At 68.0% G+C, this 110,387-nt stretch carries 113 protein-coding genes, 2 tRNA genes, 1 other RNA gene and 3 pseudogenes (2 of these 119 only partly in view); 70 read left to right on the forward strand and 49 right to left on the reverse strand.

Annotation, left to right across the window (positions count from 1 at the left end):
• Nucleotides 1–269, forward strand: partial view of a response regulator gene (locus tag H556_RS0111600; RefSeq protein ID WP_024354587.1) — the 3' end only. The gene continues 319 nt to the left of window position 1, outside the view; the window shows 269 of its 588 coding nt (coding positions 320–588); its start codon lies beyond the left edge, outside the window; its stop codon occupies nt 267–269.
• A complete protein-coding gene (locus H556_RS0111605) occupies nt 266–718 on the forward strand; it encodes a hypothetical protein (protein WP_024354588.1) in 453 nt (150 codons plus the stop codon). The genes H556_RS0111600 and H556_RS0111605 overlap by 4 nt, the downstream gene beginning before the upstream one ends.
• A gap of 26 nt (nt 719–744) precedes the next feature.
• On the opposite strand, the gene H556_RS0111610 is transcribed toward H556_RS0111605, so the two are convergent.
• Together H556_RS0111610 and H556_RS0111615 are read right to left on the reverse strand one after the other, a co-directional pair.
• Nucleotides 745–2,025 (reverse strand): D-amino acid dehydrogenase, encoded by a 1,281-nt coding sequence (locus tag H556_RS0111610; RefSeq protein ID WP_336433133.1) that lies wholly within the window; start codon nt 2,023–2,025, stop codon nt 745–747.
• 154 nt (nt 2,026–2,179) lie between these two features.
• Nucleotides 2,180–3,883 (reverse strand): MFS transporter, encoded by a 1,704-nt coding sequence (locus H556_RS0111615; protein WP_024354590.1) that lies wholly within the window; start codon nt 3,881–3,883, stop codon nt 2,180–2,182.
• A gap of 179 nt (nt 3,884–4,062) precedes the next feature.
• Here H556_RS0111615 and trhO point away from each other — a divergent pair.
• Nucleotides 4,063–5,016, forward strand: a pseudogene (gene trhO, locus H556_RS0111620) (oxygen-dependent tRNA uridine(34) hydroxylase TrhO); the annotation flags it as partial.
• A gap of 287 nt (nt 5,017–5,303) precedes the next feature.
• Nucleotides 5,304–6,920, forward strand: coding sequence for an acyl-CoA dehydrogenase family protein (locus H556_RS0111630; RefSeq protein ID WP_024354592.1), 1,617 nt, complete (start codon nt 5,304–5,306; stop codon nt 6,918–6,920).
• Between the two features lie 61 nt (nt 6,921–6,981).
• Here H556_RS0111630 and H556_RS0111635 read toward each other — a convergent pair.
• The 3 genes from H556_RS0111635 to H556_RS0111645 all read right to left on the reverse strand — a co-directional run bounded on the left by H556_RS0111635 (nt 6,982) and on the right by H556_RS0111645 (nt 7,819).
• A tRNA-Ala gene (locus H556_RS0111635) sits at nt 6,982–7,057 on the reverse strand.
• Nucleotides 7,058–7,148: 91 nt separating this feature from the next.
• Nucleotides 7,149–7,224 (reverse strand) — tRNA-Ala (locus H556_RS0111640).
• A 130-nt stretch (nt 7,225–7,354) separates the two neighbouring features.
• Nucleotides 7,355–7,819, reverse strand: a complete 465-nt coding sequence (locus tag H556_RS0111645) for a TIGR02300 family protein (protein ID WP_024354593.1) — start codon at nt 7,817–7,819, stop codon at nt 7,355–7,357.
• Nucleotides 7,820–7,954: 135 nt separating this feature from the next.
• Between H556_RS0111645 and aroA the strand changes: the two genes are divergently transcribed.
• From aroA to mscL, 5 genes are all read left to right on the forward strand, one after another.
• Entirely contained in the window at nt 7,955–9,283 is a 1,329-nt protein-coding gene (gene aroA, locus H556_RS0111650) for a 3-phosphoshikimate 1-carboxyvinyltransferase (RefSeq protein ID WP_024354594.1), read from the forward strand.
• 337 nt (nt 9,284–9,620) lie between these two features.
• Nucleotides 9,621–10,262, forward strand: a complete 642-nt coding sequence (cmk, locus tag H556_RS0111655) for a (d)CMP kinase (RefSeq protein WP_035302997.1) — start codon at nt 9,621–9,623, stop codon at nt 10,260–10,262.
• 186 nt (nt 10,263–10,448) lie between these two features.
• Complete coding sequence (rpsA, locus tag H556_RS0111660) at nt 10,449–12,146, forward strand: 30S ribosomal protein S1 (protein WP_024354596.1); 1,698 nt, start codon at nt 10,449–10,451, stop codon at nt 12,144–12,146.
• A 233-nt stretch (nt 12,147–12,379) separates the two neighbouring features.
• Nucleotides 12,380–12,670 carry an integration host factor subunit beta gene (locus H556_RS0111665; protein WP_003169157.1) on the forward strand — a complete coding sequence of 97 codons (291 nt, stop codon included), beginning with the start codon at nt 12,380–12,382 and terminating at the stop codon, nt 12,668–12,670.
• Between the two features lie 25 nt (nt 12,671–12,695).
• A complete protein-coding gene (mscL, locus tag H556_RS0111670) occupies nt 12,696–13,109 on the forward strand; it encodes a large-conductance mechanosensitive channel protein MscL (RefSeq protein WP_024354597.1) in 414 nt (137 codons plus the stop codon).
• 43 nt (nt 13,110–13,152) lie between these two features.
• On the opposite strand, the gene H556_RS0111675 is transcribed toward mscL, so the two are convergent.
• Nucleotides 13,153–14,319: a hypothetical protein gene (locus tag H556_RS0111675; protein WP_024354598.1), complete on the reverse strand. Its 1,167-nt coding sequence runs from the start codon at nt 14,317–14,319 to the stop codon at nt 13,153–13,155.
• A 350-nt stretch (nt 14,320–14,669) separates the two neighbouring features.
• On the opposite strand from H556_RS0111675, the gene H556_RS0111680 reads away from it, so the two are divergent.
• The gene (locus H556_RS0111680; protein WP_024354599.1) at nt 14,670–16,520 is read left to right on the forward strand and encodes a peptide MFS transporter; all 1,851 of its coding nucleotides are present in this window, start codon (nt 14,670–14,672) and stop codon (nt 16,518–16,520) included.
• A gap of 148 nt (nt 16,521–16,668) precedes the next feature.
• Here the strand turns inward: H556_RS0111680 and H556_RS0111685 are convergent, their stop codons facing one another.
• Nucleotides 16,669–18,720 carry a TonB-dependent receptor plug domain-containing protein gene (locus H556_RS0111685; RefSeq protein ID WP_024354600.1) on the reverse strand — a complete coding sequence of 684 codons (2,052 nt, stop codon included), beginning with the start codon at nt 18,718–18,720 and terminating at the stop codon, nt 16,669–16,671.
• A 142-nt stretch (nt 18,721–18,862) separates the two neighbouring features.
• On the opposite strand from H556_RS0111685, the gene H556_RS0111690 reads away from it, so the two are divergent.
• A complete protein-coding gene (locus H556_RS0111690; RefSeq protein ID WP_024354601.1) occupies nt 18,863–19,834 on the forward strand; it encodes a TraB/GumN family protein in 972 nt (323 codons plus the stop codon).
• A gap of 13 nt (nt 19,835–19,847) precedes the next feature.
• Here the strand turns inward: H556_RS0111690 and tldD are convergent, their stop codons facing one another.
• From tldD to H556_RS15725, 4 genes and pseudogenes are all read right to left on the reverse strand, one after another.
• On the reverse strand, nt 19,848–21,278 hold the full coding sequence (gene tldD, locus H556_RS0111695; protein WP_024354602.1) for a metalloprotease TldD: 1,431 nt from the start codon (nt 21,276–21,278) through the stop codon (nt 19,848–19,850).
• A gap of 251 nt (nt 21,279–21,529) precedes the next feature.
• Entirely contained in the window at nt 21,530–22,309 is a 780-nt protein-coding gene (locus tag H556_RS0111700) for a GIN domain-containing protein (RefSeq protein ID WP_024354603.1), read from the reverse strand.
• A 26-nt stretch (nt 22,310–22,335) separates the two neighbouring features.
• Nucleotides 22,336–22,902, reverse strand: coding sequence for a DUF1700 domain-containing protein (locus H556_RS0111705; RefSeq protein WP_024354604.1), 567 nt, complete (start codon nt 22,900–22,902; stop codon nt 22,336–22,338).
• A gap of 104 nt (nt 22,903–23,006) precedes the next feature.
• Nucleotides 23,007–23,330 (reverse strand): annotated as a pseudogene (locus H556_RS15725) (PadR family transcriptional regulator); the annotation flags it as partial.
• Nucleotides 23,331–23,605: 275 nt separating this feature from the next.
• On the opposite strand from H556_RS15725, the gene coxB reads away from it, so the two are divergent.
• The 11 genes from coxB (at nt 23,606) to H556_RS0111765 (ending at nt 33,813) form a co-directional block, all read left to right on the forward strand.
• Complete coding sequence (gene coxB / locus H556_RS0111715) at nt 23,606–24,565, forward strand: cytochrome c oxidase subunit II (protein WP_024354606.1); 960 nt, start codon at nt 23,606–23,608, stop codon at nt 24,563–24,565.
• 23 nt (nt 24,566–24,588) lie between these two features.
• Nucleotides 24,589–26,235, forward strand: a complete 1,647-nt coding sequence (gene ctaD / locus H556_RS0111720) for a cytochrome c oxidase subunit I (RefSeq protein WP_024354607.1) — start codon at nt 24,589–24,591, stop codon at nt 26,233–26,235.
• Between the two features lie 63 nt (nt 26,236–26,298).
• The gene (cyoE, locus tag H556_RS0111725; protein ID WP_029673570.1) at nt 26,299–27,276 is read left to right on the forward strand and encodes a heme o synthase; all 978 of its coding nucleotides are present in this window, start codon (nt 26,299–26,301) and stop codon (nt 27,274–27,276) included.
• A 6-nt stretch (nt 27,277–27,282) separates the two neighbouring features.
• Nucleotides 27,283–27,540: a hypothetical protein gene (locus H556_RS0111730; RefSeq protein ID WP_024354609.1), complete on the forward strand. Its 258-nt coding sequence runs from the start codon at nt 27,283–27,285 to the stop codon at nt 27,538–27,540.
• Nucleotides 27,537–28,100 carry a cytochrome c oxidase assembly protein gene (locus H556_RS0111735; RefSeq protein WP_024354610.1) on the forward strand — a complete coding sequence of 188 codons (564 nt, stop codon included), beginning with the start codon at nt 27,537–27,539 and terminating at the stop codon, nt 28,098–28,100. The genes H556_RS0111730 and H556_RS0111735 overlap by 4 nt, the downstream gene beginning before the upstream one ends.
• Nucleotides 28,101–28,154: 54 nt before the next feature.
• On the forward strand, nt 28,155–29,033 hold the full coding sequence (locus H556_RS0111740) for a cytochrome c oxidase subunit 3 (protein WP_024354611.1): 879 nt from the start codon (nt 28,155–28,157) through the stop codon (nt 29,031–29,033).
• 92 nt (nt 29,034–29,125) lie between these two features.
• Nucleotides 29,126–29,458, forward strand: coding sequence for a DUF983 domain-containing protein (locus H556_RS15730; RefSeq protein WP_035302999.1), 333 nt, complete (start codon nt 29,126–29,128; stop codon nt 29,456–29,458).
• Nucleotides 29,455–30,165, forward strand: coding sequence for an SURF1 family protein (locus H556_RS0111750; RefSeq protein WP_024354613.1), 711 nt, complete (start codon nt 29,455–29,457; stop codon nt 30,163–30,165). Before H556_RS15730 ends, H556_RS0111750 begins: the two co-directional genes overlap by 4 nt.
• A 65-nt stretch (nt 30,166–30,230) precedes the next feature.
• Nucleotides 30,231–31,451, forward strand: coding sequence for a M16 family metallopeptidase (locus tag H556_RS0111755; RefSeq protein ID WP_155802484.1), 1,221 nt, complete (start codon nt 30,231–30,233; stop codon nt 31,449–31,451).
• Nucleotides 31,452–31,484: 33 nt separating this feature from the next.
• The gene (locus H556_RS0111760; RefSeq protein WP_415288355.1) at nt 31,485–32,135 is read left to right on the forward strand and encodes a GNAT family N-acetyltransferase; all 651 of its coding nucleotides are present in this window, start codon (nt 31,485–31,487) and stop codon (nt 32,133–32,135) included.
• 10 nt (nt 32,136–32,145) lie between these two features.
• On the forward strand, nt 32,146–33,813 hold the full coding sequence (locus H556_RS0111765; RefSeq protein ID WP_024354616.1) for a putative bifunctional diguanylate cyclase/phosphodiesterase: 1,668 nt from the start codon (nt 32,146–32,148) through the stop codon (nt 33,811–33,813).
• Between the two features lie 31 nt (nt 33,814–33,844).
• Here the strand turns inward: H556_RS0111765 and H556_RS0111770 are convergent, their stop codons facing one another.
• Entirely contained in the window at nt 33,845–34,426 is a 582-nt protein-coding gene (locus tag H556_RS0111770; protein ID WP_024354617.1) for a YqgE/AlgH family protein, read from the reverse strand.
• 133 nt (nt 34,427–34,559) lie between these two features.
• Between H556_RS0111770 and H556_RS0111775 the strand changes: the two genes are divergently transcribed.
• Nucleotides 34,560–35,048: a peroxiredoxin gene (locus tag H556_RS0111775; protein WP_024354618.1), complete on the forward strand. Its 489-nt coding sequence runs from the start codon at nt 34,560–34,562 to the stop codon at nt 35,046–35,048.
• A 51-nt stretch (nt 35,049–35,099) separates the two neighbouring features.
• Nucleotides 35,100–35,516, forward strand: a complete 417-nt coding sequence (locus H556_RS0111780; protein ID WP_024354619.1) for a very short patch repair endonuclease — start codon at nt 35,100–35,102, stop codon at nt 35,514–35,516.
• Here the strand turns inward: H556_RS0111780 and H556_RS0111785 are convergent.
• The 5 genes from H556_RS0111785 to H556_RS0111805 form a co-directional block, all read right to left on the reverse strand.
• Nucleotides 35,513–37,405 (reverse strand): ATP-binding protein, encoded by a 1,893-nt coding sequence (locus tag H556_RS0111785; RefSeq protein ID WP_024354620.1) that lies wholly within the window; start codon nt 37,403–37,405, stop codon nt 35,513–35,515. The genes H556_RS0111780 and H556_RS0111785 overlap by 4 nt on opposite strands.
• Before the next feature lie 64 nt (nt 37,406–37,469).
• On the reverse strand, nt 37,470–38,507 hold the full coding sequence (locus H556_RS0111790) for a quinone-dependent dihydroorotate dehydrogenase (RefSeq protein ID WP_024354621.1): 1,038 nt from the start codon (nt 38,505–38,507) through the stop codon (nt 37,470–37,472).
• 14 nt (nt 38,508–38,521) lie between these two features.
• A complete protein-coding gene (locus tag H556_RS0111795; protein ID WP_024354622.1) occupies nt 38,522–38,875 on the reverse strand; it encodes a DUF952 domain-containing protein in 354 nt (117 codons plus the stop codon).
• A gap of 3 nt (nt 38,876–38,878) precedes the next feature.
• Nucleotides 38,879–39,370, reverse strand: a complete 492-nt coding sequence (locus tag H556_RS0111800) for a SixA phosphatase family protein (protein WP_024354623.1) — start codon at nt 39,368–39,370, stop codon at nt 38,879–38,881.
• A gap of 10 nt (nt 39,371–39,380) precedes the next feature.
• Nucleotides 39,381–40,151 carry a class I SAM-dependent methyltransferase gene (locus tag H556_RS0111805; RefSeq protein WP_024354624.1) on the reverse strand — a complete coding sequence of 257 codons (771 nt, stop codon included), beginning with the start codon at nt 40,149–40,151 and terminating at the stop codon, nt 39,381–39,383.
• A 226-nt stretch (nt 40,152–40,377) separates the two neighbouring features.
• Between H556_RS0111805 and gloB the strand changes: the two genes are divergently transcribed.
• The gene (gene gloB, locus H556_RS0111810) at nt 40,378–41,109 is read left to right on the forward strand and encodes a hydroxyacylglutathione hydrolase (protein WP_024354625.1); all 732 of its coding nucleotides are present in this window, start codon (nt 40,378–40,380) and stop codon (nt 41,107–41,109) included.
• Nucleotides 41,110–41,151: 42 nt separating this feature from the next.
• Here the strand turns inward: gloB and H556_RS0111815 are convergent, their stop codons facing one another.
• Entirely contained in the window at nt 41,152–42,594 is a 1,443-nt protein-coding gene (locus H556_RS0111815; RefSeq protein WP_024354626.1) for an aldehyde dehydrogenase family protein, read from the reverse strand.
• A 165-nt stretch (nt 42,595–42,759) separates the two neighbouring features.
• Between H556_RS0111815 and H556_RS0111820 the strand changes: the two genes are divergently transcribed.
• The 7 genes from H556_RS0111820 (at nt 42,760) to H556_RS0111850 (ending at nt 48,008) form a co-directional block, all read left to right on the forward strand.
• Entirely contained in the window at nt 42,760–43,704 is a 945-nt protein-coding gene (locus H556_RS0111820; RefSeq protein WP_081650948.1) for a CsgG/HfaB family protein, read from the forward strand.
• Nucleotides 43,701–44,009, forward strand: coding sequence for a hypothetical protein (locus tag H556_RS0111825; RefSeq protein ID WP_024354628.1), 309 nt, complete (start codon nt 43,701–43,703; stop codon nt 44,007–44,009). The genes H556_RS0111820 and H556_RS0111825 overlap by 4 nt, the downstream gene beginning before the upstream one ends.
• Nucleotides 44,006–44,374 carry a DUF4810 domain-containing protein gene (locus tag H556_RS0111830; protein WP_024354629.1) on the forward strand — a complete coding sequence of 123 codons (369 nt, stop codon included), beginning with the start codon at nt 44,006–44,008 and terminating at the stop codon, nt 44,372–44,374. Before H556_RS0111825 ends, H556_RS0111830 begins: the two co-directional genes overlap by 4 nt.
• Nucleotides 44,371–45,051 carry a GNA1162 family protein gene (locus tag H556_RS0111835; protein ID WP_024354630.1) on the forward strand — a complete coding sequence of 227 codons (681 nt, stop codon included), beginning with the start codon at nt 44,371–44,373 and terminating at the stop codon, nt 45,049–45,051. Before H556_RS0111830 ends, H556_RS0111835 begins: the two co-directional genes overlap by 4 nt.
• Nucleotides 45,052–45,177: 126 nt before the next feature.
• Complete coding sequence (gene cysK, locus H556_RS0111840) at nt 45,178–46,170, forward strand: cysteine synthase A (RefSeq protein ID WP_024354631.1); 993 nt, start codon at nt 45,178–45,180, stop codon at nt 46,168–46,170.
• A gap of 35 nt (nt 46,171–46,205) precedes the next feature.
• Nucleotides 46,206–47,420, forward strand: a complete 1,215-nt coding sequence (locus H556_RS0111845; protein WP_024354632.1) for a DUF2336 domain-containing protein — start codon at nt 46,206–46,208, stop codon at nt 47,418–47,420.
• Between the two features lie 165 nt (nt 47,421–47,585).
• Complete coding sequence (locus tag H556_RS0111850; protein ID WP_024354633.1) at nt 47,586–48,008, forward strand: Ros/MucR family transcriptional regulator; 423 nt, start codon at nt 47,586–47,588, stop codon at nt 48,006–48,008.
• A gap of 217 nt (nt 48,009–48,225) precedes the next feature.
• On the opposite strand, the gene H556_RS0111855 is transcribed toward H556_RS0111850, so the two are convergent.
• The 3 genes from H556_RS0111855 to H556_RS0111865 form a co-directional block, all read right to left on the reverse strand.
• Nucleotides 48,226–49,341: a DUF2336 domain-containing protein gene (locus H556_RS0111855; protein WP_024354634.1), complete on the reverse strand. Its 1,116-nt coding sequence runs from the start codon at nt 49,339–49,341 to the stop codon at nt 48,226–48,228.
• Nucleotides 49,338–50,672 carry a hypothetical protein gene (locus tag H556_RS15735; RefSeq protein ID WP_024354635.1) on the reverse strand — a complete coding sequence of 445 codons (1,335 nt, stop codon included), beginning with the start codon at nt 50,670–50,672 and terminating at the stop codon, nt 49,338–49,340. The genes H556_RS0111855 and H556_RS15735 overlap by 4 nt, the downstream gene beginning before the upstream one ends.
• A gap of 79 nt (nt 50,673–50,751) precedes the next feature.
• Nucleotides 50,752–51,747 carry an ABC transporter substrate-binding protein gene (locus H556_RS0111865; protein ID WP_024354636.1) on the reverse strand — a complete coding sequence of 332 codons (996 nt, stop codon included), beginning with the start codon at nt 51,745–51,747 and terminating at the stop codon, nt 50,752–50,754.
• A gap of 919 nt (nt 51,748–52,666) precedes the next feature.
• On the opposite strand from H556_RS0111865, the gene H556_RS16385 reads away from it, so the two are divergent.
• Nucleotides 52,667–52,945 (forward strand): hypothetical protein, encoded by a 279-nt coding sequence (locus tag H556_RS16385; protein WP_155802477.1) that lies wholly within the window; start codon nt 52,667–52,669, stop codon nt 52,943–52,945.
• Between the two features lie 62 nt (nt 52,946–53,007).
• Here the strand turns inward: H556_RS16385 and H556_RS0111870 are convergent, their stop codons facing one another.
• Entirely contained in the window at nt 53,008–54,825 is a 1,818-nt protein-coding gene (locus H556_RS0111870) for an ABC-F family ATP-binding cassette domain-containing protein (RefSeq protein ID WP_024354637.1), read from the reverse strand.
• Between the two features lie 105 nt (nt 54,826–54,930).
• Between H556_RS0111870 and H556_RS0111875 the strand changes: the two genes are divergently transcribed.
• The 9 genes from H556_RS0111875 (at nt 54,931) to H556_RS0111915 (ending at nt 62,574) form a co-directional block, all read left to right on the forward strand.
• Complete coding sequence (locus H556_RS0111875) at nt 54,931–55,539, forward strand: TetR/AcrR family transcriptional regulator (RefSeq protein WP_024354638.1); 609 nt, start codon at nt 54,931–54,933, stop codon at nt 55,537–55,539.
• Complete coding sequence (locus tag H556_RS0111880) at nt 55,536–55,874, forward strand: DMT family transporter (RefSeq protein ID WP_024354639.1); 339 nt, start codon at nt 55,536–55,538, stop codon at nt 55,872–55,874. Before H556_RS0111875 ends, H556_RS0111880 begins: the two co-directional genes overlap by 4 nt.
• 143 nt (nt 55,875–56,017) lie before the next feature.
• A complete protein-coding gene (locus H556_RS0111885; protein ID WP_024354640.1) occupies nt 56,018–56,497 on the forward strand; it encodes a YcgN family cysteine cluster protein in 480 nt (159 codons plus the stop codon).
• Between the two features lie 42 nt (nt 56,498–56,539).
• Nucleotides 56,540–58,963, forward strand: a complete 2,424-nt coding sequence (locus tag H556_RS0111890; RefSeq protein WP_081650949.1) for a PAS domain-containing protein — start codon at nt 56,540–56,542, stop codon at nt 58,961–58,963.
• A gap of 109 nt (nt 58,964–59,072) precedes the next feature.
• A complete protein-coding gene (locus tag H556_RS16565; protein ID WP_024354642.1) occupies nt 59,073–59,537 on the forward strand; it encodes a hypothetical protein in 465 nt (154 codons plus the stop codon).
• Between the two features lie 16 nt (nt 59,538–59,553).
• Nucleotides 59,554–60,678, forward strand: a complete 1,125-nt coding sequence (locus H556_RS0111900) for a DNA-packaging protein (RefSeq protein ID WP_035303003.1) — start codon at nt 59,554–59,556, stop codon at nt 60,676–60,678.
• A 50-nt stretch (nt 60,679–60,728) separates the two neighbouring features.
• Nucleotides 60,729–61,895, forward strand: a complete 1,167-nt coding sequence (locus tag H556_RS0111905; RefSeq protein ID WP_024354644.1) for a phage portal protein — start codon at nt 60,729–60,731, stop codon at nt 61,893–61,895.
• A gap of 8 nt (nt 61,896–61,903) precedes the next feature.
• Nucleotides 61,904–62,119 (forward strand): hypothetical protein, encoded by a 216-nt coding sequence (locus H556_RS0111910; RefSeq protein ID WP_336433132.1) that lies wholly within the window; start codon nt 61,904–61,906, stop codon nt 62,117–62,119.
• The gene (locus H556_RS0111915; RefSeq protein ID WP_024354646.1) at nt 62,116–62,574 is read left to right on the forward strand and encodes an HK97 family phage prohead protease; all 459 of its coding nucleotides are present in this window, start codon (nt 62,116–62,118) and stop codon (nt 62,572–62,574) included. The genes H556_RS0111910 and H556_RS0111915 overlap by 4 nt, the downstream gene beginning before the upstream one ends.
• 248 nt (nt 62,575–62,822) lie before the next feature.
• On the opposite strand, the gene H556_RS0111925 is transcribed toward H556_RS0111915, so the two are convergent.
• Nucleotides 62,823–63,251 (reverse strand): hypothetical protein, encoded by a 429-nt coding sequence (locus H556_RS0111925; protein ID WP_024354647.1) that lies wholly within the window; start codon nt 63,249–63,251, stop codon nt 62,823–62,825.
• 135 nt (nt 63,252–63,386) lie between these two features.
• On the opposite strand from H556_RS0111925, the gene H556_RS0111930 reads away from it, so the two are divergent.
• From H556_RS0111930 to H556_RS0111965, 8 genes are all read left to right on the forward strand, one after another.
• A complete protein-coding gene (locus tag H556_RS0111930) occupies nt 63,387–64,628 on the forward strand; it encodes a phage major capsid protein (RefSeq protein WP_024354648.1) in 1,242 nt (413 codons plus the stop codon).
• Between the two features lie 158 nt (nt 64,629–64,786).
• Complete coding sequence (locus tag H556_RS0111935; protein ID WP_024354649.1) at nt 64,787–65,053, forward strand: head-tail connector protein; 267 nt, start codon at nt 64,787–64,789, stop codon at nt 65,051–65,053.
• Nucleotides 65,050–65,367 carry a phage head completion protein gene (locus tag H556_RS0111940; protein ID WP_245559478.1) on the forward strand — a complete coding sequence of 106 codons (318 nt, stop codon included), beginning with the start codon at nt 65,050–65,052 and terminating at the stop codon, nt 65,365–65,367. The genes H556_RS0111935 and H556_RS0111940 overlap by 4 nt, the downstream gene beginning before the upstream one ends.
• On the forward strand, nt 65,364–65,771 hold the full coding sequence (locus H556_RS0111945; RefSeq protein WP_024354651.1) for a DUF3168 domain-containing protein: 408 nt from the start codon (nt 65,364–65,366) through the stop codon (nt 65,769–65,771). Before H556_RS0111940 ends, H556_RS0111945 begins: the two co-directional genes overlap by 4 nt.
• Before the next feature lies 1 nt (nt 65,772).
• The gene (locus H556_RS0111950) at nt 65,773–66,183 is read left to right on the forward strand and encodes a phage major tail protein, TP901-1 family (RefSeq protein ID WP_024354652.1); all 411 of its coding nucleotides are present in this window, start codon (nt 65,773–65,775) and stop codon (nt 66,181–66,183) included.
• Nucleotides 66,183–66,473, forward strand: coding sequence for a GTA-gp10 family protein (locus H556_RS0111955; protein ID WP_024354653.1), 291 nt, complete (start codon nt 66,183–66,185; stop codon nt 66,471–66,473). The genes H556_RS0111950 and H556_RS0111955 overlap by 1 nt, the downstream gene beginning before the upstream one ends.
• Entirely contained in the window at nt 66,473–66,658 is a 186-nt protein-coding gene (locus tag H556_RS0111960) for a phage tail assembly chaperone (RefSeq protein WP_024354654.1), read from the forward strand. The genes H556_RS0111955 and H556_RS0111960 overlap by 1 nt, the downstream gene beginning before the upstream one ends.
• On the forward strand, nt 66,651–67,172 hold the full coding sequence (locus H556_RS0111965; protein WP_024354655.1) for a hypothetical protein: 522 nt from the start codon (nt 66,651–66,653) through the stop codon (nt 67,170–67,172). The genes H556_RS0111960 and H556_RS0111965 overlap by 8 nt, the downstream gene beginning before the upstream one ends.
• Before the next feature lie 83 nt (nt 67,173–67,255).
• On the opposite strand, the gene H556_RS0111970 is transcribed toward H556_RS0111965, so the two are convergent.
• The gene (locus H556_RS0111970) at nt 67,256–67,963 is read right to left on the reverse strand and encodes a DUF805 domain-containing protein (RefSeq protein ID WP_029673583.1); all 708 of its coding nucleotides are present in this window, start codon (nt 67,961–67,963) and stop codon (nt 67,256–67,258) included.
• Between the two features lie 172 nt (nt 67,964–68,135).
• Between H556_RS0111970 and H556_RS0111975 the strand changes: the two genes are divergently transcribed.
• From H556_RS0111975 to H556_RS0112010, 8 genes are all read left to right on the forward strand, one after another.
• Nucleotides 68,136–68,747: a phage distal tail protein, Rcc01695 family gene (locus tag H556_RS0111975; protein ID WP_024354657.1), complete on the forward strand. Its 612-nt coding sequence runs from the start codon at nt 68,136–68,138 to the stop codon at nt 68,745–68,747.
• A 3-nt stretch (nt 68,748–68,750) separates the two neighbouring features.
• Entirely contained in the window at nt 68,751–69,404 is a 654-nt protein-coding gene (locus H556_RS0111980; protein WP_024354658.1) for a baseplate hub domain-containing protein, read from the forward strand.
• A 179-nt stretch (nt 69,405–69,583) separates the two neighbouring features.
• Complete coding sequence (locus tag H556_RS0111985) at nt 69,584–70,012, forward strand: NlpC/P60 family protein (RefSeq protein WP_245559482.1); 429 nt, start codon at nt 69,584–69,586, stop codon at nt 70,010–70,012.
• A gap of 11 nt (nt 70,013–70,023) precedes the next feature.
• Nucleotides 70,024–73,701, forward strand: a complete 3,678-nt coding sequence (locus tag H556_RS0111990) for a baseplate multidomain protein megatron (RefSeq protein ID WP_024354660.1) — start codon at nt 70,024–70,026, stop codon at nt 73,699–73,701.
• 125 nt (nt 73,702–73,826) lie between these two features.
• Nucleotides 73,827–74,759 (forward strand): DnaJ C-terminal domain-containing protein, encoded by a 933-nt coding sequence (locus H556_RS0111995; protein ID WP_024354661.1) that lies wholly within the window; start codon nt 73,827–73,829, stop codon nt 74,757–74,759.
• Nucleotides 74,760–74,810: 51 nt separating this feature from the next.
• Nucleotides 74,811–75,971: a phosphoserine transaminase gene (locus H556_RS0112000; RefSeq protein WP_024354662.1), complete on the forward strand. Its 1,161-nt coding sequence runs from the start codon at nt 74,811–74,813 to the stop codon at nt 75,969–75,971.
• Nucleotides 75,972–76,062: 91 nt separating this feature from the next.
• Nucleotides 76,063–77,358: an adenylosuccinate synthase gene (locus H556_RS0112005; protein ID WP_024354663.1), complete on the forward strand. Its 1,296-nt coding sequence runs from the start codon at nt 76,063–76,065 to the stop codon at nt 77,356–77,358.
• A gap of 118 nt (nt 77,359–77,476) precedes the next feature.
• Entirely contained in the window at nt 77,477–78,283 is an 807-nt protein-coding gene (locus tag H556_RS0112010) for a response regulator (RefSeq protein ID WP_024354664.1), read from the forward strand.
• A gap of 174 nt (nt 78,284–78,457) precedes the next feature.
• On the opposite strand, the gene rpoH is transcribed toward H556_RS0112010, so the two are convergent.
• From rpoH to fba, 3 genes are all read right to left on the reverse strand, one after another.
• Nucleotides 78,458–79,342 carry an RNA polymerase sigma factor RpoH gene (gene rpoH, locus H556_RS0112015; RefSeq protein ID WP_024354665.1) on the reverse strand — a complete coding sequence of 295 codons (885 nt, stop codon included), beginning with the start codon at nt 79,340–79,342 and terminating at the stop codon, nt 78,458–78,460.
• Nucleotides 79,343–79,539: 197 nt separating this feature from the next.
• Nucleotides 79,540–80,538 carry an RluA family pseudouridine synthase gene (locus tag H556_RS0112020; RefSeq protein WP_024354666.1) on the reverse strand — a complete coding sequence of 333 codons (999 nt, stop codon included), beginning with the start codon at nt 80,536–80,538 and terminating at the stop codon, nt 79,540–79,542.
• Nucleotides 80,539–80,640: 102 nt separating this feature from the next.
• Nucleotides 80,641–81,705, reverse strand: a complete 1,065-nt coding sequence (gene fba, locus H556_RS0112025) for a class II fructose-bisphosphate aldolase (protein ID WP_024354667.1) — start codon at nt 81,703–81,705, stop codon at nt 80,641–80,643.
• Nucleotides 81,706–81,867: 162 nt separating this feature from the next.
• Here fba and H556_RS0112030 point away from each other — a divergent pair, with 162 nt between their 5' ends.
• The gene (locus H556_RS0112030) at nt 81,868–82,269 is read left to right on the forward strand and encodes a hypothetical protein (protein ID WP_024354668.1); all 402 of its coding nucleotides are present in this window, start codon (nt 81,868–81,870) and stop codon (nt 82,267–82,269) included.
• 50 nt (nt 82,270–82,319) lie between these two features.
• On the opposite strand, the gene H556_RS0112035 is transcribed toward H556_RS0112030, so the two are convergent.
• The 8 genes from H556_RS0112035 to tkt all read right to left on the reverse strand — a co-directional run bounded on the left by H556_RS0112035 (nt 82,320) and on the right by tkt (nt 91,459).
• On the reverse strand, nt 82,320–83,516 hold the full coding sequence (locus H556_RS0112035) for a phosphoglycerate kinase (RefSeq protein WP_024354669.1): 1,197 nt from the start codon (nt 83,514–83,516) through the stop codon (nt 82,320–82,322).
• Nucleotides 83,517–83,550: 34 nt separating this feature from the next.
• Nucleotides 83,551–83,808: a hypothetical protein gene (locus H556_RS0112040; protein WP_024354670.1), complete on the reverse strand. Its 258-nt coding sequence runs from the start codon at nt 83,806–83,808 to the stop codon at nt 83,551–83,553.
• Nucleotides 83,808–84,815: a type I glyceraldehyde-3-phosphate dehydrogenase gene (gene gap / locus H556_RS0112045; RefSeq protein WP_024354671.1), complete on the reverse strand. Its 1,008-nt coding sequence runs from the start codon at nt 84,813–84,815 to the stop codon at nt 83,808–83,810. The genes H556_RS0112040 and gap overlap by 1 nt, the downstream gene beginning before the upstream one ends.
• A gap of 129 nt (nt 84,816–84,944) precedes the next feature.
• Nucleotides 84,945–85,127 carry a YbdD/YjiX family protein gene (locus tag H556_RS0112050; RefSeq protein WP_024354672.1) on the reverse strand — a complete coding sequence of 61 codons (183 nt, stop codon included), beginning with the start codon at nt 85,125–85,127 and terminating at the stop codon, nt 84,945–84,947.
• 64 nt (nt 85,128–85,191) lie between these two features.
• Complete coding sequence (locus tag H556_RS0112055; RefSeq protein WP_024354673.1) at nt 85,192–87,279, reverse strand: carbon starvation CstA family protein; 2,088 nt, start codon at nt 87,277–87,279, stop codon at nt 85,192–85,194.
• Nucleotides 87,280–87,429: 150 nt separating this feature from the next.
• A complete protein-coding gene (purT, locus tag H556_RS0112060; protein ID WP_024354674.1) occupies nt 87,430–88,623 on the reverse strand; it encodes a formate-dependent phosphoribosylglycinamide formyltransferase in 1,194 nt (397 codons plus the stop codon).
• A gap of 23 nt (nt 88,624–88,646) precedes the next feature.
• Nucleotides 88,647–89,504 carry an alpha/beta hydrolase gene (locus tag H556_RS0112065; protein WP_024354675.1) on the reverse strand — a complete coding sequence of 286 codons (858 nt, stop codon included), beginning with the start codon at nt 89,502–89,504 and terminating at the stop codon, nt 88,647–88,649.
• A gap of 5 nt (nt 89,505–89,509) precedes the next feature.
• On the reverse strand, nt 89,510–91,459 hold the full coding sequence (tkt, locus tag H556_RS0112070) for a transketolase (protein WP_024354676.1): 1,950 nt from the start codon (nt 91,457–91,459) through the stop codon (nt 89,510–89,512).
• 144 nt (nt 91,460–91,603) lie between these two features.
• Here tkt and H556_RS0112075 point away from each other — a divergent pair, with 144 nt between their 5' ends.
• From H556_RS0112075 to H556_RS0112085, 3 genes are all read left to right on the forward strand, one after another.
• The gene (locus tag H556_RS0112075; RefSeq protein ID WP_024354677.1) at nt 91,604–91,864 is read left to right on the forward strand and encodes a hypothetical protein; all 261 of its coding nucleotides are present in this window, start codon (nt 91,604–91,606) and stop codon (nt 91,862–91,864) included.
• Entirely contained in the window at nt 91,864–92,205 is a 342-nt protein-coding gene (locus tag H556_RS0112080) for a cell division protein ZapA (protein ID WP_024354678.1), read from the forward strand. The genes H556_RS0112075 and H556_RS0112080 overlap by 1 nt, the downstream gene beginning before the upstream one ends.
• Nucleotides 92,206–92,293: 88 nt before the next feature.
• Nucleotides 92,294–92,737, forward strand: a complete 444-nt coding sequence (locus tag H556_RS0112085) for a hypothetical protein (RefSeq protein ID WP_024354679.1) — start codon at nt 92,294–92,296, stop codon at nt 92,735–92,737.
• Here H556_RS0112085 and H556_RS0112090 read toward each other — a convergent pair.
• Nucleotides 92,717–92,974 (reverse strand): annotated as a pseudogene (locus tag H556_RS0112090) (type I restriction-modification system subunit M N-terminal domain-containing protein); the annotation flags it as partial. The gene H556_RS0112085 and the pseudogene H556_RS0112090 overlap by 21 nt on opposite strands.
• A 134-nt stretch (nt 92,975–93,108) precedes the next feature.
• Here H556_RS0112090 and H556_RS0112095 point away from each other — a divergent pair.
• Nucleotides 93,109–93,291: a hypothetical protein gene (locus H556_RS0112095; protein WP_024354681.1), complete on the forward strand. Its 183-nt coding sequence runs from the start codon at nt 93,109–93,111 to the stop codon at nt 93,289–93,291.
• A 177-nt stretch (nt 93,292–93,468) separates the two neighbouring features.
• On the opposite strand, the gene H556_RS0112100 is transcribed toward H556_RS0112095, so the two are convergent.
• Nucleotides 93,469–93,957, reverse strand: coding sequence for a hypothetical protein (locus tag H556_RS0112100; RefSeq protein ID WP_155802480.1), 489 nt, complete (start codon nt 93,955–93,957; stop codon nt 93,469–93,471).
• A 265-nt stretch (nt 93,958–94,222) separates the two neighbouring features.
• Here H556_RS0112100 and ssrS point away from each other — a divergent pair.
• From ssrS to H556_RS0112110, 3 genes are all read left to right on the forward strand, one after another.
• Nucleotides 94,223–94,383, forward strand: a non-coding RNA gene (gene ssrS / locus H556_RS16165) — 6S RNA.
• 263 nt (nt 94,384–94,646) lie between these two features.
• Nucleotides 94,647–95,192, forward strand: coding sequence for a 5-formyltetrahydrofolate cyclo-ligase (locus H556_RS0112105; protein ID WP_024354683.1), 546 nt, complete (start codon nt 94,647–94,649; stop codon nt 95,190–95,192).
• On the forward strand, nt 95,189–96,010 hold the full coding sequence (locus H556_RS0112110) for a TIGR00282 family metallophosphoesterase (protein WP_024354684.1): 822 nt from the start codon (nt 95,189–95,191) through the stop codon (nt 96,008–96,010). The genes H556_RS0112105 and H556_RS0112110 overlap by 4 nt, the downstream gene beginning before the upstream one ends.
• Before the next feature lie 3 nt (nt 96,011–96,013).
• Here H556_RS0112110 and H556_RS0112115 read toward each other — a convergent pair whose 3' ends face one another.
• From H556_RS0112115 to H556_RS0112130, 4 genes are read right to left on the reverse strand one after another with little or no spacing between them, the layout of a single operon-like run.
• Complete coding sequence (locus tag H556_RS0112115) at nt 96,014–97,078, reverse strand: glycosyltransferase family 4 protein (RefSeq protein WP_245559479.1); 1,065 nt, start codon at nt 97,076–97,078, stop codon at nt 96,014–96,016.
• Between the two features lie 28 nt (nt 97,079–97,106).
• Nucleotides 97,107–97,481 carry a hypothetical protein gene (locus tag H556_RS0112120; protein ID WP_024354686.1) on the reverse strand — a complete coding sequence of 125 codons (375 nt, stop codon included), beginning with the start codon at nt 97,479–97,481 and terminating at the stop codon, nt 97,107–97,109.
• Nucleotides 97,481–99,691, reverse strand: coding sequence for a phosphoribosylformylglycinamidine synthase subunit PurL (gene purL / locus H556_RS0112125; RefSeq protein WP_024354687.1), 2,211 nt, complete (start codon nt 99,689–99,691; stop codon nt 97,481–97,483). The genes H556_RS0112120 and purL overlap by 1 nt, the downstream gene beginning before the upstream one ends.
• Nucleotides 99,692–99,732: 41 nt before the next feature.
• Nucleotides 99,733–100,527, reverse strand: a complete 795-nt coding sequence (locus tag H556_RS0112130) for a hypothetical protein (protein WP_024354688.1) — start codon at nt 100,525–100,527, stop codon at nt 99,733–99,735.
• Nucleotides 100,528–100,645: 118 nt separating this feature from the next.
• On the opposite strand from H556_RS0112130, the gene H556_RS0112135 reads away from it, so the two are divergent.
• Complete coding sequence (locus H556_RS0112135) at nt 100,646–100,882, forward strand: hypothetical protein (RefSeq protein WP_245559480.1); 237 nt, start codon at nt 100,646–100,648, stop codon at nt 100,880–100,882.
• 40 nt (nt 100,883–100,922) lie between these two features.
• The gene (locus tag H556_RS0112140; RefSeq protein WP_024354690.1) at nt 100,923–102,017 is read left to right on the forward strand and encodes an aspartyl/asparaginyl beta-hydroxylase domain-containing protein; all 1,095 of its coding nucleotides are present in this window, start codon (nt 100,923–100,925) and stop codon (nt 102,015–102,017) included.
• On the opposite strand, the gene purQ is transcribed toward H556_RS0112140, so the two are convergent.
• The 3 genes from purQ to H556_RS0112155 form a co-directional block, all read right to left on the reverse strand.
• Nucleotides 102,014–102,676: a phosphoribosylformylglycinamidine synthase subunit PurQ gene (gene purQ, locus H556_RS0112145; protein WP_024354691.1), complete on the reverse strand. Its 663-nt coding sequence runs from the start codon at nt 102,674–102,676 to the stop codon at nt 102,014–102,016. The genes H556_RS0112140 and purQ overlap by 4 nt on opposite strands.
• A 33-nt stretch (nt 102,677–102,709) precedes the next feature.
• Nucleotides 102,710–103,954: an MFS transporter gene (locus tag H556_RS0112150; protein ID WP_024354692.1), complete on the reverse strand. Its 1,245-nt coding sequence runs from the start codon at nt 103,952–103,954 to the stop codon at nt 102,710–102,712.
• A gap of 118 nt (nt 103,955–104,072) precedes the next feature.
• Entirely contained in the window at nt 104,073–104,555 is a 483-nt protein-coding gene (locus tag H556_RS0112155) for a YbhB/YbcL family Raf kinase inhibitor-like protein (RefSeq protein ID WP_024354693.1), read from the reverse strand.
• A 124-nt stretch (nt 104,556–104,679) separates the two neighbouring features.
• On the opposite strand from H556_RS0112155, the gene H556_RS0112160 reads away from it, so the two are divergent.
• A complete protein-coding gene (locus H556_RS0112160) occupies nt 104,680–105,849 on the forward strand; it encodes an SAM-dependent methyltransferase (RefSeq protein ID WP_024354694.1) in 1,170 nt (389 codons plus the stop codon).
• Nucleotides 105,850–106,344: 495 nt separating this feature from the next.
• Here the strand turns inward: H556_RS0112160 and purS are convergent, their stop codons facing one another.
• Both purS and purC read right to left on the reverse strand, forming a co-directional pair.
• Complete coding sequence (purS, locus tag H556_RS0112170; protein WP_024354695.1) at nt 106,345–106,584, reverse strand: phosphoribosylformylglycinamidine synthase subunit PurS; 240 nt, start codon at nt 106,582–106,584, stop codon at nt 106,345–106,347.
• Nucleotides 106,584–107,342 (reverse strand): phosphoribosylaminoimidazolesuccinocarboxamide synthase, encoded by a 759-nt coding sequence (purC, locus tag H556_RS0112175; protein WP_024354696.1) that lies wholly within the window; start codon nt 107,340–107,342, stop codon nt 106,584–106,586. Before purC ends, purS begins: the two co-directional genes overlap by 1 nt.
• A 261-nt stretch (nt 107,343–107,603) precedes the next feature.
• Between purC and H556_RS0112180 the strand changes: the two genes are divergently transcribed.
• On the forward strand, nt 107,604–107,927 hold the full coding sequence (locus tag H556_RS0112180; protein WP_024354697.1) for a DUF1476 domain-containing protein: 324 nt from the start codon (nt 107,604–107,606) through the stop codon (nt 107,925–107,927).
• A 73-nt stretch (nt 107,928–108,000) separates the two neighbouring features.
• Here the strand turns inward: H556_RS0112180 and H556_RS0112185 are convergent, their stop codons facing one another.
• From H556_RS0112185 to purB, 3 genes are all read right to left on the reverse strand, one after another.
• A complete protein-coding gene (locus H556_RS0112185) occupies nt 108,001–108,624 on the reverse strand; it encodes a fasciclin domain-containing protein (RefSeq protein ID WP_024354698.1) in 624 nt (207 codons plus the stop codon).
• Nucleotides 108,625–108,745: 121 nt separating this feature from the next.
• The gene (locus H556_RS0112190; protein WP_024354699.1) at nt 108,746–109,255 is read right to left on the reverse strand and encodes a DNA-deoxyinosine glycosylase; all 510 of its coding nucleotides are present in this window, start codon (nt 109,253–109,255) and stop codon (nt 108,746–108,748) included.
• A gap of 4 nt (nt 109,256–109,259) precedes the next feature.
• Nucleotides 109,260–110,387 carry the 3' portion of an adenylosuccinate lyase gene (purB, locus tag H556_RS0112195; protein ID WP_024354700.1) on the reverse strand. It continues 174 nt past the right edge of the window, so the window shows 1,128 of its 1,302 coding nt (coding positions 175–1,302); its start codon lies off the right edge, out of view — the gene reads right to left on this strand; its stop codon occupies nt 109,260–109,262.

Genomic DNA, 110,387 nt, shown 5'->3' on the forward strand with positions numbered 1-110,387 from the left:
ACTGCGGCGTCAGCTTCGTCATCACCAAGCCCCTGACGCCCGCCGTGCTGTTGAAGCGCATCCTGTGGCTGGCGGGCGATGAGCGCGAGTTCGTCGAGTGCGAGACCTATGTCGGCCCCGACCGGCGCGTCCGTAATTTCGGTCCGCCCGTTGGCATGACCGGGCGCCGCAAGGGCGACCTGTCGGCTCACGTCGGCCACGCCGTCGAAGAGAATATGGATCAGGCCGATATCGATATGCTGCTGAAACCGCAGAGGGTGTCGCTGTGACCGAGCCTGTGATCACCCGGATCAAGACCTCTCTGGCGCAGCAGATGGCCCAGCTGGGCGGCCGGACCCTGACCGATATTCAGCGCCGCGCTGATGAGCGCCTGGGCCGCCACAAGGCCGAGGTCATGGCCGAGATCGAAACCGCCGTTGCGGGGCTGGAAAGCCTGTGCGCAGCACGGCCGCAGGCGCCCGGCGCCGAAGTCTATCGTCTCGCGTCGCGCGTGGTGGACCTGGCGGGCTTCTTCGATACCGGGCCGCTGTTCGACGCGGGCTACAGCCTGGCCGATACAGCCGACCGCATGACGTCTGCGGCGGCCTGGGACTGGCCGCCGGTGCAGGTGCACGTCCAGGCGCTGCGGCTGATCCTCAACGCCGGCTGCGAACGCAATGCGGCCACGGAGCACCTTCTGAGCGGCCTGAAGGCCGTGGCGGCGAAGGCAAGAAGCTAGGCTCTTCTCCCACAGGGGGATAAGGGTCAGCGATATCGCGCGATGCCCAGGTCGGCCGTCTCGATGTCAGGCGTCTGGCCGCTGATCAGGTCGGCGATGACGCGGGCCGAACCGCAGGCCATGGTCCAGCCCAGCGTGCCGTGACCGGTGTTCAGGAACAGGTTGTCGAGTTTGGTCTTGCCGATGACCGGGGTGCCGTCCGGCGTCATGGGGCGCAGGCCCGACCAGTAGCTGGCCGCCTTCAGGTCGCCCGCGCCGGGGAAGAGCGAGCCGACCGAGTGTTCCAGCGTATTGCGGCGGCGCTCGGGCAAGGCGTCCGAGAAGCCGGCGATCTCGGCCATGCCGCCGACGCGGATGCGGTCGCCCAGACGGGTGATCGCCACCTTGTAGCTCTCGTCCATGATGGTCGAGACCGGGGCGGCGGGTTCATTGATGATCGGGGCGGTGATCGAATAGCCCTTCACCGGATAGACCGGCAGGGTCATGCCCAGCGGCTTGACCATCATCGGCGAATAGGACCCCAGCGCCAGCACATAGGCGTCGGCCGTGACCAGTCCCTTGTCGGTCTTGACCCCGGTGATCCGGCCGCCTTCGGCGACAAGGCCCTGAATGGTCGTGCCGTACTGGAAGGTCACGCCCTGCGTCGACGCAGCGTGGTCGGCGAGGGCAGTGGTGAATTTGAAGCAGTCGCCCGTCTCGTCACGCGGCAGGCGCAGACCGCCGACGAACAGGTCGCGCGTGGCCTTCAGGCCCGGCTCGGCGGCGATGCAGCCGTCCTGGTCCAGCACCTCGAACGGCACGCCGCCTTCACGCAGGACCTCGGTGTCCTTGTAGATGCCGTCCAGCTGCTTCTGCGTGCGGAACAGTTGCAGCGTGCCCTGGGTGCGGTGGTCGTATTCAAGATCCAGTTCTGCGTTCAACGCCGTCTGCACCACCTGGCTGTAATCGGCCAGACGCACCATGCGCGCCTTGTTCAGCGCATAGCGGGCCGAGGTGCAGTTGCGCAGCAGCGACAGCAGCCAGCGCACGGTCGGGGCGTTGATCTGGGGGTGCAGGATCAGCGGGGCGTGGCGCATGAACAGCCACTTCACCGCCTTGGCCGGGATGCCGGGCGCGGCCCAGGGCGAGGAATAGCCGGGCGAAATCTCGCCTGCATTGGCGAAGCTGGTCTCCAGCGCCGGACCGCTCTGGCGGTCGATGACGGTCACCTCATGCCCCTGGCGGGCCAGGTAGTGGGCGGTGGTTACGCCGATCACGCCGGCGCCGAGGATTGCGATCTTCATGGGTCTTGACCTTGCGCGAACCAGACGCGTGGCTCCCTAGACCAGATTTTGCGCCCTTCACGCAAGTCGCAGTTTGTGTGCGCCGCAATATCGACAGGCTTGATAAGGACGACCTGTGTTGGGCCGATCGCGGCTGATTATTTGCTCAACATATCGGGCAGGTGCGGCGGGTCTGGCCTCAAGAGGATCGGGTCGGGTCGGTCAGCGGTTCTCCATAGTGTCGGTCGCCGTGCAGATTGGCGGCCAGGGGGGCGGTGGTGCGCTCGATCATGCGGTGCACGACCGGCTTGTCAGGTCCCTGATGCAGGGCGCGGATGCCCTCGTTGATCGAGGCGTCGGCGTGAGTGATGCGCTGGTTGTGACGGATATAGTCCAGCCAAGTCGGCGTCTGATACTTCTCGACCCAGACTTGGGGTTCGGCCAGGTCGCGCATCAGGCGCCACTGGCGCGCGCCGTCGCGGCGGCGGATGCGGCGTCGTTCGTCCATCAGGGCCAGGAAGGCGTCGATGTCCTCTTCGCGGATGCGATAGGCGATGGAGACGATGACCGGTCCGCTGCGCGGCTCGATGGCCAGGGTGGTCTGCGGCTCGGTCCAGCGGCGCAACAGGTCCATGTTCAGATTTGCGGTCGAGGGCAGGGGCACCCTGAATCCGATCAGGATGCACAGGGTCAGCACGCCCGCGGAGACCGACAGGGCCGTCTCGACCCCATAGGTTTGGGCCAGGGCGCCCCATAACCAGCTGCCGCCCGCCATGCCGCCGAAGGCCGCCATCTGATAGAGCGCCAGCGCCCGCGCCACGACCCAGCGCGGCACCGACATCTGCACCGTGACGTTGAAACTGGACAGCACCAGCACCCAGCCCGCCCCGGCGATCATCAACGCCGGCAGGGTGACGGCCAGCCAGGGCGCATAGGCCAGGCCCAGGGCCGCCGCCGCGAAGGCCAGGGCGGCGACGCGGACGATGGTTTCCGTCTCATATTTCGCTCGCAGCCGGCCGACGAACAGGGCGCCGCCCACCGCGCCCACGCCGAACGAACCCAGCAGCAGGCCGAAGACCAGCGGGCCGCCGCCGCTTTCGCGCGCGACCACGGGCATCAGGGCCTGAACCGCGCTGGCGCCGACGCCGAACACCACGGCGCGCAGCAGCACCGCCGTCACGCGCGGCGACAGGAAGGCGTAGCGCACGCCCCCCGCCATCGCCGCCAGCAGGCCCTCGCGCGGCAGGGTCTGCTTGGGCCGGTCGGGCTTCCAGCGGAACAGCACGACCAGCAGGCCCAGATAGCTGACGGCGTTGACGGCGAAGGCGGCCGCCGCCCCCGCCGCCGCCACGATCAGGCCGCCCAGCGCCGGGCCGACGCTGCGCGCCATGTTGAAGCCCATGGAGTTGATGGTTACGGCCCCGGCCAGGTCCTCACGCGGGACCATGTCGCCGACCGACGCCTGCCACGCCGGGCCGTTGAAGGCGACGCCGCAGCCGATCAGGAAGGTGAAGGTCAGCAGCACCCAGGGCGTGATCCAGCCCATCCAGGTCATCGCCGCCAGCCCCGCTGAGACCAGAAGCATGAAGGTCTGCGCCGCCAGCATGATCCTGCGCCGGTCCACCGTGTCGGCCAGCGCCCCGGCCGCCAGCGACAGCAGCATGATCGGCAGGGTGACCGAGGCCTGCACCAGGGCGACCATCTGGGCCGAGGCGATGGAGGTCATCATCCATGCGGCGCCGACCGACTGGATCAGCCCGCCGAAATTGGTGACCAGGCTGGTGATCCACACCGCCCGGAAAATCGGGTGCCGCAGCGGCGCCAGCGCCGAGGGGCGCCCGGGCGGGACGGGCGCAGGGCCAGAGGGGGCGGCGGAAGTCGGAGCGTCGGCGGTTGAACTCATGCGGGGCGGCTCCTCGCATGGGCGATACGCGGATGAACCACATGGGACAGGCGGGAACCGACGACGACCATGCGATCAATGCACACGGCTTCGGCGGGGGAAGCAAGCCGGGAAACGGTCACTCTGGGTTCCGGATTATTGGCGTCGCGAGGGCGGCGACGGGACGCTATAGGAAGGCCGTGACCGTCCCAGCCGTTCCCTCCCCGTCGCCTTCGGCCCCCTTCACTGTGGCGGCCCTGTATCGTTTCGCAGCCGTGGCCGACCCGGCGGCGCTGCGCCTGCATCTGCTCGATCTGTGCGGGGATGACGTGCGCGGCACGCTTCTGGTGGCGCATGAAGGGATCAACGGCACCATTGCGGGGCCGCAGGCCGACATCGCTCGCGTCATCGACGGGGTGCGGGCCCTGCCGGGCCTCGACCGGCTGGAGCTGAAGTATTCGACGGCCTCGGCCATGCCCTTCCACCGCATGAAGGTGCGGGTGAAGGCCGAGATCGTCACCATGGGCCAGCCCGACATCGACCCGGTCGAGGGCGTCGGGACCTATGTCTCGGCCCAGGACTGGAACGCCCTGATCGCCGATCCCGACACCGTCGTCATCGACACCCGCAACGACTACGAAGGCGAGATCGGCGCCTTCGAGGGCGCGGTCCAGCCCAACACCCGCACCTTCCGCGAGTTCGCCGACTGGTTCCGCACCGAGGGCCGCGCCCTGCTGGACCGCCCGACGCCGCCCAAGGTGGCCATGTACTGCACCGGCGGCATCCGCTGCGAAAAGGCCACCGCCTTCCTGAAGGCCGAGGGTGTGCGCGACGTGCACCATCTGGAGGGCGGCATCCTGAAGTATCTGGAGACGGTGCCGGAGCCGGAAAGCCTGTGGCGCGGCGAATGCTTCGTCTTCGACGAGCGGGTGTCCGTGGGGCATGGTCTGGTCGAAGGCGCACACAGCCTGTGCCGCGCCTGCCGCATGCCGGTCAGCCCTGAGGGGCGGCTCTCGACGCGCTATGTCGAGGGCGTGTCCTGCGACCGCTGCTGGGACAGCCGCGACGTGGCCCAGCGTGAAGGCTACGCCGAACGGCAGAAGCAGATGCAGATCGCCCGCGCCCGGGGCGTGGCGCACGTGGGGGCGACCTTAACCAACCCTCTCCCGGCGGGAGAGGGCTTGAGCGCACGAGAGCGCAGCGATCGTTCTGGCGCGACCCGAAGGGCGGCGCGTAGCAGCCAAAGGGTGAGGGGTTTATCCTGACCGTCGGCGTAAGCCGTCGCACAACGGCCTTCGGCCGAGTTTGATCGCGAACCCTCACCCTTTCGCCTTAGCCAATCGCCTCCGGCTCTTGGAGGCTCAAGCCCTCTCCCATCGGGAGAGGGTCGCAGCTGTCGCCCGACCGTGCCATCCTCCTCGCCCAAGTCAGGAGGCTCGCCATGTCCGCCTTTCGTCCCATCGAGCGGCTCGACACCCATGAGGTGGCCAATCAGGTTCCGCCGCTGGAGGACGTCGACCTGTTCACTGGCGACATGGCTCTGCACGACGCCGTGCGCCATTGGGGCGGAGGAGGCCATGTCGAGCGGCTGACCGATCTAGGCCGTCGCTGCGGATCGGCCGAGGTGATCGACTGGGGCGTGCAGGCCAATCGGGTGACGCCTGTGCTGGACACCCACGACCGCTATGGCCGCCGGATCGACGAGGTGACGTTCCACCCGGCCTATCATCAGCTGATGGATCTGGGGCTGGGCGCAGGGATCGCCGCCAGCGCCTGGGACGGGACGCCGAACGGGCATCTGCTGCACGCGGCCATCCTGTTCCTGACCGGGCAGGCGGACTCGGGGACCAGTTGCCCCATGACCATGACCTACGCCTCGGTCGCGGCGCTTCAGGCCGATCCGGCCGTGGGCGAGCCGTGGATCAAAGGCGTGCTGTCCGGCCGCTATGACCCGGCGGTGCGTCCGGCGGGCGAGAAGGCGGGCATGACCCTCGGCATGGCCATGACCGAGAAACAGGGCGGGTCGGACGTGCGCGCCAACACCACCCGCGCCGAGCCGGTCGGCGAGGACGGCTGGTATAGTCTGATCGGGCACAAGTGGTTCTGTTCGGCGCCGATGTGCGACGCCTTCCTGACGCTGGCCTATGCGCCGGGCGGGCTGACCTGCTTCATCCTGCCGCGCTGGCTGCCGGACGGGACGCGCAATGCGGGCTTTCGCGTCATGCGGCTGAAGGACAAGATGGGCGACCGCTCCAACGCCTCGTCCGAGGTCGAGTATCACGGCGCCCTGGCCCAGCGGCTGGGCGAGGAGGGTCGGGGCGTCGCCACCATCATCCGCATGGTCCAGCATACGCGGCTGGACTGCGTGGTCGGCTCGGCCCTGCAGATGCGCGGGGCTCTGGCGCAGGCGGTGTGGCACGCCGCCCACCGCACCGCCTTCCAGAAGCGGCTGATCGACCAGCCGATGATGGCCGCCGTCCTGACCGATCTGGCGGTGGAGAGCGAGGCGGCGACGGCGCTATCGATGCGGCTGGCGGCCACCTTCGATACGGACGACGCCGTGGGGCGACTGCTGACGCCGGTCGCCAAGTACCAGGTCTGCAAGCGTGCGCCGAACATGATCTATGAGGCGATGGAGGCGCTGGGCGGCGCTGGATACGTCGAGACCGGGCCGATGCCGCGCCTGTTCCGCCAGTCGCCGCTGAACGCCATCTGGGAAGGCTCGGGCAATGTCATCGCCCTGGACGTGCTGCGCGCGGCGGGACGCGAACCGGAGGCGGTCGAGGCCCTGCGCGACTGGCTGGGATCGCAGGCTGGAAAATCCGCCGACTACGACCGCTTCATCGTCGGGCTGGATCTGACGACGAACGAGGCGGGCGCGCGGCTGGCGGTCGAGCGGCTGGCGCTGGCGGCCCAGGCGGCGGCGCTGCTGGAAATGAACAGTCCCTCGGCCGAGGCCTTCATCGCGCTTCGCCTGCGCCCGCGCGGCATGGCCTATGGCGCCTATGAGGCGCAGGTGGATCAGCGGGCGGTGCTGGAGCGGGCGATGCCCGCCTGAATGTCGGAAAAATCGGGCCAGATAGGACGAAGGCCTCGCGGGGGCTCCGCGAGGCCTTCGATGGTGGAGCTTAGCGGAGTCGAACCGCTGACCTCTTGCATGCCATGCAAGCGCTCTACCAACTGAGCTAAAGCCCCGTGCCGTATCGGCTGGGTTATGTCGTCGACCGCACCAGACGGAAAGTCTGGAAAGGACGAAGGCCCCGCGGGCGTTCCGCGAGGCCTTCGCTGGTGGAGCTTAGCGGAGTCGAACCGCTGACCTCTTGCATGCCATGCAAGCGCTCTACCAACTGAGCTAAAGCCCCGAACCTTTCGGTCGGTCCCGCCGGGAGAGATGGTCCCTCCCGGCGAGGCGCGGAAACTAGGTCAGGCCGTTTTGAAGATCAAGCGGGTCTGACACATTTTTTTCCGCTTATTTTTCCGAACCTTGACCCTTTAGTCGTCGTCGCGCGACGGCTTGGTCAGCTCTTCGTCGAGATCGTCGTCGTCTTCGTCTTCGATGAAGGGCACGGAATCGTCGTCGTCATCATCCAGGACGTCGTCGTCATCGTCGCCGTCGGCCGAGCCCATGCCGGCGTCGTCTGCGCCGGGCTCGCCGTCGTCGTCGTCCGGCGTCAGGATCGGCTCATGGCCTTCCTGGTCGATTTCAGGGGTGGAGCCTTCGGCGTCCTCTTCGTCCTCTTCGGCGTCAGCGGACTTGTCGGCGACCTGATCTTCGGCCTCCTCGTCGTCAGCTGCGAAGCCGGCGCCGCGACGCGCGCGACGGCTGCGGACGGCTTCTTCCATCGGGTCGAACTCGGTGTCGCACTTGGGGCAACGAGCCGGGCGACGGTTCAGATCGTAGAATTTGGCCTGGCAGTTCGGGCAGACCTGCTTTTGGCCCAGTTCGGGATTGGCCACGTGATTAGACCTTCGGCGGGTTTAAGGGGAAAATCGGAAATAGGGCGGCTCCCTTGCCACTGGCGGGGGCCGCTGTCAAAAGCCTTCTTTTCCGCGCGTTTCGCGGCCCTCCTGACAACCGGAGCCTGCATCAGGGTGAGCACTCCCCAGACCTTCACCGCGTCCCCCGTTTCCGGCGTCAATTCAGGCCTCAAAGGCGTGGTGCGCGCGCCCGGCGACAAGTCGATGTCGCACCGCGCCCTGATCTTCGGTGGCATGGCCGAGGGCGTGACCGAAATCGAGGGGCTGCTGGAGGGCGACGACATCCTGGCCACCGGCCGCGCCATGCAGGCTTTCGGCGCCTCGGTCGAACGGGTCGGCGAGGGGCGCTGGCGGGTCGAGGGGCGCGGCCCGCTGCGCTCGCCTGAAGGCGTCATCGACTGCGGCAACGCCGGGACGGGCGTGCGTCTGCTGATGGGGGCGGTCGCCGGCTATGATCTGACGGCGACGTTCGACGGCGACGTTTCCTTGCGCAAACGGCCGATGAAGCGGGTCACCGGGCCGCTGGCCGACATGGGCGCGCGCTTCGACTGGAACGCGACCGAGGACCGGGTGCCGCTGACCCTGCATGGCGGCGGGCTGAAGGGCGTGACCTTCGTGCAGAGCGTCGCCTCGGCCCAGATCAAGTCGGCCATCCTGCTGGCAGGGCTGAACGCGGCGGGCGAGACGGTCGTGGTCGAGCCGGAAAAGAGCCGCGACCACACCGAGCGGATGCTGCGCGCCTTCGGCGCCGAGGTCGAGGTGATCGAAGAGAGCGAGGGCTGGCGCATCCGTCTGCCGGGCGGCCAGCAACTCAAGGGAACCCATGTCGCCGTGCCGGGCGACCCGTCCTCGGCGGCCTTCCCCCTGGCGGCGGCCCTGATCACGCCGGGGTCGGAGGTGACGGTCGAGGCGGTGATGCTGAATCCCTTACGCACCGGCCTGTTCCAGACCTGGATGGACATGGGCGCGGACCTGACCATCGCCAACCGCCGCATGGCCGGGGGCGAAGAGGTCGGCGACATCACCGCCCGCCACTCGGCGCTGAAGGGGATCGTGGTTCCTGAAGACCGCGCCGCCTCCATGATCGACGAATACCCGATCCTGGCGGTGACCGCCGCCTTCGCTGAAGGCGAGACCGTCATGCGCGGCATCGGCGAGATGCGCGTCAAGGAAAGCGACCGCATCGCCCTGATGGCGGGGGGCCTGACGGCCTGCGGCGTTCAGGTGCATGAGGAGCCGGAGGGCTTCATCGTCACCGGAGGCCCCGTGAAGGGCGGCGCGACCGTCGACACCGCCCACGACCACCGCATCGCCATGAGCCATCTGGTGCTGGGCCTGGCCGCGCAGCAGCCCGTCTCGGTCCGCGACCCTGAGATGATCGCCACCAGCTTCCCCGGCTTCGTCGAGATGATGAACGGGCTGGGCGGTGCCATTGATGGTTAGCCGACGCTCCAAAACCAGCAAGAGACGGCTGCCGCGCGGTGTGAGAAATACGCTTGGCTTCCTGTTCATCGGCGGCACCCTATTACTGTTTGGTGGGAATGTCGTTCGTGCGCTGCTGACTGGCGAGGTGCATGTTCGCTACGGCGGGACTGTATTGCGTAGCGCGAGCCCTGCCGATTTCTGGTTGTCCGTCCTTTGGGATGCGGGTGTTGCGGCGCTAATCTTTGCGTTTGGTGTCCGAGCTGCGCTTCCTGATCTGAAACGATTATGGGTGCGCGCTACCTCCCTCGGTCAGCGACGTTCGTGAATTGAAACAGGAGAGAAAAGCCTGACCCAAGTGCTTGTCATCGCCGTCGACGGCCCCGCCGCTTCGGGCAAGGGCACCATCGCCGCGCGCCTGGCCGCCCATTACGGCCTGCCGTATCTGGACACGGGCCTGCTGTATCGCGCCGTGGGGCTGGCTGTGCTGGATGCGGGCGGCGATCTGGACGACGCCGAGGCGGCGACGCAGGCGGCGCAGGCGCTGGATCTGGCGAGCCTGAGCGACAATGCGCGCCTGACCGATCGCGGGGCGGGCGAGGCGGCCAGCCGCGTGGCCAGCCATCCGGGCGTGCGCGCGGCGCTGCTGAAGCTGCAGCAGGACTTCGCCGCCCAGGCGGGCGGGGCGGTGCTGGACGGGCGCGACATCGGCACGGTGATCGCGCCGGACGCTCCGGCCAAGCTCTATATCGCCGCCAGTCCGCAGGTGCGGGCCGAGCGTCGCTGGAAGCAGTTGACGGCGCGCGGCGAGGTCATCGCCTTTGCGGACATGCTGGAGGATATCCGTCGCCGCGACGCTCGCGACGCGGGCCGTGACGACGCCCCGATGGTCCAAGCGGACGACGCCGTCTTGCTGGACACGACCGATATGGGTATAGAGGCCGCCTTCGATGCGGCCCGCCGTATCGTCGAGGCGGCGCGAGCCAGGGCCGGGATCTGATCCTGCCGGGCAAATCCAACGCACCGATCTCCTCGACGGCCGCGGGCGTTCTGGCTTTCGTTTTCGCGCTTTTCAGAGCGTGTGTGGCCTCGCCTCGTGACGACCTGACTTCTCCTTTTCAAACCCCATTCGCGCAGGTCCGCTCGGTCGTGCGCGTTTCGCCTTTCATCAACCTCAAGAGTTTCCATGACTGAAACCCTCAACCCCACTCGCGACGATTTCGCCGCGCTCCTCGACGAACAACTGCAAGGCCGCGACCTTGGCGAAGGCCAGGTCGTTCACGGCCGCGTCGTCGGCATTGAAAAAGACATCGTCATCATCGACGTCGGTCTGAAGACCGAAGGCCGCATCGCCATGCGCGAGTTCGGCCAGGGCGACGGCGCCGTCCTGCCCAAGGTCGGCGACAACGTCGAGGTCTACCTGGAGCGCGTCGAGAACGCGATGGGCGAGGCCGTCATCAGCCGCGACAAGGCTCGCCGCGAAGAAGCCTGGACCCGTCTGGAAGCCGTGTTCGCCGAAGGCCAGCCGGTCAACGGCGCCATCGTCGGCCGCGTCAAGGGCGGCTTCACCGTCGACCTGGGCGGCGCCTCGGCCTTCCTGCCGGGCTCGCAGGTCGACATCCGTCCGGTCCGCGACGTCGGCCCGCTGATGGGCAAGGAACAGCCCTTCGCCATCCTGAAGATGGACCGTCCGCGCGGCAACATCGTCGTCTCGCGTCGCGCCATCCTGGAAGAAGCCCGCGCTGAACAGCGCACGGAGCTGGTCGGCCAGCTGCAAGAGGGCGAAGTCCGCGAAGGCGTCGTCAAGAACATCACCGACTACGGCGCGTTCGTCGACCTGGGCGGCATCGACGGCCTGCTGCACGTCACGGACATGTCGTGGAAGCGCGTGTCGCACCCGTCGCAGGTCCTGGCCGTCGGCGACACCGTCAAGGTCCAGATCGTCAAGATCAACCCGGACACCCAGCGCATCTCGCTCGGCATGAAGCAGCTGCAGTCGGATCCGTGGGATGGCGTCGAAGCCAAATACCCGGTCAACGCCAAATACACCGGCCGCGTCACCAACATCACCGACTACGGCGCCTTCGTGGAGTTGGAGCCGGGCGTTGAGGGTCTGGTCCACGTGTCGGAAATGTCCTGGACCAAGAAGAACGTCCACCCGGGCAAGATCGTCTCCACCTCGCAGGAAGTGGACGTCATCGTCCTGGACGTCGACAGCGCCAAGCGTCGTATCTCGCTGGGCCTGAAGCAGGCTCAGAACAACCCGTGGGAGGCCTTCCTGGAGGCTCACCCGGTCGGTTCGACCGTCGAGGGCGAAGTCAAGAACGCCACCGAGTTCGGCCTGTTCGTCGGCCTGGACAACGACATCGACGGCATGGTCCACCTGTCGGACCTGGACTGGAACGTGTCGGGCGAAGAAGCCATCCAGCGCTACCGCAAGGGCGAGGTCATCAAGGCCAAGGTGCTGGACGTCGACATCGACAAGGAGCGCGTCTCCCTGGGCGTCAAGCAGCTCGGCGGCGACCCGATGGAAGGCGACACCTACAAGCGCGGCCAGCAGATCACCGTCACCGTGACGGCGATCGAGACCGGCGGCATCGAGGTGAAGTTCGGTGAAGACGACGCGCCGGTCACGGCCTTCGTCCGCAAGTCGGACCTGTCGCGCGACCGCAACGAGCAGCGCACCGAGCGTTTCGCCGTCGGCGACCGCGTCGACGCCATGATCACCGGCGTCGACAAGGCCACGCGCCGCGTCTCCGTCTCGATCAAGGCGCTGGAGATGAAGGACGAACAGGAAGCCATCGAACAGTTCGGGTCGTCGGACTCGGGCGCCTCGCTGGGCGACATCCTGGGCGCCGCGCTCAAGAACGCGGGCAAGGAATAAGTTTCCTCACCCTTCGGGAAACGGGGCGGCCGGAGCGATCCGGCCGCCCTTTTTCTTTGGCCGCGACTCTGGTTCTTTGCGACGTATTTTCTTCCTCACACGGCCCATCGGCGGCGAAACCTGTCGCTGTGGAATGCAAGAAACCTTCACGACGATGCGTTTTGCCCTTTCTTCCTGTGGCGACAGGCGGTTAGGGTGTCGTCCCGGACGGTGAAACCATGGCGGGGGCCTGAATGATCAAGTCTGAACTGATCGAGAAGTTGGCGGCGGAGAACCTGCACCTCACTCATGCCGAGGTGGAGCGGGTCGTGAATGTGATCCTGGGCCGCATGACCGAGACCCTCTCGGAAGGCGGGCGTGTCGAGCTTCGCGGCTTCGGCGCCTTTTCGGTGCGCAGCCGACCGGCGCGGACGGGGCGCAATCCCCGCACCGGCGAAACGGTCGAGGTCCCGGCCAAGTCCGTGCCCTTCTTCAAGAGCGGCAAGGAACTGCGAGAGCGGCTGAACGCGTCCGGCGACGCCTGACACAATCTGAAAGACTGAAGATCAAATGAGCCTGCTGTCCGAGTTTCGGGAATTCGCCGCGCGCGGCAACGTCGTCGACCTGGCGGTCGGGGTCATCATCGGCGCCTCGTTCGGCAAGATCGTCACCAGTCTGGTGGATCAGGTGGTGATGCCGCCGATCGGCCTGCTGCTGGGCCGGGTGGACTTCTCCAAGCTGGAGTGGGTCCTGGTGCCGGAAGACCCGGCGACCGAGGCGGTCGAGAAGGTGGCCATTCAGTACGGCGCCTTCATCAACACCCTGATCCAGTTCGTGATCGTGGCCTTCGTGGTCTTCCTGATGGTCAAGATGGTCAACAAGCTGCGCCGCGAGCAGCCCGCCGAGCCTGAGGCGCCCGCTGCGCCGACGCCGACCGAGGCCCTGCTGGCCGAAATCCGCGATGAACTGAAGGCGCGCTCCTAAACGGCGGCGCCTGACGAGGGCCTGAAGAGGCCCTCGTTTCCATTCATGCCCGCGCTTCCATCGTTTGAGCGCGCATGGGCGCCGACGCCAGCCGCAGGGCGGCGCTGGCCCGCGCGGGCAGGGGGCGCAGGCAGAAGGAATAGTCGCCGTCATAGGGGGTGGGCCGCCAGCCCGCATCCTGCATCTCGTCGTCGAAGGCGATGTGACAGTGGCCCCAGCCGCCCTCGCGCCAGGCTTTTTGGCCCAGTCGGCCCAAGGCGGCGAGCAGGTCGGGCGACACCACCTGCAGCCGCACCTTGGCGGCTCCCAGCGCAGGCGCCATGCGACGCAGGCCCTCGACCAGCGCCTGGATCGCCGTTGAATCATTGTCCAGCGCGACCAGGTCGATGATCTCCAGGACCGGCGGCTCCAGCGGCGTCTGCTTGTTCAGCATGGCGACGGCGAAGCCTGTCAGTCGCCCTCCGTCGCGATAGGCCAGACACAGCGGGGGCACCGTCAGATCGGGGTCCGACAGCCGCCAGCGCATGATGTCCGGACTGCGGTCCGCCGTCAGCCGCCCCTCGGCGCGCAGGGCCGTCCAGAAACGGGCGTAGTCCGAGCGTTCCGAGAGGTCGGGGCTGAGGCTTACCCCGCCAGGCAGGCGGCTCTCAGCCTGACGCAGACGGCGCTCGCCGCTCAGCCGGGGCAGGGGCGACAGTTGTTCGCCCAGCAGGCGGGCCAGGGCCGGGGCGCGGTCCACGACCTCTCGCAGGCCCCGTCCGTACAGGCAGGCGACCGGGTCGATCAGCCAGGACAGCTTCAGCGTGTGGGTGTTCGGCGGCCAGGGAACCATGCCGTGCCGCTTGTACAGAGGGCTGGAGCGGGCGTTCGCGTTCAGCGTGTAGCGGGCGAAACAGGCGGGCTGGTCGACGAAGGCGTTGATCAGGGACCGGCTGCGGCCTCGCTGCGCCGGAGGAACGACGATGGAATAGCCCGTCGCGGCGTGCAGGCGTTGATCGTTCCGCCAGAAGCGCTGGATGAAGTTGCCGACGAAGGCCTGAGGCCCGGCGCCATGGTCGATCACCCAGCCGTGCGGAGCCTCGATCTCGGCCGAGGCCGGATTCGCCATCAACCAGCGCCAGCCCGCCGCCGACCGCTCCGGCCACCACACGCTGCGGTGCAGTCGATTGACGGCCTCGAGATCGCTCTCGTTAAACGGGCGCAACGACATGTCTGTTCGAGTCTCCTCAGCCGCATCTCGGCGTTCGGAGAGCATTCGCGAAATATGTGTAGAATGATCTAACTACCCCCAAAACGCGAACCTTGCGACGATCAGGCGCCCCTTGGCGGCCTGGATTTGGCCGTTAACGCTTGTTTGCAATCCGTGACCGTGCTGTTTCTGATCGCTTCCACGCCCGTCGGGGGCGTCAGACAATGGAGCTTGCCGTTGAGCACGACGGACGGAGGGGGCGCGCGACTTGCGCGCCGGCCCGGCACTCGAGGGGGCGACGCCCTGGCGATGGCCCAGACGGTGACTGTGAATGAAGCGACGTCGATCATGATCTGCGCGGGGGCCCAGGCATGAACATCGTCATCGCCATCGGTCTGATCATCACCCTGGTCACGGGCGTGCCCGTGCTGATGCAGATCCTGAAAAATCACCCGCGCGGACTGATCATCCTGTTCTTCGCGGAAATGTGGGAACGCTTCTCCTACTATGGGATGCGCGGCATCCTGATCTTCTTCCTGACACAGCACTTCCTGTTCAACGACGCCCAGGCCGGTTCGGCCTATGGCTCGTACACCTCGCTGGTCTACCTGCTGCCGCTGCTGGGCGGGATGATGGCCGACCGCTTCATCGGCACGCGCAAGGCCGTAGCCTTCGGCGCCCTGCTGCTGGTCGCCGGTCACGGCATGATGGCCTTCGAAGGTCGTCCCGCCACCGAAACCCTGACCTATCAGGGCGCGACCTATGAAATCTCGGCCGAGGGCCGCGGCGCCGCCCGCGACGTCGGCCTGATGGTCAACGGACAGAAATACGCCTTCGCTCCGGTCGAGAATGGCCTGGCGATCAGGGACCTGCCGCAGGACGCGCCGATTCCGGCCGTGCTGCCGACCGGCGACTACAAAATCGACGTGACCCGCGATCTGGCGGGCATCAACGTCTTCTACCTGGCGATCGCCCTGATCATCATGGGCGTGGGCTATCTGAAGCCGAACATCTCCACCATCGTGGGGCAACTGTATCCTGACGGCGACCCGCGCCGGGATTCGGGCTTCACCCTCTACTACTACGGCATCAACCTGGGGGCCTTCTGGGCCGCGGTGCTGTGCGGTTATCTGGGCCAGACGGTCGGCTGGTGGGCGGGCTTCGGCCTGGCCGGCGTCGGCATGGCGCTGGGCTGGGTCGTCTTCGTCCTGGGCAAGCCGCTGCTGCAGGGCAAGGGCGAGCCGCCGGTCGAGGGCGAGCTCAAGAAGCCCTTCCTGGGCCCGTTGAACCGCGAGTGGTCGATCTATCTGCTCAGCATTCTGGGCGTCGGCGTGGTGTGGTTCATGGTTCAGCGCAACGCCCTGGTGGGCTGGGTGCTGGGCGCCGCGACCATCGCGTCGCTGGCCTTCATCGCCTACATCATCGTCAAGGTCTGCGAGAACCGCATCCAGCGCGAGCGCATGATGCTGGCGGTGGTGCTGATCTTCGGCTCGGTGGTCTTCTTCACCCTGTTCGAACAGGCCGGCACCTCGCTGAACCTGTTCGCTGACCGTAACGTCGACCTCAGCCTGACGCCGACGGCGGTGCAGTTCCTGGGCGTCACCATCGGCACCCCGGCCCAACTGGCGGCGGCGGGCATCACGCCCACCGGCTTCTGGATCGACGCCACGGTGACGGCGGCGCAGACCCAGTCGTTCAACGCCGGCTTCATCCTGATCTTCGCGCCGATCATGGCGGCCCTGTGGGCCTTCCTGGGCAAGCGCAACATGGATCCGAACCCGGTGCTGAAGTTCGGTCTCGGCCTGCTGCAGGTCGGCCTGGGCTTCATGATCGTGGTGTGGGGCGCCGGGATGGCCGACTCGGCCTTCCAGATGCCGATCCTGCTGCTGGGCCTGCTCTACATGTTCCACACCCTGGGCGAGCTGTTCCTGTCGCCGGTGGGCCTGTCGGAGATCACCAAGCTGTCGCTGGCCAAGGTGGTCAGCTTCATGATGGCCGTGTGGTTCCTGGCCTCGTCCATCGCCCAGTACGTCGGCGGCTGGATCGCCGGTCTGGCCGGGACCGAAACGGTCGGCGGCCAGGTGCTGGACCCCGGCGCCGCCCTGCGCACCTCGCTGGAGGTGTTCGGCATGCTGGGCGTGTGGGGCATGGGCATCGGCGTCGGCTTCATCGTCCTCAGCTTCTTCATCAAGGGCTGGTCGCACGAAAAGGCGCCGCACTAAGCGTCCATGAGTAAAAAGCCGGTCCTGCGTTCGCGCGCCGGACCGGCTGACCATCAAAGGAAAGGGCGGCGCCTCGCAGGAGGCGCCGCCCTTTTCAGTTGTCCGGGGAAAGGCCCCGGCTGGCTCCGGGGCGCGTGGTTTCAGTTCCTCAGAAAGTCTTGCGCAGGCGGATCTGATAGAAGGTGCGCGGGTCGATGAAGCGGTTCTCGACAAAGGCGATCGGCCGCGTCTCGCGATCAGCGAACTGGGTGAGCTGGACGTTGAAGTCGTCCCAGATGTTGATCTGGGCGCGGATCGACAGGGTCGGCGTCGGCTTATACTCGCCCCACAGCTCATAGTAGTCGTGACCGCGCCAGCCCGAGATCTGGTCCGGCCGATAGTTGTTCTGGCCCAGCAGGGGAATCCAGGCGCCGCCCCACTGCACCTTCCACCGCGTGATGTCCTGCTGGAAGGTGATGGTCGCCTGACTGGCGCGGACGCCGGAGATGGGGCGGATCTCGCCGGTGGTCGGGTCGGTGACTTCGGTGTGGTTCCAGGTGTTGCGGAAGCCGAACTTGCCGCCCGAGACCCCCAGTTTGTCGGTTGGAATGGTGACGTTCAGCACCAGCTGGTCCAGCGTCCCGTCGCCGATATTGCCCACGGCGGCGTAACCGCCTTCCAAGGGGATGACGTCGATGGCGTCGGTGATCTCGTCATGGCGCAGGCCGATGCTGACGACGCCTTCGCCCCAGAAACGCTTCTCATAGGTCAGTTCGGCGACCCAGCGCGATTCGGGATGCAGGTTCACATTGCCGCCGAAGACATTGCCGTCGGCGAACTCGGCCGAGGCGGCGAAGTCGCTGAAGTCCAACTGACCGACGGTACGCTCCAGCCGCAGGCGCAGCTGGTTGTTGGCCGCCGGGGTCCAGGTGGCCAGCAGGCGCGGCTTGGCGAAGAAGAAGCTCTTTTCCTGATCAGCGTCGCCGGACTGGCTGATCGTCGAGGATTCCAGCCGCAGGCCGCTTTCCAGCGTCCATTTCGGGTTGATGCGCCAGGTCGCCTTGCCGAACAGTTCGCCGCGCGTCTCCTCGACCTTGACCGAGGCGGAGGGCAGGGGCTCCTCGACGCCGTCGATGGAATAGGCCTGGTCGCGCTGCATCATGTTGTAGGCGATTTCGCCGCCCGCCTCGAAATCCATCGACGGGGTCCGCTCATAGCGCACCAGGCCGCGCAGGATGGTTTCGGATGACTTGCCGTCAGAACTGAACAGTTGTTCCGGGCTCTGGACGTCAACCACCCGGCCGCGTGAGACCGAGGCCGAGTCATAGTCGCCGAACTCATGGATGAAGCGGGTTTCCAGCTTCAGCTTCTCGGACAGGGGGCGGGTGTAGACGACGCCGAACTCGCCGCTGTGGCTGTCTTCGTCATACAGGCTTTCGCGCAGCACGCCGGGCGCGGTCTGGCGGTTGATGTTGTGCCAGTCGTTGATCCCATAACGCGCCGTCAGATCGACCTTGCCGCCCAGGAAAGGACTGGAGAAGTTGCCACGGATCGAGTTCCCGCCGCCGTAGCCGTCGTTGTAGTAATCCTCGGCGCGCAGGGTCTCTCCGTTCGGGCCGACCCGGCGCAGCGGACCGGCGCCGTTGGAGTCGCTCATGGAGATGCCGTCGCTCAGGGTCACGCCCCAGGTGCGGTCGCCCTTGCGCTCGGTGAACTGATAGGAGCCGCCGAACAGGTCCTGGCCGCCCTCGAACAGATTGGCGTTGAAGGTGGCGATGTGCTCGCGGCTGACCGTGTTCTTCAGAATGACGTTGGCGACGACGGAATAGCCCTGCATCTCGATGCCCGGCGCCCCGCCCCGGATCAGTTCGATACGCTCGACCTGGCTGGCCACGGTGCGCGCCAGGACGTTGGAGCCGGTGTCGTTCTTGGAAGCCGGGCGCGCGCCGTTGATCAGGACGTTGCCGACCGCGCCCTCAAAGCCGCGCGCTCCGTCGCCGTCGTTGACCGAGAAACCGGGCACCCGGTTGACCATGTCCAGCGCCGTGTTGGGGCGCGCGTCGACGAAGAAGTCAGGGGTGAAGATCAGCACGGCCTGATCGCCGGCGACGGCAGTCTGGCGGGCGGGGGCGTCGGCCTTCTCGGCGGCCAGGGCGACGGCCGGCGCGGCGGCGCTCAGCAGCATGGCGGTGGTGGCCAGCAGGGCGCTTTTGGTGTTCATTTTTCCTCTCCCTCGGTGTCGGCAGAGGTGTGGACGGCGCGTGTTACGATCTCCAGTTACAAGCGGGACAGGTGGATTAAATCGTGGACATCATTACGGAATAGTCACGTGCGGCGGCTTTTGAAGACTTTAGAATGACCGGATGAAAGCTCGTCTTGCTCCCATCGTCCTGTCGACTTTTCTGGCGCTGTCCGTCGCGCCGGCTTCGGTTCTGGCCGCCCAGAACCAGAACGAGGCGCCGACCCGTCTGGACGAGGTGGTGGTCACTGCGCGGCGGGCGGGCGCGCCGATGTGGACGATCAGGCGCGACGGCGAAGGGGTGATGGTTCTGGTCGGCGCGATCGAGGAGGCGCCGCGCGGGTTCGAATGGCGGCCGCAGGCGCTGGAGGAGGCGGCGGCCCGCGCCGACCGCATCCTGTTCCCTCAACGGGGCCGAGCTTCGCCTGCCGACGTGCTGCGGTTGATGTGGCGCATCCGCACCATCGGCTGGCTGCCGGAGGGGACGACGACGGCCGATTACCTGACGCCCGAGGATCAGGAGCGGCTCGAGGCCCTGATGACGGGGGAAAAGACCGACCAGTGGCGGCGGTACAGCCTGTTGCTGCTGGCCATTGATCTGTTCAAGAACAAGGCGGGCGAGACGGACGCCCGGTCCGTCGGCGCCGACGACGCCGTGCGTCGCGCCGCGCGCCAGGCGCGTGTGCCGATCCGTTCGATCGGCGTGGTGCGCGGCGCCGATCTGATCGAGGGCCTGATTTCCGCCCCGCCTGAGACGCACCGCGAATGCCTGCGCGCCGCCCTGTCGGCCGCCGAGCTGGGGCCGGACGCCCTGCGTCTGCGCGCCGAGGCCTGGCGCGCGCTGAGGGTGGCCGAGGTGCTGGCCTCGCCGGTGGATCAGGCGGTGGATCGGTGCTGGCCGTGGGGCGACCCGCAGATCGGGTCGCAACTGCGCACGGAATGGACCGAGGCGGTCACCCAGGCGGTCAGCCAGCCGGGCCTGACGCTGGCGGTCGCGCCGCTGCGCCGTCTGGCCGAGCCAGGCGGGGTGCTGGACCTGCTGGAGGCGCAGGGCTTTGAGGTCGACGGTCCCGAGTGGAAGCCCGCTGCACCTTAGACAGGAGCGCCCCCTAGACCGCCGTGCCGCCGACTGTCAGGCCGCCGATCTTGAGGCTTGGCTGGCCGATGCCGACGGGGACGCCCTGACCGGCCTTGCCGCAGGTGCCGACGCCGGGGTCGAAGGCGAAGTCGTCGCCGATCATCTGGATCTGGGTCAGGGCCGTGGCGCCGTCGCCTATCAGGGTGGCGCCGCGCACCGGGGCGGTGATCCTGCCGTCCTCGATCAGATAGGCCTCGGTGCACTGGAAGACGAACTTGCCGTTGGTGATGTCCACCTGACCGCCGCCGAAGTTGGCCGCGTAGAGGCCGCGCTTGGTCGAGGCGATCATGTCGGCCTGGCTGTCCTTGCCGCCTTCCATGAAGGTGTTGGTCATGCGCGGCATGGGCGTGTGGGCGAAGGACTGGCGGCGGCCGTTGCCGGTGGCGTTCGCGCCCAGCTGACGCGCCGACAGCCGGTCGTGCATCAGGCCGACCATGATCCCGTCCTCGATCAGCACGGTGCGCGAGGTCGGGGTGCCTTCGTCGTCGAACGACAGGGAGCCGCGACGCCCGGCGATTGAGCCGTCGTCCACGACCGTCACGCCCGGCGCGGCGACCCGCTTGCCCATCATGCCGGTAAAGACCGACGAACCCTTGCGGTGGAAGTCGCCCTCGAAGCCGTGCCCCACGGCTTCGTGCAGCAGGACGCCGGGCCAGCCCGCGCCCAGCACCACGTCCATCTCGCCCGCCGGGCAGTCGACGGCCTCCAGATTGACCAGGGCCTGACGCAGGGCCTCGTCCACCTGGGCCTGCCAGCGTTCGGGCGCGACCCATTCTTCAAAGCCCGCGCGGCCGCCCGCGCCGGACGAGGCGCTCTCGCGCTTGCCGTCCTTCTCGACGGTGACGGACACGTTCAACCGGACCAGCGGACGCAGGTCGCTGAGCAGTCGCCCGTCGCCGCGCAGGATATCGATGGCGCGGCGCTCGCCGACCAGGGAGGCCGAGACCTGCACCACCCGCGGATCGCGGGCGCGGGCCCAGGCGTCGATCTCGGCCAGCAGGGCGATCTTGTCCGAGAAGGCCGGGGCCAGCAGCGGGTCGACCGGATCATAGAGGCGCTGGTTGGTGTCGCGCGGCGCCTCGGCGGCGGTTCCGTCATAGCCGCGCTTGGCGAGCGCAGCGCTGTCGGCGGCGCGGCGGATGGCGGCGGAGGAAATCTCATTGGCGTGGGCGTAACCGGCGGTCTCGCCCGCCACGACGCGCAGGCCGAAGCCTTCCACGGCGTCATAGGAGGCGCCCTTCAGCCGCCCGTCGTCGAAGACCAGGGATTCGCTCTCGGTCTTTTCGAGGAACAGCTCCCCGTCGTCGGCGCCCGACAGCGCGGTCTGCAGGATCGACAGGGCCTCGTCCGGGGCTACGCCGGCGGCGTCGAGGATGGGGGAGGGGGAGGCGACGGTGCTCATGGAGGCTAGATAGGGGTTGAGGGGGCTCGCGTCACGGGGGAAGCGGAAACCCTCTCCTGTTGGGAGAGGGCTTGAGCGCACGAGAGCGGAGCGATCGTTCTGGCGCGAAAGGGTGAGGGTTCGCGGTTGATGGGTTCGTGCGACGGCTTGCGCCGACGGACGGGACAAGCCCCTCACCCTTTCGCCTGTTCCAATCGCCTTCGGCTCTTGGAGGCTCAAGCCCTCTCCCGCCGGGAGAGGGGGAGCGTTTGTCAGTCCTGCCTCACGTCGCCCGTGCCGCTGACCGACTGGCGCAGTTCGGCGGGGCGGCGGGTCAGGCGGACCTCGCCGCTGCCCGAAACATCGACCTCGGCCTTGCCGCTGGGGCCGACGCGGACGTCGCCCGAGCCGCTGACCTGGACCTTGGCGTCCTCGACGATCAGTTCGTCGAGGCGGGCGTCGCTGGCGCCGGAGGCGTCGACCGTAACGGCGCCGGTACGACCCTGAACGCGCACGTCGGACGCGCCGGTGAGGGTAAGGTCCAGCGTCGGCTGGTCATAACCGCGGATCTTCAGTTCGGTCGGGCCGGACAGGTTGAAGGTCTTCACCGAGGGCGCCTTGATGATGATCTTCAGGGCGTCGGTCTCGCTCCAGCCGCGAATGCCGGTGCGGGTCCAGCGGACATAGCTGCGGTCGCCGCGCGGGGCTTCCTCCAGCGTCAGGCGTCCGTTGGAGAAGCGGACGCGGTTCACGACCGTCTCGGCGCCCGTGACGGTGATGCCGGGCGCGTCGGCCTGCTGGTCGTAGACGACGTCGGCGGGGACGTTGATGGCCAGACGCTCGTCGCCGGTCCATTCGATGGTGCGCGTGGCGTCGGGCGACACCTGGCCGCGCTCGACGGTGAAGCCGCTGTCGGGACCGTCGTCGTCGGTAATGACCCAGGTCCAGTCGTGGCGGGCCAGGTCGCGGCCGCCCACGGCGAAGGCGCCGCCGATGCCGACGATGGCCAGTATCAGGCCTGCGCCGGAGATGATGAGCAGATTGCGGATCATGACTGTGTTCTCCTCACTCTCTGGCTTCAGGCCTGGGGTTCCAGGGCGGGTTTGACGACGCGGTAGTGCAGGCGGGCGTACCAGACGGTGGCGTCGATCAGCCATTTGGTCAGCAGGGCCATGGTTCCGACCATGAAGATGCCCAGACCCATCAGGCCGACGCCCAGCAGCGCGGCGGCCAGCGCTCCGCCCGGCAGGCCGGTGAAGGCGCCCGCCACCATGACGAAGCCGCCGGCGATGAAGACGCCGACCCCGCCCAGCAGCAGCGACAGCACCGTGCCGAAGACGGGCAGGGCGATGGGCAGAAGGATCAGGATGTCGATGGCGCCCAGACCCAGGATGCCGAACACGGCCCCGGCGGCGGACGAGGCCGACGGCTCCTGACGCCAGCGCTGGGCGCCGGCCTCGGCCTTCAGTTCGCGGGCCAGGCGATCGGGATCGCCCAGGGCCTCGGCCACTTCGGCCTCGCTGCGCCCGGCGGCGGCGCCGTCGGCGAAGTGGGCTTCGTAGTCGGCGACGATCTCATTGGCGGCGGCGGCGGGCAGGCCCACCAGGCCGCGACGCAGGCGCGCCAGGAATTCCGCGCGGTTCATTGGTCCTCTCCCCTGTCAGCTTGGGCGATCGATTCGGTTTGGGCGCTCTGGTCAAGCAGGGCGGGCGTCTCGGCCGGGGCCTCGGCGACGATGACGGCTTCGCCTTCATCGCCCGCGATCAGGGCCTCGACAGCGCGGGCGAAGGCCCGCCACTCGCCGGTCTGGCCGTCCAGGGCGCGGCGCCCCGCATCGGTCAGGCGGTAATATTTCCGCGACGGGCCGCTGGATGATTCGACCAGGTAGGTCTCGACCAGGCCGTCGGTCTGCATCCGCCGCATCAGCGGATAGATGGTGCCTTCGCCCATGCCGATGGCGTCGGACAGGCGGCTGGCGATCTCATAGGCGTAGCTGTCGCGCCGGGCGAGCAGCGCCAGGACGCATAGCCCCAGCACGCCTTTCTTCAGTTGAACGTCGATGGTGTCGCGCATGGCCTCCCTGCGGGCCTCCCTCTTGGGCATCCCTGTCTGGATGACGAAGAGGTATCGCAAGGTATCTTGTGGTGCAAGGTAGCTGTTCAAACATGACAGCGAATTAATCGACCGCATTTTGTCGAGACGGCGCCCTAGGTGCGCTTGATCGCTTGGCAAGGGCGATCCGAGCCGATAAGGACCGGCCCATGACACGCCGAGGTCCTCTGGGCCCGGCGACGCTTGCGAATTGCTCGCAAACGTCTGCTGCTGAACGGTTAATGAGGACTTCTCGAATGGGGATGGGCATGCGAGCCATGGCGCGGTTGGGAGGCGGTATCGCCGCGACCGCCCTTGCCGCCATTTTCGCCGCGCCGGCGATGGCGCAGGATGTGTTGGGTCAGCCGACTCCGGCGGGCCTGGGCCTGCAGACGGCCGCCGCGCCGCTGGCGCATGAGGCTCACTTCTTCCACAACGTCGTGCTGATGCCGATCATCACCGCGATCTGCGTTCTGGTGCTGGTGCTGCTGGTGTGGATCGCGATCCGCTACAACAAGCGCGCCAATCCGACCCCGGCCAAGTGGAGCCACAACACCGTTATCGAGATCATCTGGACCGTGGTGCCGGTGCTGATCCTGGTCGGCATCTCCCTGTTCTCGTTCCGTCTGCTGTTCGCCTATCACGACTATCCGGATGCGGACGTCACGGTGAAGATCACGGGCAACCAGTGGAACTGGGGCTATGAATATCCGGACCAGGGCGTGGCCGAGTACATCTCGAACATGCTGCCGGAGGACAAGGCGCCCAAGCATCTGTACCGCCTGGCCGCCGATGAGCCGATGGTGGTGCCGGTGGGCGAGAACGTCCGCCTGCTGATCACCGCTTCGGACGTGATCCACGCCGTCGCCGTCCCGGCCTTCGCCATCAAGGTCGACGCTGTTCCGGGCCGTATGAACGAGACCTGGTTCCGCGCCGAGAAGGAAGGCGACTACTACGGCCAGTGCTCCGAGCTGTGCGGCGTCGACCACGCCTTCATGCCGATCCACGTCAAGGTGGTCAGCAAGCAGGCCTTCGCCGAATGGGTCGCTTCAAAGGGCGGCTCCATGACCAAGGCGGCTGATGAAGCCGCTGCTGCGGCCGCGCCCGCCGCCGCCGAAGCGCCCGCCGCTCCGGCTGCTGACGCAGCCGCCCCGACCGACGCCGCGCCTGCGGCCCCCGCAACCGCCGCCGCGCCCGCCGCGCCGGCTGCTCAGTAAGAGAGACGCGAGAGCCCAGACCGATGGCCACCGCAGCTGTTCACGATCCGCACGACCACAAGCCGGGTTTCTTCACCCGCTGGTTCCTGTCGACCAACCACAAGGACATCGGGCTTCTGTACCTGATGTTCGCCATCTTCACCGGCCTCATCGGCGGCGCCCTGTCGGGCCTGATCCGCTGGGAACTGGCCGAGCCGGGCATCCAGCTCTTCAAGGAAGGCACCTTCGTCCAGTATCTGGGCCTAGTTGAGGCTTCCAAGCACGGCTATAACGCCACCGTCACGGCGCACGCCCTGATCATGGTGTTCTTCGTCGTCATGCCGGCGACGATGGGCGGCTTCGGCAACTACTTCATCCCGATCATGATCGGGGCGCCGGACATGGCCTTCCCGCGTCTGAACAACATCTCCTTCTGGCTGATCTTCTTCGCCTTCTGCCTGCTGATCCTGTCGATGTTCGTCGACGGCGGGCCGGGGCGCGGGTTCGGCGGGGGCTGGACCTCCTATCCGCCGCTGTCGACCATGGGTCACGCAGGGCCGTCGTTCGACCTGGCGATCTTCTCGCTGCACGTCGCGGGCGCTTCGTCGATCCTGGGCGCGATCAACTTCATCACCACCATCTTCAACATGCGCGCGCCGGGCATGACCCTGCACCGCATGCCGCTGTTCGCCTGGGGCGTGCTCATCACCGCCTTCCTGCTGCTGATCTCGCTGCCGGTTCTGGCGGGCGCCATCACCATGCTGCTGTCGGACCGTAACTTCGGCACGTCGTTCTTCGACCCTGCCGGCGGCGGCGACCCGGTGATGTACCAGCACCTGTTCTGGTTCTTCGGCCACCCCGAAGTGTACATCATGATCCTGCCGGGCTTCGGCATGATCTCGCACATCGTCTCGACCTTCTCGAAGAAGCCGATCTTCGGCTACCTCGCGATGGCCTACGCCATGGTCGCCATCGGCTTCATCGGCTTCATCGTGTGGGCGCACCACATGTATACGGTCGGCATGAGCGTGAACCTGCGCGCCTATTTCGTGGCGGCGACCATGATCATCGCCGTGCCCACGGGCGTGAAGATCTTCAGCTGGATCGCCACCATGTGGGGCGGCTCGATCACCTTCAAGACGCCCATGCTGTGGGCGATGGGCTTCATCTTCCTGTTCACCGTCGGCGGCGTGACCGGCGTGGTCCTGTCGAACGCCGGCATCGACTACAGCCTGCACGACACCTACTACGTCGTGGCGCACTTCCACTATGTGCTGTCGCTGGGCGCCATCTTCTCGATCTTCGCCGCCTTCTACTACTGGTACGAGAAGATGTTCGGGGTGAAGTACAACGAGTTCCTCGGCCAGGCGCACTTCTGGATCATGTTCATCGGCGTGAACCTGATCTTCTTCCCGCAGCACTTCCTGGGCCTGCAGGGCATGCCGCGTCGTTACGTCGACTATCCGGAAGCCTTCACCTACTGGAACCACGTTTCCTCGGTGGGCTATGTCATCACCATCGTCGGCGTCGGCGTCTTCATGGTGATGCTGCTGGAGTCGGCCATCCGTCGCCGCAAGGCCGAGGCCAACCCGTGGGGCGAAGGCGCCACCACGCTGGAGTGGACCCTGTCCTCGCCGCCGCCGCACCACCAGTTCAACGAACTGCCGGTGGTCAAGGCGGACAACCACTGATCCTTATCGGATAGACTCGGAGAGGCCGCCCTTCCGCAACCGGAAGGGCGGCCTTTGCTCTTTATGACCATGACCGATCACCACGCCCGCGAGACCCCGCTCGTCACCAGCGCCCAGCCGGAAGATTTCTTCCAGCTGCTGAAGCCGCGCGTCATGTCGCTGGTGGTGTTCACCGCCGTCACCGGCCTGATCGTGGCTCCGGGGCGGCTGGACTGGATCAACGCCATTGTCGCCATCCTGTGCATCGCCGTGGGCGCAGGCGCGGCCGGCGCGCTCAACATGGCCGTCGAGGGCGAGACCGACGCCCTGATGCGCCGCACGCGCGGCCGTCCGGTCGCCGCCGGACGCGTGCGCAAGAACGACGCCATCGCCTTCGGCATGGTGCTGTCGGTCTTCTCGGTCATGCTGTTGGGCATGACGACCAACTGGCTGGCGGGGGGGCTGCTGGCCCTGACCATCGTCTATTACGCCTGGCTCTACACCCTGGTGCTGAAGCGCCGCACGCCGCAGAACATCGTCATCGGCGGAGCGGCGGGCGCCTTTCCCCCGGTGATCGGCTGGGCGGCCGTGACGGGCGACGCCCCGTGGCAGGCCTGGCTGCTGTTCCTGATCATCTTCACCTGGACGCCGCCGCACACCTGGGCCCTGGCCCTCTATTCGGCCGGGGATTACGCCAAGGCGGGCATTCCGATGATGCCGGTGGCGCGCGGCGCCAAGTCCACCCGCCTGCAGATCCTGCTCTACACCCTGGTCTTCGTGCCGGTGGCGATCGCCCCGGCGCTGACGGGACTGGGCGGGCCGATCTATCTGGTGGTGTCGATCGTCGGCGGCGTGGCCTTCCTGGGCCTGGCGCTGCGGCTTTATCGCTCGCGCGCCGGCGATCAGCCCGACAAGGCCGAGGCCGTGGGACGAGAGGCCGCATTGTATGACGTCAGGGCCGAGGCCAAACCGGCCCGCAACCTGTTCGCCTTTTCCATTCTATATCTTATGGCGCTGTTCTCAGCCCTGCTGGTCGAGCACCTGCCTGGCGTTGGAGGCTAAACCCCTATGTCCCAACTCAAATACGTCAAACTGACCGATGAGCAGGTCCGCGCGCGCAAGCGCCGCAATGTGGCGATCGCCCTGGGCCTGCTGGGCTTCATCGCCCTGGTTTATCTGGTCACCCTGTCGCGGATGAGCGCCAACAACGAGGCGCGCAAGGCGGCCGAGGCCGAGGCTCTGGCGACGCTGGAGCGGGCCGATCCGGCCCTGCCGCCCCCGGTCCAGCCGGACGCTCCTGGCGCTACGGAGGCAGCCCAGCCGTGACCAAGCAGAACAAGGTCGCGATTCTGTGCGCGGCTCTGGTGCTGGCGATGACCGGCGCGGCCTTCGCGGCGGTGCCCCTCTATCGCATCTTCTGTCAGGTGACGGGCTTCGACGGCACGGTGAAGAGGGCCGAGGCGGCCCCGACGCAGATCCTGGATCAGGAGGTGCTGATTCGGTTCGACACCAATGTGCGCGACCTGCCGATGACCTTCCGCGCCGAAACGCTGAGCCAGAAGGTGCGGATCGGCGAGACCGGCATGGCCTATTTCGAGGTGACCAACACCTCGAACCAGACCCTGCACGCCACGGCGGCCTATAATGTCGTGCCCGAGCGGGCGGGGCCTTATTTCCAGAAACTGCAGTGTTTCTGCTTCGAAGGTCAGGAAATCGGGCCGGGAGAGACCCGTTCCTTCCCCATTCAGTACTTTGTGGCCCCGGAACTGGCGACCGACCCTGAGGTCAAGGGCGTACGCCAGATCACGCTCAGCTACACCTTCTTCCCGACGAAGGGCTTCCAGCAGGCGGCTGCGAACGACTCTGCTGTTGGCAAAGCCGGATAGCGGGGGCTATAGCCCTCTTCAAACATTCTCGCCTTGATTACAGAGACTCCAGGAATGGCCGACGCGCACGCGAAACCGCAACACGACTACCACCTGGTCGACCCCAGCCCGTGGCCGCTGGTCGGCTCCTTCTCCGCCTGCGTCATGTTCGTCGGCGCCGTCGTGTGGATGAAGGGGCTGTTCGGCCTCGAAGCCGGCACCAAGTGGATGTTCTTCGTCGGCCTGGCCGGCGTCCTGTTCACCATGTTCTCGTGGTGGTCGGATGTGGTGAAGGAAAGCCGCAAGGGCGACCACACCCCCGTCGTGGGCATCGGCCTGCGTTACGGCATGGTGCTGTTCATCGCTTCGGAAGTGATGTTCTTCGTCTCCTTCTTCTGGATGTTCTTCGACATGGCGATCTTCAATGAATCGCGTGCGATCATCCCGGAGGTCGGCAACTGGATGGACACCGCCGCCGCCTGGAAGACCTGGCCCCCGACGGGCGTCGAACTGCTGGATCCGTGGAGCCTGCCGCTCATGAACACGGTCATCCTGCTGCTGTCGGGCACGACCCTGACCTGGGCGCACCACGCCATCATCGTCGGCGACCGCAAGGCCGCCAAGATGGGGCTGCTGATCACCGTCCTGCTGGGCCTGCTGTTCACCGGCGTTCAGGCCTATGAGTATTACCACATCCTGCACGGCCACCTGTTCTTCAGCGAAGACGCGGCCCAGGCCAAGCTGTACGGTTCGATCTTCTTCATGACGACGGGCTTCCACGGCTTCCACGTCGCGGTCGGCACCATCTTCCTGGCCGTCTGCCTGCTGCGCCTGCAAGCCGGTCAGATGTCGCCGCAGAAGCACTTCGGCCTCGAAGCCGCCGCCTGGTACTGGCACTTCGTCGACGTGGTGTGGCTGTTCCTGTTCGTCTTCATGTACGTCGTCTTCGGTTGATCGAACACGACGGACAAGTCGAGCTTTCGTCGGCGCGGGGCCCCAGGTCCCGCGCCGATTTGCTTGTCTGGCCCGCTGTGCGTGCAGGGCTGATGGGGCGCTGTCCCGCCTGTGGGCGCGGGCCGCTGTTCGAGGGCTTTCTGAAGCGCCGCGCGTCCTGCGAGGCCTGCGGCTTTGATCTGGGCGCGGTCGAGACGGGCGACGGCGCGGCCACCTTCATCATGCAGATCGCCGGCTTTCTGGTCGGGTTTTCGGCCCTGGCGGTCGAGATCGCCTTCAGCCCGCCGATCTGGCTGCACCTGATCATCTGGCTGCCGCTGACGGCGGGTCTGGCCCTGGCCTTGATGCGGCCGGGAAAGGGGTTGATGACGGCGCTTCAGATGCTGCGTCAGCGCAGCGATGATTCACCCCGAGAGACCCGATGACCGACGCCGCCCGGCCTCGTTTCCCCATTGTGCTGACCGTCGTGGCGGTGCTGGCGCTGGCCCTGCTGCTGACCCTGGGCGTGTGGCAGGCGCAGCGGCTGCAATGGAAGCTGGACCTGATCGCCCGCTCCGAGGCCGCCGCCCGCCAGGCGCCGGTTCCGCTTGAGAGCGTGCTGGCGCTGGAGGATCCCGAGTTCCGTCAGGCGATCGTGACCTGTCGCGGTCTGAACACGGCGCCCTTCGTCGAGCTTCAGAGCATCGAGGACGGCGACGCCGGCGTGCGATTGATCTCGGCCTGTCCGGTCGAGGGGCGCGGCATAGTGCTGATCGATCGCGGCTTCGTGCCCGACGAAGTCTCTGACCGACCCGCGGTTCGCGCCGATGCGGCCATGCCGGTCGTGATCGCGGGCGTGGTGCGCCGGGCGCCGGAGCCCAACGCCCTGACGCCGCCGCCATCGGGCAAGCTCTTCTACGGCCGTGATCGGACGGCCATGGCGCAGGCTCTGGGGGTGACCGGAATGGTGTCGCCCTACACCGTCTATGCGACGACCTCGGCCAATCCCGAGCTGACGGCGTTGCGGCCCGTGGCGCCGCCCGCCGCCTTCAGCAACAATCACCTGGGCTACGCCCTGACCTGGTTCGGCCTGGCGGCGGTGCTGGTCGGCTTCTATGCGGCCGTGATGGTCCGCCGTTACCGTTCTTCCTGAGGACAATCGATCTGACTGCTCGCCTTCACACCCTCTCCAACGGCGTGCGCGTCGTGTGCGACCCCATGCCCGGCCTGCGCACCATCGCCGTGACCGTGGCCGTCAACGGCGGCGCCCGCATGGAGGACGAAGCCCGGTCCGGCTGGTCGCACCTGCTGGAGCATCTGGTCTTCAAGGGCGCGGGCGACATGGGGGCGCGCGAGATCGTCGAGCGCATCGAGGCGGAGGGCGGCTCGATCAACGCCGCCACCGGCTATGAACGCACCAGTTTCGACATCCGCGCCCTGAAGGGCAGCCTGCCGCTGGCCATGCAGGTGCTGTCCGACCTGGTGTTCCGCCCGACCCTGGCGCCCGAGGAGATCGAGCGTGAGAAGGATGTGGTGGCCCAGGAGATCGCCGAGGCCTTCGACACCCCCGACGACCATGTGTTCGAGATGGCCCAGACGCGCGCCTTCGTGGGGCAGTCGCTGGGGCGGCCGATCCTGGGCTCGATCGCCAGCCTGGCGCCGGTCGAGCGTGAGATGATCGGCGACTGGCGCCGACGTCTCTATTCGCCCGACCGCATGGTGGTGGCCGTCTCGGGCGAGGTGGACGAAGACGAGCTTCTGCCGCTGGCCGAGACCTGGTTCGGCCATCAGACGGCGACGCCGACGGAAGCGCTGCCGCCGGCCGTCTTCGTCGGCGGCGAGGCGCGGCTGACGCGCAAGATCGAACAGGCCAATCTGGTGTTCCAATTGCCGACTATCGGCGCGCGCGACGAGCGGCTGCCCGCCCTGCGCCTGTTCACCGAAATCCTCGGCGGGGGCATGGCCTCGCGCCTGTTCCAGAGCGCGCGCGAGGATCGGGGTCTGGCCTACGCCATCGACGCCTATCACGAGACCTATGACGATCTGGGGCTGCTGGGCGTCTACGCCGGGGCGGCGGCCGAGCGGTCGACGGAACTGGCCGAAGTCTGCGCCGCCGAAATCCTGGACCTGGCCGAGCGGGGGCCGACGCCGCAGGAGCTGGCGCGCGCCAAGGCGGTGCTGAACGCCAGCCTGTGGATGGCGGATGAAAGCCCGGCCAGCCGCGCGGGGCGGAACGCAGGACAGACCCTGGTGTTCGGGGCGCCGGTCTCGTCCGAGACGACGGCGGCCCGCATCGAGGCTCAAGGCGCCGAGGATCTGCGCGCTGTGGGGCGGGAAATGGCGGCGGCGGGCCGTTCGGCCAGCGCCGTACTGGGGCCGCGCGCAGCGGGTGGGGCGGGCGCCGCCTTCCGCGCCGCCATGTCCGCAGCCGGAGCCTGACGCTATCTCTGCAACCGGCGGCTGACATCATCTTTGTTACCGGCGGCTGACGCCGGGGCCGCGACGCGCTATCCTGATTTCATGGCCCTGTTCGACTGGATGGCCGAGGCGACCGGACCGGTCCTGAACGGGCAGGGTGTCGTGCTGCGTCCGCCGCGCCCCTCTGACTATATGGCGTGGGCCTCCCTGCGCGAGGAGTCGCGCGCCTATCTTCAGGCGTGGGAGCCTGCCTGGCCCGAGGACGACCTGACCCGGGCCGCCTTTCGTCGCCGGCTGGGCGTCTATGCGCGCGAAATGGAGCTGGGCACGGCCTGGCCCCTGTTCATCTTTGATGGCGAGGACGAGGCCCTGTTGGGCGCGGTCACCCTGTCCAACATCCGGCGCGGCGTCGCCGAGACAGGGACGCTGGGCTATTGGGTCGGCCAGCCGCATGCCGGGCGCGGGGTCGGCACGCGGGCCGTGCGCGCCATGCTGACCTACGCTTTCGGGCCTCTGAAGCTGCACCGGGTCGAGGCGGCGTGTTTGCCGACCAACTATCCCTCGCGCCGGGTGCTGGAAAAGGCGGGCTTTCGTCATGAGGGTCTGGCGCGGGCTTATTTGAAAATTAACGGCCGCTGGGCAGATCATCTTCTGTTCGGCGTTTTGAACACCGAGTTCGCGCCGACCCTTCCTCAGCCAGTTTAGCGGGTACGCTTTGAGTGCAAGATCCAGAGCGTTGACGTGGGATCCCACCACGGCCATCGAAGCCTTGGCTGCGGCGGACGCCGCTCTGTGGATATGGACGCCCGCCGAGGATCAGATCCGTTTCACCGGGGCCACCCGGCCGCTGGGGCTGGGGCCGCTGGCGCCGCAGTGTTCGGGCGCGGCCTTCACCGCCCTGACCATGCCGCAGGACCGCGCCCTGGCCGACCGCCTGCTGAAGCCGCAGGCCGAAGGGACCGAGATCGCCGTGCGCCTGCGGATGCGCGGGTGCGAGACCTGTCTGTGGCGCGGCGTCTGGCTGGAGGACGGACTGCGCGCGGCGGGCATCGTCGCCCTGGAAACCAAGTTCGCAGGCGCCGACCGGGATACGCTGACCGGATTGCTGGATCGGCGCACCTTTCTGGTTCGCGTGGCGGAAACCCTGGCGCAGCCGGGGGACTATGAGGTGGTGGTCGGCGATCTGGACCGCCTGCGCCGCCTGAACGAGGCCCTGGGGCACGAGCGGGCCGATCTGGTGTTGTCGGCCCTTGGGTCGCGGTTGTCGGCGGCTTTTTCCGAAGACTGCTCCCCCGCCCGGATCGGCGAGGACGAGTTCGCCGTTCTGGTGAAGCGCGGGGGAACCGGCGGGGGCGAACGGATGCGCGAGGCGCTGGAGCAGCCGCTGCGCATGGCCGGTTTCGACATCTACCCCACCGTCTCCATCGGCGCGGTGACGGCTGAGGGCGGTCCGGACGCCCCGGACCCTGCCGAACTTCTGCGCCGCGCCGAATTGGCGGTCGAACAGGCCAAGACGGCCGGGCGCGGCGGTGCTGCGGCCTATGGCCGGGCGCTGGAAAGCGACAGCCTGTCGCGTCTGGCGTTGGAGGCGGACCTGCGCAACGCCCTCGTACGGGGCGAAATCGAACCCTTCTTCCAGCCGATCGTGAACCTGAACACCGGCGCCGTGGCCGGGTTCGAGGCGCTGGCGCGCTGGCGCCACCCCCGGCGCGGTCTGGTGCCGCCGGACGAGTTCCTGACCCTGGCCGATGAAATGGGCCTGATGAACGAACTGGGCCTGCTGATGATGACCCAGGCGGCGCGTCAACTGGACGAGTGGCTGACCCGCCATCCGAACGCGGGGCGGCTGTTCTGCAGCGTCAACCTGTCGGTCGGCGAGATCGAGCGCCCCCATCTGGTCGAGGACGTGGCCCGCATCATCAAGGAGACGGGCCTGCCGCGCGGCGCCCTGAAGCTGGAGGTCACCGAGGGCGACATCATGCGCGACACCGCCCGGGCCGCCGAGGTGCTGAAGGCCCTGCGCGAAGCCGGGGCCAGCCTGGCGCTGGACGATTTCGGCACGGGCTTCTCGTCGCTGTCCTACCTGGCCAAGCTGCCGTTCGACACCCTGAAGATCGACCGTTACTTCGTGCTGACGATGGACAAGGACGAAGGCTCGGCCAAGATCGTCAAATCGGTCGTCAACCTGGGCCGCGATCTGGCGCTGGAAGTCGTGGCCGAGGGGGTCGAGAACGCCGGGCTGGCGCAGCTGCTGCTGGCCGACGGCTGCCACTACGGCCAGGGATTCGGCTATGCGCCCGCCCTGCCGGCGCAGGAGGCCGAGGTCTATCTGAACGAGTCCCTCGCCGACGGCGTCGCTCCGATCAAGGGACGCTCGGCGTAAGAAAACCCTCTCCCGGCGGGAGAGGGTCTTTTCAGGCCCGGCCGCTCTGGCTGGACAGGCGGGCGGCGTCGACGCCGAGGCCGGCCAGGGCGCGGCTCCATTTGGTGTCGTAGTCGGTGTCGAAGATCAGGGCGTCGTCGGCTTCTGCGGTCAGCCAGACGTTTTCGTTCAGCTCTTCCTCCAACTGACCCTCGCCCCAGCCCGCATAGCCCAGCAGCAGGATCGACTGGCGCGGGCCTTCGGCGTCGGCCATGGCGGTGAGGGCGTCGCGGGTGCCGGTCAGGGCCAGCCCCTCGCCGAAGCTGAGGCTGGTGTCGTCGCTGATCCAGTCGTCGGTGTGCAGGACGAAGCCGCGCTCGCGCTCGACCGGGCCGCCGATCAGGACATGGCGCCCGCGCACGCGGTCGTCGGTCGGCGTATCCAGCGTTTCGAGCACATCGGCCAGGGAAACGCCGGGCGCGGGCTGGTCCAGCCGCACGCCAAGGGCGTGGTCGTCGTCGTGGGCGCAGATCAGGATGACGGCGTGCCGGAAACGGTCGTCATCGATGCCGGGCATGGCGACCAGCAGACGTCCGGTCAGAGAGGAGGCCGCCGGGGAGGAGGAGGTCTTCATGCCCCTATCATCGGTGTGCGGGCCGCAGTGCGCAAGACGGTCGCCGCCTCGACGCTTGGCGTTCGGGCCGGGGCTCTCTATCTGAACCTCATCGCGCTCCGGATCGTCCGGGCCGACATCCGGAGACCCCGACATGACCCTTTCGATCGGCGACCGCATTCCCGAGGCGACCCTGACCACCATGACCGCCGAGGGCCCCAAGCCGGTCACGACGGCCGAGCTGTTCGGCGGCAAGACCGTCGCCCTGTTCGCCGTGCCGGGCGCCTTCACCCCGACCTGCTCGGCGCGCCACCTGCCGGGTTATGTCGACCACCGCGCCGACCTGGCGGCCAAGGGCGTGGACACCGTCGCCTGCGTCTCGGTCAACGACGCCTTCGTCATGGGCGCCTGGGCCCAGGCCAATGATCTGAACGGCGCCGACGACATCGTCATGCTGGCCGACGGCAACGGCGACTTCACCCGCGCGGTCGGCCTGACCCTGGACGCCAAGGGCTTCGGCATGGGCGAGCGTTCGCAGCGTTACTCCATGCTGGTCAAGGACGGCGTGGTCGATCAACTGAACATCGAGCAGGGCGGCGAGTTCAAGGTGTCCGCGGCCGAGCACCTGCTGGCCCAGCTGTGATTCCCGGCGTCGCCCGCCGCTGGTCGGCCCGCCGCGCGCGGGGCTGAGGCGGTGGGCGACGTCTTCACGCCCGAACAACGCAGCGCCGTCATGCGGCGCGTGAAAGGCCGGGACACCGGCCCGGAGATGAAGGTCCGCCGCGTCTTGCGGGCCGCCGGGATCGGCTATCGCCTCGGCGGTTGCGGCCTGCCGGGGCGGCCGGATCTGGTGATGAAGGGGCGAAAGACGGTCGTCTTCGTCCACGGCTGTTTCTGGCACGGCCACGACTGCCCGCGCGGCGCCCGCCAGCCCAAGGGCAACGCCGATTACTGGATCGCGAAGATAGACCGCAACCGCACCCGGGACGCTCGCGTGGCCGACGAACTGACGGCGGCGGGCTGGCGCGTCCTGACCCTGTGGGAATGCGACCTCAGACAGCCGGGTTGGGAAGAGCGCCTGATCACGGCGCTGCGCCCGGAAACAGCCTAGGCTGCGGCCTCGGCGTCCGCTTCGTCTTGGGCGGCGGCGTCCAGAGTGCGGGATAGGGCGTCCAGCAGGGCGGCCGGGGTCAGGGGCTTGGATACGAAGGCGTTCATGCCCGAGGCCAGGCAGGCGCTCATGTCTTCCGGCTCGGTGTCGGCGGTTACGGCGATGACGGGAACGCCAGCGTTCGGGCCGCCGCCCTTGCGCAGACGTCGCGTGGTCTCGCGACCGTCCAGTTCCGGCATCCGCACATCCATGAAAACGACGTCGAAGACCTGGCCCTCGCATGCCTGAAGCGCGGCCAGGCCGTTCTCGGCCATGACGATCTCGCAGTCGAAGGCCTGCAGGATCAGCTGGATGGCGCGCCGGTTGATGGCGTGATCGTCGACGACCAGAACGCGCAGAGGCCGGGCGTCCGCCGCATCGTCCTCGAACGCAGGCGGCGAAGGCAGGGGCTGCGAAGGCGGGGCTACAGGAGCGATGTTCGGCGGGGGAGCCAGCGGGTCAAGGCGGGCGGACGCGGCCAGCGGGGTGATCGGCTCATCGCGGATGTCGTCTGCGGCCGCATCGCGCCGTCCCTGAGGCAGGCTCAGGGCCACGGTGAACTGGGAGCCGCAGCCGGGTTCGCTACGCACCGTCAGGCGCCCGCCCATCAGTTCGATCAGGTCGCGGCTGATCGCCAGTCCGAGGCCGGAACCGCCGAAGCGGGCGGCGACGCCGTCCCTGGTCTGGTCGAAAGGCGTGAAAAGACGTTGGAGTTGGCCGGGGCTCATGCCGCGCCCTGTATCGGCGACGTCGATCAGCAGGGCGTAGGCGCCCTCGTCGTCCATCCAACTGCGGACCTTCAGCGTCACCGTGCCGACCTCGGTGAACTTCATGGCGTTGGAGATCAGATTGTTCAGCACCTGGCGCAGGCGCATGGCGTCGCCGCGCACCCAGCGGGGCGTCTCGCGCGCGCCCTCCAGCCGCAGTTGAAGACCCTGGGCGCGGGCCTGGCCCTGCCACAGCCTTGCGGTCTGGGCCAGCATCAGGCGCAGGTCGAACTCGTTGCTCTCGACGTGCATACGGCCTGCGTTCAGCCGTGCGTGATCGAGCAGGTCGTCCAGCAGGGCCTTCATCATCAGCCCGGCGTCCTCGATCAGGGCGATGTGCTGTCGCGCGGCGGTCGAAGGCGCGGCGGCGCGCAGATAGTCGGCGCCGGTCAGGATGGCGCTGATGGGCGTGCGCAGGTCATGGCCGACGGCGGCCATGAAGGCGCTGCGTTCGGTCATGGCGGTCTCGACCTGGCGACGTTCCCGTTCGGCTTCGGCCAGGGCGTGGCGTTCGGCCAGCATGGCGTTGCGCAGGCGCGCGCGCGTGTTGAAGCAGAACAGGGCGTAGCAGAAGACGCCGATCGCCACGGCGATGATCAGGGACCGCTCGGCCCCCCACAAGGCCATGAACATGGGCGTCAGGGCCATGAAGACGAGCTGGGGCAGCACGGTGAAGCTGAACACACGCATGTTGCCGGCCGACATGATCACGGAGTTGATCGAGCCTGCTGAAAGAAGGACGGAGGCGGCGAAACCGCCCATCGGACCGCCGATCAGCCATAGGGGCACGGATAGGAAACCCAGCCAGCCGGCGTTGAGCGCCAGAACGGCGTCCATCGCCAGCCCGCGCCAGCCCTTTGGCGTCTCCTGACGGCCCTGGAGCACGGGCTCGGCCAGCCAGGCCTCAACACCCTGGATCAGGACATAGACGGCCAGCCACCCCATGGCGGGCGCCAGTCCCAGAATGGGGCTGAAGACAAGCGCCGTCGCGCCGCCCGTGACAAGGCGCTGCATCGTCGCCTTGCGACGTTGGCGAATGGCGGGCGCCCACCCGATGTGGGCGTCGGCGATAGTGTCGGACATACGACGTTCCAAACGGGCGCTGGGCCCATTGGTTCATCATCGACCGAGGGTTGCTAATGCTCCGTCAACGGCGGGCGGCGGTCGCCTCGGCCATGCTGGCGAAGCCTTCGGCGCGCAGGCGGGCGGCCAGGTCGCGCTTGATGCGGCCGATCAGGCCCGGCCCTTCATAGATCAGGGCCGAATAGACCTGGACCGCCGAGGCGCCGGCGCGAATGCGGGCGAAGGCGTCCTCGCCACTGGCGATTCCGCCCACCGCGATCAGCGGCAGGCGCCCGTCCGCCGCCTCGGCCGCCGCCTCAAGGGCCTTCAGGGCGAAGGGCTTCAACGGGGCGCCTGAAAGGCCGCCGCTCTCGCCTGCGAATGCGGAACGCAGGGAGGCTGGCCGCTCCAGCGTAGTGTTGGACACGATCAGGGCATCGATGCGGTGGGCGATGGAGGCCTCGACGATCATGCCGATCTCTTCGCCGATCAGATCGGGCGCGATTTTAAGGAAGACCGGAGCGCCGTCGCCGGGGCGGGCCTCATGGATGCGGCTCAGCAGGTCGTCCAGCGCCTCGCGCCCCTGAAGCGCGCGCAGCCCCGGCGTGTTGGGCGAGGAGATGTTGATCGTGAAATAGTCGGCCAGTCCCGCCAGCCTCTTCAGCCCTGCGACATAGTCGGCGGCCTTGTCCTCGGTATCCTTGTTGGCGCCCAGGTTGGCGCCGATGGCGGTGCGGGTCGGGCGCCGGGTCAGACGGGCGGCGAACGGCTCCAGCCCCTCGTTGTTGAAGCCCATGCGGTTGATGATCGCCCGGTCTTCCGACAGGCGGAACAGGCGCGGTTTCGGATTGCCCGCTTGCGCGCGTGGGGTGACCGAGCCGCATTCAACCGCGCCGAATCCCAGCCGCGACAGGCCTTCCAGCGCCTCGCCGTTCTTGTCCAGACCGGCGGCCAGACCGACGGGGTTGGACATCTCCAGCCCCGCGATGACGGTCTTCAGGATCGGGTCGTCGGCGCTGGGGGCGGGCAGGGGCGTCAGCTGCAGGGCGCGGATGGCCAGGCGGTGGGCCGTTTCGGGGTCCATCTGGCGCAGCAGGACAGCGCCCAGGTCGGTCAGGCTCATGCTCATGTTCTGGCTCAGGCGGTCTCTTCGATGATCATGCGGCCGTCGGCGCTGACCGACAGGGCGCGCGCGCCGCGCGTCGCCGCGACGGGCAGGGGGCCGTAGATGTGGGGGAACAGGGCGCCGCCGCGCGACGGCTCCCAGATCAGGGCGTCGCCCAGGGCCGTCAGATCGACCTCAACCAGCATCAGGTCGGTCTGACCGGCGTAATGCTTGGTCGCCGTGGCCTCCAGCTGATCGGCGGCCGACAGGTGGATGTAGCCGTCGGCGAGGTCCACGGCCGAACCGTCATAGCGGCCCTCTGCCAGGGTCGCGCGCCAGTCGGCGCGGCTCAGGATCTTGAAGGCGACGTGGGGCAGGTCGGTCATGGCCTAGAGGGCCTCCGGGGTCAGCCAGCCCTCATAGGAGGGGCGCCCGGCGACATCGACGGCGAAGACAGCCGCCGCCCCGGTGGGGAAGCCGCCGCTCATCTTGTCGAGCACCGACGGGGAGGCGGCGCTCTCGATCAGATATTCGACCGCCAACTGGTGAATGCCGGGGTTATGGGCGATCAGAAGCAGGCAGCCCGCCTCTTCCTCGGACGCCTCGACGGCGCGGCGCAGCACGTCGGCCGAGGCGTTGTAGAGGTTGTCGGACACGCGCAGTTCGACGTCGCCGAAATGCTCGCTGGCTTGATCCCAGGTCTGGCGCGTGCGCCGGGCGCCGGACACCAGGGCCATGTCCGGCTTCAGTCCCCGCTCGGCCAGGGCGCGGCCGACGGCGTCGGCGTCCCGCAGGCCGCGCGGGCTCAGGGCGCGGTCCACGTCGCCGCCGGGCGCCGAGGCTTCGGCCTTGGCGTGACGCATCAGGATCAGTCTTTGCATGAGGCTGGCTTTAAGGCTGTTTGCGCGCGGCGCCCATAGGGTGCGAGGCGGGCGCGTGGTCGCGGGCGGCGGGCGAGGGAGTCAGGGCGGGCCGTCCGGCCAGCACCGTCTGGGCCAGGCCGCGCGGGCGGACGCGGGCGTAGGCCTGGCGCGTGGCCTCCAGCATGATCAGGCCCGCTGCGCCGGGAAACAACTTGGGGCCCACCTGCTCCAGTCCGTCGGCCAGACCCAGAAGCGGGCGCCACGGCGGGACGTACAGGGCCTGGGACCAGGCGACCGGCTCCAGGCCGACCTCGCGCACCAGCCGCTCCAACTGACTGCGGGTGAAGGGGCGGCCGTGGCCGAAGGGGGTGGCCTCGGCGCGGGCCCACAGGCCGCCGCGCGCCGCCGCCGCCAGGATGACGCGGCCCGACGGCGCCAGGGCGCGCACCGCCTCGGTCAGCAGAGCCTTGGGATCGTCCGCCTCTTCCAGGGCGTGGACCAGCAGGATGCGGTCGAAGGTTCCGGCGGCGAAGGGCAGGCGGCGCTCGTCGATCAGGGCGGTGCGGTTGCGCCCGGCCGCCGTCCATTGCTCGGCGCCCTGACCGCCCGGCATGGCGGCGATGACGCGTCGGGCGCCGATGAAGGCGTCCAGCCAGGGGGTGGCGTAGCCCAGCCCCAGCACGTCGCAGCCGTTCGCCTCGCCCCAGGCGTCGTCCAGCCGCCGCGCCAGCATGCGCCGCGCCAGCGCCCCGGTCGGTTCGCCGTAGAAGGTGCGGAGCTCGTCGATGCTGCGGCGCATGGGGGGCAGTATGGCGGATTTCGCGGCGGATGTCGGCTTTCCTGCTTAAAACCGCTCATCCCGGCGGACGCCGGGATCCAGTGAGAGCCGCCATATCTACACTTGAAGGGCGCCCTTCATTCACATGCTGCGTCTTTGGCCAAAGGACTGGGTCCCGGCGTCCGCCGGGATGAGCGGAAAATTATATGTAGGCCTGCTAGGATGCCGCCTGATCGGAGACCTCCCCATGACCCTGACCGTCCGCCAGTTCCCCTGCCTGTCCGACAACTACGGCTTTCTGATCCGCGATGAGGCGACCGGGCTGGTTGCGGCCATCGACACGCCGGACGCCGAGGCGGTCCTGAACGATCTGGAGGCGTTGGGCTGGGGGCGGCTGGACCTGATCCTGAACACCCACTGGCACCCCGACCACACCGGCGGCAACGAACGGCTGAAGGCCGAGACGGGCTGCGAGATCGCCGGGCCGGAGGAGGTGCGCCGCGCGGCGCCGCTGGACCATGTGCTGGTCGATGGCGAGGCGGTGCGGCTGGGCGAGACGGCCTTCGACGTGGTGCTGTCGCCCGGCCATACGCTGGGCCATGTGGTCTATCATGCGGCGGACGACGGCCTGGCCTTCGTCGGCGACGTCATCTTCGCCCTGGGCTGCGGGCGGCTGTTCGAGGGGACGCCTGAGCAGATGTGGGAGAGCCTCAACCGCATCGCCGGCTGGCCCGAGGCGACGACGTTGTACTGCGCCCATGAATATACGGCGTCGAACGCCCGCTTCGCCCTGTCGTTGCCGGACGCCGACGCGGCCTTGCAGGCCCACGCCGAGGCCATCTTCGCCGCGCGCGAACGAGGCGAGGCGACGGTGCCGACGACGGTCGGGGTCGAGCGCCGCTTCAACCCCTTCCTGCGCGCCCACGACGCCGAAGACTTCGCCCGGCGCCGTGCGGCCAAGGACGGGTTCAAAGGCTAGTCGCCGGCGAACCCTCCCCCGCAAAGGGGGAGGGCTTTACTCTTAAGAGGCCGAGTAGCTGGTCTTGATCTGGGTGTAGAAGTCGGCGGCGGCGAAGCCCTGTTCGCGGGGGCCGTAGCTGGACTTCTTCGTGCCGCCGAACGGGACGTGATAGTCGACCCCGGCGGTGGCCAGGTTGACCATGGTCATGCCCGCCCGCGCCCGGCGCTGGAACTCGCGCGCATGCTTGAGCGACTGGGTGACGATGCCCGCCGACAGGCCGAACTCGACGCCGTTGGCGATGGTCATGGCCTCCTCGAAATCGGCCACCCGGATGGTCGAGGCGACGGGGCCGAACACTTCTTCGTTGTTGATGCGGGCGTCGGCCAGGGTGTCGACGATCAGGGTCGGCTGGACGTACCAGCCCGGCTTGTCGAGGTTGAGGCGCTGGCCGCCCGCCACGACGCGGCCGCCGCCGGACGCGGCGATGTCAATGTAGTCATAGGACACATCGCGCTGGGCCTCGGTCACGGCAGGGCCCATCTGGGTGGACGGATCAAGAGCGTCGCCGACGCGTAAGGAGGCGACCTTCTCAGCCAGGGCGGCGACGAAGCGGTCGTGGATGCCGTCCTGAACGATCAGGCGGCTGGAGGCGGTGCAGCGCTGGCCCGTGGCGAAGAAGCTGCCGTCCAGGGCGATGTTCACGGCGCGGTCCAGATCGGCGTCGTCCATCACGATCAGCGGGTTCTTGCCGCCCATTTCCAGTTGGACGCGGGCCTGACGTTTCATCGCCCCTTCGGCCACCCCGGCGCCGACCTTCTGCGAGCCGGTGAAGCTGATGCCGTCCACGTCCGGGTGGGCGACGATGGCGCGGCCGACGTCGCCGTCGCCGATGACCATGTTGACCACGCCCTTGGGCAGGCCCGCCTCATGCAGGATGGCGATCAGGGCCTCGGCCGTGGCCGGGGTCGGGCCGGCGGGCTTGATGACCACGGTGTTGCCGAAGGCGATGGCGGGGGCGATCTTCCAGGCCGGGATGGCGATGGGGAAGTTCCACGGGGTGATCAGGCCGAACACGCCGACCGGCTGACGATAGGTCTGGATTTCGACGCCGGGCCGGGTCGAGGCCAGGTTCTGGCCGTGCAGGCGCAGGGCCTCGCCCGCGAAGAATTTCAGGATGCGGGCGGCGCGGGCCGTCTCGCCGATGCCCTCGGCCAGGGTCTTGCCCTCTTCGCGCGACAGCAGGCGGCCGACCGCTTCGCGGCGCTCCATCAGCAGGGTTCCGGCGCGGTCCAGCACATCCGAACGGACTTCAGGCGAGGCGTCGGCCCAGGGACCGAAGGCGGCGCGGGCGGCGGCGACCGCCTGATCGACCTCGGCGGCCCCGCCCTTGGGGGTACGGGCCACGACGTCGCGCGTGTCGGACGGGTTCAGGCTCTCGCCCGTGCGCGTTCCGGCGACCTTCTCGCCGCCGATCCAGTGCGAAAGCTCAAGCGTGTCGGTCATCTGGTCATCCCCTTGGTTCAGCTTCTGGATTGCCTGACGCGACGGCTGGCGACAAGGCGTCGGCGCCGGATGTTTCTGTTGAATTGGCGCGGGTTTGGCGAAGGGATTGCGCTGAGCGCACCAGACATGTCATGAATAACGCTGATTGGCCGGGGGCGGTTTCAGATGATTTTCCAGCGTGCTTTCGCAGTTTTTGCGGCTCTGGCCGTCTGTGCGCCCGCCTGGCCGGCCACAGCGTTCGCCGCGTCCGGCGCGGTACAGGCCGAGGCGGCGCGGCCGGGTTCAGCGAGGGTGGGGCTGAAGCGTCGGGTGGCGGTCGGGCGCTTCACCAACAGCACGCCCTATGGCCGCCTGTTGCTGTCGCCGGGGCAGGCTGATCCGGTGGCGAGCCAGGCAGGCGACATGCTGGTCAACGCCCTTGTCACGTCCGACCACTTCTTTGTCTTCGAGCGGTCCGATCTGACGGCGCTGAACGCCGAGCGGGTGCTGTCCGAGGCGGACGGTCAGGCGCTGAGCGGAGTCGACGCCCTGCTGCTGGGCTCGATCACCCAGCTGGGCCGCCGCAACGAGGGCAAGCAGGGCTTCCTCAACTCCCAGCGTCGTCAGGCGGTCAACGCCACGGTCGAGATCCGTCTGGTCGACGTGCGCACCGGCCGCGTCTTCTTCACCGCCTCGGGCGCTGGGGAGGCGACGACGGAGACCGGCGAGGTGGCGGGTTTCGGCAGCCGCGCGGGCTATGACTCGACCCTGAATGATCGGGCCATATCGGCGGCCATCGCCGACGCCATGACCAATATCGTCAACCAGTTGCAGCAGCGGGCCTGGTTCACCGACATCCTGCGGGTGTCCGGCCCGACCGTCTATGTCAGCGGCGGTCCCAGCCAGGGTCTGCGCGCCGGCGACCGCTTCCAGGTCGAGACTCCGGGCGAGACGGTGGTCAGCGGCCAGTCGGGCCTGCCGATCACCCTGCCCGGAAGCCGGGTGGCGCAGATCGAGATCACCGGCTTCTTCGGCGACAGTCCTGAGACCGAGGGCGCGACCGCCCGCGTGATCGAGGGCGAACTGCCTGCCGATCCAACCGGCCTGCGGGTCACGGAGATCAGACCATGAAGACGAGCGCGGTCGTGCTGACCGTCCTGTGCGCCGCCCTGGCGACCGGGGGGTGCGTCAAGAACTATCCCACGCGCGAGGCGGTGCAGGGCGCATCCGCAGGCACGCTGAAGCTGAGCAATGCTCCGGCCGACGCCCGCCTGATCGTGGACGGGCGCGATCTGGGATCGGTCGGCGCCCTGGGCGGGGGCGCGGCCCTGACGCCGGGCCGTCATGAGGTCGTCGTCAGTCAGGGCGGTCGGATCCTGCACGCCCAGACGGTGATCGTCGCCGCCGGGACACAGGCTGTGGTGGTGGTGCCGTGAAACGTCTGATCACGATCGTCGCGATGACAGCCCTGAGCGGTGTCGCCGCCTGCGCGCCCGCCACGCGGTTCGAGTGGGGCGCCTATGAGCCCGCGCTCTACGCCTATGCCCAGAACCCCGAGAACCGCGAGGCCTATCGCACCGCCCTGGAGCGCGCCATCGAGGCGGGGCGCAAGCGCGACGCCGTTGCTCCGGGGCTGCTGGCCGAGCTGGGCTATCTGCATCTGCAGGCGGGCGAGACGACGCAGGCCCTGACGCTGTTTCAGGAAGAGCGCGCGCGCTTCCCCGAATCCGCCGTCTTCATGGATCGGGTGATCGTCGGCCTCGGCGGTCAGGCCGCCGTCGCCGGGGGAGAGGCGCAATGATCATCCGCAGACCGCTCGCCGTCGCCGCCCTGGCATGCGCCGCCCTGCTGACGGCCTGCGCCACGGGGCCTGCGCCCAAGAGCTACGCCGCCCTGCGCGCCGAGAATCCGCGCAGCGTCATGGTGGTTCCGGCGCTGAACTCGACCGTCAACGTGGATGCGGCGGACTATTTCGTCTCGACCATTTCCCGGCCGGTCGCCGAGCGCGGCTACTATGTGTTCCCCGCCCATATGGTGAAGGGGGTGCTGGAGGACGAAGGCCTGTCGGATGCTGGTCTGGTGCATCAGGCCGACGCCGCGCGCTTTGGTCCCCTGTTCGGCTGCGATGCGGTGCTGTTCGTCGAAATCCAGAAGTGGGAGTCGCAATACATCCTGATCTCGACCTCGACCAATGTGGCGTTTGAATACACGTTGAAGAGCTGTCGCAGCGGTCAGGTCCTGTGGTCGGATCATCAGTCCATGACCTACAGTCCGCAGGCCTCGAACTCTGGCAATCCGCTGGCCGATCTGTTGGCCCAGGCCATCGTTTCGGCGCTTGAGAAGGCCAAGCCCAACTATATGCCGCTGACCCAGCAGGCCAATCTGACGGCGACCCATACCTTGGGTCAGGGCTTGCCCGCCGGTCCCTATCTGCCGGCCCAGCACCGGCAGGATCACAAGAGCTTTCCGGACGAATAGGTCCGTCGCGTCAGGGAGCGGCCAGCGCGGCTAAACACCGCGACAGAAAAGCTGCGGAGCGGGGCCTTGCTTCGCGCGTATAAGCCTTATCTGTTACGTCGCCCCCGAACGCACGGAGACCTCGCCATGTCCGACACTGCTCAAACCCAGGCCTATGACGCCAGCCGCCACAGGAAGGCGGGGCGCGGCCGGGTCTATGACAGCATCGTCGACACCATCGGCGATACGCCTCTGGTGCGGCTGCCGAACCTGACGGCGGCGCTGAAGCCCAAGGCCACAGTGCTGGCCAAGCTGGAGTTCTTCAACCCGATCGCCTCGGTCAAGGACCGCATCGGCGTGGCGATGGTCGAGGCGCTGGAGCAACTGGGCAGGATCAAGCCCGGCGCCACCCTGATCGAGCCGACCAGCGGCAACACCGGCATCGCCCTGGCCTTTGTCGCGGCGTCCAAGGGTTACAGGCTGATCCTGGTCATGCCCGAGAGCATGTCGATCGAACGGCGCAAGATGCTGGCCCTGCTGGGCGCCAAGCTGGAACTGACGCCCGCCGAAAAGGGCATGAAGGGCGCCATCGCCCGCGCTGAGGAACTGCTGAGCGAAATCCCCGGCTCGGTCAGCCCCGCCCAGTTCGAGAACTTGGCCAACCCCGCTATCCATGAGGCCACGACGGCCGAGGAAATCTGGAACGACACGGCGGGCGCCGTGGACGTAGTGGTGGCGGGCGTCGGCACCGGCGGCACCATCACCGGCGTCGGGCATGCGCTGAAGGCGAAGAAGCCCTCCGTGAAGATGATCGCGGTGGAGCCGACCGACTCTCCGGTCCTGTCCGGCGGCGCGCCGGGGCCGCACAAGATCCAGGGCATCGGCGCGGGCTTCATCCCCGCCGTGATCGACCGTGATGTCATCGACGGGGTGGAGCAGGTCACCAACGAAGACGCCTTCGACATGGCCCGCCGCGTCGCGCGCGAGGACGGCATCCCGGTCGGCATCAGCTCGGGCGCGGCCCTGGCGGCGGCCTTCCGACTGGCGGCCCAGGACGCCTATGCCGGTCAGACGATCGTGACCATCATCCCCAGCTTCGCCGAACGCTATCTGTCGACCGCCCTGTTCGAAGGGTTGTGACGGCCGGTTAACGCGTCGGCGCTAAGATCACCCTCATGAGTGATGCCGGAGCCAAGGCGCAAGAGACCGAGGCGCGACCGATGCGGGCGCGTCGCGCCCTGCTGCGTCGTCTGGCCGATGTGGTCAGCCTGCCCGCCAGCCGGATCAACGTCTTCGAGCGTTCGGTGGTCGGCGACCTGCTGGTCGACGTGTTGCGAACAGCCTCGACGGAAGAGCGCCGCCGGGTGGCCGAGCGGCTGGCGCCGCTGGGCGAACTGCCCGATGCGCTGAAGCGGCTGCTGCTGCGCGACGAGCCCGAGGTGGCGCGCCCGCTGCTGGAGGAGTGCGCCGCCTTGTCGGACGCGGACCTGATCGGCTGCGCGCGCGACGCCGGGCTGGAGCATCGCCTGCTGATGGCGGCGCGGCGCGGCCTGTCCGAGGTCGTGACCGAGGCCCTGTTCAACTGGGCCGAGGAGGCGGTGATCGCCGCCGTCCTGCGCAATGACACGGCGCGCCTGCCGCAATCCGCCGTCGAGAGCGTGATCGCTCTGAGCCGCAACGCGCCGGTTCTGTGCGCTCTGATCCTGCGGCGCCCGGAACTGCGGCCCTCGGGCGCCTATGTCATGTTCTGGTGGTGCGGGGCCGAGGAACGGCGGATCATCCTGCAACGCTTCGCCGTGTCTCGCGAGGTGATGCAGAGCAGCGTCGAGGACGTCTTCGCCCTGGCGGCGGAGGAGGGGTGGAGCGACCCCGTCGCGCGCAAGGCGCTGCAGTTCATCGAGCGGCGCCAGCGCAATCGTGCAGCCGTGGCCAGGAGCCCTTACGCCGATCTGGAAGCGGCCGTGGCGGCGGCGGGCGTCGGGGGGCTGACGCGCGAACTGGTCGCTGAGATCGGCTATCTGTCGGGGATCAAGCCTTTGACTTCGGCCAAGATCATGGGCGATGCGGGGGGCGAGCCCCTGGCCATACTGTGCAAGGCGACAGGGTTGGCGCGGCGCGACCTGGCGGCGCTGTGGCGGGCTATGCGCCGTCCGGAAACCACCGCTGACGGCGCCCAGCACCCCGATTGGCGCCGGGTGCAGACCATCTATGAAATGCTGGCGGTGGACCGAGCCCAGACGGTGCTGCGTTACTGGAACTGGTCTCTGTCTTCGGCGCTGACGCCAACGCTTCTACGGGCGATCCGCGAGGGGGAGGAGGCGCTGATCGACGAATACTCGGCGCCTGAACGTGCAGCCCTGCTGGCCCTTGCGGAGAACTTCGGTCGATAAAAAATCGGCGTTGTCGTAATTACTGATCACGGTAGTTGAACTCGCTTATCAAGCGATAAAAGACGGCTGCATTGCTTTCGAACTCGAACATCCGTATGAAACCGACGAGCGGCGGATCCTTTCAGATCAGTCGATTGAATTTGGGACGACAGAAGGCTGATCCGAATGGAAGAAAAACCCGAACTGCTAGAGATGACGGCGGACATCGTGTCGGCCTATGTCAGCAACAACACCGTATCGGCTGACACCGTGCCGGTCCTGATCGCGCAGATCCACGCCGCTCTGTCGGGCGTTTCGGAAGCCCCGGCTGAAGCCGAGCCCGAGCCGCAAGAACCGGCCGTCCCGGTCCGCAAGTCGATCACGCCGGACTTCCTGATCTGCCTGGAAGACGGTCGCAAGTTCAAGTCGCTGAAGCGTCACCTGCGCACCAAATACAATCTGAGCCCGGAAGAATACCGCGCCAAATGGGGTCTGCCGAAAGACTATCCCATGGTCGCCCCGAACTACGCCAAGGCGCGTTCGGAACTGGCCAAGCAGATGGGCCTGGGCCAGGGCGGCCGCAAACCCGCCCGCGCGACCCGCAAGTAAAAGCGGCGCCACGCTAGACTATTTTCGGTTCAGTCGGATTCGACTGAACCCAGAACAATGGTCCAGAATTATGCTGGAGCGAATATCTGAGCTGAGTTGGACATGCGTCCAACTCAGCCGATTTCGCTCTAAAGACAGACGCCCGCCTTTCCAGCGAAAGGCGGGCGTTTTGCTGTTCAGGGGCCGGATCGAAAGGCGGATCGAAAGGGGGGGGCCGTCAGGCCGCCTGCATCGCCTTGCGCGCGCGCCAGAAGCGGATCGTCCGCATGGCGGCTTCACGGGTCAGTTCCTGATACATCCCGGCATAGGCCCGCGCCTTGCCCATCGCGTTGTCGTCGGTGTTCAGCAGGACGACGGCGTAGGTCAGGAACAGGGCGCGATCCAGGTCGGCCGCCTTGCAGATCACCGCCAGGGCGTCCAGCTCGCGCCGCTCGATGATCTGGCGGGCGGTGTGGAAGTCGACGTCAGCCAGTTGCGACAGGGCGATCAGGAAGGCCGTCTGGCCGCCCGAGCGCAGGAAACGGGCCAGCACCTGAGGCGTCAGCTGATGGGCGGCGCGTAGTTCTTCGACATAGGCCAGGCTCTCGGCGTAGTCGGGCGGCAGGGCGCCGTCTTCGGCGGCGACGCGCGTGCGGCCGGCGGCTAGGGCGCTTTCCAGCAGGGCCGGGTCCATCCGCGCATTCTGTTCCAGAATGCGCTGACGCAGGCGGGCTTCGACCTCGAAATACAGGTCGTTCAGCAGGTCGGGCGGCAGGGCGGAGCGCTCGACCGTCACCGCGTGCAGGGCCGGGTTGGCGCGAGCGCGTTCCACGGCGGTTTCCGAGGCGGCGCGCGACAGGCTGGCGCCTTCATTGCCCAGCAGCACGCCCAGAGTTTCGTCGTCGCCGCGTTCGACAATGGCGTCGGACACGGCCTCGGACACGGCGGCGCGGCGGCTGACGGCGCGCATATGCCCCTGACCGCGCGAGCGCACCACGCCGATCAGGTCCGCCTCGGTCAGCACCGGCGAGGCGCTGAGGACGGGGGCGGCGACGGTCTCGGCTTCGTCATTGGCCAGGCGGCGGATCAGTTGGTGCGGGGCGTCGGGCGCCTCGGCGAACCGCTCGGCCAGTTCGGCGCGTACGGCCGTCTCCATAGCCTCGGTGAGGTCGGACAGGACGGCGCCATAGAGGGCGGTTTCCGCCTCGGTGTGCTCGGCTGCGCCGAAGAAGCAGTCGGTCAGCTCACGCAGGAGAGCGCGCCGCTTGGGGCTGGAGCCTTCCTGGGCCAGGGCGATCAACTCAGGCAGGCGCGAGCCGGTCTCGGCGGCGGGGGGCAGGGCGCCGTCGCTCATGGCAGGCCAGGACCGTCAGGCATGGGACCGTCGATCATGGGGGCGGCGCGCAGACGGCCCTGGGCGTCGCGCATGACAGCGGGCGCCTCGGGCGGCTGAGCCAGGTCGTCCGAGCTGATCGGTTGATCCAGTTCGACCGGCAGGGCGTCCAGATAGTTGGGCGCGGGCAGGGGCGTGGCGTCCGGCTGGCGGCCCGCCTGACGGTGAACGGAGTAATAGCGGGCGCTGCTCTGAGCTGGAGCGTCATTGGACGCGGGCTGGGGCGCGGGCTGCGGCGCCGTCTGGGGCGGTTGCTGCGCGGGCGCCTCGGGCGAGGCGGGAGGCGAGGCGGCGGGCGCCTGAGGCGCATTCCTTTGCAGTTGGAAGATCAGCGCGTCGCGACGAGGCGCCAGCGGGTCGACGGTCGGCTGGGCCGGTGCGGGCGCGGGCTCTGGCTGAGCTTGGGGCTGAGGCTCGAGTTGGAGCGGGGAGGCAGGCTGGACCGGCGGCGTGGGCGGCGCAGGCTGGGGCTCGGCGATAACGGTCTGCGGCGGCTGTCGCACCGGTTCAGGCGCCGGCTGTGAAGCGGGTTGAGGGGCCGGCTCGACGACGCGCGGGACTGGTTGAACCGGCGGCGGCGTCGGCATCGGCCGTAAAGGCTCGGGCATCGGCGCGGGCGTCGGCTGAGGCAGGGGCGTGTGCTGGACGGGGGGAGCCGGCGCGGGTTGCGGCTGACGCTCTGGCTGGGCGCGCGACCAGGGGGTCTGGCTCGGCGCCGGGGCACGCTCAATCGGCGCGGGCGAGGCCTGATACGCGGGCTGGGGGGGGATCTGAGGCGGCGCATAGGGCGCAGGCTCAGGCTGACTCTGCGTCGGCTGGCGCGTCCACGGCGGGGGTTGATAGGACGGCTGATAGGGCGGGGGCGGCGTGAAGTCGGGCGCTGGGGTTTCGGCTGGAGGACTCACATACGGGCGCCAGACGGCGTCCGGGTGGCTGGTCACCGGACGGAACTCGGGCGCGGGGGCCTGCTGGGGCTCGCCGTAGGTCTGAGCGGAACGCCAGGGGTATCCGCCGTGCGGGATGATCGGCGGGCGAGCGGCATAGGTCGGGCTGTCCGCCACAACCTGCTGCGGTGGGGCGAAGCTGTCAGCCGGGGCGCTGGTCCAGTCCGGCGCAGGCTGGCTGGTTGGATGGGCCGCAGGGCGGCCGGGCCAGGACAGCTGGCGTGCATGAGAGGGCGCCGGATAGGGCGGTTGGCCGGGGCTTTGCTGCGGCGGGACGGGCTGCGCCCAGGCGGCCGTGGCCGCGCCGAGCGCGGGCAGAAGGGCGGCGATGGTCAGGGTGCGCGGCAACGGCGCCTCGTGAAAACTGAAGAGGTTCAGCCGGGCATCCTAGGCGGCGCGACTTAATCCTCGCCTAACGTCGGGCGATTTAGCCGCGCGAGGGCAGATACTGGCCGGTGAAGGCCTCGCGCCAGTCGGGCGCGGCGGGATAGGCGCCTTGCGTCTGATCGGCGAAGGCCTGCCAACGCTCGGGCGTCATGGCGCCGAGGCCGTACAGGGCCGCATCGCCGCCGTCGACCATGGCCTGGGCGCGCAGAGCCGCGCGGGCAGCGTCGAGCGCGCGCTGGGGCAGGTCCGGATTGGCGCGGCGGATCAGGGCGTCGCCCTTGGCCCCGTCGCCGTGGACGTAGTCGCGCCAGCCCTCGACCGAGGCGGCGATGAAGTTGCGCAGGGCCTGGGCATTGTCGCGGGCGAAGGCGTTGGGCGCCAGCACCAGGCCGGAATAGGAGGGGTAGCCGTCCTCGGCCGAGGACAGGATCAGGGGCTGGAAGCCGACCGCGCGCGCGATCATCTCTGGGCCGCCGTCGGTGAGGCGCGCGACAAGCACGCTGTCCGGATCGTCGCGGAAGGCCTTCAGATTATCCTCGGGAGCGCCGGGGCGGGCCTGGTCGGGGGTCAGGTCGAAGCGGGCGCGCAACCAGGTCCAGAAGCCGCCCTGATCCCTGGGCTCCATCAGGATGCTGCGACCGCGCAGGACGGTCAGATCCTCCAGTTGCTGGTCGGGATGGGCCAGCAGGACGACCGGGTCTTTCTGCAGGAAGGCGGCCACGGCCTTGACCGGGGCGCGCTCGGCGATCAGCCGCAGGGGCAGGAAGCTGTCGCGGCCGATGGCCAGTTCGACCGCGCTGGCAGCCAGAAGGGCGGGGATGTCGGCGCCGGTCGGGCCGGCCAGAATCTCGACGTTGAGGCCGCGCCGCTCATAGGCCCCGGCCGCCAGCGCCTGATAGAAGCCGCCATGCAGGGCATCGGCCGGTCCGCCCGCCGCCACTCGCAGGCGCACGCGGCCGGACTCGTCGGTCGGCGCAGGGGTACGGCCGCACGCCGACAGCGCGCCCATGGCGCTCAGGCCAAGGGCGCCGACCATGAGGCGGCGTCGGTCTAGGTGGGGGCGAGTCATCACGTCTAGGGTGTAGGGGGGCGGGCCGCGCTTGGAAAGGCGGCGGGGCGTCGCCGGGCCGATTTCCGACCTGCAATCCGGCAATCCAGCGCCGGAATTGAGCGAGGGGACGTAACCCTTTGAGCCAGACCGTCGCCGGTCGGATCGCGGATCGCGTCCCCTCGCCAAGTCCGGGTTGGACTTGGCCGCTATAGGGTCGAAACTTCGCCTCAGCGTCGGCGGGCGAACCCGGCGTCGTTCGGCGCCTGTTTCATCGGCTCCTGGTCTTCGGCGTTCCGCAAGGCGAACCTCGCGCCGTCCGTCGATCCCGGCCCGGTTCTCCGTGATCCCTGCGCCGAAACGCTAAAGGATCGGGAGCCTTGGCCCTGCGTCGGTGTTTCCGCGTCCTCCGAGGAGGCTTGGAACCCTGGGTCAGAGAGCCGGACTGGTCCGCTTGATTTCCGAGTCTCCCCGGATTTCCGCGCCTCCGTGTCCCTTCGGCCTGTTGACGTTCCCGCGAAATCGGTTATTGGGCAAGCGCCCAAACCGGCGCGTCTGTGCGGAATCGTCCCGGACCCGGTGGGTAAGCCTGTGGATATCTGTGGGCGGACGAAATTCGCACAGGCGGATCAGGGCGTTGCGCTGTCCACAGGAAAAGGCGTCCGTTCCGTTTTCTAGGCCTAACGTCGCCGTTGCTCTCAGATGGGTGCAGGCCGTTGTGGCTCGGGCCTATCGTTCGGCTCCCAATCCGATCGGCGGAAAGGCCGCAGGCTATGCATAATGCAGTGCTGGGGCTGACCTGCTGCTCTATCCATCATATCGAGAAAGACGAATTTCACATATTATTGTTTTGTGAGCTGGTTGGATCTCGCCTTCACTAGGCGGAGATTACTCGAGGGAGGTGAAAATGAGCTATCTGGCCACGCGGAAGGTACTGGCGTGCGTGTCAATTGCGGCGATGGCGCTGCTAGTTGCTACGCTGCCCTGGTCATCGTCGGCGGAAGCGGATCCCATATCGGAATACGATATGTGCATGCTGAATGCATACTACGACTGTTATCCTCAGGACCCCTATGGCCTGCCGCGCCCGCCGGACCTCAGCAATATTGATGAAGTGGCGCAATTTGAGCGGTGTCTTGCGACGACCTTGCCGCGCTGTTCCGGGCTTCCCGGCGATCCTAACTGATCACCGGTTTACATAGCTTGCGGCGGCCTTGAGGGGCCGCCGCTACCATGGGGGCGAGGTTGTTAGTCCGCCAATGCGGCCTTCTTCTCTTCCAACTCCAGCCAGTCGAGTTCGGCGGTTTCCAGTTCGGCGCGGGCTTTTTCGGCGGCCTTCATGGCGCGGTCGAAGGCGGCGGGGTCGCGCGAATAGAGGTCCGGGTCGGCGAGGATGGCGTCTTGCTTGGCGATTTCGACGGGGAGGGTCTCCATCAGCTTTTCGACCTCTTCCAGACGGCGGGCGTCCTTGTAGGACAGCTTGACGGTCTTCTTGGGGGCGCGGTCAGAAGGCTCCGCCTTCTCGACCCGACGCGCCCCTGAGGGCGCGCTGTCGGCGTGGGTCGGGGGCGGGGCGAGGAAACCGGGGTTCTGGCGCAGGAAGTCCTGCCAGCCGCCGGGCGTCTCGACCACGTCGCCGCGACCGTTCAGGGCGATGGTGGAGGTCGCCAGGCGGTCTACGAAGTCGCGGTCGTGCGACACCAGGATCAGGGTGCCGTCATAGGATTCGAGCAGCTCTTCCAGCTTCTCCAGCGTGTCCATGTCGAGGTCGTTGGTCGGCTCGTCGAGGATCAGCAGATTGGCGGGCTGGGCCAGCGCCCGCGCCAGCAGCAGGCGGTTGCGCTCGCCGCCCGACAGGGTGGAGATGGGCTGTTTCAGTTGGGCTTCCTGGAACAGGAAGTCCTTGGCGTAGGCGGCGACGTGCATGGAGCGGCCGCGCACCAGGATGGAGTCGCCGCCGCCCGGCGTCAGGGCGTCCCACAGGGTCATGTCCGACTTTAGTCCCTCGCGCGACTGGTCGAGGTAGAGGGGTTCCAGGTTGGCGCCCATGCGGACGGTTCCCTCGTCCGGGGCCAGTTCGCCCAGCAGCACCTTGACCAGGGTGGTCTTGCCCGCGCCGTTGGGGCCGACGATGGCCAGGCGGTCGCCGCGGATGATGCGAGTGGTCAGGTTCTTGAAGATGGTGCGGTCGCCGAACGCCTTGCTGACGCCCTTGATGTCGGCGACCAGCTTGCCCGAGGCGCCGCCGGAATCGACGCCGAGGTTCAGCTCGCGCGGGATGTCCTTGACCCGTTCGGCGCGGTCCAGGCGCATCTGTTGCAGGGCGCGGGCGCGACCTTCATTGCGGGTGCGCTGGGCGGTGATGGAGCGGTAGAAGGTATAGGTCTCGGCCTCGATGCGCTTGGTCAGGCGGCGAAGGGACTCGGCCTCTTCCTCCATGACCTTGGCGGCCCAGTCGTCGAACTCGACGAAGCCCTTGTTCAGGGTGCGGACCTTGCGGCCTTCCAGCCAGTGGACGGTGTCGGTGACGCGGTTCAGGAAGGCGCGGTCGTGGCTGACGACCAGAAGGGCGAAACGGGCCTGGATCAGCTCATTTTCCAGCAGTTCGATGGCCAGGATGTCGAGGTGGTTGGTCGGCTCGTCCAGCAGCAGCAGGTCGGGCTCCTCGGCGAAGGCCTTGGCGAGCGCGGCGCGGCGGATCTCGCCGCCCGACAGGCCTTGTGTGGACTTGTTCGGGTTGAGGCCGAAGGTCTCCAGCCAGCTTTCGGCGGTCCAGCGTTCGGCCTCGCCCGAAGCGGCGTAATCGGCCAGGGTTTCGCCGGTGATGACCGGTTCCTGCGGGACATAGGCGAAGCGGGTGCCGGCCTGGAACGAGCGGTCGCCCGAGTCCGGCTCGATCAGGCCCATGACGACCTTCATCAGGGTGGACTTGCCCGCCCCGTTGCGGCCGACCAGGGCTGCGCGGCTGCGCGGCTCCATCGCCATGTCGACGCCGTCGAACAGCGGGCGGGGGCCGTCCTGAAGGCGGACGTCCTTGAGGGCGACGAGAGGGGGGCGAGGGGCCATGAACACCAGTCCGAAAGGGGAGGCGACGCCTATAGCGCGTCGAGGGGGCCGAGGGCCAATATTTCAGGATTTACACAAAACCGTCCAGACGGTATGGCGCTCCGCATGGACGCTCAACCGATACGCCGCACGCCCGAAGACACCCGCCGCCAGATTATCGAGGCGGCCATCGAGCTGGCCGCCGAAGAGGGGGCGATGGCGGTGACGCTGGACGCCGTGGTGGCGCGCCTGCCGTTCAGCAAGGGCGCCCTGCTGCACCATTTTCCGAACAAGCAGGCCCTGCTGGAAGGCGTGCTGGACCATCTGTCGCTGGAGATGACGACAGTGGTGCTGGCCGAGGCGGCGCGTGATCCTAATCCCTATGGCCGCAATGCGCGGGCCTATCTGAGGACGGTGGTCAATGAGCCGGCGACCGAGCGGGACGTGAGCATCGGGCGCGCTGTCCTGGCCGCCTGCGCCATAGAGCCGAGCCTGATCCCGCGCTGGCGCGAGGCGATCCGCAGCCTCACGGTGGGAGACCCGGAGGATCCGATGGGCCGGGACGACGCCCTGATGCTGCGGCTGATCGCCGATGGTCTGTGGATGAGCGACCTGTTCGGCACGCATGAGGTGTCGCTGGAACAGCGCCAGGCCCTGCTGTCGCTGCTGACGCCGGGCAGTCTGCTGACGGACGGCTATTCGGAAGCCGACGCCGATGGGAAGGTCGACGCATGAATCCGGCGACCTGGCTGGCCCTGCTGGGCGCGATCGGCTTCGAGGTGATGGGGACGACCCTGTTGCAGCAGTCGCAGCAGTTCACCCGGCCGCTGCCGACGGCCGGGCTGGCGGTCTGTTACGGCATCGCCTTCTATCTGCTGACGCTGGCGCTGAAGCAGATGCCGGTGGGGCTGGCCTATGCGATCTGGAGCGGGCTGGGGGTGGTGCTGATCTCGGCGATCGGCGTCTTTCTGTTCAAACAGAAGCTGGACGTTCCGGCGATCATCGGCCTGGTGATGATCATCGGCGGGGTGGTGGTGATCAACCTGTTCTCGAAGAGCGTGACGCACTGAAGCGCGCCGGCGGTGCGGCTGAATCGCCGAGACCAGGATCGCCTGACCCTCCCCACCCGGTCTTCGCTTCGCTTCGACCACCCTCCCCATGAAGGGGAGGGAGAAGGCGACAGCGGGGGTTTTGAGGCGTATAGGGCGCGCCCATGAGTTCCGCGCCAGCCAAGCCCTTCTGGGAGACCAAGACGCTCGCCGAGATGAATCCGGGCGAGTGGGAAAGCCTGTGCGACGGCTGCGGCCTGTGCTGTGTCATCCGGTTCGAGGACGAGGACACCGACCAGATCATCCCTACGCGCGTGCATTGCAAGCTGTTCGATACGGACGCCTGCACCTGCACCGATTATGCTGATCGTCAGGCCGAGGTGCCGGACTGCGTGCAGCTGACGCCCGACAATATCGAGCGGCTGAAGTGGATGCCGCTGTCGTGCGCCTATCGTCGGCTGCATGAAGGGCGGCCGCTGGCCTGGTGGCACCCGCTGGTCTCGGGCGACCGGGAGACGGTGCATGCGGCCGGGGTGTCCGTGCGGCGTCAGACCGTCTGCGAGACGGCGCTGAACGAACCCGAGGACGCCCTGGACTTCGAGGCGCCGGAATGGATGGCGGAACGCGGCGTCGCTAACGAATAATTCGTCGACCGGGGGTAAGGGCGTGGTCAGGGCGAGGGCGGAATGGACATTGTCGCAACACGAAAAGGGTCGGAAAGCGGAGCGCGGGACGCGTTCGACCGACTGACGGCGATCGCGTGCGCGACGTTCCGCACGCCCCACGCCATGATCGCGACGCTGGATGAAGACCGGGCGGTCTTTCTGTCCGGGGTCGGTCTGGACGAGGTGAGCGTGCCGCGCCTGAACAGCGTCAGCCACCAACTGGCGGACATGGGACCGGACGCCGTGATGGTGATCCAGGATGCGCATGAGCATCCGGTCTATCGCCGCCATCCGATGGTGGTCGGGGCACCCTATGTCCGCTTCTTCCTCGGCGCCACGGTCTGCGGGGCTGACGGCCGGCCCGCAGGAGCCATCGGCGTCATGGACGTTCAGCCGCGCCCGGCGCCCACGCAGACGGAGCTCGATCTGATCCGCGAACTGGCCGGTCTGGCGGGACAGTTGATGGAACACGCCGAAGCGATGCGCCAGGAGGCGGCGCGCCTGGAGACTTTGAGGCTGGCCGAGGACATGGTCGGGGTCGGACGCTGGCGTTATGAGGTCGCGACCGGAACGGTGACCTGGTCGGACGAGATTTATCGCATCCACGGGCGGGCGCCGGGCGTCTTCCATCCGAAGCTGGAGGATGTGTTCGACCACTATCACGTCGACGACCGGGGCGAGATTCAACGGCTGGTCGAGCGGGCTCTGAAGACCGGCGAGGGCTATACCTTCAAGCTGAGGCTGGTGGGCGTCGACGAGACCGAGCGGGTGGTCGCCGCCGAGGGCGCCGCCGAGAAGGACGCCACCGGCCGGGTGATCGCCCTGTTCGGCGTGCTGCAGGACGTGACCGAGCGCGAGGCCTTGCTGCGTGCGGCCCAGACCAATGAGCGGCGCTATCGGCTGCTGGCCGAAAACACCGGCGACGTCATCACCCGCGTCAAGATGGACGGGTCGAGCAAATACATTTCGCCGGCGATCCAGCAACTGCTGGGCTGGACCTATGAGGAGATGAGCGGCCAGTCGACCGACTATGTTCACCCCGAGGACCGGCACCTGGTGCTGGGCGCCATCGGCAGGGCGGTGAAGAGCGGCGAGCCGACCCGCCTTGAGCACAGGGCGGTGCACAAGAAGGGCCAGACCGTCTGGGTCGAGTGCACCTTCAAGGCCCTGAAGGACGAGCACGGCCATGTCGACGACGTGGTGGTGGTGATCCGCGACATGACCCAGCGCAAGGCGCTGGAGGCGGAGGTGCTGGAGGCCAAGGAGACCGCCGTGGCGGCGGCGCGGGTGAAGAGCGAGTTCCTGGCCAATATGAGCCATGAGCTGCGTACGCCCCTGACCAGCGTCATCGGCTTTTCCGGACTGTTGCAGGCGTCGGAGCATCTGCCCGCCGAAGAGCGCGTCTATGTCGAGCGCATCGCCACGGCGTCGGAGGCGCTGCTGGGCGTCATCAACGACATTCTGGACTATTCCAAGCTGGAAGCCGACGCGATCGAGATGGACCCGGAGCCGTTCGATACGCGCGCCCTGGTCGAGGGGGCGGCGGCGATCATCGAGAGCCAGTGCTCGGCCAAGGGGCTGACGCTGAATGTGGTGATGGCGGCGGAAACCCCCGAGCGCCTGACCGGCGACAAGGGGCGATTGCGGCAGGTGATGCTGAACTTCCTGTCCAATGCGGCCAAGTTCACCGCCAGGGGGGCGGTGACGCTGAAGGTCGGCGGGCGAGCGCAGGAGGGCGGCGGCTGGCGGATGCGGGTGGAGGTGACCGACACCGGCATCGGCATCCCGTCCGAAAAGATCGGGGAACTGTTCCGGCGCTTTACCCAGGCCGACGCCTCGACGACGCGGGTCTACGGCGGGACGGGTCTGGGGCTGGCGATCTCGCGGCGGCTGATCGAACTGATGGGCGGCGAGGTCGGGGTGGAGAGCGCGCCGGGCGCAGGCTCGACCTTCTGGTTCGAGGCGCCGCTGGCGGCGGCGACGGAAGAAGGCGTTACGGCGAGGGACGAGACTGATCGCGCCCGCAAGGACGCCATGCGCGGCCGGGTGCTGATGGCCGACGACGCGGCCGCCAACCGCGAACTGGTCAGCGCCATACTGAGAAATCTGGGGCTGGAGATCGATACGGTCGCCGACGGCGCCGAGGCGGTGCACGCAGCGCATTCGGGGGTCTATGATCTGGTGCTGATGGATGTGCACATGCCGGTCATGGACGGGCTGACGGCGACGCGGGAAATTCGTCGGATGCAGGCTCAGGGCGAGCGCCGCATTCCGATTTTGGCGCTGACGGCCAACGTCCAGGCCGATCAGGTGACGCGCTGCCTGGAGGCGGGCATGGACGGCCATCTGGCCAAACCGATCCAGATCACGGAACTGGCCGCCGCCCTGTCGTGGTGGCTGAACGAGGCTGAAACGACGCCTGAAGAGACGCGAGCGGGCGCCTGACGCCGACGATCTTTGCGACTGGGCGGGCCAAAGCCGGGAAATCCTTACGTTTGACGCGATCCGGGCGCCCTTTGCGCGCCTGAGGACGCTGCTCGGCTATGGTTCAGTCATGGCGGGAAAAGCGGATCAGGGCGGGGCGGCGGGGGTGACGGCGGCGTGGCTGGGCGAGGTCTTCGCCAGTCTGAGGGCCGCGACGGACCAGGCGATCGCCGTGGTGACGGCGGCCGAGCCGCCTGCCGATGTGGCCGAGGCCGAGAAGCGGGCGCGCGCCATCGGCGTTCTGGCCCGCACGGCCAAGGCGGTGGCGGCGCTGGAGGCCGACCTGATCCGCAAGAGCCGCAGCCCTGAAGAGGATGGAATGAGCGACGACGACCGTGACCTCAGCGACGCCGAACTGGCCGGGCTTCAGGCCGAATTCTTCGCCCGTGTCGATCATCTCGTCGCAGCCATCGAGCGCAAGTCGCTGGCTGCGGGACTGGATCGAGAGCCTGCCGCGCGAACAGCGAGGGGCGGCGCTGAGGGCGGCGGTCAAGGCGACGCCGAGGCTGAACGACGACCAGATCGCGCCGCGTGAGGACTGGCGCACCTGGGTGCTGCTGGGCGGGCGCGGGTCGGGCAAGACCTTCGCCGGCGGCTTCTGGATGAACGAACTGGCGCGGGGCGCGGACCGGACCTTCGCCCTGGTCGGAACGGCGCTGCACGACGTGCGCGAGGTGATGGTCGAGGGGCCGTCGGGGCTGAAGGCTCAGGCGACGGCGGACAACCGGCCGCGCTGGGAGGCGGGGCGACGCAGGTTGATCTGGCCCTCGGGCGCGGCGGCCTATGCGTTTTCGGCCGAAGACCCGGACAGCCTGCGCGGACCGCAGTTTCACGCGGCCTGGGCGGATGAGTTCTGCGCCTGGAGGAACATTGAGGCGACGTTGTCGAACCTGAGATTCGGGTTGCGGCTGGGGGCTGATCCCCGGCTGGCGATCACGACGACGCCCCGGCCGATCCCGGCGCTGAGGCGCCTGTTGGCCGAGCCGGGCGTGGCGACGGCCCGGCTGGCGACCAAGGACAACGAAGCCAATCTGGCGCCGGGGTTCCTGGGCCACCTTCAGAGCCTCTACGCCGGGACGCGGCTGGAGGCGCAGGAGATGGAAGGGCTGGTGGTCGAGGCCGACGGCGCCCTGTTCCGGGCCGAGGATCTGGCGCGGGCGCGCGGGAGCCGTCCGGCGCGGTTCGATCGGGTGGTGGTGGCGGTCGACCCGCCCGCCAGCGCCCACGGCGACGCCTGCGGGATCGTGGTCGCAGGGCGCTGGGACAAGGCGGCCTATGTGCTGGCCGACCGTTCGGCGCGCGGCCTGTCGCCCGCCGGATGGGCGCGGCGCGTGGCGGAGGCGGCGCGCGAGTTCGACGCCGACCTGGTGCTGGCCGAGGCCAATCAGGGCGGGGAGATGGTGCGGACCCTGCTGGGGCAGGCGGACTGTCCGGCGCAGGTGAAGCTGGTTCACGCCAGCCGGTCCAAGAAGGCGCGGGCCGAGCCGGTGGCGGCGCTCTACGAGCAGGGCCGGGTCGTCCACTGCGGGGCGTTTCCGGCGCTGGAAGAAGAGATGATGGCGCTGGGGAGCGAGGCGCCGGGCGCCAAGAGCCCGGACCGGGCGGACGCTCTGGTGTGGGGGCTGACGCACCTGCTGCTGGCCGGGAAGACGCAGCCGAGGCTGCGGGCGTTGTGATCTGATCCTTCTCTCACAAGGGGAGGGCGAGGAAAGATATGGAGATTTCAATGGATTGGCGACGACCGTTCGGTCGGCGGCGCGTTGCTGCGCCCGAAATCAAGGACAGCCGCACCGGGCCGCTGATCGCTCTGACCGGGGCGGGCCGCGCGCGATGGACGCCGCGCGATTACGCTCATCTGGCGGACGAGGGGTTCGGCAAGAACGCCGTGGCCTATCGCTGCGTGCGGATGATCGCGGAGGCGGCGGCTTCGACGCCGTTGATGGTGATGGTCGGGGGCGTGCGCAGCGCGGACCATCCGCTGGCGCGGCTGATCGACAAACCCAACCCCGAGCAGTCGGGCGGCGAGTTGATGGAGGCGGTTTACGGCGCGCTGCAGACGGCGGGCAACGCCTATGTCGAGGCGACCGGCGACGCCGACGGGGACGGCGCGCCCGATGAACTGTGGGCGCTGAGGCCCGACCGGGTGAAGGTGGTCCCCGGAAGGGCGGGCTGGCCGGAAGCTTATGAATACGCAGTCGGCGGGCGGTCGGTGCGGATCGCGCGGCATGGCGACGGCTGGTCGCCGGTGATGCATCTGAAGCTGTTTCACCCGACGGACGATCATTACGGGTTTTCGCCGCTGGAGGCGGCGGCCTTCGCCATCGACGTGCACAATGCGTCGGGGGCCTGGAACAAGGCGCTGCTGGACAATGCGGCGCGACCCTCGGGGGCGCTGATCTATGGCTCCAGGGACGGGGAGCGGCTGACAGCGGATCAGTTCGAGGCGCTGAAGGCGGAGTTGGGCGAGGCCCATGCCGGGGCGCGGAACGCCGGGCGGCCGCTGCTGCTGGAAGGCGGGCTGGACTGGAAGCCGATGAGCCTGACGCCGCACGACATGGACTTCATCGCCGGGAAACACGCGGCGGCGCGGGAGATCGCCCTGGCCTTCGGGGTGCCGCCGCAGTTGCTGGGGATACCCGGCGATGCGACCTACGCCAACTATCGCGAGGCGAACGCGGCCTTCTGGCGAGGGACGGTGATCCCGCTGGTGAGGAAGGCGGCCGGGGCGATGACGGGGTGGCTAGGCAGCCGCTTCGTCGATTGCCGGATCGAGCCGGATCTGGATGCGGTTCCGGCCCTTCAGGTCGAGCGGGATGCGCTGTGGGCGCGGCTGAATGCGGCTGGCTTCCTGACCGAGGACGAGCGGCGCCGGATGGCGGGGGTGGGCGAGTGATGGAAGCGATGAAGAAGATGCCCGTCGCCCTGATCGCAGCGCTGCTGGTGCAGACCCTCGGCGGCCTGGTGTGGGCCGGCGGGGCGGCGGCGCGGATCGCCACCCTGGAGCAGCGCGTGGATGAACAAAGGCTGGTCGCCGAGCGACTGGCGCGGCTGGAGGCGCAGGGCGAGGCGACGCGCGCTGCGGTCGAGCGGATCGAGCGGCGGCTGGAGGAGAAATGATGGCGGCGACAAGCCGGACAAGGGCGGGGCTGGCCATTGCAGGCTACGCCTCCCTGTGGGGCGTGGCGGACCTGAACGGGGACGTGACGGCGCGCGGCGTTTTCGCCGGGAGCCTGGCGAAGACCGGCGCGGGCGGGGTGCGGATGCTGCACCAGCATGAAAGCCGCGCTGTCGTCGGCGTCTGGGAGCGGATGGTTGAGGACGAGCGCGGCCTGTGGGTCGAGGGGCGGATCGAGGACTGGTCCGCTGAGGCCCGCTACGCCGCCGCCCTGACGCGCGCCGGGGCGCTGGACGGGCTGTCGATAGGCTTTCGGGCGACCAAGGCGCGGCGCGAGGGGCGACTCAGGGTGCTGAGCGCGGTCGAGTTGTGGGAGGTGTCGCTGGTGACGTTTCCGATGCTGCCGGGCGCGCGGTTCAGGCGCGCAAGGCCGGAAAAGGACGACGGCCGGCATTGAGGCCCTCGGCGACATAATGGTCGTGCATGGCGCGCAGCCAATGCCAGGTCACGAGGAGGAAGCCGATCGCAGCGAAGATGGCGTAGGTGCTCCAGTAGTTGAGAGGCCAGGGTCGACCCAGTCCACGCGTCAGTAGAGCGACAGGATCGTCCAGCAGGGCCAGGTCGGCCAGGGCCAGACCAGTTTCAGAAGCCAGGACTGTCGGGCGACGTCCAGCAACTGCGAGGTTGGGCTTGAGACGATGGGCATCAGTCGGTCGTCTTCAATCGCGAACGGTTGGCGGCCGGGCCGTGCAGGCCGGGTTCCTGCTGGCGGTAGCCGCGTAGCAGGCGAGCGCAGGATTCGGGCGTCTGTCGGGCGGCGATAGCGCGGCCGCGGGCGTGAGCCTGGCGCAGGGCGTCCTGTCGGTCTGGGGCGGCGTAGGGGGCGTGGCGCCGCAGATGGGCCTCGAAGGTCTGGTCGCCGTCCGGATCAAGGGCCTCGCAGGCGCCGAGGATCTCGAACAGGCGGGCGTCGAGGGAGACGTCGGCGGATAGGCGGGGCGGATCGGCGGGCGCCGTCTGGGGCGAACCTTGGGACGAATTCTGGGACATAGTCGGACGCTCAGGGGTTGAGCAGGCCATGAGGGCGATGGCCGACAGCGGAGCCGAGAGGGCGACGCCTACGAGTTTCAACATCCATCCTCCATGTCCTTTGGTTCGATGGCGGGAGGGTCGCACGCTTTTGAAGCGCGGCAAAGGATGGGACGGTTCCGGGCCTGGCCCGGTTTGACGGCGCGCCGCAGGACGGTCGCGCATTTTTCTGGAGACATCATGAGAGAGACCAAGACCGTCTCGGGTCATCCCGAGGCGCGCGCCGCCATGCATGAGATGATGGCCGCGTTCGAGGCGTTTAAAGGGGCGAATGACGCCCGTCTGGACGAGATCGAGAAGAAGGCGTCGGCCGACGCGCTGCTGGAGGAGAAGGTGGCGCGTATTGATCAGGCGGTGGCCCAGGCGCAGGCGCGCATGGACCGTGCGCTGAGCGAGAGCCGCAGGCCGATTCTCAGTGCTTCTGGGTTGGGCGCCGAGCCGCCTGCCGTCGTGGCGGCGCCGGAGGCCAAGGCGGCGTGGGACGGCTATATGAAGTCGGGCGCTTCGCATGGTCTGGAGCTGAAGGCGGGGCTGTCGTCGGCGTCGAACTCGGCGGGCTATGTCGTGCCGCCGGAGACGGAGCGCGCCACCGAGCGGCGCCTGATGGCGGGCAGCCCGATGCGCGAGATCGCCACGGTGCGCACGGTGGGCTCGGGCGTGTTCCGAAAGCCGGTTTCGACGGCGGGCGTGCAGGCGGGCTGGGTGGCCGAGACGGCGGCGCGGCCGGAGACGGATCCGGCGACGCTGGCGCTGCTGGAGTTCTCCTCGGCCGATCTCTACGCCTGTCCGGCGGCGACGCAGAACCTGCTGGACGACGCCCTGATCGACCTGGACGAATGGCTGGCGGCCGAGGTCGAGGACGCCTTCGCGGCGCAGGAGACGGCGGCTTTCGTCAGCGGCGACGGGGTCAACAAGCCCAAGGGCTTTCTGGCCTACGCCAATGCGGCCGAGGGGACGCAGACCTGGGGCCAGATCGGCACGGTGGCGTCGGGGGCGGCGGGCGGTTTCGCCTCGACCAACCCGGCGGACAAGCTGATCGACCTGATCTATGCGCCCAAGGCCCAGTATCGGCCGAATGGGCGTTTCGTGATGAACCGGCGCACGGTCTCGACGGTGCGCAAGTTCAAGGACGCGGACGGGAACTACATCTGGTCGCCGGCGACGCGGCCGGGCGAGACGGCCAGTCTGCTGGGCTATCCGGTTACCGAGATCGAGACGATGCCGGATATCGGCGCCAACAGCCTGTCGGTCGCGTTCGGCGACTTTGCGCGCGGCTATCTGATCGTGGATCGGGCGGGGGTGCGGGTGCTGCGCGATCCCTATTCGGCCAAGCCCTATGTGCTGTTCTACACGACCAAGCGCGTGGGCGGCGGAGTGCAGAACTTCGACGCGATCAAGCTGATGAAGTTCGCGGCGAGCTGACGAACGAGAGCCCTCTTTCCTTGTGGGAGAGGGAGGGGCCTGCCGCGTGAGCGGTGGGAGGATGAGGGGTTTCGCGTGGCGCGACCCCTCATCCGTCCGCCTTCGGCGGCTACCTTCTCCCACAAGGGGAGAAGGAAAGGGAACATAGGGAGATTTGAATGACGGCACCCGTGAGCCTCGCGGAGGCGAAGCTGTTCCTGCGCGTCGAGCATGAGGCGGAGGACGGGCTGATCCAGACGCTGATCGACGCGGCCAGGGCGCGGGTGGAGGGCGAAGTCGGGTTGTGCCTGACCTCGACCTCGCCAGCGCCGCTGAGGTTGGCGGTGATGATGCTGGTGATGCGCGCCTTTGAGCGGGGCGAGAGCGAGATGTCGGCGGCGCCGGTTGAGGGGTGGATCGCACCCTATCGCGTGGTGCGGCTGTGAGCGCGGGCGCGATGAAGGTGGTGGCGTCTCTGGTGCGGCCGGTGGCGGCGCAGACGCCCTATGGCGGGCAGGTGGTCAGCTATGAGCCGGTCGGGTCGCTGTGGCTGGCCTTGGGCGCGCGACGGCGGCGCGAGCGGACGGAGGCGGGCGTGACGCGCGGCGTGGAGAGGTTGAGCGCCACGGTGCGGGCCGACCCGAGGCTGGAGGAAGGGTTGGCCGTGCGCTTCGGCGGGGCGAACTGGGCCGTGGTCGGGATCGAGGCCGATCCGAAGGCGGCGGGCCGGGTGCGGCTGGATCTGGAGCGGGTGCGATGAAGGATCATGAAGGGGCGCTGGTAAAGGCGCTGATCGCGCATCTGGGCGGCGATGGAGCGCTGAAGGCGCTGTTGGGGGACCCGGCGCGGATCTGGGATGAGCCGCCGCAGGGTGCGGGATTTCCGCATCTGCTGATCGGGCGGTGCGAGAGCAGGCCGCTGAATGCGGACGGCGGCGGGGTGGAGCAGCGGCTGACCCTGACCTGCGCCAGTCGGTTCAGGGGGCTGGAGGAGGCGCGGGCCGTGGCGGCGGCGGTGCGGGCGCGGCTCGCCGATGCGCTGCTGGAGGCGGACGGGGTGAAGGCGGTCAGCGTGTCGGTGACGTTTACGGACCTGTTCCGCAGTCCGGACCTGAAGCGGGCGTGGGCGGTGATGCGGCTGAGAGCCGTGACGGAGGAAATCTGAGATGAGCGCGCAACGGGGCAAGGACATCCTGCTGAAGGTCGAGGGCGCGGGCGGCGCCTTCGCAACGGTGGCGGGACTGAGGGCGAGGACGATCTCGCTGAACGCCAAGACGGTGGATGCGACCGACAGCGACAGCGCCGGACGGTGGCGCGAACTGCTGGCGGGGGCGGGCGTGAAGTCGGCGGCGGTGTCGGGCCAGGGAATATTCCGCGACGCGGCGTCGGACGCCCTGATCCGCGAGGCCTTCTTTGAGCAGGCGGCGAAGACGTGGCGGCTGATCGTGCCGGATTTCGGCGTGCTGGAAGGGCCGTTCCTGGTCGCTGCGCTGGAATATGCGGGCGAGCATGAGGGCGAGGCCAGTTTTGCGCTGAGCCTGGCCAGTGCGGGCGAGATCAGTTTCGAGGCGCTGTGATGGCGAACGGCGTGCGGGGCGAGGTGGTCGCAAACCTGGCGGGGGCGGAGCGGACGCTGTGCCTGACGCTGGGGGCGCTGGCGGAGATCGAGACCGGGCTGGGCGTCGCCGGGGTGGCGGCGCTGGCCGAGCGGCTGCGTTCGCTGTCGGCGCGCGATCTGATGGTGGTGCTGGCGGCCCTGCTGCGTGGCGGCGGTGAGGCGGTGCTGGCGGATGGACTGGCGGCGGCGTCGGTCGATCCGCGTGAGGCGGCGGAGGCGGTGGCGAAGGCTTTCGCGGCGTCGGCCTGATGACGCCCCAGGACCGTCAATGGGCGGAGATGATGCAGGCGGCGGCGCGGATCGGCGTGGGGCCGGAAGGCTTCTGGCGGCTGTCGGTCAAGGAGTGGCGGATGCTGACGGCGGGGCCGGCGCAGGCGACGCCGCTGGGGCGCGGCGAACTGGAGCGGATGCAGGAGATGTGGCCGGATGACTGATGGTTTCAGGCCGGACGGGATCGACGCCGTGCCGGTGAAGGCGGCTGAGGCGGCGGCGGCGCTGGAGGCGCTGAAGGAGCCGGCGGAGCGGGCGGCGGCCTCGATCGAGGACGCGTTCGGGCGGGCGGGGGCCAGTCTGACCCGGTCGCTGGCGCGGGCGGCGGCGGACGGGCAGGTGACGCTGGCTGAGCTGGCGCGGGCGGTGCTGAACGCCGTCAATGCGGCGGCAGGCGTGCGCGGCGGAGGTCTGTCGGGCGCCATAGCGGCGGCGATGGGCGGCTTTGGCGGCGCGCGGGCCGATGGCGGGCCGGTTCTGGGCGGAGGCGCCTATCTGGTCGGCGAGCGCGGGCCGGAGGTGTTTCGCCCGGCCGGCGCCGGGACGGTGGAGCCGATGAACGCAGCGCCTGGGGTGACGGTGAACGTCACGGTGGACGGCGGCGCCGAGGGCTTGTTGCGGTCCGAGACGCAGATCGCGCGCATGCTGGCGCGCGCCACGGCGCTGGGAGCGCGCTGACCACCTCAAGCAGCAAGGCGCCGCGCGCTGAGCGGTAGCGCGCAACAAAAAAAAAGAGCGCTCCGGAGAGCGCTCTTTGGGACCTATTCGCCCTTGGGGTTGGGGCCGTATTTGTTGGGACCGGGTTGGCTGCCGCCGAAGCCGAGCCACATCCAGAAGCCGAAGCTGACCAGCCCGGCCAGGAACATCAGGCCGAAGGCGGCGCCGCCGGTGGCGAAGAGCAGTTCGGGGTCCATCGACTGCATGGCGTTGGGGTCGCTCAGGACCGACAGGCCGAAAGCGCTGACCAGCATGGCGAGCGAGGCGTACCAGAGCGCCCAGGGGATGACGACCAGCCATCCCGGCTTGCCCATGTCGTGGAAGCGTTTGAAGCCGACCGCCAGGTGCAGGACCATCAGCACCAGGCCGAGGATGAAGCTGACCTTGGGCACGAAGTTCAGGACCAGGCCGACGACGAACAGGATGGCCCAGCTGATCCAGAAGTCCCGACGGCGCAGGCGGCCCTTGAAGGAGAAAAAGGCGGTCTTGATGTCGTAGCCGGAGCCGGACTCGGCGCTGGCCGAGGAGGCGGCCCCTGCTGCCTGGCCGAAGGCCGCGGCGGCGGTGGCGGACGGCAGGAGCATGATCTGGGTCGCCTCCATGCCTTCGGGCACGAAGTCGACGCGGACGCCGGCGGCGACTGCGCCGTCGCCCTGAACGGCGGTGCGCGCGAAGCCGTAACGGAGGCTGTCGTCGCCGCTGATCAGCCCTGTGCCCGTGGCGTCGTCATAGCTGAGAATTTCGCCGCGCACGCGGATCTCCTGTCGTTGAACGGCTTTGCCGTGGTGTGGCGAAAGCATGGCCGACGCCGGCGGCGCGGACAACCCGCAGCGTGACGTTACGCAAGATTTTTCGCGACGCGTTCGCAATCCGTCCCGTCCGGGACGCAATCCAGACATTGAGACAGGGATGGGGAGAGGACGCATGGCCTTTCATGAGGTGCGCCTGCCGGCGCGGCTGGCGTTCGGCTCGACCGGAGGCGTCGAGCGCAGGACGGAGATCACGACGCTGGCGTCGGGGTTCGAGCGGCGCTCGACGCCGTGGGCCGATGGTCGCAGGCGCTATCTGATCGGGGCGGGACTGCGCTCGCTGGACGACATGGCGGCGCTGACGAGTTTTTTTGAAGCGCGACGCGGGCGGCTGCATGGTTTCCGGTTTCGCGACTTCGCGGACTTCAGGAGCGGGGCGCCGGGGGCGGCCGTGACGCCGCTGGATCAGACGATCGGGACGGGCGACGGCGAAAGGCGGACGTTCCAGCTGTGCAAGGCCTATGGCGATCATCGGCGGCTGATCGCCAAGCCGGTCGAGGGATCGGTGCGGGTGGCTGTGGCGGGCGTGGAGACGGCGGCCTTCAACCTGGAGGCGACGACGGGGCGGGTGACGCTGGCGACGGCGCCGCCGCAGGGCGCCGCGGTGACGGCGGGCTTCGCCTTTGACGTGCCGGTGCGGTTCGACGCGGACCGGATGGAGGTGACGCTGGAGAGCTTCGGCGCCGGGCGGATGGTCGCCATGCCGCTGATCGAGGTGCGGATCTGAGCCATGCGCAATGTTCCCGATGAACTGGCCGCCCGCATCGAGAGCGGGGCGGCGACGCTTTGCCATGTCTGGCTGCTGAGGCGGGCGGACGGGCGGGCGATGGGCTTCACAGACCATGACCGCGATCTGGAGGTCGAGGGCGTCACGTGCCGGGCGGCCAGCGGCTGGACCGGCGGGGCAGGCGAAGGCGAGGTCGGTCTGGCGGCGGGTGGGCTGTCGGCCTCGGGCGGGCTGGATGACGCGGCGATCACCGAAGAGGACATAGCGGCGGGGCGGTATGACGCCGCCGAGGTCGAGCTGTGGCGCGTGGACTGGATGCGGCCGGACCTGAAGGTGCGGCTGTGGAAGGGGCGGCTGGCGCGGATACGGCGCGAGGATGGACGGTTCATCGCCGATCTGGACGGGCCGATGGCGGCGCTGGAGCGGGTGGTGGGGCGGACCTATGGCCGGGGCTGCGACGCGGTGCTGGGCGATGGGCGCTGCGGGCTGGAGGCGGCGGCGATCGCGGGGCGCAGTTGCGACAAGCGGTGGGCGACGTGTGTGGGCGTGTTCGCGAATGGGGTCAATTTTCAGGGCTTTCCGGATGTGCCGGGCGAGGACTTCCTGACCGCGCGGCCGGTAAGCGGGCGCAATGACGGCGGGAGCCGCAGGCGATGAGGGGCGCGCAGGAATTCTCCCTCCCCTTCATGGGGAGGGTGGCTGAGGCGGAACCGAAGCCGGGTGGGGGCGGCAAGGAAGAACAAGCGTCGTGTCCTGATCACCAAGCTCTCCCCACCCGGTCGCTGCGCGACCACCCTCCCCATGAGGGGGAGGGAGAGGCGCGGCGCTTGGGGGTCGTGGCGGCGGCGCGCGGTTGGCTGGGCACGCCGTATCGGCATCAGGCCAGCGTGAAGGGCGAGGGGGCGGACTGCCTGGGCCTGGTGCGCGGGGTCTGGCGGGAGGTGATGGGCGTGGAGCCGGAGGCGCCGCCGCCCTATCGCCCTGACTGGGCCGAGGTCGGGGGAGAGGAGGCGCTGTGGGCGGCGGCGCGGCGCTGGCTGGTGGAGATACCTTCCGAGCGGGCGGGGCTGGGCGACGTGCTGCTGTTCCGCATGGCGGCGGGCGCGCCGGCCAAACACTGCGCGGTGTTGAGCGTGGTGGAGGGGCCCGAGCGGCGGATGATCCACGCCTATTGGGGCCGCTCGGTCGTGGAAAGCTGGATGGGGCCGTGGTGGCGGCGGCTGGTCGCGGTGTTTCGCTGGCCTGAACCCTTGGCGGGAATTTGAAGGAGTAGACGATGGCGCAGGTGCTGCTGGGCGGCCTTGGGGGCATGGCGGGCGTCAGCAGCCTGGGCCTGTTGGCCGGGGGCCTGCTGGGGCGGGCGCTGGACGACAGGCTTGTGGCGGGACTGTCGCCGGCGCGGCAGGTCGGGCCGAGGCTGGAGGGGCTGAAGCTGCAATCCTCCGCCGAGGGGGCGCCGATGGCCTGCGTCTTCGGGCGGGCGCGGGTGACGGGACAGGTGATCTGGGCCGCGCGTTTTCTGGAGCGCAAGGAGAAGCGGTCGGCGGGCAAGGCGGGAAAGACGGTCGACTACGCCTATTCGCTGAGTTTCGCGGTGGCCCTGTGCGAGGGGCCGGTCGACGGGGTGGGGCGCATCTGGGCCGACGGCCAGCCGATGGACATGGCGGGCGTGACCATGCGTCTGCATCGCGGGACCGAGGGCCAACTGCCCGACCCGCTGATCGAGGCGGTGGAGGGGCGGGCGCCCGCCTATCGCGGGACGGCCTATGTGGTGTTCGAGGACCTGCCGCTGGACGCCTATGGCGACCGGGCGCCGCAGCTGTCGTTTGAGGTGTTCCGCCGACCGCAGGGCGCCGAAGCGCAGATGGAGGACCGGCTGGAGGGCGTCTGCCTGATCCCCGGAGCGGGCGAATTCTGTCTGGCGACCGAGCCGGTGATGCGGCGCGAGGGGCTGACGAAATCGACGCCTGAGAATGTGCATCTGACGGCGGGGCAGACGGATCTGGAGGCGTCGCTGGATCAGTTGACGGCCCAGGCGCCGAGGCTGAAACGGGTCAGCCTGGTGGTCGGCTGGTTCGGCGACGACATACGCATGAGCCATTGCCGCATCCGGCCGGGGGTGGAGCGGCGTCAGAAGCCGACCGAGCCGCTGGTCTGGCGCGTGGCCGGGGTCGAGCGCGCGGACGCGCATCTGATCTCTCAGATCGAGGATGGTCCGGCCTATGGCGGCACGCCCTCGGACGACAGCGTGAGGCAGGCGATCCGGACGCTGAAGGCGCGCGGGCTGGAGGTGACGCTGTATCCCTTCGTCTTCATGGACTGCCCCGGCTATCCGTGGCGGGGGCGGATTACGGGGACGGATGGAGCGGGGGCGACGGCCGAGGTCGCGGCCCTGTTCGGGGCGGCGGACGGCTGGGGCCTTCGTCGGCTGGCGCTGCACTATGCGAAGATCGCGGCCGAGGAGGGGGCGGACGACCTGCTGATTGGTTCGGAGATGCGCGGGCTGACCTGGACGCGCGATGCGGGCGGGGGCTTTCCGGCAGTGGCGCAGTTGCGAGCGTTGGCGGCCGAGTGCCGGGCGGTGGTCGGGCCGAATGTAAAGCTGAGCTACGCCGCTGACTGGTCTGAGTATTTCGGCTGGCAGAGGGAGGGAGAGGTAAGGTTTCACCTCGATCCGCTGTGGGCTGATCCGAACATCGATTACGTCGCCATCGACTGGTATCCGCCGATGGGCGACTGGCGCGGCGGCGAGGGCGGGCTGGATGCGGCGGACTTCGCAGGGCCGTCGGACCCGGCCTATCTGGCGGCGCAGGTGGCGGGCGGCGAGGGGTATGACTGGTACTACGCCTCGGACGCGGATCGGGCGGTGCAGCGGCGCACGGCGATCGAGGACGGCGCACACGGCGAGGACTGGATCTGGCGCTACAAGGATCTGAAAGGGTGGTGGTCGAACGCGCACCATGAGCGCATCGGCGGGGTTCGGCAGGCGGCGCCGACGGCCTGGGTTCCGCAGATGAAGTCGATCCGTCTGACCGAGTTCGGCTGTGCGGCGGTGGATCGCGGGGGCAATGCGCCGAACCTGTTCCAGGATCCGAAGAGCAGCGAGAACGCCCTGCCGCCGTACTCGACCGGAGAGCGCGACGACCGGATGCAGCGGCGGCTGATCGAGGCGGTGCTGACGCACTATGCGCAGCCGGCGAACAACCCGATCTCGGGCGTCTATGGCGGGCCGATGCTGAAGGGGGCGGACGTCTGGTGCTGGGACGCGCGGCCCTATCCGGCGTTTCCGGCGCTGGGGGAGGTGTGGGCGGATGCAGGCGCCTGGCGCACGGGGCACTGGCTGAACGGGCGGATGGGCGGCGATGCGCGGGGGCTGATCGAGGCGATCCTGAAGCGCGGCGGGTTGGCGGAGAGGGACTATACGGTCGAGGCGGTGGACGGCGCGGTGACGGGCTATGTCATCGACCGGCCGATGGCGACGAAGGATGCGCTGGCGCCGCTGGTGCAGGCGTTGGGGGCGACGGCGGCGGAGCGCGACGGCAAGGCAGCGGTGCTGGGCGAGACAGCGCGGGAGATGACGCTGGATCTGGCGGCGCTGGCCCTGCCCGACAAGGGCGGGAGTGCGGCGGCCGAGCGGCGGCTGACGCCTCGGCCCAGCGCCGCGCGGCTGCGCTTTATCGATGAGGCGGCGGACTATCAGCTGGGCGCCGTGACGGTGCGCGGGGACGGCGAGGGCGGCGGTGTGGATGCGGCCCTGCCCGCCGTGGTCGGGGCCGGGCTGGCGACGGCGGCGGCGCAGCGGCTGTTGCAGGGCGAGGCGGCCGAGCGGCTGACGCTCAAGCTGGGGCCGCTGGAGGCGCTGAATCTGGAGCCGGGTGATGTGGCGGCGGTGGAGGGGTGTGCGGGCGACTGGCGTGTCGAGCGGTTGGAATGGGATGAGACGCCCAGGGCGGTGTTGACGCCCGTGGTCGAGGCCGTCGTCGTGGATGCGCCGGAGGACTGGCGCGGGGAGGGCGGCGGGATCGCAACGCTGGGGGCGCCGTTCTTGATGCTGCTGGACCTGCCGCCGCTGCCGGGAGAGGAGGCCGACGGGCGGCCGGTGGTCGCGGCGGCGGCCGAGCCCTGGACGACGATGGCGCTGCATGGCGGCGCGTCGGTCGACAGTCTGACGCCAAGGGCGGTGATGGAGACGTCCGCGACGGTGGGGACGCTGACGGCGCCCCTGCGGCCCGGCGTGGTCGGGCGCTGGGACGAGACGGGCGTGCTGAACGTGCGGATCGAGGGGCGGGCGCCGCAGAGCCAAGCGGCCGAGGCGGTGCTGTCGGGCGCCAATCTGCTGGCGGTGAGCAGCGCGGAAGGATGGGAGATGGTGCAGTTCCGTCGGGCCGAACTGGTCGGCGGGGATGTGTGGCGCTTGAGTGGTCTGTTGCGCGGACAGCAGGGGACGGAAGGCGCGGCGTCGCATGGATCGGAAGCGGGGGCGCTGGTCGTGCTGCTGGAACGCGGCATGGCGCGCGCCGAGGTCGATGCGGTTGAGCGCGGCTTGCCTCGGATCTGGCGTGCGGGGCCAGCAGGCGTGCCGCCGGGCGGGGCGGGGACGACCGAGGTCGGCTTCATCTGGACGAACCGGAACGCCGCGCCCTGGCGACCGGCGCATCTGCGCGCCACGCCGGAGGACAGCGGATGGCGGCTGAGCTGGACGCCCCGCGTGCGATTGGGCGGCGGCGGATGGGACAGCGAGCCGGTCGAGGTCGATGCGAGGCGTTTCCGGGTGCGGGTGCTGGATGGCGCTGTTGAGCGCCGGGTCTGGGAGGTCGAGGGGCTGGAGACGGTCTATGGAGCCCTGGAGGTTGCGGCGGACTTTCCGAGTGGCTTCGGGGCTGAGGCGAACGTGGCTGTCGCTCAGTGGGGGGATGGCTTCGGCTGGGGGGCGGAGGCGACGGCGCCGTTGTGACAACGGCCTGCCTGTCTGCTGGGAGGAGGTGTGCAACATGAGGAAACCATCCTCGCCCCTTTCGGCGGGCGGTTGCATGGCTTAACTGACGCTCTGGTCTGTGTTTATCCGGAGTGGAGCGAAAATTGGCTGGCGATCCCTATCAGGAACTGGGCGTTTCCAAGGGCGCGAGCGCGGACGAGATCAAGAAGGCGTTCCGCAAGCTGGCCAAGGAACTGCACCCCGACAAGAACCCCGGCGACAAGGCGGCCGAAGAGCGGTTCAAACGCATTACCGCCGCCTTCGACCTGCTGGGCGACGCCGAGAAGCGCGCCAAGTATGACCGCGGCGAAATCGACGCCGATGGACGCGAGCAATTCCGAGGCTTTGGCGGCGCTCAGGGCGGGCGGCCGGGCGGCGGCGGTTTCGGCGGCTTCGGCTTCGGCGGGCGCGGCGAGGGCGGCCCCGGCGGGCGGGCGAGCTTTGACGATATCGACCTGGAAGAAATCTTCGGCGCCTTCGGAGGCGGCGGACGCAGCGCCGGGCGCGGCTTTGGCGGAGGGCGAGGGCAGGACGTGCGTGCGACCCTCGACATCAGTCTTGAGGACGCCATCGCCGGGACGACGCGGCGCATCCAGTTCTCGGACGGACGGATGCTCGACGTGGCCATCCCCAAGGGCGCGGCGGACGGCCAGACGATCCGGCTGAAGGGGCAGGGCGCGCCGGGGCGCGGCGGTCAGGCGGGCGACGCGCTGATCGAACTGCGTATCCAGCCGCATCCGGTGTTCAAGCGCGACGGGGCCGACCTGACGATGGATCTGCCGGTGTCGGTTCCGGATGCCGTGCTGGGCGGCAAGATTCAGGTGCCGACGCCCGAGGGCGCGGTGATGATGACCATTCCCAAGGGCTCGAACTCGGGCAAGGTGCTGCGGCTCAAGGGGCGCGGCGCCTATGCGAACGGCAAGCGCGGCGATCTGATGGCCAGGCTGGTGGTGACGCTGCCGGAGGCGCCGGATGACGAACTGGTCCGGTTTGCGACGGAATGGCGTGAGCGCCGGCCCTATAAGCCTGGCCGTTGATGGCCTAAGGCGGAAGCTTCCTTCTCCTCCCCCGAGACTTCAGAGACCGATATGACGCCCAAGCCCGCCGCCAAGCCTGCTCGTCCCTGGTTCTCGGCCGGGCCGACGGCCAAGCGTCCGGGCTGGGAGCTGGCGAACCTGCCGACGAACCTGATGGGGCGGGGCATCCGCGCGCCGGAGGTGGTGGAGCGGTTCGCGCATGGGCTGCGGCTGACGCGCGAGGTGCTGAGCCCGCCGGACGACTATGTCATGCTCTACACGCCCGGTTCGGACACCGGGGCGGTCGAGGCGGCGCTGTGGTGCATGCTGGGCGAGCGTCCGGTGCAGGTGATCGCCTATGAGAATTTCGGCCTGACCTGGCTGGCGGATGTGAAGACGCATCTGGGGCTGGAGCCCGAGGCCCTGACGGCGCCGTGGGGCGAACTGCCGGACCTGTCGAAGGTCGATCCGAAGAAGGACGTGGTGTTCCCGTGGAACGGCACGACTTCGGGCGTGCGCGTGCCGGATGGCGACTGGATCGCCGACGACCGCGAGGGGCTGACGATCTGTGATGCGACCTCGGCGGCCTTTGCGATGGATCTGCCGTGGGAGAAGTTGGATGTGACTACTTTCAGCTTCCAGAAGGCGCTGGGCGGCGAGGCGGGCGTCGGGGTCATGGTGCTGTCGCCGCGCGCGGTGGCGCGGCTGGATAGCTATCGGCCGGACCGGGCGGTGCCGAAGGTGCTGCGGATCGCCGACAAGACGGGCTTTGATCGGACGCTCGCGGACGGGGTGGTGATGAACACCTTCTCGGTCCTGACCATCGAGGACTGGATCGACGCCCTGGACTGGGCGAAGGCCGAAGGCGGCCTGCCTGCCCTGATCGCGCGCACAGACGCCAACTATGCCGCCCTGGCCGAGTGGGTGGAGCGGACGGACTGGATCGCCTTCCTGCCGGAGCAGCCGGAAATCCGCTCGACGACTTCGGTCTGTCTGAAGTTCGTCGATCCGCGCGTGGCGGCGCTGGATGAGGCGGGACAGAAGGCCTTTGTGAAGCGGTTCAAGGCGCTGCTGGAAGGCGAGGGGGCGGTCTATGACATGGAGCCGCACCGCAACGCCCCGCCGGGCCTGCGTCTGTGGTGCGGCTGTACGGTCGAGACGGCGGACGTCGTGGCGGCGACGCCGTGGCTGGAATGGGCGTTTCAGACGGCGGTCGGCGAACTGGCGGGATAATTCTGTCGCCCATTAGACGCCCTTGGGGGCGACTCCGGACGATTCAGGGGTTATAGGCTCCCACCGCATTCTGGATTGCGGAGTATAGGTCTTGGCGAACGTCGCAGTGGTCGGCGCCCAGTGGGGCGACGAGGGCAAGGGCAAGATCGTGGACTGGCTGTCCAATCGCGCCGACATGGTGGTGCGGTTCCAGGGCGGCCACAACGCGGGCCACACCCTGGTCGTCGACGGCAAGGTCTATAAGCTGGCGCTGCTGCCGTCGGGCGTGGTGCAGGGCAAGCCTTCGATCATCGGCAACGGCGTGGTGGTCGATCCCTGGCATCTGGTCGGCGAGATCGAGAAGATCCAGGCTCAGGGCGTGGCGATCACGCCTGACATCCTGACCATCGCCGACAACGCCTGCCTGATTCTGCCGATCCATCCGGCGCTGGACGTGGCGCGCGAGGCCGCCGCCAGCGCGCCGGGCGCAAAGATCGGCACGACCGGACGCGGCATCGGTCCGGCCTATGAGGACAAGGTCGGCCGCCGAGCCATCCGCGCCTGCGATCTGGCGAATGAAGACGATCTGAAGATCAAGATCGACCGCCTGCGTTCGCACCACGATCCGCTGCGCGCGGGTCTGGGGCTGGAGCCGATCGACCCGGAGGCGCTGCTGGCGCAACTGCTGGAGATCGCGCCGAAGATCCTGCCCTACGTCAAACCGGCGTGGCGGGTGCTGGACGAGGCGCAGAAGGCGGGCAAGCGGGTGCTGTTCGAGGGCGCGCAGGGCGCCTTCCTGGACGTGGACCACGGCACCTATCCCTATGTGACCAGCTCCAACACCGTGGCGGGGCAAGCGGCGGCCGGGTCGGGTGTCGGCCCGCGCGGCGTCGGCTATGTGCTGGGAATCGTGAAGGCCTATACGACGCGCGTCGGCGAAGGCCCCTTCGCCTGCGAACTGAATGATGAAGTCGGCCAGCACCTGGCGGTGGTGGGCCGCGAGATCGGCGTGAACACGGGCCGGTCGCGTCGCTGCGGCTGGTTCGATGCGGTGCTGGTGCGTCAGTCGGTGGCCATCAACGGCATCGACGGCATCGCCCTGACCAAGCTGGACGTGCTGGACGGGCTGAAGACGCTGAAGATCTGCGTCGGCTATCGCATTAACGGCGAGGTGCTGGACTATTTGCCCAGCAGCCTGAAGGATCAGGCCTCGGCCGAGCCGGTGTTCGAGGAACTGGAAGGCTGGAACGAGAGCACGGCGGGCGTCCGGACCTTCAAGGACCTGAACGCCCATGCGCTGAAATATGTGCGGCGGATCGAGGAACTGATCGGGGCGCCGGTGGCCCTGCTGTCGACCAGCCCCGAGCGCGACGACACCATTTTGATGCGCGATCCGTTTCAGGGGTAACCCTTGCAACGGGGACTGATGCCCGACCCGTTCCGGGGGGGAGTTTACATTTCTGGTCGAGGCAACGACGCCTTAACCGGTAGGGCATAGGGTGGCGCTCTGAAATGGAGCTCGCCCTGTGTTCGCCCTAGACGCCAAGACGATGCAGAGGATCGCGCCGGTGGTTCGGCGCGTGATCATCGTTGATCCCAATCCCGCCGCCGCGCGCCTGTTGCAGGACCTGTTGAAGGGGTTCGGATCGCGCGAGATCGTGGTCGAGGGCGATGAGGCGCGGGTGCTGGATCTGGCCCGCGAAATGGAGCCGGCCCTGATCTTCACCGAGCGGACCGGACCCAAGCTGGACGGCGAGGCGCTGGCGCGGCGCATCCGACGCTCAAGCCTGTCATGCCGCCGCGCGCCGATCATCATGGTGACGGCCGAGGCCACCGCCAGCGCCATCAAGGGCGCGCGCGATTCCGGCGTGCATGAGTTCCTGAGGAAGCCCTTCACCAGCGGCGATCTGCAGCGGCGGATCGAGAACCTGGCGACCAAGCCGCGCGACTGGGTCGAGGCGGTCGGCTATATCGGGCCGGACCGGCGGCGCTTCAACTCGGACGACTACGCCGGGCCGCAGAAGCGCAAGGCGGACAAGCCGCGCTCCAGCGCCGAGGCGGCCCTGGCGGTTAAGGATCAGGCGATGCGGATCCTGTTCTCGGCCCTGACCCAGTTCGACAGCGATCCCATGCAGGCGGTGCGCGCCATCAAGCAGCAGGCGGAGACGCTGAAAGCCCTGGCCATCAAGACGGGCGACGCGCCGCTGGCGATTGCGGCGGCAGGACTGGACACGGTGCTGGCCGCGGGAGCGCCAACCAAGGCCGCATTGACGGCGCCGGTTCAGGCCGTGCTGAAGCTGGCCTCGCCGGAGAGCTTGGCGCGGGTAGGGTAGGGTAGGGTAGGGGCGCCCATAATCGCCGTCATCCTCGGGCTTGACCCGAGGATCGAGGGTAGCGGCGTGCTCAGCTTTGCTACAGCCGCGCAGGTGGACGATCCGATCCTCGGGTCAAGCCCGAGGATGACGGCGCAGTTTGTTCTCGGTCGTTCGTTCTGGCGCAGTTCCTTGTCAGGCGTCGACCAGATTGCGCTCTTCAGCGGCGGCGCGCATGGCCTTCTGGAGTTTCTCGAAGGCGCGGACTTCGATCTGGCGGACGCGCTCGCGGCTGACGCCGTACTGGCCGGCCAATTCCTCAAGCGTGACGGGATCGTCCTTGAGGCGGCGCTCGGTCAGGATGTGTTTCTCGCGGTCGGTCAGTTCCTGCATGGCTTCTTCGAGCAGGCCCATGCGGATGGACTTTTCCTCGCTCTCGGCCAGTTCGGTTTCCTGACTGACGGCGTTGTCGTCGGCCAGCCAGTCCTGCCACTCGCTTTCGCCGTCCGAACGCAGGGGCGCGTTCAGCGAGGCGTCGCCGCCCAGACGGCGGTTCATGTCGATGACGTCCTGATGCGTTACGCCCAGCTTGGTGGCGATGTGTTCGACATGATCGGGGTGCAGGTCGCCTTCCTCGAAGGCCGAGATCTGGCTCTTGGCCTTGCGCAGGTTGAAGAACAGCTTCTTCTGCGCCGCCGTGGTGCCCATCTTCACGAGCGACCAGGAGCGCAGGATGTATTCCTGAATGGACGCGCGAATCCACCACATGGCGTAGGTCGCCAGGCGGAAGCCCTTGTCGGGATCGAATTTCTTTACCGCCTGCATCAGGCCGACGTTGCCCTCGGAGATCACCTCGCCGATCGGCAGGCCGTAGCCGCGATAACCCATGGCGATCTTGGCCACGAGGCGCAGGTGGGAGGTCACGAGACGGTGGGCGGCCTCGGTATCCTGGTGTTCGCTCCACCGCTTGGCGAGCATGAACTCCTCGTCCTTGGTGAGCATGGGAAACTTACGGATTTCCGTAAGATAACGGGACAGTCCCTGTTCAGGCGACATCACCGTCAGCGTTTTATTGGCCATATGGTCCCTCCGGCTTCACGAGCTGGCGCTACGGCTCCGACCACATGACGTGCATCATCACCTCGCCCCTCAACTGACAAGATGGGAATCCGTTGCCCGAAACGAAAGGGGCGGATTGTCCCAATTGAACGGCGATGCTGTGTCGCCGCCCGCCTCTATCTAGCACAGATATTGTTGCGAATAAAGCGGCCGCGTTTTTAGAGGTCCGCCAGCAGCGCTTCCAGCCGCTTCATGTCTTCGGGCGGGGCCGTCTCGAAACGCAGGGGCTGGCCGGTGACGGGGTGGACGAAGCCGAGGATTGCGGCGTGCAGGGCCTGGCGTTTCAGCCCGGCTTCGGCGATCGCGGCGCGCACGGGGGCGGCGGGGCTGCCTGAGCCATAGACGGGATCGCCGAGCAGGGGCGAGCCCCTGGACGCCATGTGAACGCGGATCTGGTGGGTGCGGCCGGTCTGCAGGGTGCAGGCGACGCGGGCGGCCAGCGGGGCGTTGGAGGCCTTGGCCGGGCGGCCGAACGTCTGCTGGACGACATAGTCGGTGATGGCCTCTCGCCCGCCGGATTTCAGCACCGCCATCTTCTTGCGGTCGCCGCTGGAGCGACCGATCTGGGTCTGGATGCGGCCCTTCTCGGGCGAGGGCGCGCCGCGCGTCAGGGCGACATAGGTCCGCTCGATATCGTGGGCGGCGAAAAGCGCGGCCAGCCCCGCGTGGGCGTGGTCCGACTTGGCGGCGACCATGACGCCGGAGGTGTCCTTGTCCAGCCGATGGACGATGCCGGGACGGTCGGGGTCGCCAAGGGCCGACAGGGTTGCGCAGTGGTGCAGCAGGGCGTGGACCAGGGTGCCGGTTTCGCAGCCGGGGGCGGGATGGACCGCCATGCCCGGCGCCTTGTCGATGACGATCAGGTCGTCGTCCTCGAACAGGATGGTCAGCGGCAGGGCTTCGGCGCGCAGTTCGACCGGAGCTGCGGGCGGCAAGATGATCTCATAGTCGCCGGGCGCGGGCTTGGCCTTGGCCGCCACCACGGCGCCGTTCAGGGATATGGCGCCTGCCTCCAGCAGCGCCTGGATGCGGGCGCGTGACAGTTCGGGCAGGGCGTCGGCCAGGGCGCGGTCCAGCCGCGCGGCGCCGGGAGCGACCTGAGCGTGGAGGACCGTCAGGTCGGATTTGTCGTCGGGCGCGGGCAGGATGTCGGTCACAACGTCCGTTTAGCACGGCTGGCGGACGCCATGAAAAAAAGGCGGCCCGCCGGGACCGCCCTTCAATCGTTTCAGCGAGGCTCAGGCCCGCTTTTGCGTCGATCAGCCGATGCGCGGGTCCAGTTCGCCGGCGGCGTAGCGCTTGGCCATCTGGGCGGTGGACAGCGGCTGGATCTTGGACGCCATGCCTTCGCAGCCGAACTGTTGGTAGCGCTCCATGCACAGCTTGCGCATGGCTTCCTTGGCGGGCTTCAGATACGCGCGAGGGTCGAACTCGCTCGGCTTTTCAGCCAGCACCTTACGGATGGCGCCGGTCATGGCCATGCGGTTGTCGGTGTCGATGTTGATCTTGCGCACGCCGTGCTTGATGCCGCGCTGGATTTCCTCAACCGGCACGCCCCAGGTCTGAGGCATCTGGCCGCCGTACTGGTTGATGATGTCCTGCAGGTCCTGCGGCACCGACGAGGAGCCGTGCATCACCAGGTGGGTGTTGGGCAGGCGCTTGTGGATCTCTTCGATCACGTTCATGGCCAGGACTTCGCCGTCCGGCTGGCGCGTGAACTTATAGGCGCCGTGCGAAGTGCCCATGGCGATCGCCAGAGCGTCGACCTTGGTGGCCTTGACGAAATCGACGGCCTGATCCGGGTCCGTCAGCAGGGCCGAGTGGTCCAGCTTGCCCTCAAAGCCATGGCCGTCTTCGGCCTCGCCCATGCCGGTTTCCAGCGAGCCGAGAACGCCCAGTTCGCCCTCGACCGAGACGCCGCACGAGTGGGCCATTTCGGTGACGCGACGGGTGACGTCGACGTTGTACTCGTAAGAGGCGGGGGTCTTGGCGTCTTCTTCCAGCGAGCCGTCCATCATCACCGAGGTGAAGCCGTACTGGATGGCGGTGGCGCAGGTGGCCGGGCCGTTGCCGTGGTCCTGGTGCATACAGACCGGGATGTGCGGATACAGTTCGACCAGGGCGTCGATCAGGCGGGCCAGAACGACGTCGTTGGCGTAGGAGCGGGCGCCGCGCGAGGCCTGGATGATGACCGGGGCGTTGACGGCGTCGGCGGCCTCCATGATGGCCAGGCCCTGCTCCATGTTGTTGATGTTGTAGGCGGGCAGGCCGTAGTCGTGCTCCGCCGCGTGGTCAAGCAGTTGTCGCAGCGTAATGCGCGCCATGGATAGTCTCCTGAACCGATTATGATTATGATTTTGCCCGACGTCTTAGCCGTTCGGGTGGGGGAAGTCACGCCGGGTTACAGCGCCGCGGTGTAGTGGACTTTGTGCGTTGAAGCCCTATGGAGGTCCGACGTGTGAACAGCGTCAGACTAGGGAGCGGCGATGAGCCAGAACGACGATGCGCTGGATGAAGACGGCGGTGGTTTCGATGTCGACGACCGGTCGCGGCTGACGCCTTTCGCCGGGGCAGTGGCGACGTTGGACGATGTTCAGGCGGGCAAGGCCGTCTTCGCTCTCGGCGACACCGAAGAGGCGCGCGTCATCGATATGGAGCTGCCTCAGCCCGTCATCTGGTGGGAGGAGGACGGCGAGCAGGCGGCCGTGATCGTGCAGGCCGAGGCCCATGTCGGGCCCGACGGCGAACTGATGGAAGTGCTGGGCCTGATCCTGCCCGACGGCGGCGGGGCGGTGGCCCTGCTGGACGATGTCGATCTGGTGGACGACACCGATCCGACGTGGCGCGATCTGGTCGCGCGCGCCGTCGACATGGACGGCGAAGACTAAGTTTCGAGCGTCAGGGGCGAGAGCTGCGGGCGGCCCTCGCCTTGACGTTTTTAAGCGGCGCGCAGGGCCTCGACGCCCGGCAGCACCTTGCCTTCCATCCACTCCAGGAAGGCGCCGCCCGCAGTGGAGACGAAGGTCATGTCATCGGCCGTGCCCGCGTGGTTCAGGGCCGCGACCGTGTCGCCGCCGCCGGCCACGGCGACCAGCTTGGCGGCCTTGGCCAGTTCGGCTGCGTGTTTGGCGGCCTCGACCGTGGCCTTGTCGAAGGGCGGAACCTCGAACACGCCCAGCGGGCCGTTCCAGATCAGGGTCTTGGACAGGTCCATCGCGCGGTTCAGGCGGGCGACGGTTTCCGGCCCGGCGTCCAGGATCAGGTCGTCGGCGGCGATGCGGTCCAGAGCGCGCACGCCCGACTCGATGCCCGGCTTGACACCCTTGGCCACCACCACATCGACCGGCAGCAGGAGTTCGCAGCCCTGACGACGGGCTTCTTCGATGATCTCGCGGGCGGTGTCGGCCAGATCCTTTTCGCACAGCGAGCCGCCGACATCGACGCCCTGGGCGAACAGGAAGGTGTTGGCCATGCCGCCGCCGATGGCCAGATAGTCCAGCTTGGCGACCAGGTTCTTCAGCAGGTCCAGCTTGGTCGAGACCTTGGCCCCGCCGACGATGCCGATGACCGGCTTCTGCGGCTTGCCCAGCGCTGCATCCAGCGCCTCAAGCTCGCGCGCCATGGCGCAACCGGCATAGGCGGGCAGCAGGCGGGCCAACCCTTCCGTCGAGGCGTGGGCGCGGTGCGCGGCCGAGAAGGCGTCATTGACGTAGAGGTCGCCGAGCTCCGCCAGCTGTTGGGCGAAGGCCGGGTCGTTCTTTTCCTCGCCCTTGTGGAAGCGGACGTTCTCCAGCAGCAGCACGCCGCCGGCGTCCAGATCGGCCACGGCGGCCTTGGCCTCATCGCCCACGCAGTCGTCGGCGAAGCGCACGGGGCCGTGCAGCAGCATCTCCAGCGGCTCGACCACGGGCTTCAGGCTCATCGACGGCACGCGCTCGCCCTTGGGCCGATCAAAGTGGGCCAGCAGCACCACCTTGGCGCCCGCCTCACGCAAACGGTGGATGGTCGGCAGGGCGGCCTTCAGTCGGGTGTCGTCGGTGACGTTCCCGTCCTCCATCGGCACGTTGAAATCCACGCGGACCAGGGCGGTCTGGCCGGACAGGTCAGCGGCGTCGTCGAGGGTGCGGAAGGTCATGGCTTGAAGGGGCCCTTGTTGGGAGAGAGGCAGATCAGTGAAGCAGCACTGTCAGCGCGTAAAGTAGCGGCCAGAGGATGGGCCCCAAGGTCAGGGACGCGGCGCTGCCAACAATCAATATCCAGTAGGCTCTGCCGCGATGGTGGCTCGCGCACCAGATGACGCCAGCCAGCCAAAGAATGAAAGCAAGAGCCAGAATGGGCGGCGAAAAAATCTCGCCGCCCATCATGAGTAGAAATCCAAGGAGCGTGCCTGCTGCCCAAAGCGCAACAGTGCACGTCCACTTGATCATCAGAGGAACTTCGCCATCACCAGGGCGGTGTCGGCCATGCGGGTCGCGAAGCCCCACTCGTTGTCGTACCAGGTCAGGACGCGGGCCAGCTTGCCGTCGACGACCTGGGTCTGCGGCAGGGCGGCGGTCGAGGAGGCGGCGACGTGGTTCAGGTCGATCGACACCAGCGGGTCGGTCGTCGTGGCCAGGACGCCGCTCATCGGGCCGTTTGCGGCGGCCAGCAGGGCGGCGTTGATTTCCTCGACGGTGACTTCGCGACCGGCGACGACCTTCAGGTCCACGACCGAGACGTTCGGGGTCGGGACGCGGATCGACGAGCCGTCCAGCTTGCCCTTCAGTTCCGGCAGGACCAGGCCCAGGGCCTTGGCGGCGCCGGTCGAGGTCGGGATCATGGACAGGGCGGCGGCGCGGCCGCGGTACAGATCCTTGTGCATCGTATCCAGCGTCGGCTGGTCGCCGGTGTAGGCGTGGATGGTGGTCATGTAGCCACGCTCGATGCCGAACAGGTCGTGCAGCACCTTGGCCACCGGGGCCAGGGCGTTGGTCGTGCACGAGCCGTTGGAGACGACGATGTCGTCGGCCGTCAGGGTCTCATGGTTGACCTTGAATACGATGGTCTTGTCGGCGTTGTCGGCCGGGGCCGAGACCAGCACGCGCTTGGCGCCCGCCTTCAGGTGGGCCGAGGCCTTGTCCTTCGACGTGAAGATGCCCGTGCATTCCAGGGCGATGTCGACCTTCAACTCGGCGTGCGGCAGGTTGGCGGGGTCGCGCTCGGCCGTGACCTTGATCTTGCCCGTGCCGACGTCGATCCAGTCCTCGCCGGTCGTGACCGTGCCGGGGAAGCGGCCGTGCACGGAGTCATAGCGGAACAGGTGGGCATTGGTCTCGACCGGACCCAGGTCGTTGATCGCCACGACCTCGATGTCCTTGCGGCCGTGCTCGACGATCGAGCGAAGGACGAGGCGGCCGATGCGGCCGAAGCCGTTGATGGCGACGCGAACGGTCATGGGGAGCAGTCTCCTGAACAAGGGGCGATTATGATGGGCGCCTTAGTGGGACGGAGAGCGCCCGGTTGCAACCCCGTCGCCGTAACAAGGTATGATCGGGTGTAACCGTCCGGATACGGTCAGCCTGCCTCAGCAGCAGCGGAAGCCGCCGCCCTCGCCGAACCGCCGCGCTTCATGCAGACGAAAGAAGGCGGTGCGATCCAGCGGCGCCTGATCCGGGTGGGTCGCCTTCGCATGGGCGACATAGGCGTCATAGTCCGGCTGGCCGATCATCAGCCCGGCGGTGCGGCGGGCGTCCTTGCCCCACCGCACCAGCGTATCCCGGCAGGCGCAGAGCAGGTCCGCGCCGCCGGTTGATGCCGAGGATGGCGACGACCTAAGCACGGGCGATGTCCATGGCCTCGTCGGCCAGGGTCAGCTCATGCGCGGCCGGGGTCTCGACCACGGTCGGTTGCTCGGACTTCAGCGCCTTGAGGCAGGCCCCGACGCCATAGACCACGACCGTCAACACCACGAACAGGAAGCCCGCCGTCAGCGCCGAGTTGACGTAGTCGTTGACGATGACGCGGTGCATGTCGCCGATGGTCTTGGCCGGGGCCAGGATTTCTCCTGCGGTCATGGCGTCCTGATACTTCCGCGCGTGGGCCAGGAAGCCGATCTTCACGTCCGGGTGGAACAGCTTCTGCAGCCCCGCCGTGACGGTGCAGATCAGCAGCCAGACCGCCGGAACCGCCGTGGCCCAGGCGAACCTCTGCCGTTTCATCTTGAACAGGACGACCGTGCCCAGGATCAGGGCGACCGCCGCCAGCATCTGGTTGGCGATGCCGAACAGGGGCCACAGGCTGTTGATCCCGCCCAGAGGATCGACCACGCCGGTATAGAGGAAATAGCCCCACAGCCCGACCGTCAGGGCCGTGGCCACGACGTTGCCGGTCCAGGACTGGGTCTGGCGCATCTTCGGCACGGCCATGCCCAGCAGGTCCTGGATCATGAAGCGGCAGACGCGGGTGCCGGCGTCGACGGTGGTCAGGATGAACAGGGCCTCGAACAGGATGGCGAAGTGATACCAGAAGGCCATCATCGCCTTGCCGCCGATGACGCCCGACAGGATGTGGGCCATGCCGACGGCCAGGGTCGGCGCCCCGCCCGCGCGCGACAGGATGGAGTGCTCGCCCACGTCCCTGGCCAGTTGTTCCAGTTCGGCCGGGGTGATGTGGAAGCCCCACTGGGCCACGGCGGCGGCGGCCGATGCGGCGTTATCGCCGATGACGGCGACCGGGCTGTTCATGGCGAAATAGACGGCCGGGTCCAGCACGGTGGCGGCGATCAGGGCCATGATCGCCACGAAGCTTTCGCACAGCATGGCGCCATAGCCGATCAGCGGGATCTGGTTCTCGTTCTCCAGCAGCTTGGGCGTGGTGCCGGATGAGATCAGGGCGTGGAAGCCCGACACGGCCCCGCAGGCGATGGTGATGAACAGGAAGGGGAACAGGGCGCCCGAGAAGACCGGCCCGGTCCCGTCGATGAAGGGGGTGATGGCGGGCATCTGCACGTGCGGCCGCACGATCAGTATGCCGATGGCGAGGGCGACGATGGCGCCGATCTTCAGGAAGGTGGACAGATAGTCGCGCGGCGCCAGCAGCAACCACACCGGAATGACCGAGGCGATGAAGCCATAGGCCATCATGGCCAGAGCCAGAGTGGTGCCCGACAGGGTGAAGGCCGGCCCCCAGAACGGATCAGCCGCAATATGGCCGCCGCCGATGATGGCCAGGACCAGCAGCACCACGCCGATGACCGACACCTCGCCCACGCGTCCGGGCCGCAGATAGCGCGTGTACAGCCCCATGAAGATGGCGATGGGAATGGTGGCGGCGACAGTGAAGGTCCCCCACGGGCTCTCGGCCAGCGCCTTGACCACCACCAGCGCCAGCACCGCCAGGATGATGACCATGATCATCAGCACCCCGACCTGGGCGATGACGCCGGGGATCGGACCCATTTCGGTGCGGACCATGTCGCCCAGCGACCGACCGTCGCGGCGGGTCGACATGAACAGGACGATCATGTCCTGCACCGCCCCCGCCAGCACCGCGCCGACCAGAATCCATAGCACGCCGGGCAGATAACCCATCTGCGCCGCCAGCACAGGCCCGACCAGAGGGCCTGCGCCCGCGATGGCCGCGAAATGGTGGCCGAACAGGACGTTGCGGGGCGTCGGCACATAGTCGAGGCCGTCGTTGTGTCTGACGGCGGGCGTGGGCCTGCGCGCGTTCAGCCCCAGCACCTTCCCGGCCAGATAGCGGGCGTAGAAGCGGTAGGCGATGGCGTAGACGCACAGCGCCGCAACCACGATCCACACGGCGCTGATGCTCTCGCCCCGGTGCAGGGCGATGACGCCGAGGGCTACGGCCCCCAATATGGCGATGGCGCCGAAAATCAGCGCCGTCTTGAACTTGCCCATGGCGAAAGATTCCTCCGGGGCCGACTGCCTGCGGCCTTCCGCCTTTTTTGGACCTTAATCGCGCCTGGCGCCAATCGACAAAAGTCGAAGAAGCTTGGCCGCGAGCGTGGCTAGTGTCTCAACCCTCTGCCGGTGGGAGAGGGAGAGGGATCAGGGCTTAATCACTCGCAACTTGCCCGCCGCCTCGGCTGCGCGCGCACGCGCCTCGTCCGTGTCTGCGCCGCGGGCCAGAGCCACACCCATGCGGCGGCGCTCGAAGGCCTCGGGCTTGCCGAACAGGCGCAGGTCAGCGGTCGGGACCGACAGGGCTTCGGCCACGCCCTCGAACACGACGCCTTCAGCCTCCATGCCGCCGTAGATGACGGCGCTGGCGCCCGGTTCGCGCAAGGACACGTCCACTGGCAGGCCCAGGATGGCGCGGGCGTGCAGGGCGAACTCGCTCATGGTCTGGGTGGCCAGCGTCACCAGCCCGGTGTCGTGCGGGCGCGGCGACACCTCAGAGAACCAGACCTCGTCGCCCTTCACGAACAGCTCGACGCCGAACACGCCCAGACCGCCCAGAGCGTCGGTCACCTTGGCCGCAATGTCTTGCGCCGCCTTCAGCGCGGCCTCGCTCATGGCCTGCGGCTGCCAGCTTTCGACATAGTCGCCCTTCTGCTGGCGGTGGCCGATGGGGGCGCAGAAGTCGGTGCGGACCGCGCCGTCGCGCAACGACCGCACCGTCAGCAGGGTGATCTCATAGTCGAAGTCGATCTTGCCCTCGACGATGACGACGCCGCCCGCGACCCGGCCCGAGGCTTCGGCATAGGCCCAGGCGTCGGCGACGCCTTCGGGGCCTTCGACATAGGACTGGCCCTTGCCCGACGACGACATCACCGGCTTGACGAAGCAGGGGAAGCCCACGGCCTTGGCGCCCGCCGCCAGTTCCTCGGCTGAGGCGGCGAAGGCGTAGGGGCTGGTCGGCAGGCCCAGTTCTTCGGCGGCCAGACGGCGGATGCCCTCGCGGTTCATGGTCAGCTGCGTCGCCCGCGCGGTGGGGATGACGCGTGCTAAACCCGCCGCCTCGATGCCGGCCAGAACGTCGGTGGCGATGGCCTCGATCTCAGGCACGATGATGTGCGGCGCTTCGGCCAGGATGACGCCGTTCAGCACCTGGGCGTCGGTCATGGGGATGACGTGGCTGCGGTGCGCCACCTGCATGGCGGGGGCGTTGGCGTAGCGGTCGACCGCGATCACCTCGGCGCCGAGGCGTTGCAGCTCGATCGCCACCTCCTTGCCTAGTTCGCCCGAGCCCAGCAGCATGACGCGCGTGGCGTGGTCGGTAAGCGGCGTGCCGATCTTCATGGCTTTAGGCTCCGAAAAGTCGTTCAGGTTCCCGGCTCGGCCGGGACCGCATAGAGGCGGCGGAAGGCGTCCAGCGCCGCGCCGTGATAGATGCTGGCGTGGCTTTCGGCCGGGCGCGGGGTGAAGTCCCATGTGACGCCGGGCAAGGCGTGGTCGCGCAGGTTGGCGGTCAGCACATCCATCGGCGCCTGCATCATCTCGCCCTCGTCGCCCAGCGTCAGGATCAGGGTGCGCGGGTCGTTGGAGTGGTCGCGCAGATGGGCGCCGGACTGCCCGGCCAGCCTGCCGCCGTCCCACCACAGGCTGGGGCTGACGGCGACATAGGCGTCGAACATCTGCGGTTCTTTCAGGAAGGTCTCGACCACGAACAGGCCCGCCAGAGACTCCCCCATCAGCGCCGTCTCGCCACTGGCGCGCAGGCGGCCTTCGATGAAGGGCTGGACCTCTTCAGCGATGAAGCGGCGGAAGCGGTCGGAATAGCCCTGCGTCGGATAGCGGGCGATCAGTTCGGCGTCCTCGGTCGGCAGGGCCAGCTCATTGCGGCGGTCGACCGAGGCGACGCCCACGACGATCACATCGCGCGTCGTGCCGACGATGGTCCCCAACTGGGCGATGCCCGAGATGTGGTGAAAGTCCTGATCCTGTCCGCCGTCCAGCACATAGAGGACCGGATAGGTCTGGCCGCTTTCCGCATAGCCGGGCGGCAGCCAGACGTTGATCTCGCGCGTCTGGCCCATGACGGATGAGGGCAGGGCGTAGGACTGGCCGATGACGATGGGCGTCCCGGCGACGGAGGGCGCGTCCTCGACCGTTGCGGCTAGGGCGGTTGCGCCGCCCGCCATCGACAAGCCGAGGCTCAGGACGAGGGCGAGACGGCGCATGAGGTTTACAGCCGCGCCTTGGCGGCTTCGACCACGGCCTCGGCGGTGATGCCGAACTCGCGGTAGAGGATTTCGGCCGGAGCCGAGGCGCCGAAGGACGACATGCCGACGAAGCCGCCGTCCTCGCCGATGAAGCGTTCCCAGCCCTGCTTGATGGCGGCCTCGACGGCGACGCGGACGGTGCCGCGGCCGATGACGGCGTCCTGATAGGCCTTGGGCTGCTGCTCGAACAGGGCGAAGCAGGGGACCGAGACGACGCGGGTGGGCGTGCCTTCGGCCTCCAACGTCTCGGCGGCCTTCAGGGCCAGGGCGACCTCGGTGCCGGTGCCGAACAGGGTGACTTTCGCCTCGCCGTTGGCGGCCTTCAGCTCATAGGCGCCCTTGCGCGACAGGTTCTCGCCCGCGTCGGTCAGGCGCACGGCCGGGGTCTTCTGGCGCGACAGGCACATGGCGGTCGGCGTGGTCTTGTTCTGCAGGGCGACCTGCCAGCACTCCAGCGCCTCGACCGTGTCGGCGGGGCGCATGGTCAGCAGGTTCGGAATGGCGCGCAGGGCGGCCAGATGCTCGACCGGCTGGTGCGTCGGGCCGTCTTCGCCCAGGCCGATGCTGTCATGCGTCAGGACGTGGATCGCGCGCACGCCCATCAGGGCGCCCAGACGGATCGCCGGACGGCTGTAGTCCGCGAACGCCATGAAGGTGCCGCCGTAGGGGATAACCCCGCCGTGCAGCGCCAGACCGTTCATCGCGGCGGCCATGCCGAACTCGCGGATGCCGTAGTTCAGGTAGCGCCCGGCATAGTCCGGCGCGTCCATGATCTGGGTGTTCTTGACGAAGGTGTTGTTCGAGCCGGTCAGGTCGGCCGAGCCGCCGACCATTTCGGGGATGGCGGCGAACACCGTCTCCAGCGCCTCGCCCGAGGACTGGCGCGTGGCCATCGCGGGCTGATCGGCGACCAGCTGCTTCAGCTTGGCGTCCAGCGCCTCGAAGGCGCCGGTGGGCAGGTCGCCGGCCATGGCGCGGGTGAAGTCGTCGCGGTGGTCGTGGTTCAGCAGACGGGCTTCCCACGCCTTGCGGGCCTTGCCGCCCTGCTTGCCGACCTTGGCCCAGGCGGTCTTGATCCCTTCCGGCAGTTCAAACGGCTCGAACGGCCAGTTCAGCGCCTGACGGGTCGCCGCGATCTCGGTCGCGCCCAGGGCGGCGCCGTGGGTCTTGTGGCTGCCTTCCATGGTGGCGGCGCCCTTGCCGATCTTGGTCTTGCAGGCGATCAGCGTCGGCTTGTCCTGCTTGGTCGCCCAAGCCAGGGCCTTCTGGATCTGCTTGTAGTCGTGGCCGTCGATGGCCTTGACCGCCCAGCCGGAGGCCTTGAAGCGGGCCAGCTGGTCGGTGGCGTCCGAGAGCGACAGCTTGCCGTCGATGGTGATCTCATTGTCGTCCCATAGGACGCACAGCTTGTTCAGCTTCAGGCGCCCGGCCAGCGCGATCGCTTCCTGCGACACGCCTTCCATCAGGCAGCCGTCCCCGGCGACGACCCAGGTGCGGTGGTCGACCAGATCCTTGCCGAAACGCGCCGCCAGATGCCGCTCCGCCAGGGCGAAGCCGACCGAGGTGGCCAGACCCTGACCCAGCGGGCCGGTGGTCGTCTCGATCCCGGCCATGTGGCCGTATTCCGGGTGGCCGGCGGTCTTGAAGCCCCACTGGCGGAAGTTTTCCAGCTGCTCCCGCGTCGCGTCCTTATAGCCCGTCAGGTGCAGCAGGCTGTAGATCAGCATCGAGCCGTGGCCCGCCGACAGGATGAAGCGGTCGCGGTCGGCCCAGTCGGGGCGCGATGCGTCGAACTTCAGAAACTTCGAGTAAAGCACAGTGGCGACGTCGGCCATGCCCATCGGCATGCCGGGGTGGCCGCTCTTGGCTTTTTCAACCGCATCCATGGACAGCACCCGGATGGCGTCGGCCATCTGTTTGGGCGAAGGCTTGGCGAATGCAGCTTGGGCGTCGGTCACGGCGAGACCTTTCCTCAGGAACAGGATAAAGCGGGGGCGGCGCCGCTTTACCCCGGCGCGCCGGCAGGTTCTACACGGAATCTGGAAGAAAGGACCCCCATGGACGCCGTTACGGCTGCAAAGGCGCGGATTGATCGAGCGTTGGCCGATCTGGAGCGCAAGGTGCTGGAGCTGAAGGCGAGGCCCGCCTCGGCGCCGCCCATCCCCGACGACGATCTGTTCGCGCCGCGTCCCTCGAACGCGGCCGACTTGGCGCGCATCGCCGAGCTTGAAGATGTCGGTCAGGAAACAGCCCAGGCGCTGGCCCGCGCGGCCGACGCCGTGCGCGAGGTGCTGGCGCAACAAGAGGAGGCGAACTGATGGCGACGGTGACGGTAGAGGTCCACGGCCGCCCCTATGCGGTGGGCTGCGCCGACGGTCAGGAATCCCGAGTTCGCGACCTGGCGGCCCAGTTCAACGAACGGGTGCAGGGCGTGGCCGATCAGGTCGGACAGGTCGGCGACGTGCGCCTGTTCCTGATGGCGGCTCTGATGCTGGCCGACGAGCTTCAGGAGGCCAAACGTCAGGCGGCGGTCCAGAACTCTGGCCGCGCCAAGGCGGCTGCTGCGGCCGCCGTGACGCCGGCCCCGGTCAGCGAAGGCGTGGCCGAGGCTCTGAACGCCGTGGCCGCAAGGATCGAGAAGATCACACAGACGATATAGGGGCTCGGTCTCTCCCTCCCCTTCATGGGGAGGGTGGTCGCGCAGCGACGGCATTGGGTAGCAAACACACCTAAGCGGCGATCCGGCGTTGATCCGGGAGTCTGGCAGTCTTATCGACGGCCTTATGGACGAAAATGCTAAGCTGGCAATCCGGCTTTCAAGGATCTACGCGCGGCTTCTCGGCGAACGGGAGCGCCTAGTAGCGCCACCCAAGTATGTGACCCGCCTGATCCCGGAGCGTGAAGCCTACGAGGCTGCGCAGCCTCAACGTCAGGCACGGATCGCCGAGATCGACGAGGCGTTGCCACACGTCGCCTATGTCATTCAGCTTCTCGACCCAGCGCACGATATTTCAGGCGTCAAGCCGGTGCGCCCGAAGGTTCCTAACCGGGCCGACATGCCGAACGGCATATCGGGCACCGCAATGGACATCGTGCGAGAGATCGATGGCCCCCTCGCAGTGAGCGAGATCGTCGACATCATGGGTGAGCGATTTGGTCTCGACCTATCGTCGCCCCATGTCCATCGGTGAGGTGTTGTAGAACGACAGGCCGGCGGCGCGCTTCAGGAAGGCGTCGGGGTTCAAGCCATCGGCCTTGCGCTTGGCGTCCTCGGCCAGGACCGCCGCCTTTGTTGGCTCCAGCACGCAGTCCAGCCGCCGCAGCACCGTGAACGGCAGGATCACCTTGCCGTAGTCCGACTGCTTGTAGTCGCCCCGCAGTAGGTCCGCGACAGACCAGATGAAGGCCGACAGAGACTGGTGGTTCATACGCTACTCCCCCTCGCGAGGAGGGATAGCAGCCGAAAGCAGCGCTGGGCAAACCAAGCGTGGCCTCCCGGTCGCCCATCCCGTATGATCAACCAGCCTCAGCCACGGAGACGCCAGTTGTCATTCACCTTGAGTTGACCGGTGCAAAGGGTGGCGAAAGCCTTGAAGTCGAGACCGCCGCCGAGGCGCTCAAGGAAGCCGAAAGCAGGATTGGCCGCGTGCCGAAGCTGATCATCAAGGATGACAGGGGCGTTCGGCTTTCAACAGAGGACCTCTATCAGATCGTCTATCCTATGGATGACGACGAAGACGCGTAGAAGCCTACGTCGACGGGCTAGCCAGCATGGTTTTCAGAACCGCCGGAGCGTCAGCCCCGAGGGCTGCAACCCGCCCGTTACGGAAACCGGTGAACCGGCCTTGGCTGTTCGGCGCCGGCGCGATCTGAAACATGTCGCGGCCCCGCATGATGATCAGGGGATAGTTTGATCGTCTCCTCATTCTACGACCTCCCAAAGTTGGGTCATGCCCTCCGTGCCGACCGGCCGCAGAACGTCCCGGCCCCGCTGCGTTCGCAGGCAGGCGCGGACACGCTTAAGCATGAGGTTGAAAAGTTCGCGGTCCTCGACCGGCAGCGCCCGTCTAACCATCAGGTGCTCGGTGAGTTCGCGCGGGGTGAGCGGATCGGGGCTCTCGCGCAGGGTGTCCAGGATGATCCCGGTGACCTCGCCCTGCGCCGCCGGCTCGCGCACCGGCATATGCTTGGCCCGTATCCGGCCGATGTCGATGGTGGGATCGAAGATGCGTATCGCGCCCTCGATATGGGCGAGGTCCGCCGTCAGCCGCTGCACCTCGGTCTTGGCGCGCCCGATCAGTCCAGCGACCTCGGCGTATTTCCGTGTCAGCGCATGAAGCGCCTGTGCGTGCTCCGTCCCCGGCGGAACGACGCTCTCTTGGTTTGGCATATCTCCTACCTGCTGGGCCACCGGCTCAAGGGCGAGCGGCGTTCACAGGTGGATTCTACATAACCAACGGAAAACGCAAAGAAACTCTAGGTGTGTTTGCTACCCAATGCCGCGCAGCGACCGGGTGGGGAGAGGGCCTGATGATCAGGAGCTGGCGCTTGAATGGCCATGCCGCCCCCACCCGACCTCGGCCTTACGGCCTCAGCCACCCTCCCCATAAAGGGGAGGGAGAGGGATGTTCGCCATTGTTGAAATCGGTCTGAACGCCTATCTTGCTTGATGGCGGGTCCTGCTGCGGCTCACGTCGAAGACAACATATCCTTCTGACCTTAATTCACTCATAGGGATCTGTCCCTGTCCGGGCTCGAGGGCCTGGGCATACGGAGCCCACCTGGCTACCCAGGTCGAGAGGATTTAAACGTTCTTCACGGCTCACGCGGCGCCGCCAACCTGTTTTTTTAGTGCGCTACGCTCGGCCCGCGGGGCCTCGCTGCTTGAGCGTGTTCTGTGCGCTAACGCTCGCCGCGCGGCGGCTCGCTGATTGAGCGCGTTTGTGCGCGCATTTCTTCTCCTGCCTCTTCGCCTGCCGTCATCCTCGGGCTTGACCCGAGGATCGGGTTGGGCGACCGCTCGGCTTGTCCGGCCTAGAGCGCGCGGGCGGGCTCGATCCTCCAGGCAAGTCCGAGGATGACGGCGGAAGGTGAAGCGTGATGACCTCCAAACACGAACTCCGCGCCTCCATGCGCGCCCTGCGCAAGCGTCTGGCCGAGGCTGACCCAGAGGCCGCCGAGCGCGCTGCGGGCCATGCCGACGCCCTGCCGTCCGGCGAAACGGTCGCCCTGTATCGCGCCATGGGATCAGAGCTGGATACCGACGCCCTCGCCAATGTCCTGCATCAGTCGGGGCGCCGCCTGTGCCTGCCGGTGGTGCTGGAGCGCGACGCGGCCATGATCTTCCGCGCCTGGACCCCGGGCGAGCCGCTGGAGCTGGACGCCGCCGGATGCCCGGCGCCCCTGCCGCTGGGCGAGGTGGTGACGCCGGACCTCATCCTGACGCCCCTGCTGGCCTTCGACGGTCACGGCGGCCGGTTGGGGCAGGGCGGCGGCTACTACGACCGGACCTTCGCAGTTTTGCCAGACGCCCGGCGGATCGGCTTCGCCTATGCCGGACAGCAGGTCGAGCCGCTTGATCTGGAGCCGCACGATATCCGCCTGCATGGCGTTTTGACCGAGACCGGCTATAGAGCGGTCCCATGAGATTGGCGTTTTTCGGTGATGTGGTCGGCAAGTCCGGGCGCGATGGGCTTTCGGATCATCTTCCGGGACTGAGGCGCGACCTCAAGCTCGACTTCGTGGTGGTCAATGCCGAGAACGCGGCGGGCGGTTTCGGCATCACCGAGAACACGGCGAACGACATCTTCAACGCCGGGGCCGATGTCCTGACGCTGGGCAACCACAGCTGGGATCAGCGCGAGGCCCTGACCTATATCGTGCGCGAGCCGCGCCTGATCCGCCCGGCCAACTATCCGCGTCTGATGGACGCGCCGGGGCGCGGCGCCGACGTCTTCGTCACGCCGGACGGCCGCCGCGTGCTGGTCATCAACGTGCTGGGCCGCGTCCACATGGACCCGATGGACGACCCGTTCAGCGCCGTCGAGCGCGAGCTTGAGGCTGCGCCTCTGGGCGTCGTCGCCGACGCCGTCATCGTCGACATGCACGCCGAGGCGACCAGCGAGAAGATGGGCATGGGCCACTTCTGCGATGGCCGCGCCAGCCTTGTAGTCGGCACCCACACTCACGTCCCGACTGCTGACGCGCAGATCCTGCCCGGCGGCACTGCCTATCAGACCGACGCGGGCGGCTGCTGCGACTACGACTCCGTCATCGGCAACGACAAGGAAGAGCCGCTGCGGCGCTTCACCACCCGGCTGTCGGGCGGGCGCTACACCCCCGCCAGCGGCCCGGCCACCATCTGCGGCGTCTTCGTCGAGACCGACGACCGCACCGGCCTCGCCAAGCGGGTCGAGCCGATCCGCGTCGGCGGCCGCCTCAGCCAGGCGATTCCTCAGGCCTGACGGTTACAAGCGCTTGGCCTGAACCAGGCGCTCGCGCAGGCTGTGCAACTGGGCGGCGCGATGTTCGGGGGTGTGGGTCGCGCTCACATAGGCTTGCGCCGCGAGAGCCAGACTGAGGCGACGCGCGGGATCGGCGATCAGATCGTCGATCGCACGGTTCAGGCCGCTGGGCGTCAGATCATCGACATAGACGGCGTGCGGGCCGCTGGCTTCGCGCAGACCACCGCGCCCGGATGAGATCAGCGTCGCGCCCGCCGCATGGGCCTCCAGCGCGGTCAGGCCCAGAGGCTCGGCCCAGACCGAGGGCGTCAGGGCGATGGCCGCCCGCTGCATCTCGGCGCGCACCTGCGCCAGCGGCGCCGAATTCAGCACACGCACCCGCTCGCCGAACCGCTCCAGCGGCGCAATGTGAGGCGCGGCCCACGCTGCGTGTCTGTCCCAGTCGTTCAGCATCAGCACGGCGCGCCAGCCGGGATGGCGCTCCAGTACGGCGGGCAGGGCGGCGCAGATCAGATCCACGCCCTTTTCCGGCATGGCGCGACCGGCGAAGGCGATCACCGGCTCGCGCTGGTCTGTCGGGCCGCGCCACAGCTCCACGTCGATCGGGTTGGGCACAGCGAAGGCCTTGGCTTCCAGTCGGGCGAAGTCCTTCAGGAAATCACGCCGCGCCGCCTCACTGACGAAGATCAGGCCGTCCATCCGGTCATAGCGCCGCTCATAGCGCCATCGGTCGATGAGATGGCGCGGCGGCTTCACCGCATTGTGGCGATACAGGGTGATGGCCGCGTTCGGGAAATGCGGGGCCAGCGCCACGGCCTGCTGCGTCTGCTGATGGAATTCGATGACGTCGGGGCGATAGTCGGTCAGCGCCTGACGCAGGGCCTTCAGCCGGTTCGCGGCGGGCAGGGTCTGCACCGGCAGGCCGCCGTGATCCTGAGCGCCTTCGCAGCAGAAGATGCGGACCTCGCCGCTGTCCGCCTGCGCCAGGGTGCGCGCCACCGTCTCCATCGAGTTCGGCTGATGCAGGTCGAAGTGCGCGCCGACAGGCATGACGACGGCGGTTCTCATGCCTGTGCGTTTCCGGTCAGTCGGGGGTTCAGTTGGCGTCTTTGGCGGCGGCGCGGGCTTCCAGCGCGCGCAGGCTGGCTTCTTCGGCCTTCAGGTCTTCGGTCAGTTGGGCCTTGAGCGCCGGATCGGCGATGGCGGCCAAGGCGGCGCGCGTCTCCTGCACCGCCTGGCGTCGTGCGGCGATCAGGCGCGACAGTTCGTCCGCCTCGTGCAGGGCCGGGCCGGAGGCGGTCGGGCGACGGATCGCCTGCGCCTCCTCTTCTTCGGTGGTCTTCAGCGCGGCGGCCTGCCGGGCGGCCGCCGCGTCGCGCAGGGCATGCTGGACCGGATCGCCGCCCTCGAACTCGCAGGCCGACAGCAGGGCGGCGCCCGCAACGACGAGGATGAGGGCGCCGCTGCGCATCAGCCTTCGATCCAGTTGGGCATCCAGCCTTCATGGAACTCCCGCACATGGGCGACGGGGATGCGGAACAGCTCGCCCTTCGGACCCGAAGAGGCGAAGTCCGTTCCCTTGACCTGACCGACGAGCGAGGCGTGCAGCCCGGCTTCCTGGGCCTTGGCGATCAGGGCGTCGGCGTCCGACACGGCGACCAGATAGCGGGCCTGATCCTCGCCGAACAGGAAGGCGTGAGCGTGGGCGGCGCTGGAGGCGTTCAGCTCAATGCCGACGTCCGAGGCCAGGGCGATGTCCGCCGCCGCCCCGACCAGACCGCCGTCCGACAGGTCGTGAACGACCGTCAGTTCGCCCGCCTCGATCAGGCCGCGTACGAAGTCGCCGGTCTTGCGCTCCAGCTTCAGGTCGACCGGCGGCGGGGCGCCGTCCTCGCGGCCCAGAACCTCGCGCAGATAGATGGAGGCGCCCAGTTCGCCGTTGGTCTGGCCGATCAGCACCAGTTGGTCGCCCTCGGCCGCGCCGCCGAAGCCGGTGGTCACGTCGTAGTTGGTCAGCAGGCCGACCGCGCCGACGGTGGGCGTCGGCGGAATGGCGACGCCGTTGGTCTCGTTATAGAGGCTGACGTTGCCGCTCACGACGGGGAAGTCCAGCTCGCGGCAGGCCTCGGCCATGCCGTCGGTGGCGCGCACGATCTGGCCCATGATCTCGGGGCGCTGCGGGTTGCCGAAGTTCAGGTTGTCGGTGATGGCGATGGGACGCGAGCCCACGGCGGTCAGGTTACGCCAGGCCTCGGCCACGGCCTGCTTGCCGCCTTCATAGGGGTCGGCCTGGACATAGCGGGGGGTGCAGTCGCTGGTGACGGCCAGACCCTTTTCCGTGCCGTGGACGCGGATCACGCCCGCGTCGGCGCCGGTCGAGGAATCCTGCAGCGTGTCGGCCATGACGTGGCGGTCGTACTGCTCCCAGATCCAGCGCTTGGACGCCATGTCGGGGCAGGCGACGACCTTCAGCACGGCGTCGTTCCAGCTCTCGGGGGCCGGAACTTCAGATGGATCGAGACGCGGTTGCAGCTCGGGCTGGACCCACGGACGGTCATACAGCGGCGCGTCGTCGAACAGCGGGGCCAGCGGCACGTCACAGACGACCTCGCCGTGATGCTTCAGCACCAGGTGGCCCGTGTTCGTGGTCTGGCCGATGACGGCGAAGTCCAGACCCCACTTCTGGAAGATGCGATAGCCGACGTCCTCGAAGCCCGGCTTCAGGACGGCCAGCATCCGCTCCTGGCTTTCCGACAGCATCATCTCATAGGCGGTCATGCCGGTTTCGCGCTGGGGCACCTTGTCCAGATCCAGCTCGACGCCGACGCCGCCCTTGCCCGCCATCTCGACGGAGGAGGAGGTCAGGCCCGCCGCGCCCATGTCCTGAATGGCGGCCACGGCGCCCGAGGCCATCAGCTCCAGCGTGGCTTCGATCAGCAGCTTTTCGGCGAAGGGGTCGCCGACCTGAACCGTGGGGCGCTTGGCGTCCGACTCGTCGTCGAACTCGGCCGAGGACATGGTGGCGCCGTGGATGCCGTCGCGGCCGGTCTTAGAGCCGAAATAGACCACGTCGTGGCCCGCTTCCGGCGCGGCCGAATAGTAGATCTCGTCGGCGCGGGCCAGGCCCACGCACATGGCGTTGACCAGGATGTTGCCGTTGTAGCCCTTGTGAAAGTTGGTCTCGCCCGCGACCGTCGGCACGCCGACGCAGTTGCCGTAGCCGCCGATGCCCGAGACCACGCCCTTGACCAGATGCTTCGACTTTTCATGCGACGGATCGCCGAAGCGCAGGGCGTTCAGCAGGGCCACCGGGCGCGCGCCCATGGTGAAGACGTCGCGCATGATGCCGCCCACGCCCGTCGCCGCGCCCTGATAGGGCTCGATGTAGGAGGGGTGGTTGTGGCTCTCCATCTTGAAGATGCAGGCGTCGCCGTCATCGATGTCGATCACGCCCGCGTTCTCGCCGGGGCCGCAGATGACGCGCTCGCCCGTGACGGGGAACTTCATCAGCTGGTTCTTGGACGACTTGTAGGAGCAGTGCTCGGACCACATGACCGAGAACACGCCCAACTCGACCTGGTTGGGCTCGCGGCCCAGCCGGTCCAGCAGGACCTGATATTCATTGGGGGCGAGGCCGTACTCTTCGGCCAGTTGGGCGATGGTTTTCTGGGGCGCGCTCATGGGCGGGCCTTCTAGCCCTCTCCGAGGCGTCTGTCAGCCCGTCACCGGCGTTCGACGCCGCGTCTCAAACCGAAGACGATGATGACCCCCGCCACCACCAGCGCGAACGCCGCCGCCAGGGCCGTAAAGGCCAGCACCGGCTTGACCTCCTGCTCGGCCACAAAGGCCCCGACCAGACCCCAGGCGATCGGCAGAGGATAGGCCAGTGTCCGCAGCGCCCAGGTCACGCCGATCCCGACAAGGGTGGTGACGACCACGGCCAACACGGCCCAGCCGGTCGGCGACAGGGCGGCGGGCAGGGCCTCGAACGCGGTGGCCACGGTGATCAGGTTCAGGGGCGCCGCGACGGTCAGCCACCCCGCCAGCGCCGCCAGCGGCCAGATCACGAACCACAGGTCGCGCTCCATCGCCCCGGTCGCGCGGATCGTGCGCGCGCTGGCCAACATCGGCAGCAGCAGGGCCAGGAGCGAGGCGAAGATGACGATGACGCTGGCCGCCTTCAGGTTCAGCGCCGCCATCACGATCCAGAAGCCGATGCCGAAAAACGCGACGACCGAAGGCCAGCCCATGCGGTTTATCAACACGCTCTCGCCCGTCTGGGGCAGAGCCTGACGCCCAGCGTAGATCAGCAGGCCCAGATACAGCAGGCTCCAGATCGAGAAGGCGTAACCGGCCACGCGCAGCGTCTGGTTTCCATCGGCGGCGAACTCGGCCTGGCTCAGGCCGAAACCGCCCAGCATCTGAACCAGCGGCACGACGACCGCGAAGACGGCGGCGGCCAGCACCGCCAGGCGGCGCGTCTGCTGGGCGGGGGTGGGACGTTCGATGGCGGTCATGCGTCTCTCCGGCTGAGCTTCGCCGTATCTACGCGCCGGGACCAAGAAGGTTCATCGGCCGATGGAACCGCGGCCGGGCCTCCCGCCTTGCTTTCAGGCCATTGAGAAGGAGGCCGCCATGACCGACCCGAAACAACCGGACCCTATCGAACAGACGCTCGAGGAGGAGGTCGAGACCAACCGCGCCCTGGAGCAGGGCCTGGGCGTCGGCGCTCGCGAACTGGCCGCCATCCATGAATCCGGCGCCGAGGGCACGCTGGAGCGCGTCGATGAGGACGGCGAACCGGTCGAGGAAGAGGTCGAAGTCGGCGACGCCGGCCGCAGCGCCAGCGTCCTGGATCGCAAGGACGGCTGAGGCGCTTGACCGTCGGGACGCAGGGCGGTTCCATCGGTCCATGACCGACGTTCGCTCCCACGATCCACGACCTCAGATCGACGCCCTCATCCGTGAGGCGCGGCAGGCGCGCGAACGGTCGGATGCAGCCGCTCTGGCGGCGGCGGCCGACGCCGTGCTGCGGATCAACCCGCGCGAGCCGCGCGCCTTGGTGTTCAAGGGGGACGCCCTCAGCGCCCAGGGGGATCATCGCTCGGCCATGAGCTTCTACGGCGCCGCCCTGGCTCAGGGTCGGGCGATCGCCGCCCCGCCGCCGGACCTGCGGGCGGAACTGCAACACGCGGCCGCCGCCCAGGCCGAGGGCGCGCGCCTCTTCGAGCAGGGCCTGCGCGACGGGCTGGCCAGGCGCGGCTTCGACCCGGCGACCTCCAGTTCGCGCTTCGCCGCCTCTCTGGACCTGATGACGGGCAGGCGGCGGCTCTATTATCAGCAGCCCAAATTCTACATGTTCCCCGGCCTGCCGCAGATCGAGTTCCAGCCGCGCGAGACCGTCGCCTGGCTGGCCGAGATCGAGGCGGCGGCGCCCGCCATCCGCGCCGAACTGGACGCCATCCTGTCCGAACCGGCGCTGTTCGCACCCTATATCGAGGATCGGGCCAACCGGCCCCGGAACGATCAGGCAGGGCTGCTGGGCAATGACGCCTGGAGCGCGGTCTTCCTGTGGAAGGACGGGGTCGAGGTTCCTGAGATCGCGGAGCGCTGTCCGCAGACGATGAAGGCGCTGGCGGCGGCGCCTCTGTGCCGCATTCCCGGCCGCTCGCCGTCGATCCTGTTCTCGAAGCTGCAGGCGGGCGCGACGATCCCGCCCCATCATGGCCTGATCAACACGCGGCTGATCTGTCACCTGCCGTTGGTCGTGCCGCCGGATTGCTGGTTCCGCGTCGGCGGCGAGGAACGCCAGTGGAGGGTGGCCGAGGCCTGGGCTTTCGACGACACCATCGAGCACGAGGCTGCCAACGACAGCGACCAGGACCGCACCATCCTGATCTTCGATGTCTGGAAGCCCGAGATCACCGCCGAGGAGAAGGACCTGATCCGCGCCCTGTTCGCCACGATCGACGCCAGCGGCTCAGGCGCGCCCAAGCTGGGCGTTTAAACCGCCGCGTAGATGCTCTGGAACAGGATGGCGCCGTCGGCGCTGCCCAGTTCGGCTTCGAACGCACGGTCCGGGTGGGGCATCATGCCCAACACATTGCCGCGCTCGTTCTGCAGGCCCGCGATGTCGCCGACCGAGCCGTTGGGGTTGTCGACGTAGCGGAAGACGACCTGACCCTCGCCCTCGATGCGCTTCAGCGTTTCTTCGTCGGCGTAATAGTTCCCGTCAGCGTTGCCCTGGGTCATGACAATCTCGCGCTGCCCCTGATAGCCCGAGGTGAAGCGGGTCTGGGCGTTGGCGACGGTGATGCTGATGGGCTTGCAGATGTATTTCAGGCTACTGTTGCGCATCAGGGCGCCCGGCAGCATCCCGGCTTCGCACAGGACCTGGAAGCCGTTGCAGATGCCGACCACGGTGACGCCGTCGTCGGCGGCCTTCTTGACCGCCTGCATGATCGGGGCCTGGGCCGCCATCGCGCCGCAGCGCAGATAGTCGCCATAGGAGAAGCCGCCCGGCAGCACGATCAGATCGAGGCCCTTGGGCAGTTCGGTCTCGGCGTGCCAGACCATCTGGACCTGTTCGCCAGTGGAACGTTCGACGGCGACCTTGCAGTCGCGATCGCAGTTGGAACCGGGGAATACAATGACGGCTGCGCTCATGGCCGGGCCTCCTAGCACCCTTCGTGACGAATGTCAGGCGTCGCTTTGCGGCGCCTTGCGGCCCGTCGCCCAGGCGACGACCCAGACCGCGAAACCGCCCAGCGACAGGGCGACGCCGACCCAGCCGGTCGAGGTCCAGCCCCAGCCCGCCGCCACCGCCATGCCGCCCAGCAGGGGGCCGATGGCGTTGGCGGTGTTGAAGGCTGAGTGGTTCAGGGCGGCGGCCAGAGTCTGGGCGTCGCCGGCCACGTCCATCAGCCGGGTCTGCAGCACCGAGCCCAGCCCGCCGCCGCCGCCGATCAGCAGCACGACGATCATCACCGCCCACAGATGGGGCGCGGCGAAGGGATACAGCGCCAGCGCCGCCGCGCTCCACAGCAACAGGCCGCCCGCCGCCGCCATGCCGAAGCGGTCGGCGGCCCAGGCGCCCAGCAGATTGCCCGCCATCATGCCCAGGCCGAACAGGGCGAAGACCCAGGGCAGGACCTCCGGCCCTACGCCCGTCACCGCCTTCAGCGTCGAGGCCAGATAGGCGTAGACCGCGAACATGCCGCCGAAGCCGACGGCGCCCACGCCCAGCGTCAGCCACACCTGACCGCGCTTCAGGGCCCCCAGTTCGCGCCAGGGGCTGGCGTCAGGGTGGGCCGGATCGCGCGGCGCGAACAGAGCGACCAGCGCCATGGTCAGCACCGCCAGAACACTGACGATGGCGAAGGTCCAGCGCCAGCCGAAATGGTGGCTGACGGCGTTGGCGACTGGCACTCCGATCACCGTGGCGACGGTCAGGCCCAGCAGGATGGTCGAGACGGCGCGGGTCCTCAGCCGCAGCGGAACCAGCGACGCCGCCACCAGCGCCGCCACGCCGAAATAGGCGCCATGCGGAATGCCGCTGAGGAAGCGGAAGGCCAGCATCCACTCATAGGTCGGGGCGATGGCGCTCAGGGCGTTGCCGACGGCGAACAGGGCCATGAAGCCGATCAGCAGCAGCCAGCGCGGCAGGCGCGCGCCCAACACGGCCAGAATCGGCGCCCCGATCACCACGCCCGCGGCATAGGCGCTGATGACATGACCGGCTTTCGGCTCGCTGACGCCCAGTCCCGCCGCGAAATCGGGCAGGACGCTCATGGCGGCGAACTCGGTCACGCCGATGGCGAAGCCGCCCATGGCCAGCGCCAGCAGCACCAGCGCCGCCTTCCCCGGTTCCGCCACGCGCTCGATCCCACTGTCCGGCGCAGCGCAGGCGGGATTGTCGATGCAGGGAGCGTCGGCAGGGGGCATGGAGTGTCGCGATGCAGCAGGGAGAGGTTGCGCTGCAAAATAGGGACGCCGCCCAGGGCATCAACCGGGGCGGCGTCACAGAGACGATCACGCTTTGTGTCGAGGTCTCAGCCGAGGCTCAGCCCCGGTTTTCGTAGGCCGCCGTGATCGACGCCTTGGCCAGGGTGTGGAAATGCAGGTTGAAGCCGAAGACGGCGCCCGAGTTGTCCTCGGTCACATCCAGCCGCTCCACGTCGACGGCGAAGACGGTGAAGATGTAGCGATGCGGGCCGTGGCCGGGGGGCGGGGCGGCGCCGCCGAAGCCCGGCTCGCCATAGTCGGTGCGGCCCTGAACGGCGCCTTCAGGCAGCCCAGCGCCGCCGACGGCGCCCGCGCCTGCGGCCAGTTCGGTGACATCGGCGGGCAGGTTGGCGACCGTCCAGTGCCAGAAGCCCGAACCCGTCGGGGCGTCGGGGTCATAGCAGGTGACGGCGAAGCTCCTGGTTCCTTCCGGAGCGCCGGACCAAGACAGTTGCGGCGAGGTGTTTCCGAACGCCTTGACCTGGGCGTCGGGCAGGACGCCTCCGTCGGAAAAATCGGTCGAAGTGACGGTGAAGCTCATGGCGGCGCTCTCCCTTAGGCGGCGAATTCGATCTTTGAGCTAACGGAAGACTCGCCACGGACGTTGCGTCGCGACATTCTGTCCCTAGCTAAGGTCAAGCTGTCTTGATGAGCGGAGGAACGGGATGCTGCAAGCCCTGTTGGACCGAACCTTTCAGACGCGGGCGATCCGGGTGCGTCTTCCGGACGGTCGGGAACTGACGGCAGGTCCGGGCGAGCCGGAGCTGACGGCCGTGCTGACGGACATGAAGGCGGCGGTCGCCATCGCCGCCAATCCTGACCTCGCCCTGGGCGAGGCGTTCATGGACGGGACGTTCCGGATCGAGGGCGGCACCGTCTACGACTTCCTGCAATTGACGACTTCGCAGATGGCGCTGCGACCGCGTTCGCCGAAGCTCAACTGGATGCAGCGCATCCGGCGAGGGGCGGAACAGGCCAACGACCGCCTGCATGCGCGCAGCAACGTCCACCACCATTACGATCTGACGGTCGATTTCTATCGCCTGTTTCTGGACGAGGACCTGCAATATTCCTGCGCCTTCTTCGAGACGCCGGACGCCAGTCTGGAACAGGCCCAGGTCGCCAAGAAGCGCCGCCTGATCGACAAGCTGTTGCTGGAGCCTGGCCACACCGCCCTGGACATCGGCGCCGGTTGGGGCGGGTTGGGCCTGTCGATGGTCGAGCGCGGCGCGCACGTGACCGGCGTCACCCTGTCCACCGAACAGCACCGCACGGCCAATGAACGGGCGACGGCGCTGGGCGTCACGGACCGGGCCGACTTCAGGCTTCAGGATTACCGCGACCTGGACCAGACCTTCGACCGCATCATCTCGGTGGGCATGTTCGAGCATGTCGGCGTGCCGAACTATCAGGAGTATTTCGACACCGTCGCCCGCCTGCTGGACGACGACGGGGTGGCGGTGATCCACGCCATCGGCCGCAACTCGCCGCCCAACCGCACCCAGCCGTGGATCCGCAAATATATCTTCCCCGGCGGCTATATCCCCGCCTTGTCGGAAGTTCTGCCCGCCATCGAGCGCGCGGGGTTGTGGGTCACGGACATGGAAATCTTGCGCCTGCACTACGCCGAAACGCTGCGGCATTGGCGTGAGCGGTTCCTGGCCCGACGCGGCGAGGCGCGAGCCATGTATGACGAGCGCTTCTGCCGGATGTGGGAGTTCTATCTGGCCTGCAGCGAGGTCGCCTTCCGCGAACTGGGCCACATGGTCTTCCAGCTGCAACTGACAAAGAAACAGACGGCCGTGCCGCTGAGCCGGGACTATCTGTGCGGGTAGATGCGGCTTTTTCGCTGTCTGCGAATGTCAGTGCGAGGGGGGCGACGAAGGAGCAGGAATGCGACGGATTACGCTGGGTGAAACGCGCTTGTCAGGTGCGCATTCGAAACAAGGCAGTTCTTCATTTAATACCTTGTCGTAAGCGTTATAGATCAGCATTTCTTGGTTGAAAGCATCGGCGTCGCCATAGCCGCATCCGTTCGACAAAACCGATATTCCTGCTCCGCTCACAGTAGTTAGCTTCAGGAATATTGCAGGGTGAGCAGGATGATCCGGCTGGGTGACGATGTAGAGCCTCGCCTTCTGATCATCGCGATAGATTGAGCTTCCTAGCGCGTACTCGTCCGAGATGATGGAGCGTTTGCCTTTATCTCACTGAGCAAGGCGTCGAAGCCCTTGGCGCATTCCATCACCCCGTTTCCGGCTTCATAAGCTGGTTGCTCTCGTGAACAACCGGCCAGAAAAAAGCCGCCCCGATCAACAGGACGGCTCTCATCAGGCGACTTCGATCCGGTAGCTTTCGATGACCGTATTGGCCAGCAGGGTCTCGCACATGCGCTTCACCTCGGCCTCCTTGTCGGCGACGGCGTCGTCGAGGTCGAACTCGATCAGCTTGCCGACGCGGGCGCCTGAGACGCCGGCCCAGCCCAGACCCTGCAGGGCGCCTTCGACGGCCTTGCCCTGAACGTCCAGAACGCCGGGCTTGAGGAAGACGTGAACTTTAACCTTGGCCATTAATGCAGCCCTCCCTGAATCACGGTCGGCATGTCCTTCATGATGCCGAGGCGGCGGGCCACCTCGGTGTAGCTTTCGATGACGTCGCCCATGTCGCGGCGGAAGCGGTCCTTGTCCAGCTTCTCGCCCGTGGTCGAATCCCACAGGCGGCACGAGTCGGGGCTGATTTCGTCGGCCAGGATGACGCGGCTGAAGTCGTTCTCCCACACGCGGCCGAACTCGATCTTGAAGTCCACCAGGGTGATGCCGACGGCGCCGAACATGCCGCACAGATAGTCGTTCACCCGCACCGTCATGGCCAGGATGTCGTCCAGTTCCTGCGTCGAGGCCCAGTTGAACGCCGTGATGTGCTCTTCGGTCACCATCGGGTCGTTCAGCTCATCCTTCTTGTAGTAGAATTCGATGATTGAACGGGGCAGGGGCGTGCCCTCTTCCTGGCCCAGGCGATGGGCCAGCGATCCGGCGACGACGTTGCGGCAGACCACTTCCAGCGGAATGATCTCGACTTCACGGATCAGCTGCTCGCGCAGGTTCAGGCGCTTGATGAAGTGGTTGGTCACGCCGATGCCGTGCAGGCGCGACATGATGAATTCGCTGATGCGGTTGTTGATGACGCCCTTGCCCTCAAGCGTCGCCTTTTTCTGGGCGTTGAAGGCGGTCGCATCGTCCTTGAAATACTGGATCAGCGTGCCCGGCTCAGGCCCCTCGTACAGGATCTTGGCCTTGCCCTCGTAGAGCTTCTTGCGCTTGGTGTTCATCATCGGGTCCCGGACGGGAAGAAAAACAGATGGCCGCAAAACGAAAAACGCGCGGCCCGAAGGTCGGGGCGGCGCGATCCTGAATCGACGGCGGCTATAACAGAGCCACGCGCCCTTTAACCGAAGGGCGTCTGTGACACAAATATCCTGAAGCGACCCTGCGTCAGCATCCGCGACCGAAGTCTGGTTGCGTTCGCTCGCGCCGGGGGCCATAGAGCCGTTTGCGGGCGAGACTAGCCCGTGACTGGAGTTACGACGCGCATGACGACCTTCGACGATCGGGAACAGGCCTTCGAGGCCAAGTACGCCCTCGATCAGGAACAGGAATTCAAGGCCATCGCGCGTCGCAACAAGATGCTGGGCCTGTGGGCGGCCGAGAAGATGGGCCTGTCGACCGAAAGCGCCGAGCAGTACGCCGCCGCCGTGGTCCGCGCCGACTTCGAGCAGCCGGGCGAGGAAGACGTCTTCCGCAAGGTCGCCGGCGATTTCAAGGGCTCGGGCCTGACGGTGTCCGAGGGCGAACTGCGCTCCAAGATGGACGAACTGGCCTCGATCGCCCGCGAACAGATCCGCGCCGGCGAATAATTTTCTTCCCCGCGATGGGAATGCAGAAGGGCCGCGACCGGCACGGTCGCGGCCCTTCTTTCATTTCGCGGCCTTACTTCGGCATCAGCACCGTGTCGATGACGTGGACCACGCCGTTGGACTGGGCCACATCGGCTTGTGTGATCATGGCCTTGCCGCCCTTGGCGTCGGTGATCTCCCACTTGCCGCCGCCCATGTCCTTGGCGGTCAGCTTCTCGCCCTGAACGGTGGTGAGGGTGGCCGTCCCGCCGTTGGCCTGAGCCTGGGCGGCGAGGTCGGCGGCCGTCACGCGGCCGGGCACGACATGATAGGTCAGCAGCTTGGTCAGGGCCGCCTTCTGCGCCGGCTGCATCAGACCTTCGCGCGTTGCGGCCGGAACCTTCTCGAAGGCGGCGTTATCCGGAGCGAAGACTGTGAAGGGGCCGGGGCCCTGCAGCCGCTCGGTCAGGCCTGCGGCCTGCAAGGCGCTGACCAGGGTGGTCAGGTTCGGCGCCTTGGACGCATTGGCGACCAGATTGTCGGACGGATTCATCGCTACGCCGCCGATCATGGGCTCGGTCGTGGCGGGGGCGACGGTCGGGGCTGGCGTCTCGACCGGGGCGGGCTCCTTCCTGGCGTCGTTCTGGCCGCAGGCGGCCAGCGCCAGCAGGGCGAAGCTCGAAACAGCCGCGAGCGTGGCGGTGCGATAAGTCGTCATGGCTTCTCTCCTTCGGTGAACGGGCGGCGCCCGCGTCGGAAGGGATTACGGTTCAGCGCCCGAAAAGGATGCGCGCGAGATCAAATTTTCCGGCGCGATCCGTGAACGGAGGTCGGCCCGATCACCTGTCGGCGGCGACCAGATAGGGGCTCAAAACCGACCATCGCGCCCGTTTTTCATCAAAGGGCCGGGCGTGGGCGGGGCTGGAGGACGGCAGGTCGATCAGGGCGGCAGTGGTCGCGCCCTCAAGGATGCGTCGCCCCGCGCGCGCCGCCGTTCCGCCATTGAAGGCGACGGATCTCAAGGCCGGGAGACGCGCCGTGAGGGCGATCAGGTCGGCGGCTTCGGGGTTGCGTATGGCGGCGTCCAGACTGCCTCGACGTTCAGCCGAGGCGATCACGTCCCAAAGCCCGACGCTATGCATCAGGAGGGCCTCCAGCCGGGCTGCATAGGGCAGGGCGGCCAGCGGTATGCCGAGCAAGGCCTCCATCAGCCGCCAGAAGGCGTTGCGCGGGTGGGCGTAGTATTGACCCGCGCTCAGCGAGGCGTCGCCGGGCAGACTGCCGAGAATGAGAACGCGTGTGCGTTCGTCAACGACAGGCGCAAAACCGACCCGGCGGGGCACGGTCAAGCGATCAGCCCTCGCCGAAAACCCTTGCGAAGATCACGTCCACGTTCTTGGTGTGGTAGCCGAGGTCGAACAGGGCCTCGAGCTGGTCGTGGGGCAGGGTGACGCGCGGGTCGGCCTTCAGGAAGTCGATGAAGACGCCTTCGCCGCGCCAGACCTTCATGGCGTTCTCCTGAACCGCCGCATAGGCGTCTTCGCGCGACACGCCCGCCTGGGTCAGGGCCAGCATGACTCGTTGCGAGAAGACCAGGCCGCCCAGGCGGTCGAGGTTCTTTTGCATGTTCTCAGGGTAGACGTTCAGGCGCTCGATCACGCCCGCCAGACGGTGCAGGGCGAAATCCAGATGGATGGTGGCGTCCGGACCGATGCCGCGCTCGACCGAGGAATGGCTGATATCCCGCTCGTGCCACAGGGCGACGTTCTCCATCGCCGGGGTCACGGCCGAGCGGACCAGACGGGCGAGGCCGGTCAGGTTCTCGGTCAGGATCGGGTTGCGCTTGTGCGGCATGGCCGATGAGCCCTTCTGACCCTTGTCGAAGAATTCTTCGGCTTCGAGGACTTCGGTGCGCTGCAGGTGGCGGATTTCCACAGCCAGACGCTCGACCGAGGAGGCGACGACGCCGAGGGCGGCGAAATAGGCGGCGTGGCGATCGCGCGGGATGACCTGGGTCGAGACCGGCTCGACGCTGAGGCCCATCTGGTCGGCGACGTATTGTTCGACCGCCGGATCGACGTTGGCGAAGGTGCCGACGGCGCCCGAGATGGCGCAGGTGGCGATCTCTTCACGCGCCGTGATCAGACGACGTTTGGCGCGCTGGAACTCGGCGTGATAGCCGGCCAGCTTCAGGCCGAAGGTGACAGGCTCGGCGTGGATGCCGTGCGAACGGCCGACGGTCGGGGTGTATTTGTGTTCCTTGGCGCGCTTTTCCAGCGCGGCCAGCACCCGGTCGACGCCGCCCAGCAGCAGGTCGGTGGAGCGCGCCAACTGCACCGCGAAACAGGTGTCCAGCACGTCCGAAGACGTCATGCCCTGGTGCAGGAAGCGGGCCTCTTCGCCGACGATCTCGGCCACATGCGTCAGGAAGGCGATGACGTCATGCTTGGTGACGCTTTCGATCTCGTCGATGCGGTCGGC

The organism is Brevundimonas naejangsanensis DSM 23858, assembly GCF_000421705.1.
GTDB lineage: Bacteria > Pseudomonadota > Alphaproteobacteria > Caulobacterales > Caulobacteraceae > Brevundimonas > Brevundimonas naejangsanensis.

What these genes read in the sequence shown, in the direction of transcription:
- H556_RS0111615 (WP_024354590.1), bottom strand. Translation starts at nt 3,883, where the DNA reads ATGAGTTCAACCGCCGACGCTCCGACTTCCGCCGCCCCCTCTGGCCCT.
- H556_RS0111630 (WP_024354592.1), top strand. Translation starts at nt 5,304, where the DNA reads ATGTCCGCCTTTCGTCCCATCGAGCGGCTCGACACCCATGAGGTGGCC.
- rpsA (WP_024354596.1), top strand. Translation starts at nt 10,449, where the DNA reads ATGACTGAAACCCTCAACCCCACTCGCGACGATTTCGCCGCGCTCCTC.
- H556_RS0111665 (WP_003169157.1), top strand. Translation starts at nt 12,380, where the DNA reads ATGATCAAGTCTGAACTGATCGAGAAGTTGGCGGCGGAGAACCTGCAC.
- mscL (WP_024354597.1), top strand. Translation starts at nt 12,696, where the DNA reads ATGAGCCTGCTGTCCGAGTTTCGGGAATTCGCCGCGCGCGGCAACGTC.
- H556_RS0111675 (WP_024354598.1), bottom strand. Translation starts at nt 14,319, where the DNA reads ATGTCGTTGCGCCCGTTTAACGAGAGCGATCTCGAGGCCGTCAATCGA.
- H556_RS0111680 (WP_024354599.1), top strand. Translation starts at nt 14,670, where the DNA reads ATGAACATCGTCATCGCCATCGGTCTGATCATCACCCTGGTCACGGGC.
- H556_RS0111685 (WP_024354600.1), bottom strand. Translation starts at nt 18,720, where the DNA reads ATGAACACCAAAAGCGCCCTGCTGGCCACCACCGCCATGCTGCTGAGC.
- H556_RS0111690 (WP_024354601.1), top strand. Translation starts at nt 18,863, where the DNA reads ATGAAAGCTCGTCTTGCTCCCATCGTCCTGTCGACTTTTCTGGCGCTG.
- tldD (WP_024354602.1), bottom strand. Translation starts at nt 21,278, where the DNA reads ATGAGCACCGTCGCCTCCCCCTCCCCCATCCTCGACGCCGCCGGCGTA.
- H556_RS0111700 (WP_024354603.1), bottom strand. Translation starts at nt 22,309, where the DNA reads ATGATCCGCAATCTGCTCATCATCTCCGGCGCAGGCCTGATACTGGCC.
- H556_RS0111705 (WP_024354604.1), bottom strand. Translation starts at nt 22,902, where the DNA reads ATGAACCGCGCGGAATTCCTGGCGCGCCTGCGTCGCGGCCTGGTGGGC.
- coxB (WP_024354606.1), top strand. Translation starts at nt 23,606, where the DNA reads ATGGGGATGGGCATGCGAGCCATGGCGCGGTTGGGAGGCGGTATCGCC.
- ctaD (WP_024354607.1), top strand. Translation starts at nt 24,589, where the DNA reads ATGGCCACCGCAGCTGTTCACGATCCGCACGACCACAAGCCGGGTTTC.
- cyoE (WP_029673570.1), top strand. Translation starts at nt 26,299, where the DNA reads ATGACCATGACCGATCACCACGCCCGCGAGACCCCGCTCGTCACCAGC.
- H556_RS0111730 (WP_024354609.1), top strand. Translation starts at nt 27,283, where the DNA reads ATGTCCCAACTCAAATACGTCAAACTGACCGATGAGCAGGTCCGCGCG.
- H556_RS0111740 (WP_024354611.1), top strand. Translation starts at nt 28,155, where the DNA reads ATGGCCGACGCGCACGCGAAACCGCAACACGACTACCACCTGGTCGAC.
- H556_RS15730 (WP_035302999.1), top strand. Translation starts at nt 29,126, where the DNA reads ATGGGGCGCTGTCCCGCCTGTGGGCGCGGGCCGCTGTTCGAGGGCTTT.
- H556_RS0111750 (WP_024354613.1), top strand. Translation starts at nt 29,455, where the DNA reads ATGACCGACGCCGCCCGGCCTCGTTTCCCCATTGTGCTGACCGTCGTG.
- H556_RS0111755 (WP_155802484.1), top strand. Translation starts at nt 30,231, where the DNA reads ATGCCCGGCCTGCGCACCATCGCCGTGACCGTGGCCGTCAACGGCGGC.
- H556_RS0111770 (WP_024354617.1), bottom strand. Translation starts at nt 34,426, where the DNA reads ATGAAGACCTCCTCCTCCCCGGCGGCCTCCTCTCTGACCGGACGTCTG.
- H556_RS0111775 (WP_024354618.1), top strand. Translation starts at nt 34,560, where the DNA reads ATGACCCTTTCGATCGGCGACCGCATTCCCGAGGCGACCCTGACCACC.
- H556_RS0111785 (WP_024354620.1), bottom strand. Translation starts at nt 37,405, where the DNA reads ATGTCCGACACTATCGCCGACGCCCACATCGGGTGGGCGCCCGCCATT.
- H556_RS0111790 (WP_024354621.1), bottom strand. Translation starts at nt 38,507, where the DNA reads ATGAGCCTGACCGACCTGGGCGCTGTCCTGCTGCGCCAGATGGACCCC.
- H556_RS0111795 (WP_024354622.1), bottom strand. Translation starts at nt 38,875, where the DNA reads ATGACCGACCTGCCCCACGTCGCCTTCAAGATCCTGAGCCGCGCCGAC.
- H556_RS0111800 (WP_024354623.1), bottom strand. Translation starts at nt 39,370, where the DNA reads ATGCAAAGACTGATCCTGATGCGTCACGCCAAGGCCGAAGCCTCGGCG.
- H556_RS0111805 (WP_024354624.1), bottom strand. Translation starts at nt 40,151, where the DNA reads ATGCGCCGCAGCATCGACGAGCTCCGCACCTTCTACGGCGAACCGACC.
- gloB (WP_024354625.1), top strand. Translation starts at nt 40,378, where the DNA reads ATGACCCTGACCGTCCGCCAGTTCCCCTGCCTGTCCGACAACTACGGC.
- H556_RS0111815 (WP_024354626.1), bottom strand. Translation starts at nt 42,594, where the DNA reads ATGACCGACACGCTTGAGCTTTCGCACTGGATCGGCGGCGAGAAGGTC.
- H556_RS0111820 (WP_081650948.1), top strand. Translation starts at nt 42,760, where the DNA reads ATGATTTTCCAGCGTGCTTTCGCAGTTTTTGCGGCTCTGGCCGTCTGT.
- H556_RS0111825 (WP_024354628.1), top strand. Translation starts at nt 43,701, where the DNA reads ATGAAGACGAGCGCGGTCGTGCTGACCGTCCTGTGCGCCGCCCTGGCG.
- H556_RS0111835 (WP_024354630.1), top strand. Translation starts at nt 44,371, where the DNA reads ATGATCATCCGCAGACCGCTCGCCGTCGCCGCCCTGGCATGCGCCGCC.
- cysK (WP_024354631.1), top strand. Translation starts at nt 45,178, where the DNA reads ATGTCCGACACTGCTCAAACCCAGGCCTATGACGCCAGCCGCCACAGG.
- H556_RS0111845 (WP_024354632.1), top strand. Translation starts at nt 46,206, where the DNA reads ATGAGTGATGCCGGAGCCAAGGCGCAAGAGACCGAGGCGCGACCGATG.
- H556_RS0111850 (WP_024354633.1), top strand. Translation starts at nt 47,586, where the DNA reads ATGGAAGAAAAACCCGAACTGCTAGAGATGACGGCGGACATCGTGTCG.
- H556_RS0111855 (WP_024354634.1), bottom strand. Translation starts at nt 49,341, where the DNA reads ATGAGCGACGGCGCCCTGCCCCCCGCCGCCGAGACCGGCTCGCGCCTG.
- H556_RS0111865 (WP_024354636.1), bottom strand. Translation starts at nt 51,747, where the DNA reads ATGGTCGGCGCCCTTGGCCTGAGCGCCATGGGCGCGCTGTCGGCGTGC.
- H556_RS16385 (WP_155802477.1), top strand. Translation starts at nt 52,667, where the DNA reads ATGAGCTATCTGGCCACGCGGAAGGTACTGGCGTGCGTGTCAATTGCG.
- H556_RS0111870 (WP_024354637.1), bottom strand. Translation starts at nt 54,825, where the DNA reads ATGGCCCCTCGCCCCCCTCTCGTCGCCCTCAAGGACGTCCGCCTTCAG.
- H556_RS0111875 (WP_024354638.1), top strand. Translation starts at nt 54,931, where the DNA reads ATGGACGCTCAACCGATACGCCGCACGCCCGAAGACACCCGCCGCCAG.
- H556_RS0111880 (WP_024354639.1), top strand. Translation starts at nt 55,536, where the DNA reads ATGAATCCGGCGACCTGGCTGGCCCTGCTGGGCGCGATCGGCTTCGAG.
- H556_RS0111885 (WP_024354640.1), top strand. Translation starts at nt 56,018, where the DNA reads ATGAGTTCCGCGCCAGCCAAGCCCTTCTGGGAGACCAAGACGCTCGCC.
- H556_RS0111890 (WP_081650949.1), top strand. Translation starts at nt 56,540, where the DNA reads ATGGACATTGTCGCAACACGAAAAGGGTCGGAAAGCGGAGCGCGGGAC.
- H556_RS16565 (WP_024354642.1), top strand. Translation starts at nt 59,073, where the DNA reads ATGGCGGGAAAAGCGGATCAGGGCGGGGCGGCGGGGGTGACGGCGGCG.
- H556_RS0111905 (WP_024354644.1), top strand. Translation starts at nt 60,729, where the DNA reads ATGGATTGGCGACGACCGTTCGGTCGGCGGCGCGTTGCTGCGCCCGAA.
- H556_RS0111910 (WP_336433132.1), top strand. Translation starts at nt 61,904, where the DNA reads ATGAAGAAGATGCCCGTCGCCCTGATCGCAGCGCTGCTGGTGCAGACC.
- H556_RS0111915 (WP_024354646.1), top strand. Translation starts at nt 62,116, where the DNA reads ATGATGGCGGCGACAAGCCGGACAAGGGCGGGGCTGGCCATTGCAGGC.
- H556_RS0111925 (WP_024354647.1), bottom strand. Translation starts at nt 63,251, where the DNA reads ATGTTGAAACTCGTAGGCGTCGCCCTCTCGGCTCCGCTGTCGGCCATC.
- H556_RS0111930 (WP_024354648.1), top strand. Translation starts at nt 63,387, where the DNA reads ATGAGAGAGACCAAGACCGTCTCGGGTCATCCCGAGGCGCGCGCCGCC.
- H556_RS0111935 (WP_024354649.1), top strand. Translation starts at nt 64,787, where the DNA reads ATGACGGCACCCGTGAGCCTCGCGGAGGCGAAGCTGTTCCTGCGCGTC.
- H556_RS0111945 (WP_024354651.1), top strand. Translation starts at nt 65,364, where the DNA reads ATGAAGGATCATGAAGGGGCGCTGGTAAAGGCGCTGATCGCGCATCTG.
- H556_RS0111950 (WP_024354652.1), top strand. Translation starts at nt 65,773, where the DNA reads ATGAGCGCGCAACGGGGCAAGGACATCCTGCTGAAGGTCGAGGGCGCG.
- H556_RS0111955 (WP_024354653.1), top strand. Translation starts at nt 66,183, where the DNA reads ATGGCGAACGGCGTGCGGGGCGAGGTGGTCGCAAACCTGGCGGGGGCG.
- H556_RS0111960 (WP_024354654.1), top strand. Translation starts at nt 66,473, where the DNA reads ATGACGCCCCAGGACCGTCAATGGGCGGAGATGATGCAGGCGGCGGCG.
- H556_RS0111965 (WP_024354655.1), top strand. Translation starts at nt 66,651, where the DNA reads ATGACTGATGGTTTCAGGCCGGACGGGATCGACGCCGTGCCGGTGAAG.
- H556_RS0111975 (WP_024354657.1), top strand. Translation starts at nt 68,136, where the DNA reads ATGGCCTTTCATGAGGTGCGCCTGCCGGCGCGGCTGGCGTTCGGCTCG.
- H556_RS0111980 (WP_024354658.1), top strand. Translation starts at nt 68,751, where the DNA reads ATGCGCAATGTTCCCGATGAACTGGCCGCCCGCATCGAGAGCGGGGCG.
- H556_RS0111990 (WP_024354660.1), top strand. Translation starts at nt 70,024, where the DNA reads ATGGCGCAGGTGCTGCTGGGCGGCCTTGGGGGCATGGCGGGCGTCAGC.
- H556_RS0112000 (WP_024354662.1), top strand. Translation starts at nt 74,811, where the DNA reads ATGACGCCCAAGCCCGCCGCCAAGCCTGCTCGTCCCTGGTTCTCGGCC.
- rpoH (WP_024354665.1), bottom strand. Translation starts at nt 79,342, where the DNA reads ATGGCCAATAAAACGCTGACGGTGATGTCGCCTGAACAGGGACTGTCC.
- fba (WP_024354667.1), bottom strand. Translation starts at nt 81,705, where the DNA reads ATGGCGCGCATTACGCTGCGACAACTGCTTGACCACGCGGCGGAGCAC.
- H556_RS0112030 (WP_024354668.1), top strand. Translation starts at nt 81,868, where the DNA reads ATGAGCCAGAACGACGATGCGCTGGATGAAGACGGCGGTGGTTTCGAT.
- H556_RS0112035 (WP_024354669.1), bottom strand. Translation starts at nt 83,516, where the DNA reads ATGACCTTCCGCACCCTCGACGACGCCGCTGACCTGTCCGGCCAGACC.
- H556_RS0112040 (WP_024354670.1), bottom strand. Translation starts at nt 83,808, where the DNA reads ATGATCAAGTGGACGTGCACTGTTGCGCTTTGGGCAGCAGGCACGCTC.
- gap (WP_024354671.1), bottom strand. Translation starts at nt 84,815, where the DNA reads ATGACCGTTCGCGTCGCCATCAACGGCTTCGGCCGCATCGGCCGCCTC.
- H556_RS0112055 (WP_024354673.1), bottom strand. Translation starts at nt 87,279, where the DNA reads ATGGGCAAGTTCAAGACGGCGCTGATTTTCGGCGCCATCGCCATATTG.
- purT (WP_024354674.1), bottom strand. Translation starts at nt 88,623, where the DNA reads ATGAAGATCGGCACGCCGCTTACCGACCACGCCACGCGCGTCATGCTG.
- H556_RS0112065 (WP_024354675.1), bottom strand. Translation starts at nt 89,504, where the DNA reads ATGCGCCGTCTCGCCCTCGTCCTGAGCCTCGGCTTGTCGATGGCGGGC.
- tkt (WP_024354676.1), bottom strand. Translation starts at nt 91,459, where the DNA reads ATGGCCGACGCCATCCGGGTGCTGTCCATGGATGCGGTTGAAAAAGCC.
- H556_RS0112075 (WP_024354677.1), top strand. Translation starts at nt 91,604, where the DNA reads ATGGACGCCGTTACGGCTGCAAAGGCGCGGATTGATCGAGCGTTGGCC.
- H556_RS0112080 (WP_024354678.1), top strand. Translation starts at nt 91,864, where the DNA reads ATGGCGACGGTGACGGTAGAGGTCCACGGCCGCCCCTATGCGGTGGGC.
- H556_RS0112105 (WP_024354683.1), top strand. Translation starts at nt 94,647, where the DNA reads ATGACCTCCAAACACGAACTCCGCGCCTCCATGCGCGCCCTGCGCAAG.
- H556_RS0112110 (WP_024354684.1), top strand. Translation starts at nt 95,189, where the DNA reads ATGAGATTGGCGTTTTTCGGTGATGTGGTCGGCAAGTCCGGGCGCGAT.
- H556_RS0112115 (WP_245559479.1), bottom strand. Translation starts at nt 97,078, where the DNA reads ATGAGAACCGCCGTCGTCATGCCTGTCGGCGCGCACTTCGACCTGCAT.
- H556_RS0112120 (WP_024354686.1), bottom strand. Translation starts at nt 97,481, where the DNA reads ATGCGCAGCGGCGCCCTCATCCTCGTCGTTGCGGGCGCCGCCCTGCTG.
- purL (WP_024354687.1), bottom strand. Translation starts at nt 99,691, where the DNA reads ATGAGCGCGCCCCAGAAAACCATCGCCCAACTGGCCGAAGAGTACGGC.
- H556_RS0112130 (WP_024354688.1), bottom strand. Translation starts at nt 100,527, where the DNA reads ATGACCGCCATCGAACGTCCCACCCCCGCCCAGCAGACGCGCCGCCTG.
- H556_RS0112135 (WP_245559480.1), top strand. Translation starts at nt 100,646, where the DNA reads ATGACCGACCCGAAACAACCGGACCCTATCGAACAGACGCTCGAGGAG.
- H556_RS0112140 (WP_024354690.1), top strand. Translation starts at nt 100,923, where the DNA reads ATGACCGACGTTCGCTCCCACGATCCACGACCTCAGATCGACGCCCTC.
- purQ (WP_024354691.1), bottom strand. Translation starts at nt 102,676, where the DNA reads ATGAGCGCAGCCGTCATTGTATTCCCCGGTTCCAACTGCGATCGCGAC.
- H556_RS0112150 (WP_024354692.1), bottom strand. Translation starts at nt 103,954, where the DNA reads ATGCCCCCTGCCGACGCTCCCTGCATCGACAATCCCGCCTGCGCTGCG.
- H556_RS0112155 (WP_024354693.1), bottom strand. Translation starts at nt 104,555, where the DNA reads ATGAGCTTCACCGTCACTTCGACCGATTTTTCCGACGGAGGCGTCCTG.
- H556_RS0112160 (WP_024354694.1), top strand. Translation starts at nt 104,680, where the DNA reads ATGCTGCAAGCCCTGTTGGACCGAACCTTTCAGACGCGGGCGATCCGG.
- purS (WP_024354695.1), bottom strand. Translation starts at nt 106,584, where the DNA reads ATGGCCAAGGTTAAAGTTCACGTCTTCCTCAAGCCCGGCGTTCTGGAC.
- purC (WP_024354696.1), bottom strand. Translation starts at nt 107,342, where the DNA reads ATGAACACCAAGCGCAAGAAGCTCTACGAGGGCAAGGCCAAGATCCTG.
- H556_RS0112180 (WP_024354697.1), top strand. Translation starts at nt 107,604, where the DNA reads ATGACGACCTTCGACGATCGGGAACAGGCCTTCGAGGCCAAGTACGCC.
- H556_RS0112185 (WP_024354698.1), bottom strand. Translation starts at nt 108,624, where the DNA reads ATGACGACTTATCGCACCGCCACGCTCGCGGCTGTTTCGAGCTTCGCC.